At 41.1% G+C, this 115,343-nt stretch carries 93 protein-coding genes, 1 tRNA gene and 2 pseudogenes (2 of these 96 cut by a window edge); 46 read left to right on the top strand and 50 right to left on the bottom strand.

Going from position 1 to position 115,343, the window contains the following annotated elements:
• The 6 genes from WA1_RS27070 to WA1_RS27095 form a co-directional block, all read left to right on the top strand.
• Positions 1 to 97 carry the end of a DUF4351 domain-containing protein gene (locus WA1_RS27070; RefSeq protein ID WP_066613039.1) on the top strand. Its footprint begins 896 nt before the window's first position, so the window shows 97 of its 993 coding nt (coding positions 897-993); its start codon lies beyond the left edge, outside the window; its stop codon occupies positions 95 to 97.
• A gap of 297 nt (positions 98 to 394) precedes the next feature.
• The gene (locus WA1_RS27075; protein ID WP_017749952.1) at positions 395 to 1,015 is read left to right on the top strand and encodes a S9 family peptidase; all 621 of its coding nucleotides are present in this window, start codon (positions 395 to 397) and stop codon (positions 1,013 to 1,015) included.
• A 428-nt stretch (positions 1,016 to 1,443) separates the two neighbouring features.
• A complete protein-coding gene (locus tag WA1_RS27080; protein ID WP_017749953.1) occupies positions 1,444 to 3,249 on the top strand; it encodes a hypothetical protein in 1,806 nt (601 codons plus the stop codon).
• Between the two features lie 28 nt (positions 3,250 to 3,277).
• Positions 3,278 to 4,900, top strand: coding sequence for a hypothetical protein (locus tag WA1_RS27085; protein WP_017749954.1), 1,623 nt, complete (start codon positions 3,278 to 3,280; stop codon positions 4,898 to 4,900).
• 396 nt (positions 4,901 to 5,296) lie between these two features.
• Positions 5,297 to 5,953, top strand: coding sequence for a type II restriction-modification system restriction endonuclease (locus WA1_RS27090; RefSeq protein WP_017749955.1), 657 nt, complete (start codon positions 5,297 to 5,299; stop codon positions 5,951 to 5,953).
• Between the two features lie 6 nt (positions 5,954 to 5,959).
• Positions 5,960 to 7,492 carry an N-6 DNA methylase gene (locus tag WA1_RS27095; protein WP_017749956.1) on the top strand — a complete coding sequence of 511 codons (1,533 nt, stop codon included), beginning with the start codon at positions 5,960 to 5,962 and terminating at the stop codon, positions 7,490 to 7,492.
• A 78-nt stretch (positions 7,493 to 7,570) separates the two neighbouring features.
• On the opposite strand, the gene WA1_RS27100 is transcribed toward WA1_RS27095, so the two are convergent.
• Positions 7,571 to 7,807: a hypothetical protein gene (locus tag WA1_RS27100; RefSeq protein ID WP_017749957.1), complete on the bottom strand. Its 237-nt coding sequence runs from the start codon at positions 7,805 to 7,807 to the stop codon at positions 7,571 to 7,573.
• A 248-nt stretch (positions 7,808 to 8,055) separates the two neighbouring features.
• On the opposite strand from WA1_RS27100, the gene WA1_RS60305 reads away from it, so the two are divergent.
• Positions 8,056 to 8,616 (top strand): hypothetical protein, encoded by a 561-nt coding sequence (locus tag WA1_RS60305; protein ID WP_017749958.1) that lies wholly within the window; start codon positions 8,056 to 8,058, stop codon positions 8,614 to 8,616.
• A gap of 355 nt (positions 8,617 to 8,971) precedes the next feature.
• Here WA1_RS60305 and WA1_RS27110 read toward each other — a convergent pair whose 3' ends face one another.
• Together WA1_RS27110 and WA1_RS60310 are read right to left on the bottom strand one after the other, a co-directional pair.
• On the bottom strand, positions 8,972 to 9,214 hold the full coding sequence (locus WA1_RS27110; RefSeq protein WP_272819239.1) for a hypothetical protein: 243 nt from the start codon (positions 9,212 to 9,214) through the stop codon (positions 8,972 to 8,974).
• A 303-nt stretch (positions 9,215 to 9,517) separates the two neighbouring features.
• Positions 9,518 to 9,715 (bottom strand): hypothetical protein, encoded by a 198-nt coding sequence (locus WA1_RS60310; protein ID WP_017749960.1) that lies wholly within the window; start codon positions 9,713 to 9,715, stop codon positions 9,518 to 9,520.
• Positions 9,716 to 10,290: 575 nt separating this feature from the next.
• Between WA1_RS60310 and WA1_RS27120 the strand changes: the two genes are divergently transcribed.
• The 4 genes from WA1_RS27120 (at position 10,291) to WA1_RS27135 (ending at position 14,283) form a co-directional block, all read left to right on the top strand.
• Positions 10,291 to 11,367 carry a TIR domain-containing protein gene (locus WA1_RS27120; RefSeq protein WP_017749961.1) on the top strand — a complete coding sequence of 359 codons (1,077 nt, stop codon included), beginning with the start codon at positions 10,291 to 10,293 and terminating at the stop codon, positions 11,365 to 11,367.
• Between the two features lie 183 nt (positions 11,368 to 11,550).
• Positions 11,551 to 12,084: a toll/interleukin-1 receptor domain-containing protein gene (locus WA1_RS60315; RefSeq protein ID WP_272819240.1), complete on the top strand. Its 534-nt coding sequence runs from the start codon at positions 11,551 to 11,553 to the stop codon at positions 12,082 to 12,084.
• 30 nt (positions 12,085 to 12,114) lie between these two features.
• Entirely contained in the window at positions 12,115 to 13,347 is a 1,233-nt protein-coding gene (locus WA1_RS27130) for a CHASE2 domain-containing protein (RefSeq protein ID WP_017749963.1), read from the top strand.
• Positions 13,348 to 13,365: 18 nt separating this feature from the next.
• Positions 13,366 to 14,283 carry a DUF928 domain-containing protein gene (locus tag WA1_RS27135; protein WP_017749964.1) on the top strand — a complete coding sequence of 306 codons (918 nt, stop codon included), beginning with the start codon at positions 13,366 to 13,368 and terminating at the stop codon, positions 14,281 to 14,283.
• A gap of 179 nt (positions 14,284 to 14,462) precedes the next feature.
• Here the strand turns inward: WA1_RS27135 and WA1_RS27140 are convergent, their stop codons facing one another.
• Both WA1_RS27140 and WA1_RS27145 read right to left on the bottom strand, forming a co-directional pair.
• Entirely contained in the window at positions 14,463 to 17,408 is a 2,946-nt protein-coding gene (locus WA1_RS27140; RefSeq protein ID WP_017749965.1) for a CHAT domain-containing protein, read from the bottom strand.
• A gap of 372 nt (positions 17,409 to 17,780) precedes the next feature.
• Positions 17,781 to 19,181 (bottom strand): IS4 family transposase, encoded by a 1,401-nt coding sequence (locus WA1_RS27145; RefSeq protein WP_026135398.1) that lies wholly within the window; start codon positions 19,179 to 19,181, stop codon positions 17,781 to 17,783.
• A 105-nt stretch (positions 19,182 to 19,286) separates the two neighbouring features.
• Between WA1_RS27145 and WA1_RS27150 the strand changes: the two genes are divergently transcribed.
• Complete coding sequence (locus WA1_RS27150; protein WP_017750188.1) at positions 19,287 to 19,667, top strand: hypothetical protein; 381 nt, start codon at positions 19,287 to 19,289, stop codon at positions 19,665 to 19,667.
• A gap of 29 nt (positions 19,668 to 19,696) precedes the next feature.
• Here the strand turns inward: WA1_RS27150 and WA1_RS27155 are convergent, their stop codons facing one another.
• Positions 19,697 to 20,167, bottom strand: a complete 471-nt coding sequence (locus WA1_RS27155) for a hypothetical protein (RefSeq protein ID WP_066613042.1) — start codon at positions 20,165 to 20,167, stop codon at positions 19,697 to 19,699.
• Positions 20,157 to 24,674, bottom strand: a complete 4,518-nt coding sequence (locus WA1_RS27160) for a two-partner secretion domain-containing protein (protein ID WP_066613045.1) — start codon at positions 24,672 to 24,674, stop codon at positions 20,157 to 20,159. The genes WA1_RS27155 and WA1_RS27160 overlap by 11 nt, the downstream gene beginning before the upstream one ends.
• A gap of 583 nt (positions 24,675 to 25,257) precedes the next feature.
• On the opposite strand from WA1_RS27160, the gene WA1_RS27170 reads away from it, so the two are divergent.
• Complete coding sequence (locus WA1_RS27170; protein ID WP_026134900.1) at positions 25,258 to 27,270, top strand: NAD-binding protein; 2,013 nt, start codon at positions 25,258 to 25,260, stop codon at positions 27,268 to 27,270.
• Positions 27,271 to 27,563: 293 nt separating this feature from the next.
• Positions 27,564 to 27,869, top strand: coding sequence for a DUF6932 family protein (locus WA1_RS27175; protein ID WP_017745552.1), 306 nt, complete (start codon positions 27,564 to 27,566; stop codon positions 27,867 to 27,869).
• A 541-nt stretch (positions 27,870 to 28,410) separates the two neighbouring features.
• On the opposite strand, the gene WA1_RS27180 is transcribed toward WA1_RS27175, so the two are convergent.
• Both WA1_RS27180 and WA1_RS27185 read right to left on the bottom strand, forming a co-directional pair.
• Positions 28,411 to 28,896: a PIN domain-containing protein gene (locus WA1_RS27180; RefSeq protein WP_017745553.1), complete on the bottom strand. Its 486-nt coding sequence runs from the start codon at positions 28,894 to 28,896 to the stop codon at positions 28,411 to 28,413.
• 5 nt (positions 28,897 to 28,901) lie between these two features.
• On the bottom strand, positions 28,902 to 29,207 hold the full coding sequence (locus WA1_RS27185; RefSeq protein ID WP_017745554.1) for a hypothetical protein: 306 nt from the start codon (positions 29,205 to 29,207) through the stop codon (positions 28,902 to 28,904).
• A gap of 26 nt (positions 29,208 to 29,233) precedes the next feature.
• On the opposite strand from WA1_RS27185, the gene WA1_RS27190 reads away from it, so the two are divergent.
• The 4 genes from WA1_RS27190 (at position 29,234) to WA1_RS27205 (ending at position 30,782) form a co-directional block, all read left to right on the top strand.
• Positions 29,234 to 29,569, top strand: a complete 336-nt coding sequence (locus WA1_RS27190; protein ID WP_148662780.1) for a hypothetical protein — start codon at positions 29,234 to 29,236, stop codon at positions 29,567 to 29,569.
• Between the two features lie 131 nt (positions 29,570 to 29,700).
• Positions 29,701 to 29,922: a hypothetical protein gene (locus WA1_RS27195; protein WP_017745556.1), complete on the top strand. Its 222-nt coding sequence runs from the start codon at positions 29,701 to 29,703 to the stop codon at positions 29,920 to 29,922.
• Positions 29,910 to 30,197 carry a type II toxin-antitoxin system VapC family toxin gene (locus tag WA1_RS27200; RefSeq protein ID WP_272819241.1) on the top strand — a complete coding sequence of 96 codons (288 nt, stop codon included), beginning with the start codon at positions 29,910 to 29,912 and terminating at the stop codon, positions 30,195 to 30,197. Before WA1_RS27195 ends, WA1_RS27200 begins: the two co-directional genes overlap by 13 nt.
• Before the next feature lie 369 nt (positions 30,198 to 30,566).
• Positions 30,567 to 30,782 (top strand): hypothetical protein, encoded by a 216-nt coding sequence (locus WA1_RS27205; protein ID WP_017745557.1) that lies wholly within the window; start codon positions 30,567 to 30,569, stop codon positions 30,780 to 30,782.
• Between the two features lie 83 nt (positions 30,783 to 30,865).
• Here the strand turns inward: WA1_RS27205 and WA1_RS27210 are convergent, their stop codons facing one another.
• A complete protein-coding gene (locus WA1_RS27210; RefSeq protein ID WP_017745558.1) occupies positions 30,866 to 31,651 on the bottom strand; it encodes a PAP/fibrillin family protein in 786 nt (261 codons plus the stop codon).
• Between the two features lie 326 nt (positions 31,652 to 31,977).
• Entirely contained in the window at positions 31,978 to 33,480 is a 1,503-nt protein-coding gene (locus WA1_RS27215; protein ID WP_026134903.1) for a flavin monoamine oxidase family protein, read from the bottom strand.
• Positions 33,481 to 33,988: 508 nt separating this feature from the next.
• On the opposite strand from WA1_RS27215, the gene WA1_RS27220 reads away from it, so the two are divergent.
• From WA1_RS27220 to WA1_RS27230, 3 genes are all read left to right on the top strand, one after another.
• Positions 33,989 to 35,098, top strand: a complete 1,110-nt coding sequence (locus WA1_RS27220) for a pentapeptide repeat-containing protein (RefSeq protein ID WP_017745560.1) — start codon at positions 33,989 to 33,991, stop codon at positions 35,096 to 35,098.
• A gap of 530 nt (positions 35,099 to 35,628) precedes the next feature.
• Positions 35,629 to 36,624 carry an endonuclease/exonuclease/phosphatase family protein gene (locus WA1_RS27225; protein ID WP_017745561.1) on the top strand — a complete coding sequence of 332 codons (996 nt, stop codon included), beginning with the start codon at positions 35,629 to 35,631 and terminating at the stop codon, positions 36,622 to 36,624.
• A 276-nt stretch (positions 36,625 to 36,900) separates the two neighbouring features.
• Entirely contained in the window at positions 36,901 to 38,331 is a 1,431-nt protein-coding gene (locus WA1_RS27230) for a lamin tail domain-containing protein (RefSeq protein WP_272819242.1), read from the top strand.
• A 706-nt stretch (positions 38,332 to 39,037) separates the two neighbouring features.
• On the opposite strand, the gene WA1_RS60320 is transcribed toward WA1_RS27230, so the two are convergent.
• The 5 genes and pseudogenes from WA1_RS60320 to WA1_RS27245 all read right to left on the bottom strand — a co-directional run bounded on the left by WA1_RS60320 (position 39,038) and on the right by WA1_RS27245 (position 45,333).
• The gene (locus WA1_RS60320; RefSeq protein WP_017745563.1) at positions 39,038 to 39,178 is read right to left on the bottom strand and encodes a hypothetical protein; all 141 of its coding nucleotides are present in this window, start codon (positions 39,176 to 39,178) and stop codon (positions 39,038 to 39,040) included.
• Positions 39,179 to 39,218: 40 nt separating this feature from the next.
• Positions 39,219 to 39,419 (bottom strand): annotated as a pseudogene (locus WA1_RS61830) (DUF3011 domain-containing protein); the annotation flags it as partial.
• A 245-nt stretch (positions 39,420 to 39,664) separates the two neighbouring features.
• Positions 39,665 to 40,984, bottom strand: coding sequence for a hybrid sensor histidine kinase/response regulator (locus tag WA1_RS27235; RefSeq protein ID WP_017745564.1), 1,320 nt, complete (start codon positions 40,982 to 40,984; stop codon positions 39,665 to 39,667).
• Positions 40,985 to 41,040: 56 nt separating this feature from the next.
• Entirely contained in the window at positions 41,041 to 43,854 is a 2,814-nt protein-coding gene (locus tag WA1_RS27240) for a hybrid sensor histidine kinase/response regulator (protein ID WP_017745565.1), read from the bottom strand.
• Between the two features lie 102 nt (positions 43,855 to 43,956).
• Positions 43,957 to 45,333, bottom strand: a complete 1,377-nt coding sequence (locus WA1_RS27245; RefSeq protein WP_017745566.1) for a lipid-A-disaccharide synthase-related protein — start codon at positions 45,331 to 45,333, stop codon at positions 43,957 to 43,959.
• Between the two features lie 154 nt (positions 45,334 to 45,487).
• Here WA1_RS27245 and WA1_RS27250 point away from each other — a divergent pair, with 154 nt between their 5' ends.
• Both WA1_RS27250 and WA1_RS27255 read left to right on the top strand, forming a co-directional pair.
• Positions 45,488 to 47,542 (top strand): BamA/TamA family outer membrane protein, encoded by a 2,055-nt coding sequence (locus tag WA1_RS27250; protein WP_017745567.1) that lies wholly within the window; start codon positions 45,488 to 45,490, stop codon positions 47,540 to 47,542.
• A gap of 392 nt (positions 47,543 to 47,934) precedes the next feature.
• Entirely contained in the window at positions 47,935 to 49,563 is a 1,629-nt protein-coding gene (locus WA1_RS27255; protein WP_017745568.1) for a protein kinase domain-containing protein, read from the top strand.
• Between the two features lie 299 nt (positions 49,564 to 49,862).
• Here WA1_RS27255 and WA1_RS27260 read toward each other — a convergent pair whose 3' ends face one another.
• The 5 genes from WA1_RS27260 to psaA form a co-directional block, all read right to left on the bottom strand.
• Positions 49,863 to 50,870 carry an SGNH/GDSL hydrolase family protein gene (locus WA1_RS27260; protein ID WP_017745569.1) on the bottom strand — a complete coding sequence of 336 codons (1,008 nt, stop codon included), beginning with the start codon at positions 50,868 to 50,870 and terminating at the stop codon, positions 49,863 to 49,865.
• Positions 50,871 to 51,218: 348 nt separating this feature from the next.
• Positions 51,219 to 52,115 (bottom strand): DNA-methyltransferase, encoded by an 897-nt coding sequence (locus WA1_RS27265; protein WP_017745570.1) that lies wholly within the window; start codon positions 52,113 to 52,115, stop codon positions 51,219 to 51,221.
• A 312-nt stretch (positions 52,116 to 52,427) separates the two neighbouring features.
• Entirely contained in the window at positions 52,428 to 52,892 is a 465-nt protein-coding gene (locus WA1_RS27270) for an REP-associated tyrosine transposase (protein WP_017745571.1), read from the bottom strand.
• Positions 52,893 to 53,699: 807 nt separating this feature from the next.
• On the bottom strand, positions 53,700 to 55,925 hold the full coding sequence (gene psaB / locus WA1_RS27275; RefSeq protein ID WP_017745573.1) for a photosystem I core protein PsaB: 2,226 nt from the start codon (positions 55,923 to 55,925) through the stop codon (positions 53,700 to 53,702).
• 117 nt (positions 55,926 to 56,042) lie between these two features.
• Positions 56,043 to 58,301 carry a photosystem I core protein PsaA gene (psaA, locus tag WA1_RS27280; RefSeq protein ID WP_017745574.1) on the bottom strand — a complete coding sequence of 753 codons (2,259 nt, stop codon included), beginning with the start codon at positions 58,299 to 58,301 and terminating at the stop codon, positions 56,043 to 56,045.
• Positions 58,302 to 58,947: 646 nt separating this feature from the next.
• On the opposite strand from psaA, the gene WA1_RS27285 reads away from it, so the two are divergent.
• Genes WA1_RS27285 through WA1_RS27290 form a run of 3 tightly spaced genes read left to right on the top strand, consistent with a single transcriptional unit; the run spans position 58,948 to position 60,940 of the window.
• A complete protein-coding gene (locus WA1_RS27285; protein WP_026134904.1) occupies positions 58,948 to 60,531 on the top strand; it encodes a hypothetical protein in 1,584 nt (527 codons plus the stop codon).
• Positions 60,532 to 60,554: 23 nt separating this feature from the next.
• Complete coding sequence (locus tag WA1_RS57300) at positions 60,555 to 60,731, top strand: hypothetical protein (RefSeq protein ID WP_158516704.1); 177 nt, start codon at positions 60,555 to 60,557, stop codon at positions 60,729 to 60,731.
• Between the two features lie 5 nt (positions 60,732 to 60,736).
• Positions 60,737 to 60,940, top strand: a complete 204-nt coding sequence (locus tag WA1_RS27290) for a hypothetical protein (RefSeq protein WP_081403148.1) — start codon at positions 60,737 to 60,739, stop codon at positions 60,938 to 60,940.
• A gap of 33 nt (positions 60,941 to 60,973) precedes the next feature.
• On the opposite strand, the gene WA1_RS27295 is transcribed toward WA1_RS27290, so the two are convergent.
• Positions 60,974 to 62,542 carry a metallophosphoesterase family protein gene (locus WA1_RS27295; protein WP_026134905.1) on the bottom strand — a complete coding sequence of 523 codons (1,569 nt, stop codon included), beginning with the start codon at positions 62,540 to 62,542 and terminating at the stop codon, positions 60,974 to 60,976.
• Positions 62,543 to 62,657: 115 nt separating this feature from the next.
• Positions 62,658 to 63,617, bottom strand: coding sequence for a YegS/Rv2252/BmrU family lipid kinase (locus WA1_RS27300; protein ID WP_017745578.1), 960 nt, complete (start codon positions 63,615 to 63,617; stop codon positions 62,658 to 62,660).
• Between the two features lie 526 nt (positions 63,618 to 64,143).
• On the opposite strand from WA1_RS27300, the pseudogene WA1_RS55450 reads away from it, so the two are divergent.
• Positions 64,144 to 64,266 (top strand): annotated as a pseudogene (locus tag WA1_RS55450) (transposase); the annotation flags it as partial.
• Positions 64,267 to 64,576: 310 nt separating this feature from the next.
• On the opposite strand, the gene WA1_RS27305 reads toward WA1_RS55450, so the two are convergent.
• The 7 genes from WA1_RS27305 to WA1_RS27335 form a co-directional block, all read right to left on the bottom strand.
• Positions 64,577 to 65,197 carry a Uma2 family endonuclease gene (locus tag WA1_RS27305; RefSeq protein ID WP_017745579.1) on the bottom strand — a complete coding sequence of 207 codons (621 nt, stop codon included), beginning with the start codon at positions 65,195 to 65,197 and terminating at the stop codon, positions 64,577 to 64,579.
• A 125-nt stretch (positions 65,198 to 65,322) separates the two neighbouring features.
• Positions 65,323 to 67,371 (bottom strand): prolyl oligopeptidase family serine peptidase, encoded by a 2,049-nt coding sequence (locus WA1_RS27310; protein ID WP_017745580.1) that lies wholly within the window; start codon positions 67,369 to 67,371, stop codon positions 65,323 to 65,325.
• Positions 67,372 to 67,429: 58 nt separating this feature from the next.
• Positions 67,430 to 72,676, bottom strand: a complete 5,247-nt coding sequence (locus WA1_RS27315) for a response regulator (RefSeq protein ID WP_017745581.1) — start codon at positions 72,674 to 72,676, stop codon at positions 67,430 to 67,432.
• Positions 72,677 to 72,768: 92 nt separating this feature from the next.
• The gene (locus WA1_RS27320; protein ID WP_017745582.1) at positions 72,769 to 75,780 is read right to left on the bottom strand and encodes a methyl-accepting chemotaxis protein; all 3,012 of its coding nucleotides are present in this window, start codon (positions 75,778 to 75,780) and stop codon (positions 72,769 to 72,771) included.
• Between the two features lie 22 nt (positions 75,781 to 75,802).
• Complete coding sequence (locus tag WA1_RS27325; RefSeq protein WP_017745583.1) at positions 75,803 to 76,333, bottom strand: chemotaxis protein CheW; 531 nt, start codon at positions 76,331 to 76,333, stop codon at positions 75,803 to 75,805.
• Positions 76,334 to 76,346: 13 nt separating this feature from the next.
• Positions 76,347 to 76,712, bottom strand: coding sequence for a response regulator transcription factor (locus WA1_RS27330; protein ID WP_017745584.1), 366 nt, complete (start codon positions 76,710 to 76,712; stop codon positions 76,347 to 76,349).
• Between the two features lie 100 nt (positions 76,713 to 76,812).
• Positions 76,813 to 78,114: a response regulator gene (locus WA1_RS27335; protein WP_017745585.1), complete on the bottom strand. Its 1,302-nt coding sequence runs from the start codon at positions 78,112 to 78,114 to the stop codon at positions 76,813 to 76,815.
• Between the two features lie 452 nt (positions 78,115 to 78,566).
• Between WA1_RS27335 and hmpF the strand changes: the two genes are divergently transcribed.
• The 3 genes from hmpF to WA1_RS27350 all read left to right on the top strand — a co-directional run bounded on the left by hmpF (position 78,567) and on the right by WA1_RS27350 (position 82,968).
• Positions 78,567 to 80,312, top strand: a complete 1,746-nt coding sequence (hmpF, locus tag WA1_RS27340; protein WP_017745586.1) for a pilus motility taxis protein HmpF — start codon at positions 78,567 to 78,569, stop codon at positions 80,310 to 80,312.
• Between the two features lie 230 nt (positions 80,313 to 80,542).
• Positions 80,543 to 82,018 (top strand): DNA methyltransferase, encoded by a 1,476-nt coding sequence (locus tag WA1_RS27345; protein ID WP_017745587.1) that lies wholly within the window; start codon positions 80,543 to 80,545, stop codon positions 82,016 to 82,018.
• On the top strand, positions 82,018 to 82,968 hold the full coding sequence (locus WA1_RS27350; RefSeq protein ID WP_017745588.1) for an AvaI/BsoBI family type II restriction endonuclease: 951 nt from the start codon (positions 82,018 to 82,020) through the stop codon (positions 82,966 to 82,968). Before WA1_RS27345 ends, WA1_RS27350 begins: the two co-directional genes overlap by 1 nt.
• Positions 82,969 to 83,041: 73 nt before the next feature.
• On the opposite strand, the gene WA1_RS27355 is transcribed toward WA1_RS27350, so the two are convergent.
• The 3 genes from WA1_RS27355 to tilS all read right to left on the bottom strand — a co-directional run bounded on the left by WA1_RS27355 (position 83,042) and on the right by tilS (position 85,170).
• Positions 83,042 to 83,641, bottom strand: a complete 600-nt coding sequence (locus WA1_RS27355) for a Uma2 family endonuclease (protein ID WP_017745589.1) — start codon at positions 83,639 to 83,641, stop codon at positions 83,042 to 83,044.
• 127 nt (positions 83,642 to 83,768) lie between these two features.
• A complete protein-coding gene (locus tag WA1_RS57310; protein WP_017745590.1) occupies positions 83,769 to 83,933 on the bottom strand; it encodes a hypothetical protein in 165 nt (54 codons plus the stop codon).
• 217 nt (positions 83,934 to 84,150) lie between these two features.
• Positions 84,151 to 85,170, bottom strand: a complete 1,020-nt coding sequence (tilS, locus tag WA1_RS27360; protein ID WP_017745591.1) for a tRNA lysidine(34) synthetase TilS — start codon at positions 85,168 to 85,170, stop codon at positions 84,151 to 84,153.
• A gap of 179 nt (positions 85,171 to 85,349) precedes the next feature.
• On the opposite strand from tilS, the gene WA1_RS27365 reads away from it, so the two are divergent.
• Entirely contained in the window at positions 85,350 to 85,589 is a 240-nt protein-coding gene (locus WA1_RS27365) for a type II toxin-antitoxin system Phd/YefM family antitoxin (protein WP_017745592.1), read from the top strand.
• Entirely contained in the window at positions 85,586 to 85,993 is a 408-nt protein-coding gene (locus WA1_RS27370; protein ID WP_017745593.1) for a type II toxin-antitoxin system VapC family toxin, read from the top strand. Before WA1_RS27365 ends, WA1_RS27370 begins: the two co-directional genes overlap by 4 nt.
• 7 nt (positions 85,994 to 86,000) lie before the next feature.
• On the opposite strand, the gene WA1_RS27375 is transcribed toward WA1_RS27370, so the two are convergent.
• Entirely contained in the window at positions 86,001 to 86,477 is a 477-nt protein-coding gene (locus tag WA1_RS27375) for a hypothetical protein (protein WP_017745594.1), read from the bottom strand.
• Positions 86,478 to 86,649: 172 nt separating this feature from the next.
• Between WA1_RS27375 and WA1_RS27380 the strand changes: the two genes are divergently transcribed.
• The gene (locus tag WA1_RS27380) at positions 86,650 to 87,126 is read left to right on the top strand and encodes a hypothetical protein (RefSeq protein ID WP_017745595.1); all 477 of its coding nucleotides are present in this window, start codon (positions 86,650 to 86,652) and stop codon (positions 87,124 to 87,126) included.
• A gap of 80 nt (positions 87,127 to 87,206) precedes the next feature.
• Here WA1_RS27380 and WA1_RS27385 read toward each other — a convergent pair whose 3' ends face one another.
• From WA1_RS27385 to nth, 3 genes are read right to left on the bottom strand one after another with little or no spacing between them, the layout of a single operon-like run.
• Complete coding sequence (locus WA1_RS27385; RefSeq protein ID WP_017745596.1) at positions 87,207 to 87,395, bottom strand: DUF6887 family protein; 189 nt, start codon at positions 87,393 to 87,395, stop codon at positions 87,207 to 87,209.
• A 14-nt stretch (positions 87,396 to 87,409) separates the two neighbouring features.
• Positions 87,410 to 88,084: a uracil-DNA glycosylase gene (gene ung, locus WA1_RS27390; RefSeq protein ID WP_017745597.1), complete on the bottom strand. Its 675-nt coding sequence runs from the start codon at positions 88,082 to 88,084 to the stop codon at positions 87,410 to 87,412.
• A gap of 45 nt (positions 88,085 to 88,129) precedes the next feature.
• Positions 88,130 to 88,771, bottom strand: a complete 642-nt coding sequence (gene nth / locus WA1_RS27395) for an endonuclease III (protein WP_017745598.1) — start codon at positions 88,769 to 88,771, stop codon at positions 88,130 to 88,132.
• A gap of 195 nt (positions 88,772 to 88,966) precedes the next feature.
• Between nth and WA1_RS27400 the strand changes: the two genes are divergently transcribed.
• Positions 88,967 to 91,771 carry a M16 family metallopeptidase gene (locus tag WA1_RS27400; RefSeq protein ID WP_017745599.1) on the top strand — a complete coding sequence of 935 codons (2,805 nt, stop codon included), beginning with the start codon at positions 88,967 to 88,969 and terminating at the stop codon, positions 91,769 to 91,771.
• Between the two features lie 25 nt (positions 91,772 to 91,796).
• Positions 91,797 to 91,940: a hypothetical protein gene (locus WA1_RS57315; protein WP_158516706.1), complete on the top strand. Its 144-nt coding sequence runs from the start codon at positions 91,797 to 91,799 to the stop codon at positions 91,938 to 91,940.
• 6 nt (positions 91,941 to 91,946) lie between these two features.
• On the opposite strand, the gene WA1_RS27405 is transcribed toward WA1_RS57315, so the two are convergent.
• Complete coding sequence (locus WA1_RS27405) at positions 91,947 to 92,594, bottom strand: group I intron-associated PD-(D/E)XK endonuclease (RefSeq protein ID WP_017745600.1); 648 nt, start codon at positions 92,592 to 92,594, stop codon at positions 91,947 to 91,949.
• A 69-nt stretch (positions 92,595 to 92,663) separates the two neighbouring features.
• Positions 92,664 to 92,736: transfer RNA gene (locus WA1_RS27410), tRNA-Arg, on the bottom strand.
• Between the two features lie 127 nt (positions 92,737 to 92,863).
• On the opposite strand from WA1_RS27410, the gene WA1_RS58800 reads away from it, so the two are divergent.
• The 5 genes from WA1_RS58800 (at position 92,864) to cutA (ending at position 96,219) form a co-directional block, all read left to right on the top strand.
• Entirely contained in the window at positions 92,864 to 93,007 is a 144-nt protein-coding gene (locus WA1_RS58800; protein ID WP_201789124.1) for a hypothetical protein, read from the top strand.
• Positions 93,008 to 93,037: 30 nt separating this feature from the next.
• The gene (locus WA1_RS27415) at positions 93,038 to 93,697 is read left to right on the top strand and encodes an Npun_F0813 family protein (RefSeq protein ID WP_017745601.1); all 660 of its coding nucleotides are present in this window, start codon (positions 93,038 to 93,040) and stop codon (positions 93,695 to 93,697) included.
• 114 nt (positions 93,698 to 93,811) lie between these two features.
• Entirely contained in the window at positions 93,812 to 94,696 is an 885-nt protein-coding gene (locus tag WA1_RS27420) for a hypothetical protein (RefSeq protein WP_026134906.1), read from the top strand.
• A gap of 25 nt (positions 94,697 to 94,721) precedes the next feature.
• Positions 94,722 to 95,834, top strand: a complete 1,113-nt coding sequence (locus tag WA1_RS27425; RefSeq protein ID WP_017745603.1) for a primase — start codon at positions 94,722 to 94,724, stop codon at positions 95,832 to 95,834.
• A gap of 61 nt (positions 95,835 to 95,895) precedes the next feature.
• Complete coding sequence (gene cutA / locus WA1_RS27430) at positions 95,896 to 96,219, top strand: divalent-cation tolerance protein CutA (protein ID WP_017745604.1); 324 nt, start codon at positions 95,896 to 95,898, stop codon at positions 96,217 to 96,219.
• A gap of 119 nt (positions 96,220 to 96,338) precedes the next feature.
• Here the strand turns inward: cutA and WA1_RS27435 are convergent, their stop codons facing one another.
• From WA1_RS27435 to WA1_RS27455, 5 genes are all read right to left on the bottom strand, one after another.
• Positions 96,339 to 97,274, bottom strand: coding sequence for an ADP-ribosylglycohydrolase family protein (locus WA1_RS27435; RefSeq protein ID WP_017745605.1), 936 nt, complete (start codon positions 97,272 to 97,274; stop codon positions 96,339 to 96,341).
• Positions 97,275 to 97,393: 119 nt separating this feature from the next.
• Positions 97,394 to 98,221 carry a nitrate ABC transporter ATP-binding protein gene (locus WA1_RS27440; protein ID WP_051077082.1) on the bottom strand — a complete coding sequence of 276 codons (828 nt, stop codon included), beginning with the start codon at positions 98,219 to 98,221 and terminating at the stop codon, positions 97,394 to 97,396.
• Positions 98,222 to 98,305: 84 nt separating this feature from the next.
• Positions 98,306 to 100,312: an ABC transporter ATP-binding/substrate-binding protein gene (locus WA1_RS27445; protein WP_017745607.1), complete on the bottom strand. Its 2,007-nt coding sequence runs from the start codon at positions 100,310 to 100,312 to the stop codon at positions 98,306 to 98,308.
• An 83-nt stretch (positions 100,313 to 100,395) separates the two neighbouring features.
• Positions 100,396 to 101,232 carry a nitrate ABC transporter permease gene (gene ntrB / locus WA1_RS27450; RefSeq protein WP_017745608.1) on the bottom strand — a complete coding sequence of 279 codons (837 nt, stop codon included), beginning with the start codon at positions 101,230 to 101,232 and terminating at the stop codon, positions 100,396 to 100,398.
• A gap of 86 nt (positions 101,233 to 101,318) precedes the next feature.
• Positions 101,319 to 102,671 carry a CmpA/NrtA family ABC transporter substrate-binding protein gene (locus WA1_RS27455; RefSeq protein ID WP_017745609.1) on the bottom strand — a complete coding sequence of 451 codons (1,353 nt, stop codon included), beginning with the start codon at positions 102,669 to 102,671 and terminating at the stop codon, positions 101,319 to 101,321.
• A gap of 622 nt (positions 102,672 to 103,293) precedes the next feature.
• Between WA1_RS27455 and WA1_RS27460 the strand changes: the two genes are divergently transcribed.
• The 3 genes from WA1_RS27460 to sir all read left to right on the top strand — a co-directional run bounded on the left by WA1_RS27460 (position 103,294) and on the right by sir (position 107,655).
• Positions 103,294 to 104,157 carry a DUF6671 family protein gene (locus WA1_RS27460; RefSeq protein ID WP_017745610.1) on the top strand — a complete coding sequence of 288 codons (864 nt, stop codon included), beginning with the start codon at positions 103,294 to 103,296 and terminating at the stop codon, positions 104,155 to 104,157.
• A gap of 660 nt (positions 104,158 to 104,817) precedes the next feature.
• Positions 104,818 to 105,360: an outer membrane beta-barrel protein gene (locus tag WA1_RS27465; protein WP_017745611.1), complete on the top strand. Its 543-nt coding sequence runs from the start codon at positions 104,818 to 104,820 to the stop codon at positions 105,358 to 105,360.
• Between the two features lie 255 nt (positions 105,361 to 105,615).
• Positions 105,616 to 107,655 carry a sulfite reductase, ferredoxin dependent gene (sir, locus tag WA1_RS27470; RefSeq protein WP_017745612.1) on the top strand — a complete coding sequence of 680 codons (2,040 nt, stop codon included), beginning with the start codon at positions 105,616 to 105,618 and terminating at the stop codon, positions 107,653 to 107,655.
• A gap of 28 nt (positions 107,656 to 107,683) precedes the next feature.
• On the opposite strand, the gene WA1_RS27475 is transcribed toward sir, so the two are convergent.
• The 3 genes from WA1_RS27475 to WA1_RS27485 all read right to left on the bottom strand — a co-directional run bounded on the left by WA1_RS27475 (position 107,684) and on the right by WA1_RS27485 (position 110,798).
• Positions 107,684 to 108,178, bottom strand: coding sequence for a GFA family protein (locus WA1_RS27475; protein ID WP_017745613.1), 495 nt, complete (start codon positions 108,176 to 108,178; stop codon positions 107,684 to 107,686).
• A gap of 84 nt (positions 108,179 to 108,262) precedes the next feature.
• The gene (locus tag WA1_RS27480) at positions 108,263 to 109,747 is read right to left on the bottom strand and encodes an aromatic ring-hydroxylating dioxygenase subunit alpha (RefSeq protein WP_017745614.1); all 1,485 of its coding nucleotides are present in this window, start codon (positions 109,745 to 109,747) and stop codon (positions 108,263 to 108,265) included.
• Positions 109,748 to 110,159: 412 nt separating this feature from the next.
• Positions 110,160 to 110,798, bottom strand: a complete 639-nt coding sequence (locus WA1_RS27485) for a histidine phosphatase family protein (RefSeq protein WP_026134908.1) — start codon at positions 110,796 to 110,798, stop codon at positions 110,160 to 110,162.
• A gap of 35 nt (positions 110,799 to 110,833) precedes the next feature.
• Here WA1_RS27485 and WA1_RS27490 point away from each other — a divergent pair, with 35 nt between their 5' ends.
• The 3 genes from WA1_RS27490 (at position 110,834) to WA1_RS27500 (ending at position 113,235) form a co-directional block, all read left to right on the top strand.
• Positions 110,834 to 112,237 carry a carotenoid oxygenase family protein gene (locus tag WA1_RS27490; RefSeq protein WP_017745616.1) on the top strand — a complete coding sequence of 468 codons (1,404 nt, stop codon included), beginning with the start codon at positions 110,834 to 110,836 and terminating at the stop codon, positions 112,235 to 112,237.
• A gap of 258 nt (positions 112,238 to 112,495) precedes the next feature.
• Positions 112,496 to 112,930: an element excision factor XisH family protein gene (locus WA1_RS27495; RefSeq protein WP_017745617.1), complete on the top strand. Its 435-nt coding sequence runs from the start codon at positions 112,496 to 112,498 to the stop codon at positions 112,928 to 112,930.
• Positions 112,900 to 113,235, top strand: coding sequence for a XisI protein (locus tag WA1_RS27500; RefSeq protein WP_017745618.1), 336 nt, complete (start codon positions 112,900 to 112,902; stop codon positions 113,233 to 113,235). Before WA1_RS27495 ends, WA1_RS27500 begins: the two co-directional genes overlap by 31 nt.
• 153 nt (positions 113,236 to 113,388) lie before the next feature.
• Here WA1_RS27500 and WA1_RS27505 read toward each other — a convergent pair whose 3' ends face one another.
• The 3 genes from WA1_RS27505 to WA1_RS27515 form a co-directional block, all read right to left on the bottom strand.
• Complete coding sequence (locus tag WA1_RS27505; RefSeq protein WP_017745619.1) at positions 113,389 to 113,640, bottom strand: hypothetical protein; 252 nt, start codon at positions 113,638 to 113,640, stop codon at positions 113,389 to 113,391.
• A 42-nt stretch (positions 113,641 to 113,682) separates the two neighbouring features.
• Positions 113,683 to 114,576 carry a hypothetical protein gene (locus WA1_RS27510; RefSeq protein WP_017745620.1) on the bottom strand — a complete coding sequence of 298 codons (894 nt, stop codon included), beginning with the start codon at positions 114,574 to 114,576 and terminating at the stop codon, positions 113,683 to 113,685.
• Between the two features lie 154 nt (positions 114,577 to 114,730).
• Positions 114,731 to 115,343 carry the 3' portion of an RNA polymerase sigma factor SigF gene (locus WA1_RS27515; protein WP_017745621.1) on the bottom strand. Its footprint extends 164 nt past the window's final position, so only the last 613 of its 777 coding nucleotides appear in the window; its start codon lies beyond the right edge, outside the window; it ends in the stop codon at positions 114,731 to 114,733.

The following is a 115,343-nucleotide window of genomic DNA, read 5'->3' on the forward strand; positions in this document are numbered from 1 at the left end:
ACAGTTAGAAGAATTAGCAGAAGCATTGCTGGATTTTTCTACTGTAGCCGATCTAGAACAATGGTTACAAGATAGACCATTAGTTATAGAATCATAAAAAACATTGGGGGAGGCATTATTGGATTTTACTGAAGTTTGGGATTTGATAGCTTGCTTAGAGCAACAGTCACTCGATCGAGTTGGATCGTACTTTTCGTCAAAGAATACTAGCGATCGCCATTGCTTCTGACTCCCCCGCACTAAACCGTTGACTGTACTGTACTTTTTGATTTCACTATTTTTTCCGTTCAATCTTCACCAAATAGTTAAGCGTTCTCAATATCGCTCAAAAGTTCTAACTCAGAATTAATACCCAAATTAACAGGAATGCTTCTTTCAAGCAGCAGTTCTGGATGTGAATTACCGTGGAAGTACGGGCTACGGTCGCGAGTATCGACAAAAGCTAAATGGTGAATGGGGAATTGTGGATGTTGACGATTGTGTCTGTGGTGCGCTTTATTTAGTGGAACGAGGGGAAGTAGACGCAAATCGCCTCGCAATTTCTGGCGGGAGTGCAGGTGGTTACACAACGCTGTGTGCCTTAACTTTCCGAAATACATTTAAAGCAGGAGCAAGCTACTATGGAGTCAGTGACACAGAAGCTCTTGCACGGGATACGCACAAATTCGAGTCGCGGTATTTGGATGGTCTCATAGGTCCATACCCACAACAACGTCAGCTGTATCAAGAGCGATCGCCAATCCATTTTACAGACCGTCTTGCCTGTCCGATAATCTTCTTTCAAGGATTAGAAGATAAAGTTGTTCTACCCAACCAATCAGAAGCCATGGTCGAAGTCCTAAGACGTAAAGGTTTGCCTGTAGCCTACGTTGCATTTGCTGGCGAACAGCATGGCTTCCGCAATGCTCAGAACATCAAACGTGCTTTGGATGGAGAACTGTACTTCTACTCACGAATTTTTGGCTTTGAATTAGCTGAACCAGTTGAACCTGTAGAAATTGAAAATCTTTCTTAACAAATTTCCTCGGATTTCTCACATTGGAAATGTGGGGCTATACAAACAAAGCCCGCCTACGCGGGATCATTATATCATGTTCGGTTAAACGTTTATAATATTCGTAGGTTGGGTTGAGGAACGAAACCCAACATGAGTGCAGAGTTTGTTGGGTAACGCCATCGCCTCAACCCAACATGAGTGCAGAGTTTGTTGGGTAACGCCATCGCCTCAACCCAACGAGCGTTAATAAATTTTATTATAAGTCATCACCCGAACATAAAAAAGTTATGGAACCGCAGACGAACGCAGACGAACGCGGATAAATCTGTACTTCATTCAAGTGAGAACCGCTATAGCTCAACTGCATAAGTCGCTTTTGCTAGCACTTAAATATATAAAGAAAGCTTTCCCAACTTAACTGAACGAAAAAAGAAGGTGAGGAAAAAATGCCCAAGATTGGTTTAGCAAAACTTGTTATTCTCACCGCGTTCATACTGTTTGTATCAGGAAGTTCGTACTTTCTGAATCATTCACTCCCAGCCCAAGCTTTGGCGGCAACACAAAAACAATTCGCAATAAGTCATTTTCAATCAAGGAGTTCTAAAGAAAAACACTCAAAAGTTCTCACGTCCCAAGAACAAACCCTCATTGCACAAACTAACACAAACTGTGCTCCAGTAGAATCTGGCAAGATATTTCGTTTCATAGATGGAACAGACTCGTGTGTAGCACCCATGACCGAACAGGAAATTGGGGAGAATCTTAACGATCCTTTCGCCGCAGCTATTCTTCGCAAAGGTATTTTTCCAGACAGTGTTGATGCCATTGTGACTGAAATTTCCAACTCTGGGTTAAATCTCCAACAAGCCAACTATTTGCTGGGAGAAGGTAGCCAAATTCCAACGACAGTTGTTTCACGGGAAGCACCGCGTAACCTGCGTTACGTCCTTACCTGGGGAACAAGTCCAACAAGCAGTGCTCAGATTTTGCTCAATGCACCACCGGGAGGAGATTCTAGTTTCCTGCAAGTGATTTCATGGAATGCTCAAGCGAAGAGATACAACTTTTATGAATTTCGGGAACAAGTAGGCGAAATCAAAGATATTCCGACTAGGGTATGGGTTTGGGCTGGCGACTCACCTATGGCACAAGCACCTCAGACTATGGGACATGGGTGTTTCGACTGTCACCACAACGGTGTGGTGATTATGAAAGAATTGGCGTTTCCTTGGAACAATTGGCATTCCCAACGTGCAACAATATCGCCTTTGAACGTACCGATCGCTGTTGCTCAAGAGCAAATATTTCAGAATCTTAACGGTGCTGAGATTCTCGAGCGAGTTATTAGAAGTGGATTCCAAATTTACCACCAAAATTGGCTGCGCGATCGCGTAAAAAACGAAGAAGGAACTATTCGTCTCACTGATGTCAACAAGATGTTGCGTCACCTCACCACCAATACTACCATCAATCTTACCTCTACCAATATAGAAAGTAACGGAGCAAATACCAGTCCAGCCAACAGCGATCTCTCAGGAATTCCCAATGACTTTTTCCTCTGGGATTCAGCCCTAAGAACAGCGCTAAACCTCAATTATACTATTCAGCCTATTCAGTTTAAACGCAATGATTATGACAATTACCTAAAAATTCATAACTTCAAACTGGTTCAATCTGACTTTAAAAAACCGGATGGTTCGCCATTATATGAGCAAGATGGTTCCACCTACTTTGCTTTTTTTGTCCCCGTACCATCAGCAGAGGATTTGTTCCTGTTGACCCAAATGCGCTCTGCAAAAATTTTAACTGACAAATTTATTGCTTCACTGCTAATGGTTGACTTCCAAAATCCAGTTTTTTCAGAGAAGCGAACCAGTTTGCAGCAGTATGCCGAGCCGATGACAACAGGTACTATCATCAATGGAGTCAGTAGCGTACCTGACGAGTTTGCAAACAAAGTTAAAGCTGTAGCCGCCAGTCAACCAGACTGCGATTCTGCGAATTGGGACACCTGTTCTAGCGAACAACAATTTCTTTTCACTTGGAATCTACCTGATGACCAATGGAAGACATCTGTGCAGCAGCGAATTCAGACTTATCTAGACGAAATTAACAATCTTTCTGAATCAGAACGCTTAGATCGACTGATGCGACTTGCTGTTAAACGGCGATCGCAGTTTCAATCTTGGCCAACTATCAAAAACCTCCAAGAATTTAGCCTGCTGCTTCCTCAAACCGATCTACCCCAGTAGTGTACTACTCGATAATAGGAGTCAAAAAATGCCCAAACTACCTCAATTCAATCCACCTGCAAATCAAAATGATTTCCGCTCTGGTGAAGAAGAGAAAGAGAAAGCCTTCCGCAGTCGTTGGAATAGTAACATCAATCGATATACAGAACAGACCTTACAAAACGACCCGTGGGATTCTGTAAATCAACCTACCCTAACCCAATACTACAACCCTCTCAACACAGACATTCCCGAAGGCATAAAAGGAGCAGTTATCAAGTGGACAGCATTTCCAAACAGAATCTTAATTACATTTCCCAATGTAGGACAGCGCACGCAGTGGCAGTTTGCAGATGAAGGTCCATCAGATCCTAACTATAATCCCAGAGGACCCCGTGGATGGCAAGACGAATATTGTGAATGGAGTGTCACCCGCAACTCCGAGGGAAAAATTACCAAAGTCATGTTTACTTGCGAGAACCGAGAATATTGGTACACCCTTTGGGATATCGAGCCAGCAATTGTGCTGAGGCTTTACCAAGAGTTAGTCGGAGCGCAAGTGCAACTGGAAGACCTTTACTTACGGAACGATAATGGAGAACCTATTATTGACCCAGAAACTGGAAGACCAGCCTATGACGATCGCAACAAGTGGAATAGCACGACAACCGATGGAGCCGTTCATTTAGTCAGTAATCCCAATGCTCTGAGTGCTGAGATTTTTCTTGCAGGACAAGCCACGGTTCTGCGACAAAATTCAGCAGGGAACCCCATTACTGATAAAAACCAGCTCATCAACTGCAGTCAGTATGGCACTCCAAACCGTAACAGCGATCCGACCATTGGAGCGTCGGTCAACGCATTGGTACGTGGAACCGGACAACCAGGTTCTGGCGTGAGGATTTCTTTACAGAACCCAGTCGGACTTTATATTCAAGAACCAAGTTTTGACACCTACCAACTTCCCTTAAATGCTCCTGCAAACGCTCAGCCATCTGACTATTGGAAGGTTGTTCGAGGTCGCCGGCGGCAAAATGGAGAGGATATGGATTTTATTCTCCATGCAGTGTTTGAGGTACCAGAAGACCAAGGCTTTACGGTCAGTGATATTGCCATTAATGGATTTAATATTGAATTTGGCTCTCAGATTACACAAACGTTTGACATCGCCTTGGCTGGGTTACCTTTGCCACAAATAACACCACCAGAATCTTTTCAATGTGCGGGTTTTGCACAACAGCCACTACCACGTCCATTTCTTTTAAGAGACTTAGAGTTGGTAAATGCAGCTGCTCGTGGTAACCTTAAGATGCGAATTGAGCCGGGAACAACAGTGGAAAATGTCGTGCTGATTGCGTTTAATAGCGATCGCGATGCTACCATTGCGTTGACAGGTGCTCCCGGAATCACAGCGACCAAAGTAGATTTTCAAGACCAAAACGGGGAACAAATTTTCTTCCTGACTATTACAGCAGCACCCAATGCACCCTTAGGCGATCGTTCTTTGCTTTTGACCAATCCTGATGGTTCTCAAGGTCCGGCTGTGTTCGGCTTATTGGAAGTCGTTTCACCTGGAACTCTTGCTAGGACTACTGAATCAGGAACGCGATCAGCAAGCGCAGAAAAGTCTCCTGTCACATCAATTCCTATGGTTAAGTTACCAAGAAGGTAGGCTATTGACACTCCCTACCCGCTTGAGTACCTTGAGGGTTTAGTTGGTCAGATCCCCGACTTCTTGAAGAAGTCGGGGATCTTGCAGATCTCATAATTAGTCAAACACTAATAGTTCGCCACTTTGAATGTGAGGGGTTAGATAAAAAACCGCAAAGACGCAAAGAGCGCAAAGTTAAGAGGAAGAGAAGAAGAATTTAAAGATTGCTCAACCCATCAAAGTTAATGTGACAGACTACTAGAATCTAATGTGTAATTATTTCTGTCCGATTACTTAAGTCATATAGTGAAAAGTGAGTTATAGCAATCCTAAATCATTTGTAAAATTCTTTCTTCTCTTCGCGCTCTTTGCGTCTTTGCGGTTAATAATTTTAAAACTCAAATAGGAGTGCTATATATGGTGAAGCCATTGCTGACAGTTGATTTACTTATAGAGGAAGCTGTTAAGTTTGCTGAGGTAGAAAGTACCTACGATGAACCATCGTTGTTTGGTGTTACTGATGGAAAAGCAGTTGGAACTTATCTGGAACAAAAATTTCGGACATATTTGGCTTTGTCATATGAGTTTGGACTGGGAAATTCCGCTTCTGGAATAGATTTTCCGGATTTAAATATAGATATAAAAGTTACAAGCATCCGACAACCGCAGTCTTCATGTCCATTTAGATCGGCTCGGCAAAAAATTTTTGGTCTTGGATATGGGCTGCTAATTTTTGTTTACGAAAAGACAGATGACCATCAGTATAGAACTAGTAGGTTAGATATGTGCCATACTATCTTTGTTGAGCCAAGCCGTACTGCTGATTATCAGATGACTCGTGGTATCCTGAATATTCTTGCCAATGATGGTAATTCTGACGACTTAGTTGCCTTCATAATGGATCGCAATCTACCTGTCGATGAGATAGAAGCACGTAATATTGCGGAGGAGTTACTTAACAATCCTCCCGAACAAGGTTATTTAACAATATCAAATGCTTTCCAATGGCGGCTTCAATACAGTCGTGTTATACAGAAAGCAGGAGAGATTAGCGGGATTTTTAAAATAAGATAAAGTGACATGGTACAACAGAAAGCTAAAAATATATGGGAATTTGGTGATTTTCAAACACCAGAAGACTTAGCTATAGAGGTAACTCAGCTGATTCAGAGATTAGGAATAGCACCCCAATCAGTTTTAGAACCAACCTGTGGACGTGGAGCCTTTTTATTGGCAGCTTGTAAAAAATTTTCAAATCGTACTAAATTGCTTGGGGTTGATATAAATCAAGAGCATTTGAATCACCTCATGACCAAGATTGAAGAAAATTCTTTACCTATAAATATTATTCATGGTAATTTTTTTAGCTTAAATTGGGCTGAAATTCTCAAAACATTGCCCGACCCAATACTGATTCTTGGTAATCCTCCTTGGGTTACCAATTCCGATTTAGGAGTATTAAAAAGTTTCAATTTACCCAAAAAAACAAATTTTCAAGAAAAAAGTGGATACGATGCTTTAACAGGTAAAAGTAATTTTGATATTTCTGAATGGATGTTACTACAGCATTTGGAGTGGCTGAGAAAACGGACTGGTACAATTGCTATGTTATGCAAAATGTCAGTTGCTAGAAAAATTCTGAATTATGTCTGGCAGCATAAACATAGGATTATCCGCGCCCAAATATATAAAATAGATTCACTGAAATACTTTAACGCTTCTGTAGATGCCTGTCTATTCATCTTACAAATTGGAGATAGAGAGTTATCGACTACTTGTGAGGTTTTTGAGGATTTGTTAGAGCAAAAACCATTACCAACTATAGGGTATCATGATAATACACTTGTTTCCAATGTCATAAACTATAAGCGTTGGTCTCATTTGAGAAGTAAGAATTCAGATTATATTTGGCGTTCTGGCTTGAAACATGACTGTTCTAATGTCATGGAACTAGAACGTTCAGTCGATAAATACAGTAACGGATATAGTGCTGTTTTTTATCTAGAGAAAGAATGGGTTTATCCTCTTTTAAAAAGTTCAGATATCGGTAATAGTCGTTTGTCCAATTGTAGAAAATATGTTCTTGTGACACAACGTTCTATGGGAGAAGATACAACTCACTTGAAGTTAGATGCTCCTCATATCTGGAACTATCTTCAAAATTATAGACAAGATTTATCAAAGCGCCGCAGTTCTATTTATCGGAATCGTCCAGAGTTTTCTGTTTTTGGCATAGGGGAATATACTTTTGCACCTTGGAAAGTAGCTATCTCAGGGTTTTATAAAACTCTTAACTTTGTGACAGTCGGTTTAATTGATAATCAACCTGTTGTCTTTGATGATACGGTTTACTTTTTACCGTGTCAGTCACAATCTGAAGCTGATTTTCTTGTTAATCTATTGAATTCACAACCTGCTAGAGAGTTTTTAGAGTCAATGATTTTCTGGAGTGACAAACGACCAATAACTATTGAATTGCTCAAGCGATTAAATTTACGTTTGCTCGCACGGGTTTTGAATCGAGAAGAGGAGTATAATAGTTACACTTCAAACAAATCCAGTCAGCAACTTTCAAATTCAATACAATTGAGCCTTAACTTGGTTATAAACTAAATCTATAAATTTAACCCACTGGCTCGATAACATTCGTCTTCATCTCTAGCGATACGGAAGCCACTTCCTAAACGCGTACTATACTTTAAAGGGTTTGCGTGGAACTCCTTTAAACTCGTCCTTACCTAAAGGAGCTGTAGAAACTCGAATGCTATGCTCGTCTTCTTCCACAAAACTAACAGGTGCTGGACTCTGTAATGCTTCAGACTCAAGTTCAGCCAATTCCTTCCGTAAAGCCTCTATCCTAGCGGGGGAAACGTGCGCTGCTTCCGCATCCTCAATCATTTTTTTGAGCCGTGCAATCGTAAGACGCATTTTTGCCCTCCATTAGTATTATGGGACTGTTGTTAACACTATTGTATTTGGTATTTGAAGAATCAGGAAGCTTCCCACAAAATCGCTCTGAATTGTACAAAGAAGGACTTTGCTGAAGCACCCAACCAGCCTAGTTTATTAGAGTATTTCATTCAACTGTTTGCTAGATATGGCATTGCACCCAATACAAAAGTCAAAACTGGGTTTTAGCATCTCTCTTTAATTGGGGAACCAGTGAGACAAATCAGTTGGTTGATTTAACTGCTGTGGAACAACTGCTCAATCAAGGTAAGCTGTTCCTGCTGCTAGATGGACTAAATGAAGTGAGAGAAGCAGAGAGCAAACGGGTTTTGCAGGAAATTCAAAATTTTACAAATCTGTTTCCTCAAAATCAGTTTTTTCTGAGACTTTTCTATACAATAGGAACAGCACTTAAGGGTCGTATTTCAAAAATGTTGACACTAAATGTATCGCAGTCCCAACCATCCGCAAATCTGAAGGTAACAATTCTACTAGAAAATCTTGCCACAGGACAAGTTGCTGCTTCTATATTTGAGTTGCCCGACTGTCGAGTAGAAGCACCAAACAGAGAAGAAGCTATTACCCAAATTAAAGCTGCATTTTTAGAAGGGCTTAAGCGTATTGAAACAATCTCGTGGGATGTGCCAGTTCAGGCTTCAGAACCTGCTTGGATAAAATTTGCGGGTGTTTTCAAAGACGATTTAGATTTTCAGGAAATTATGCAGACAATTCGAGATGAGCGAAATAGTAATGATGAATCTGAAGTTGACCCTTCTTATTATTTGTAAAGGGAGTTTTAGTGTCTCTACATATTTTGGATACTGACCATGTTTCATTAATTCTGTACAATCATCCCTTAGTTATCGCAAACGCTGCTCAACACCAAATTGCAGTTACAGTGATTACGGTTCAAGAACTTTTCAATGGGTGGATCGGCAGAATTAATGACCCGTCACTGGTAAATAATTTACCTGCGCTCTACACAAAACTTTGGACAACCGTGAAATATCTTATATTCCGCTACAATTTCTTCAGAAACAATCCATTCACAATCTGGATTATCAAAAATCAACTGAATAACTGCTCTTGGTACTCTACCTTTGAGGACAGCAGAAACTCAAACATTCGTATCAATAATAACTTTCATTCTCCGCGTCGGTAAGCTTCAATCTCTGCTGCTATTTCTGCTGAGGTAATATCTTGTACTCCAGGAAGCGACTGTGTTTTTTCAAATAAATCTCTCAGTTTTTTACTAATTTCCGCTCTTGGGTTATCCTCAGGTAAGATAATTATTTCTACTCGCTGTCCCGCCTGAAAAGGTAAATCAGATAATATCACTTGCTTTGGGTCTGTAATGGTGATATATTTTTTATAAGCGTTCATCATTCCTCCATTAACTTTGCCTTTCTCTACTTAGTGTGAAATCTGCGGTTAAGATTTTGCCTTGCCCGTTGCCGCTTACTTTCATGGAGATAAATCTATCTCATATCAGTAGCTTACACGAAAGTCAGGTGGCGTGAATTAGCGGGCGAAAAGTCTTAATCAGTAAACCAAAAAGTTTTTCCCAAAACAGCGATCGTCAAGTTACCAAGAAGGTAAGCTATTGACACTCCCCACCCGCTTGAGTACCTTGAGGGTTAAGTTGGTCAGATCCCCTCGTTCCTTGCTTCTGACCAATCCCGATGGTTCTCAAGGTTCGGTTGTGTTTGGCGTATTGGAAGTCGTTCCACCTGAAACCCTGGCTAGGACTACTGAATCAGGAACGCGATCGCTAATCGCAGAAAAATCTCTTGTCATATCGATTCCTATGGTCAAGTTACCAAGAAGGTAAGAATCTTCATACAACGTAATATTTTTAGACAATAATTCATCTACCACAATTTTCATGCAAAGACACAAAAAGTGGCTTCGCGATGGCAGGTACTCAAACGAACAAAATTTCTGCAACAAGCTGCCTTGCCTTCACGCCTTTGCATGAATTATTATGTAACTGCATAATCAAAACTTGCTTGCACCTAATAATTAATGGAAAGCACAAAAAGCGTTTTTTGTGTTTTGCTATCTAGTTTAGGCTTAACTAGTGTATTTTGACTTACGCTATTGCGTCGTTTTTAGCGACGTTTATTGGCACGGATTTTTTAAAAGTTCGTGCTGATGCAATTGCTTTGTCGAGCCACAGCCCTCTATATAGCAAAAATGATAAGACAATATGTGTATCTACCATTTACTATGTAAGCAAGTACTCAACTCTTGTTATACATTACTTTTTCTTAATTTGTAACTTTTCTAACACTTTTCAAGAATATAGTCACCCAGACGCAAAGCGTCTTTTCCATGAATAGAAATATACATACCCCGTGCATACAACAAAACTCGTGCTTGGAGAATTAACAGGGGTTATAGACTCTATGTTGATCTTCTTCTTAGTTAAAACATTAAAATTTCCATAAGTTGAGGTTTTTATGCAAAAAGTGCTTATTCTAGCCGCAAACCCAGAAGGTACTGTACGCTTGCGCTTAGATAAAGAGTTACGAGATATTGCAGAAGGGTTACGACGTGCTCAAGAGCGGGATCGGTTCACTCTAGAGCAACAAGTGGCAGTTCGTCCAAGAGATATCCAACGGGCGTTGCTAGACCATAAGCCACAAATTGTTCACTTTTCCGGACATGGTGCGGGGGAAGAGGGATTAGTCTTTGAGGATGAAGTTGGACAACCGAAGTTAGTCAGTGGAGATGCACTAGCAGGATTGTTTAGGCTTTTTGCCAATAAGATTGAATGTGTGGTGCTTAATGGCTGTTATTCAGAGGTGCAAGCAAAGGCGATCGCACAACATATTAAATCTGTCGTGGGCATGAGTCGGAAAATTGGCGATAAAGCGGCGATTGAGTTTGCTGTAGGATTTTACGATGCCTTGGGGGCAGGATACCCATTTGAGTTTGCCTATGAACTTGGTTGCAGTGCTATTCAAATGGCAGGAATTAAAGAACACTCAACACCTGTTTTGCTGAAGAAGTCAGAAGCTACCGAGATTGGGGAGCAGCCAATTGCTGTTCAACCAGAACCTTTGTCTCAATCAGAGAATCAGGCGATAAATGTCTTTTTTTCTTACGCTCATGAGGATGAAGACTTGCGGAATGAATTGGCAAAGCATCTTAAACTTCTAGAACGACAGAAAGTGATTAAAGCCTGGTATGACCGTGATATCACAGCAGGAGGTGAGTGGAAAAGTGAGATTGAAAAGCAGTTAAATTCTGCTCAGATTATTTTGCTACTTATTAGTGCTGATTTTCTATATTCCGAATTTTGCTGGAGTGTGGAATTAGAACGAGCAATGCAACGTCATGAAGCAGGAGAAGCCCGTGTGATTCCAATTATTTTGCGGGAGGTCGATTGGCACACAGCGCCCTTTGGAAAGTTACAAGCATTACCCAAAAATGCACAGCCTGTTACAGGCTGGTCAAATCGAGACCAAGCTTTTGCAGAAATCGCTAGAGGAATCACTAAAGTTGTGAAGGAGGAATTAAACAAAAATATTTAGTATGTAACAGTATTAAATATGACTGGAATTTAAATATTTATTTATGCTATTAACTAAGCAATTATAAGGTGAAAAAAAGATAGCTATTTAAGTTTAAGTAATTACATATTATATATTTTTATATGTTTCATTCAATTTTCAAATATAATTTAGGCTATAGATTTTATTTAAATACTAAGAGGTGTGACTAAAGTGACACCAAATAAATCCATTGAAATTTACTTTTCTTATTCTCCAGTTGATGAAAAATTACGCGATGAACTTGCAAAACATTTGACTAGCTTAAAGCGTGAGGGAGTAATCAGAGATTGGTATGAAAGCAAGATTAGCGCAGGTAAAGAACGTGCAAAAGAGATTGAAAAGTATTTAAATTCAGCTAATATAATTTTGTTGCTGATAAGTTCGGATTTTCTTGATTCAGAAGAACTTTGGGAGATTGAAGTTACACAGGCGATGGAAAAGCACAACAAACAGGAAGCTCGTGTGATTCCTGTACTGCTTCGCTCGTGTGTTTGGGATAGTACGCCCTTCGGTAAGCTGGAACCTCTCCCCCATAATAAAATACCTATCACGAGTTGGTTAAATAAGGATGAAGCATTCACAGATGTAGTTCAAGGTATTCAACAGGCTGTTAAAGAAATTTCTGGGCTGAAAGAAGAAGCAGAAGAAAAAAAGAGCGTACCTCTAAGAAAAAAGAGGCTGCCTCGTATTCCTTGACGTAGCGTTCGCAATGTATCGATAAGCAGTATGTGGGTAACTTTTTTAGTAATCTTTATGCGTTTTTCTGGATTATTTGAGGGAGCAGAACTATGGTTTTTTGACAACATGATGAGACTTCAACCAACTGGTGTTCCAGATAACCGTCTGTTAGTTATTGAAGTCACTCAAGAAGATATAAAAGCACAAGGGAAAGAGCCTCGACAAGATTCGTCGTTAACAAACAAGAACTTATTGGAAATTCTCAAGAAACTAGTAGACAATCCTAAAAATAAACCAAAAGCGATTGGTTTAGATATTTACCGAGATTTTGAAAATGAAAACAGAGAGTTATCTAAAATTATGAGTGAAAAAGATAATTCTATTTTTGCTATTTGTAATATAGGTGATCCCAGTCAAAAAAATAAAGGGGTTGAGCCACCAGATAACTTTAGTCAAGAAAGGCTGGGGTTTAGTGATTTTTTTACAGATCAAGATCGTATTGTTCGTCGCCAAGTTTTAAAAATGGCTAACGATCAAAAACCTTGTAGGACAAAAACTGGTAAGCAGCCAGTCATACACTCTTTAAGCCTACAGTTAGCTCGGCATTACTTCAAAGATCGGATTTATAAAGATCCATTGGATGGTAAAAATTCCTATTTACAAATAGGCAATACTGTAATTGAGTCACTTTTCGCCGAGTATCGAGGTGGCTACTCAATGCGAACAGACTTGAGGGGATATCAAATATTACTGAAATACCGTAAACCTTGTTTAGATCGTGTTTGTTCTCTTGAGAATATTGCTCCAAAAGTTACAGTTACCGAATTTTTAAAAGATGATTTTTTCCAAAATTACAACGATCTAAAAAACAGAATTGTTTTGATTGGAGTAACAGACAATTCTCGCGAAAAACCTTGGGATACTCCCTTTTCTTCTGGAGGTCACCCAATACCGGGGGTAATTATTCATGCACAGATGGTCAGCCAGATTCTGAGAGCAGTTGAGGATAAAGAAGCTCTCTTAGGAGTTTGGTCTATTTGGCATGAGATACTCTGGATTTTCGCTTGGTCATTAGTTGGAGGAACTTTAGCTCAGAGGTGTCGTACAATCAATAGTTTGACTATGTTTGGGGGAATAGCCTTTTTGAGTTTGTCCGTTATTTGCTTCATTATATTTATTTTTCCTAATGTTTGGATACCTTTTGTACCTTCTGCCTTAAGCTTTTTAAGTACAGGGGGAGTAGTATTATTTATCAGGTTAAAACCTCAAAAATCATCCTAATTTCTTAAACTACTAGTTATGTTTCAATGTTTTTTACCGACAACAAGATGGTTCAGAGCCATTATCATTGCGATTCTGGCAATCATCCTCTTTATTAGCTATGCTTCACCAGTTATAGCCCAACAAGATAATAGAAATTTTATTCAAGTTTTCATAGAGGAGGCGCAATTAGTGCTGAAAGGGCGAGCACAGCGAAAAGAACTGACTAAACCAAACGGTAGCCCACGAGGAGGAGGGTTTAGAGGTGACTGTCCTGAGCTTATTGCCTTAGGAAAAGATGAAATCCCACTTACAGCTTTTGTGCCTGTAATACCGGAAGAACAACCCTCGTCATCTAAGTCAGACGATGTTTCGCTCTCTAAATTAAATTATGTTTGGGGTCAGACAACCGAAGAATATCCAACCTTTTGGTTCTACATCCCTTATGTATATAAAAAATCAGAAGTTGGATATGGAAAATTCGTATTGCTAGATAAAGACAAGCATAGTGTTGCTGGTCCAATCTTTGTCAAAATCCCTGAAGAACAACCTAGTATTGGGAAATTTACTTTGCCAGAAAGTGCAAAACCTTTAAAAAATAAAGAATACATCTGGTATTTTTCAATTATTTGTGATCCCCTAAAACCATCCCGAAATCCCGGAGTTACTGGTTGGATTGAAAAAGTTACATCGCGATTTTTACCTGTAAAAGATTACCAATATTACGCACAACAAGGTATTTGGTATGACACTGTTACACGCTTATTTAATAGTCAAAATTCACAAACCCAACAGCTACAACAAAACAAAATATTACTCATTAAGTATATATTCAGTAGTGTGATAGAGAAACCACAGAAAGAAGAAGATTTTAATTACGAGGAGAAATTAAATCAGATCGCAGAGCGAATTGCTAGTTTTGAACCTCAGATATTAAAACCTATTCAGTTTCAGTAATCTATTTAGAAATAAACCTGGTAAATCAAAAAATGTTTGTCATCAGAAACCAAATTTTTTAGAGTAATCTGGTTTCTACTTTTGACATACCTAGTTCATTCTATTTTAGAATTGCAACACTTAAATATATAAATCCAAAGTATAAAGTAGGATTACACAATCCAAAATCCAAAATTGTATCAGAGCCAATTTCCAAGTAAAATATAGGATGCCCAATATCTTGGATGTTCACGACCAGGTAACTCCTTGAGTACTTTTTGAGCCTGTTGCAAAGCTTGGGCTTTTGTTTTCACTTTCGGGTCAATAAACTGTCTGTAAAATATCTTAGTAAAATCAACACTGATTTCATCATCCAATGTCCACAGAGAAGCGATCGCACTACGAGCACCTGCTCGTACACCTACACCCGAAATTCCCAAAGTAGCTCGCTTATCACCTGCTGCAGTTTCACACGCACTTAGTACAAGTAGTTCGATAGGTTCAAGCTGACTTTGAAGTTGTGTACGAAAAACATCGCCTAGCTCTTTAATTGAAATAATTTGGTCGTAAGCTAAGATAAATGTATTTTCAGGGCTAGAGCTAAACTCACCATGTGTTGCCAAATGAAAGATTTGAAAAGCAAAAGTATTGATTTCATTTTGGAATTCCTTAGTCTTAAATTTGTCATTGGAGAGTTTAGTAACAGAAAGTCTAGAGTTACTTTTTTCTAGATTATTCAATACATCTAGTTCCTCATTTGCATAACGTAACGTAGAAAATTTCCGTAGTTCATTGACTTTTTGATCTGGCTTATCTAAACCAGCAGCGAGAATTTTCAGTTTTTTGCCTTGAAGAACGTCAGGATATGGAATATCTAATCTAGGAGCTAGTGCGATCGCATACTTGTCTATCAAATACTCAACCTCCTTGTTTGATGCTTCATTATTATAGTTAGAAACAAGTGCTGCTAATGGAATATTTCGCAAATTCGTATCTAAAGCAAATACTAGTGTCTTAATATTTTTGTAATTTTTATCAATATATTCGTCTACATCTTTCATTAGCCAATCATACAATTGTTTAGCTTCTTGTCTAACAGCTTCAAACGTATACTCTTCTTCCAAATCTAACTGCAATTGTGTGACTAGATATTCTACTTTTTTCCGTTCAACATACTTTTTAAAACTTAGTAGTTGTTTAACATTAGGAACTTTAAGGATAACCTCAATTCTATCTTCTAAAACAAGTGGATATACAAAAGCTGTATCCTTAGCTTTTTTATCAAGAACATTATCAATTGTCTGTAAGTTATTTTCCGGGCAAGCTAGGCGTAGAAAGTTTTCGAGTTCTACTGCTTGCAGAGAGGTAATTACTGTGCGAGCTTGAGAGAGGTGAGTTTGCTCAGGGTTTTGCTTAGATAGTAATAAGTCAACGTACTCACGATAAACTGTTTCAATTTCTTCTAAAAAGGACAATTGTGCATCAGGATTACCAGATGCTAACTCACGGCGAAGAAATTGCAATGTTTCAAAAGCACCTTTATAAGCTTCTCGTGCTTCTTTTATGTTTTTTAAATTGTTTTGTATCTCATTCGCTTTTACCTGTCTACTTTGTGTAGATTCAGGTTTGTAAATGCGTCCCAATTGCCATTGCCACAAATAGGCTATTTCTTGGGCTGGAATAGATTGAGCTATCAACAACGCTTTTTGAGTTTTTGTTCTAGCCAAATCCCATTGTTTTCTGCTTTCATATAGTTTACCTAGATACCCTAACGCATAAGATTCTGCTCTTAAATTGCGTAGTTGTTTATCTGGTTTACCTTGAGCTTCGTCAATTGTTTCATTTAAAAACTTTTCAAGTTTTTGGTATTGTTCTTCAGTCAAATTTTGAAGACGCATCCAGTTTTTAGCAAAGTTAAGTCTTGTGTAAAGTGTTGTATGGCTCCGTGGCAACTTCTCTATTTGCTGCCGAAGATCATCAATTTCTTGTGACTGAATTATTGGGTTTTGCTCTGATAACTGCTGACTTAGCCAGTTATAGAGTTCTGTAGGAGATAGAAGTCTAGTTGCGGGAATATTACTATCAAATTGAAGTTTAAGTTCGGGAATAAGTAAATTCTTCCAGCAATTTCTTTGCTGATTAACTAGAGATAGGGTATTTCGTCTAAACACCCGATTGAAAACATCTTTATCCTGACTTTCTTGAATATTCTTTACCTTACTCTCTTGATTAATTTTTTGACGCCAATCTTTCAAATCTGATAAAAAACTTAACCGATTCAGACGTGTTTGTATTGCAATTTGTAAGGCTGATTTTAGGTCAGCTTTTTTGATAGCATATTCGTAAGCATCTATTGCTGCGTATGCATCTACTATGGTACAAACAATATGTTGCCGATCGCCAGAGCGGCTGTATAAGTCTTGTTCTTTATTACTTAAAGCGCGTCTTATATTGCCAACATCAAGCCAAGTTGCCATAACCTCTTCAGGTTTAACTTTCTGTAAACTCAGTAACAAAACATAATTGGATAAGTCTAGCTCACCAAGCCCTCGTAAAACGTTACCCAAACTACGTAAGCCAATTAGTTTAGCAGAAGAATCCGTTGATTTCTCTGCAAGAGAGTCGAAAAACTCCCTTTGTTGCTTTTGCTTATTTTCCTCTTTTAACTGTTGTGAATTTTGCTTGTTGTCTCCCAATTCTTGTGGTTTTTCTCGCAGCGTTGTACAATCTTTATCACTGAATATTTGTAGTAGAGTATTGCAAGCTTTTGGGTAAAATCCTAGAGCTTGCTCTGCTTGAGCTTGATTAATTTGATTATTGATAGTCTCAGTCTCATTTCCTTGCTCACGATAGGCAGTAACAGCTCTTCGCCAACAGTCTCTGGCGTCATCGAATTGCCCTCTATCGTAACTTATTCTACCATTCTTGCTTAACACTTCAGGCGCAAGATTTGGTGTTCTCGAACAAATTAACTCTATTGTTTGAGACTCTTTACCAATGACTCGCTCTACTGACAACTGTTGAATACCAAGAACTAAAATAAGTCCGAGAAGAAATAATAAGAGTATAGTAATTGCACGATATTTGATCTTCTGTGCAAAAAGACGGTGTAGTTGTGGAAATCGAGGTTTTAGAAGGGGTTCCATAAAATAGAAAAATATATGCCTTGTTCTTGTAAAGTTCTTTCGTTTGATTTAATAGAGATGAGGGGAATTCCCCAGTCAAAGCGGGCAGTCAGAGTATCACCCATCCTAAATCGCAAACCGATACCAACAGAAGCTAAGGTGTTCTCCTTAGATTCCAATACTGCTCGGTTAAGGGAAAGTGAAGCCTAAAATTCCGAAGAAACTGTTCTCGTTTTATTTACGAGAACAAAAATGAGAGAAATTTGTATAAATGAACCCACAAGAGATGAGCAAGTATCTCTCAAGAATGTTTATATTTAATTGAAAAAATCTCTAAACCTTGTCCCTTTTAATTTTCTATCTAGTTCAACTATCTTCTACTACTAGATGATGTCAACTAGCGGTTGTAAAAATTGTAAAAGATAGTTGTTGCCGGGGAGTATAATTATTTCTATGACATCGTTTTTTAGTTTTAAATTTAGAACGAGTTTTCTTGATTACCCTCGGATTAGTTCTGCCTGAGGTTGGTGGTATTTGTAAGTCTAAGATTTCCCAGATTAACCAGCTAAAATATATATTCATATTCTCAAGAGAATGATTAACTTGCTGTTGAAACTGAGGAATAGCACGTCTGACAACTCTTAGAGAACTGGTAAAACTTAAACTTAGGGGAGATATTCCCTTGATTGCTGCACTTTGAAACATTAAATAACGTATACAATAGTGTCCTAGTAACCAACCATAAATTTCTTGGATAACTTCACGAGGATTCTTCGAGCGGATAGGAATTTTACGACCGTTCAGATGGACTTTTAACTCATCCAAGGTGTTCTCAGCTTCCCACCGTTGATGGTATTCTTGGGCTAAGAGCAATGCAGGAAAAGTTGAAATATCCATCAAATCAGTTACTAAACGATACACCTTTTCTACACCCTCAACTTCAATAATATATTCAATGACACGAACAGGTATTTTCGTCGCTCCCTTCTTTCTTGACTTTCCATCAGGAGCAAGCCAACTTAGATAGGAACCATCAGGAAAAGCTTTAACAAACTCAAATTTTACATGAGATGGCACGCGACCAAGAATATGACATTTTTGTTTGATTGCAGCATGAATCATTTTAAATGAGTGCAGTCCTCTGTCCCACATTAACAACATACTCTCCTCAACACTTCTTAATAGCTTTAAAGCTCCTTTTCTCTCTCCAATTCGATATGGACAACAAAATATGTCGATAATTAAATGAGTTCCTGCTTCGACTAAAAAAGTTAACCTAGCTTTGGGAAAAGCCGGATTTGTACCAGGACGAGAACCAGGGTAACCAAATACTTTAGCATTAGTTTCTGTATCAGGAACATCAAAAACTGTGCCATCCAAAGCCATTATTCTCAGTCCACCCAAAAAAGCACCTGGTGTTTTAATTGTTGCTAAAGGTTTTGCAACAATTTCAAATAAACGAGTCATAACAGCAGCACCAATTCGTTGTCTAGCTTCACTTATTGATGAAGATGTTGGTATCTTAAAACGTCTCTTAAAGGGGATTTGCAAAGAATTAAAACCCTGAATGAGATTTTTCAATACATCCACGATTGAATCGGAGGACCAAAAACTCATGGCGATTACTAGAGAGATTACTACGTGTGTAGGAAGTATTCTTTGACGCCGTGCGGTACTACTCGTTGTTGTAATCGCTGCCATAATCGACTCGGTAGGGATGATCTGGTTAAGAGCCAGCAGTAATTGTGCCCGATTTAGGATTTGATTGTTGAATTCAAAGTTAACTAGCATCATTAGCACTCAGTTTTGAAGTGAAATTTCGTATAAGATAATATTGATTAAAACACTTTTTGTTCTCGTAATCTATTCGAGAACTCTATCTTTCCCCAATTCCAATTGATGCCTACGAAAACTGACGATATTATTGCCAGAGCCGAACTCTTACAGCAAGCGATCGCTACTCTACAACTACAAATTCAACAAATTCAAGCTTCAGGAGAAGTTGCACCCGAAGGTTGTTGTGTCCTGCGCTACCAGGCACGCGGTCAAAAAGGAACTTACTGGTACTATAAGTTGCACGCTCAAATGCCGATTTTCCCTACGCAAACTCCTAATAAATTAAGTAAATATAAGCATTTGGGGAAAGCTGGAAGCCCCGCTCATATTGATGCTGTTATGCAAGTTACACGAAGAATGCAAATCGACACCTTAAAAAATACGATTCATTCTCTCAGACAAAACTGGATAGATTTGTACGAAAGTCTCAAAGACAAAAAATAACCTTGCCCATCCGCTTTCAGTTATCGTTTTTAATACGCGAACACATTTGACACTGTTTTACCCTTTATTTCCCTTAACCGAGCAGTATTGGGATCGGAGCCATCCTCACAATTCAAAGCATTTTCAATGACTTTGAGTAATTCTTCGTCTTTGAAAACTTTGCTTCCTACAAATTCAAACCTTGTCACTGTGATTGGGAAGTTCTCAGGAAATTCAGCTTCCGGTGCTCGTTCTTGTTGTGGGGTAGGTATGTTAGGTAAAGGATTTTCTCTTAGAGTAGAAGGTAAAGGATTTTGTAACTGTGGAGGTGGTTCAGAAGTTGGGGGACGAATGTCTTGGGGAGGAGGTAAATCTGTTGGTAAATTTGGCGAAAGATTTGGTAACGGAGCTTGAGCCACTTCAATAGCACGTACACTAATAGGTATTAATAAGCTGAGAATCAGTGTTGAGAGGGTAAGTGCAAACTGAGGTAAGCATGTATGGCAACACTTATTTTTCATAACAACCTCTTGTGAATGGTTGCCAAGGACTATAAGAGGAAGACAGTTGTGAAGGGTTGGCAGCGAGAATAATTTCTCCTTTTGGTCCGATTTTTACACCTTGGGCTTCTACTATTGGGGCAGAGGAGTTGTTTTCTGGAGGTGTGGCGATCGCTCCACTACCTCCCAAAAGTATGTCACTATTTATAACTGAACTAGGGCTTGGCGGTAATCCTCCGCGCCCAGTGACAACAAACCGACTCCTTGCCCGTTTTCCACCTACCGGACAACTCGGATCAATAAATCTTGAAGAATCACCCAAGTCTTCTGGCAACGGAAGAAATCCACGCCTGGGATCAACATCAGGTAGACGAATTGATACAATACCCGCCGAACCTGTCTCTGAGGAGGCAGTGATATCATTTGAGGATGTGGTTTTTGGTCTGAACTCAATGCCATAAGTTCCTAAAGGTCTAGTGTCAATTGCGATTTCACCACCCCTACCTTCTTGTGCGTTTGCAGAAATGTCGCTACCGTTATCACGAGTTGGTGGTAATCCAAGAAGCACCCTAGTTTTAATGGCAACGTTACCACCTCTAGCATTGTTTAGGGCGTTAGCAGCTATAAGGCTTTCATTACCTAAATGTAGGAAATCAAGAGGAGAACCAGGCAGTTCTTCTTTAGTGAACTTATTATTAAGTATCAGTGATTCCAAATTGGAATCTAACTCATTTAATCTAGATTGAAACTCCTCTAGCCTATTTTTATCAACTGAATCTGGATTTTGGAATAGATTAAAAAAAGTATCAAGCACAGTCTGCTCTGAGAGTAAGAAAATATTTCCTCCCGTTGTTCTGTCTTCGATATCTTGTCCGGTTGTTGCAAAGAGTGCTCCGTTATTTAAGGAGATTTCCTTTGCCAAAACTATCACATTACCTGCTTTTCCTTCTCGGCTACTTACAGTAACTTGAGATCCGTTCTCAATTCTTAATTTGTTTGTAACAATTCCCACTTCTCCAGCAGTTCCATCTTTTCCTGTTGCTTCGGCAAATAAACCCGGACGACGTTGAACTGTTTGAGGAGTTGGGTTGTTTAACTCTAAACTAAAGTCTGTAAAGCTTGTGCCACTTAAAATAAACGACTCTGGGGCAATTACAATAACACTGCCCGCCTGAACTTGACTTGCTGAAGTTGTTGTGACTTCAGATCCTCTTATTTCAAGAGAATTGCCGAAGATATTAATGTTGCCATATTCGACATCATCTCCATTGGAAGAATTAGTTTCTCTAACAACACCAGCATTCTGTTCTATATTAGTGCGAACTAAACTGTTTTGTTGAATCAATACGTTACCCCTAGCTATAATCTCAATATTTCCAGGATTTGCAAATTGAGATTCAGTTCTAGCAGTCAAATCTGAATTGGTAATCTCAATATTTCCACTTGTAGAGATAACATCAATCTCACCAGCTTGACGAGATTCTTCTCCTTGTTGAGGATTTGGTCTTGAAAATTGGTTTGGTGGGACTATGGCACTCAAAAGAGTATCTTTCAAAGATACATTACCATCTGCTGCAATAGTAATTATTCCAAAATCTCCATTACTTTCAATATCAGGTATACTTCCCTGATTTCTTACTGGATTATTGCCGATAATTTCTATTCTATCATTAGCAAGAATTGTAATATCTCCTGGGAAACCAGACCCACTATTGGTAGTACTCAATCTTACTCTATCTAAAAACACTGAACCTTCTAATGATTCAAGTCTGACTTCGCTAAATTCTGGTCTGTTATTAGTACTAAAACTTTCTATATTACCAGAACTAATGTTATTAGCAGCTTGAAGAATTACATTTCCACTTATACCATTTTCAGTCGCAGAATTAATTGAACCACGAGTTGTATTAATTACGCCAAATCCGAATGGTAATCCTGTTGAAACTGTTACATCTTCTATATTTTCTCCGATTTGAGTAACTCCACTTCTAAGAATAATATTGCCACCATTTCCAGTACCTCTAGCGCCTACAAAAGAATTTACATTAGCAGTGGTAATATTACCAAGAGGGGCAATAAGTTCTATATATCCAGCATTTCCATTAGCAGTTGTCGAACTAATCACTCCGCTAACTGTGTTTATATTACCAGTTCCACTGATAATGCTGATATCGCCACCTGTTCCAGTACCTCCAGCGCTTACAAAAGAACTGACATTAGCAGTGGTAATATTACCAAGAGGGGCAATAAGTTCTATGTTTCCAGCATTTCCATTAGCAGTTACCGAACTAATCACTCCGCTAACTGTGTTTATATTACCAGTTCCACTGATAATGCTGATATCGCCACCTGTTCCAGTACCTCCAGCGCTTACAAAAGAACTGACATTAGCAGTGGTAATATTACCAAGAGGGGCAATAAGTTCTATATTTCCAGCATTTCCATTAGCAGTTACCGAACTAATCTCTCCGCTAACTGTGTTTATATTACCAGTTCCACTGATAATGCTGATATTGCCACCATCCCCACTCCCTCCAGCGCTGATAAAAGAACGTATATCTCCATTCGTAGTAATATTTTTGTCTGCCGAGAGCGTAATATTGCCACCATCCCCGCTATCCGAACCAGCTGTTAGACTATTCCTAACAGAGCTTCTTCCAACATTAATGATTCCTCTGCTGAGGATCTTAATATCTCCACCTTGACCTTCACTAATACTAGTATTAATGCCTGGATCAATCCGAACATCGCCTCTCGCATCTATCGTAACTGGATTACCAAAGGCAGCAATAGAAGTCGGGCCTGTAGATGTTGGGACTTCACCTGTAATTTCAATTGAACCATTAGGTAGATTGGGATTTCGCTGATATTGATTAGTTAAAAATATTTGACCGCCCCGTCGTCCATTAATAATACTTCCAATACTGATATTTGCACCTGTTTGTTGAGTGTTAGCGCTGATGACTGGGGTGATGTTTGGAGGGTTAGGATTGATAGTGCCATTACCTGGAAAATTAAATGACGGTGTAAATGGTGGAGTACCAAAATCAGTTGTACCTGCTCTTATATCTAGCGTAGGAAAGTTTCTGCCATTAATTTCTACAAAAGAGTGATCGCCATTCGGGTCATCATCTGATAAGAATACTGTTTGAACAAGTCCATTCGTTCCATCTGCAGCCGTAATCTCAACTGTGCCAATATTTACACTCCCTCCAGCAAGAATGTGCAGCGAACCTCCTGTGTAGCTGTTAAAACTTACATCGCCACTAGCCCGAATAATCGGATCGTATGGACTGAACAAACCTCCCAAACTTCCATCCAGTTTCTCAATGCGAAAACTACCGCCTGTCCAATAATGAGCATCGCCTCCTACGGTGTTAGCTGATCGCAACACCATATCCCTTCCAGAAACAAGCCCACTCGAAGGATGATTCAAAGCAAAAATATCAACCCCTTGCTTCCCTTGAACTAATAACTGTCCTCCAGCTTGAGCCACAAAAGGATTTGCCACACTATCCCGCACCCGCACTGTATTACCCGCCAATAGGTTCAAATCACCAGTTGTACCAATCTGACTCTCTACCAAAGTCAGATTATTATTCGCTGTGAGTGTTGCAGTCTGAGCCGTAACGTTGCGTGCTACGACATCGCCATCTACTACAGATAAACCCGATCCCGCTAACTCCACCTGTCCATTACCATTCACTGTCAGCCCAGGATGCGATTTTTCATCAACGCTTGTCAGTAACTCACCTAAAGAAGATGAACCTACACTCGCTACAGGTGATGAAGTTTCAATATTTAGCAATTGTGCTAGTGGACTCAAATTCACTACACTCCCACCAGGAACTGCTGCGATCGCAACTTGTCCAGACGGTGCTGACAATTGCCCAGTACTAGCCACCGTACCACCCAACAGCGTTAAGTTTTGCCCAGTCCCGACTGAAAGATTCCCAGAATTAGCGATCGCTTTTGGCTGTTGTTGGTTAAACTGCACTCCCAAAGGTACCGTCACGCTTAGCAATGGTGGAGCCGTGGGATTTGTAGCGCTAAATAGTTTCCCATCCCCAAAATTCAAACTGTTAGCTGTACTCGCTGAAAACGAACCTTTAATATCTAACGAAGCATTGGGACCAAAAATAATCCCATTAGGATTGAGCAAAAATAGGTTGGCATTACCCAATACACCAAGTTTTCCAAAAATATTTGAAGCATTTGTCCCCGTCACCCGACTGAAAATATTCTCAACTCCAGCCGGATTATTGAAATAGGCTCCTCGCCCTTCTCCCACGTTGAATTCCTGAAAACTATGGAATAAACCAGAACCGCGAACAGCACCTCCATCAATGCGATCGCTAGCCAACCCCTTAACATCAACATTGGGTGTAACAACAGAACTTTCAGTACCCAATGTACTATCTGGAACATTTTGAGCGATCGCAATACTTCTGCAAAAAAGACTCCCACCGACTGCTATTAAGCCGATACCTACTCGCAACCAATACCAATTCCTGGTACGTCTTGTCATAATATTTGTACCCCACTCATGCACTGTAATTTAATCAGTTCTGGTCTTTTTTTCTAAACTCAGACGCAACACCTGAAACATGATTACAACTCTAATTTCATGCAAACTTTACACTTATGCACAGTAACTTTAAGTACTAACGCTATTTAGAAAGCACTAGAACTCGTCAAACTATCTATCTCAAGATTGAGTAACTATCTATCTTGAGGAGGGAGACTTGGATACTTTAACATGATTTTGTATAGTAACTTAAACATATGATTTTTCACAATATTTTTTATGTTGTAGTTAGTTTTATTCTGATGTAAGAGCATTGTTGGTACTTTACAGAAAATAAGACCTTGCTTTGCCAATATTGTATAGGTGTCAGTCAAGCCAACTTATGCACTTCGACCTAGACCTAATTGGGTTATTAATTTAGCGGACTACTCGCGAGCAGATAGCATTTTTTCCTATGTCAGTCAAGATCTAGATCCCAAAAAAGTCTTTCACGGGAAAATCCCACAACCAAGCTTGAAAAAGGAATATTCCGCTACTCCCTACTCCCCACTCCCTACTCCCTGATATAATATCCCTCAATTGAGTGGCAAAGACCGAAGTGCTTTTAGATCGGTTTTTGGTTTGTGGGCTGGGTAGTTTGGGACAACATTGTATTGTTGCCTTGAAGCTGTTTGAAGTGAGCGTCATTGCCATAGACAAACAGCTACCTCAAGAGTGGGAAATTTCTCAACTTCCAGATTTATTGGATAATTTGATCGTAGGCGATTGTCGTCACTCCAGTGTTTTAGAACAAGCCCAAATTCTACAGTGCAGAGCAGCTCTTATAGTCACTAGTAACGAACAAGTCAATGCAGAGACAGCTTTAGCCATCCGAAAGCTGAATCCCAGAACTCGTTTAGTTGTCCGTTCTTCAAAAAGAAATCTCAATGAGTTATTGAGCGAGCATTTAAAAAACTTTACTGCTTTTGAACCAACAGAGTTACCTGCTCCAGCCTTTGCTCTTGCTGCTCTTGGTACAGAGACATTAGGATTGTTTAACTTAGAAGGACAGTGGCTGCGGGTGGTGAAACGCGTTATGTCATCAACAGACACTTGGTGCACTAACCGTTTGTTATACGATATTAACACTCACAACCGTCGGCTCCTCCATTATAAATCTGATGCTGCTTCCTTCAAATTATTTGATGAATGGGAATTAGATGCACGCATTATGCCAGGAGACACAATTGTTTCTATTGAAGCCACAAATCTAAATCTCACTTATTGGGAGCAACCAATAAAAAAAACTTGGTGTAGTCCTCGGCATTTCTTAACAAGCATAAAACAACTTAATTGGGTCATCATTAAGCAAAAAATAACTGAATTTTGGCAGAATCCTGAGAAGAATCGGCTCAAGCAGGTAGGTATGATTTGTGGAGCTATTGTAGTCTTTTTATTACTCTTGGGTACTATTCTGTATCGGTTAACCTATCCCAAAATGAGTTTGATAGATTCCTTTTTGACTTCAATTATGCTCCTCTTAGGAGGATTTAACGATCTGTTTGGAGGATTTGATTTTACACAACCAGTTCCTCTTTGGTTGCGATTTATTAGCTTGGGGATGACAATTAGTGGTACAGTTCTGATAGGAATACTCTATAGTTTTCTGACAGAAAGACTACTAGCCGCTAGGTTTCAGTTAATTAAGCGGCGTCCACCTGTTCCTCAAAAAAATCATGTGGTTGTGGTAGGACTTGGTCGAATTGGTCAAAGAATTGCAGAGATTTTACAAGAGTATAAACAGCCGCTTGTTGGCATCACCTTTAATACAAATTTCGATATATCTCTTTTACCAAAAATGCCACTCCTGAATGGTTCCCTAGCAGTGTCTCTTGCTAAGGCAAATCTCAAGACAGCAAAGAGTGTTGTAGTGGTGACTGATGATGAAATGCTGAATTTGGAAGTCAGCCTCATGAGTTATGATTTAAATCCAGAAAGTAATTTGGTTGTTCGTACCACAGGGCTAGGATTAAGCGATAATTTGGCTGAACTCTTGCCGAATGCTCAAATTCTCTGCGTGAATTCTGTAGCAGCTGAAGTTTTTGCTGGAGCAGCATTTGGAGAAAATATTACTCATTTGTTTCGTGTCGATCGCACAACTATCTTGGTAACAGAATACCATATTGAACTTGGCGATACGCTGAATGGTTTATTATTATCTGAAGTTGCTTGTGGTTATGGTGTTGTTCCCATTCTCTACCAAAAAGATGCAGAAACACCAAAGTTAATGCCTTCTGAAGATATTCGTCTAGCTGTGGGCGATCGCATGGTTGTAATAGCAACAAGCCATGGTCTACAGCGGGTTGAACAGGGGGACACCAGGCTTGTGTTAAAAAATTGGCAAGTTCATATTGCAAGAGCTTTAACAGAAGATGCAAAATTTGAGGGTGCCAATGTTATTGCCCGAATTTCAGGATGCAGTCTTAATGTAGCAAGAAATTTGATGAAAAATTTACCAGCTACTTTGCCTTTGCCTCTCTACAAACATCAAGCCCAGCGTCTAATTCTAGAATTAGGAAAAGCTCAAGTTGTTGGCTCTTTGCTTCCAGTTAAGTAAGAGCGTGCTCATTAAAAATTTGTAAAAATGTACCTACCCATTTTTACAGCAATATAGCGGTTTTCAATTGGGTGCAATACACAAAAAAGTTATGGAACCGCAGACGAACGCAGACGAACGCAGATAAATTGTACTTCTAATTCAGTCAGTAGTATAATAAAATAGGAATCAAAAAATATTAAGAAAGCTCAAACTCTATTTCAGATACAGCAAGTAGTAGAAAAATATATTGCATATTTACCAGATAATATAATACAGGCAATAAAATTGCTTATTCTTTTTTTTGCTTAATAATGATTCCTAAATTTGACGAAAATGGTAATCTACCACCAGGAGTTCACTTTTGTGACTGGTGGTCGTTTCAAGAGAGGTTTGGTTATACACCTAAACGAGCGAAAATGATACAAGGTTTAGAAGAGGTAATGACACAATTAAAAGCAGCAGGATGTTGTACCGCGTACATAGATGGCAGTTTTGTTAGTAATAAACTAGAGTCAGAAGATTTCGATATGTGCTGGGATAGAGATGATGTTGATATAAACTACCTAAGAAAAAATGCTCCTCTCATATTAAAAATGCATCTTTCCTTGATTTTTTAGCTGTAGCAGATACATTAGGAGTTGAGATTTTTGATGGGAAATTTGTTGCTAAGATGGATGATTTTTATCTGGAACGCCTTGTGGCGATGCGGCAAGCAGAAAATGTGGATGCTTCTTTCAAGGCTGCATCTTAATCCTTTTCCAAGAAAGCCAGTATTCGTTCCTGCTTGGGGGTGAGACAAGAGGGATCGGCTATTCTTCCTAAGGCTTCTACAACAACTGCATGGGTGGGTTCAAACTCTTCATAAATAATAAAATTGTTGAAAAACCTACCCGAAACCTTGCCTGTGCCACTCTATAAACATCAAGCTCAGCGTCTAATTCTAGAATTAGGAACATCTCAAGTTGTTGGCTCTTTGCTTCCGAACAATGCTCAAAATTTATCCTAATTTTTCATGGAATTTAGACAAGAAAAAGTGTTTTGCAAACATTATTATTTATCAATTATAACATTCTCGACTCATCACTAATTGCCCATTTCCTAATCGAGCCACACCTTGTGGTTCTATAAAGGCAATGGGCAATAAATTTTTTCTACTATTTATGTATCTTCAAAGATACTATCAAACAGCGATCGCTTAACTCGGAAATTAATCGCTACTAGCTGTTGATAAAGTTGCTCTAAGCTATCAATGGTAATTTTACCATCTGCCTGAAGTTTCTTGATGACTGCAAGAGTCCCCTTCACCTGAAGTCCTAACCGAACTGCTTCTTTTCGAGCCGCGTTGTCATCTAAAATAATGTAATCACATGGTAGTTCAATGCCTAAAGCAATTGCTTCTGACTCTCCTAAACCTAGCCGTGCGTTTAGACTGTTGGCTAAAAAAGTCAACTTAATCGCTTTAGGCGTTATCTTACCTGAATCAATCAACCCTTGCACAGATTGACTAGCTTTGTCCGATTTAGCAGAGATTTCCTCTGCCACAAACGTTGGTAAATAGAATTCATTGGCAGAGTCAACAAAAGTGTTTAGAAATCCTAGACGTGCTAGAAAAATTAATGGAGAGGAGTTAAAGACTATCAACACATTCCTTACCAATCCTTTTCAAGTGCAACATCTTGTGGAGTGAGATAGGAAAACTCTAGACCCATCATGTCTAATAATTCTAGAAATACATTAGGTTCTATTTCCATAATTTCTGCTGCTTTTTTTAAGCTAATCACTCGCGAAAATAATGCCCCAAGCACAAACAGAAACGTTTCTTTCTGCTCAATATCATTGAACAATTGAATTTCTGCCGCCACACTTCTAAGTACTTCCTTACTAGTCATAAATCTATCGCAAAACCAAGAATCTTCTTGATAAATATTAATACAATATTTAACTGTATAAGCCATCTACTGAACTAGCTCATCCACTTGCTTTGTCTCAAGTAGTGCCAGATATTACCTTTCTACAAAATAGTCTTACTGATTTGCAGCAAAATCCAATTGACACTAATGCACTCATTGCCAGTAGTTGCATCGCCCGCACTGGAAAGCAAGAAGGCACTTTCACTATCACTGGTTCTGGTGGTTTGCCCAACCGTCCTGGAGACACATCACCTTCAAACTATCCCACGGGTACTGTACGTAATGTGGATAACAATTCCTCAAGCTCACCGCATCGTCCTTGGAAGATAGGTGATCCAATTGTAGAACCATCTGGCGTGTATCAACTTCCATCGGGACAACTAGTAATGAGTCGGAGATGTCACTAGCACCGTTCCCTTGGAATTCAAAAAATCTACAAGCTTTTTTCTGCTTACTTCGTGATATTTCCGCCTGAGTTAGACCATATTATTTATGATATACATTATCAATGATACCATTTTGCGAGCGAAAGATAACAATGCTTAAAAGTTATGAAGCGATTTTTGAAAACGATCAGATTAAATGGCTCACAGATAAGCCAAAAGAATCGTCTGCTCGTGTAATTGTCACAATTCTGGAAGATACCACGTTACCAATAAGGCGACGGACTCCCCCTGCTTCCATCGCTCTTAAAGGTAGAACTTTGGGTGATTTAGTTAGCTCCATCATTGAAGAACAGGATTGGGAATGTCTCAAATAATTGTTCTCGATACCCATATCTGGATTTGGTTTATCAATCAAGAATTCGATTTATTTCCATCCCACTGGCGAGAAGCTATTGAAACTGCTGATAAAGTCGGTATCTCCCCAGTATCCTGTTATGAGGTTGCTCTCGCGCAACAACGGGGACGACTGAATTTGCCCTGTAGTGCCGATCGCTGGTTTCAAGAGGCTTTGGAACCAACAGGTATTACGTTGTTTCCTCTGACTGCTGAAATCGCTCACCAAGCAGTCAGACCATGCGCGATCGTTTGATTATTGCTACAGCACTAGCACATAAAGCGCAGCTAGCCAGTATTGATAGTTTGTTTTCTCAATGTTCAGAACTCGATCCATACTTGATGAAATAAGCGTAATCTTTCGTGGTCTCCTAAACGTTCTTGCCAATGAGAAGAGTTACTTAACAATCCTCCTGAACAATATCAAATGCTCTCCAACGGCAGCTTCAATATAGCGGTGTTATACAGAAAGCAGGGGAGATTAGTGGTATCTTCACACATAAGATAAATTGAATAAGATTACAGATCTTCTTATCCTCTTTCTTCGTGCTCTTTGCGTCTTTGCGGTTCATTTAATTCAGTAATCTTAAGCAGGATAGGAGTAATCCTGAAATCAGGAGGAACAATGCTCAAAAGTTATAAAGCTATTCTTGAAAACGGTCAGATTAAATGGCTCACAGATGAGCCAAAAGTATCCTCTGCTCGTGTGATTGTCACGATTCTGGAAGATACCAAGTACAAAACAAATTCAACTAAGAAGTTTAAAAAGTTGGATGAACTTTGGGATTATTGGGATTATGAATATCAATGCCAGGATGGTTTATTTGTAGTGTCACCTTGAGAATTGTTAAAAGCTTTTACTTTTATTTTATCTTAGGAATGCTATATATCATCAATTCGTTTTAAAAGTGCATAAATGACGGGTTAATGTTGTCGCTGACAAACTAAAACTGTTCCTCGTTCCCCACGAGTGATTCTCAATTCCTCATCTAAATAAAGAATTTCTAAACGCCCTTTTGGAGAGCGTTTCATCCTAAAAGAAACTTCCCCAGTTTCTGGATTCATGGATTCTGAAGAAACTAGACCAAACATCAACTTCAAGAAACCAGACGTTAAACTTTCTTTCCAAGTTCTCTTTCTAGACTGTCTCTGCTCGCCAAAAATAGCCTTCCACTCGTTTAATTTTGTAGGGGCTTGCGGTGCAAGAATTCCTCCCGTAAATTGTACTTGTAGTACCGTAGCGCTAATCGGCTGACATATTCCTTGGTTACGAACAAGCCCAGATAATTGAGGAACAGACGCATCAATGGTGGTAAATTCAACCACAATATCGTGAGTTCGCTGTTCGCCATTTTCTAATAAGAAGACAGGTTGAAGAACTCGGTCAACCACCACTTTTAATTCTGTCGGTTGAAACATATTGAAAGCCAGACGACCAAGAGTGTAAGCAAACCTTCCATCTGCAAGTTGCTCGCCTTGAGGAAAATTTGGCGCACTAATCAACAACCATTCACTATCCATAAATTTACCACTGTGGGCTGGTGCTGTTGTTGGGTTGAGCGATTGGAGATTTTCAATTGCAGCAATGACAGCTTGGTTCTTGGTATTCCCACCACTAGCAGCCAGTGCTTCACGCAAAGCTGTTTTAGCAGGGGGAGGGAAGAAAATCCGTCTTTGGGGAAGCCCCCGCGCCCATGCAATCGGTCTCATGCGAACGTATTTATTCGTGGAACTGCTCCCAAACCCCTCATCCCCCATTCATGCGAACATATTTATTTGTGGGGTTTCCCCTCCGCTCCCTGCTCCCTGCCCCCTGCCTCTTCCTTGACCAGTGACCAGTGACCAGTGACCAGTGACCAGCGATCAAAAAACCCGCACGTGGCGGGTACAAACCAAAGGGTTTAAAACACAGACAAACTGTTAAATTTTCGTATCGGCTTACCTCCGTCTTGAAAATAGGGAGTGGGGAGTGGGGAGTAGGGAGTAGGGAGTAGGGAGTGGTCACTGGTCACTGGTTACTGGTCACTGATTACTGTTCAAACTGTTGCTAGTTGACGATTTGTGCGGTGAGCAGGCACAGCACTGGACTTTGTAACTGGCTTCTTTCTCACGATGTCGCAAACAGCTTCGAGAGAGGACTCGATAGAACCTTGCAACCATGCAGGGAATCTAGAGCAATGTTCGCCCGCAAAGAACAGTGTATTTTGGGGTCTTTGCGCTGCTAAGTAATTGGATTCGCTATCATCCCAATGAACCGTGCATCCGCCTGCACTCCACTTGTAGTTACCCCAAGCAATTGAGGCTTTGTCCATGATCGTACCAGTCTCATTCAGTTCAGGATGAATCTTGCTGACTGTATTTTGGACATAGTCAAAACGTTCTTGTTCTGACATTTTGCCCATGCGATCGGCATCATCTCCAATAGTGTAGCTTGCCAACATAACGCTACCACGCTCTGGGTTGAACTTGACAGAAGGGTAATAGGTTTGACGTACACCTTCGCCACTGAAGGAAGCACCGCCTTTGATACCTTCTTTTGTCCAGAAAGCTTCCTTGGTGTGAAATGCCACCTTAGTACCGGGACAGTATACAGTGTTGTGAATGGACTCTAACTTCTGCTCGTCAAAACCGCTCAACTCCATTTTTCGGAGTACGGAGAATGGAATGGTGCATAATACGTAATCGCAGTTCTTGGTGTGGAGTTGACCGTTTTGTTTCCAGGTGATTTGGGTATAATCTTTTTCTACCCGCAGCGCGACTACTTCAGCATTACACTTAATGTCCGCCTTGATTGATAATGCCAAGCGCTGAATCAGTTGATCCATTCCACCTTTGAGTTGCAATAAGTCATGGCTGGTTTCGGTCATGATGTCACCAAGGAAGATATCTAATCCTTGGGAGCATTTGGCGCGGAAACTGGGGTTTTGAGTCAGGAAGGAATGCAGATCGATGGTTTCACCATCTTCACTGAAGTAGGGATCTAAATCCAAGCGCTCCAACTCATCCATCAGGTGAGATTGCAAGTCGCGCTCAAAATCAGAACGAAGATTACCAGGAGCAATAGTATTAATGATAGTTTTGAGCCAAGCCGCAAAATTGCGAGTTTTTTCACTGTAACGCGTGTCAGTCAACAGACCGCCTTCTGTTTTTTGTAGTGTGCGAGGTGCATCTTTCATCTTCAGTACTTGACCGTTGATGTTCATTTTGGCGTTGCTTTCCTCGAACACGGTCATAAACTTGCACAGCTTGTCAGTTAATCTCATTTCTTGGACGTAATGCAGTGTCAATTTGTGGTCGCTAGGAATACGCATTGCTCCGAGTTCGGCGTAAGGTGCATCGTCCGAGTTACCGAAGCGATGTGTCCACACGCGTCCACCGATGCGGGGGCTACCTTCTAATATATCAACAGTATGTCCCAAGCGTTCGAGTTCGTATGCGGCTACCAAACCTGCAATTCCTGCTCCTAAGATTGTAATGTGCTTCTTCTCGGATTGGCTGTTAATCAGTTGGCATTGTTCAAGAATCATGTTAGCGTTCATTGTTTTATCCCCTTTTGGTCAGTTGTTTTGTCGTTTGTCTGATGATTTAGGATTCAACTTGCTGTCTGACAATTACGTAATTCTTGAGATTTTTTGTATAAATTAAATACTATTTATTACGGATACTGACGGAAACTGACTTTTTCTGACGGCTAGTAGAGTGTCAATACTGCAAGGGATACGATAATTGAGGTGTCAGAACCCCGGTTTCTTTGAAAAACCGGGGTTATAATTTCCGCTTAGGAGATTAGTATTACTCCCCTACCTGCCTTCAACCATCATTTTTGGGTTGGTCGAGTACTAGGACGGGCGAGGACGCCCGTACCACAAGAGCTAGGTTTACTGAGGCTGTGCAAGTTAAAGAATTATTAGCTTAATGGAAGTGAAACGTATGGGATACAACTTTACTTGGTTGCGATGCCCAATCATTAACCAAATTTGATATTATCTGTCAGAAATTGGGAACTTTAATCATGAATATAACTATACACTTTTACAGTTATCCATCATGAACCCAGAAAAGACGCAGAATCAGAAGAAGCAGATTTGGCTGACAAAGCCTACATTTTTGATTGGACTTACTATTGCTGGAGCTATTGCTATTCTTCCTGCGTTGTATCGAGTTGATTGGGTTGGATTTGGACCGGACTCGAATAAATCAGTGACGACAAAGGAAGTCATAAATCCTAAAGATGGAAAAATTATCAAGCTCACAGAGATAACTAAGCAAGAACAATCAGCCAAGACTCTTTGGGACTGGTTGGGGTTAGTTGGTACACTGGCGATTCCGATTGTGCTTTACCAATTTCAACGGAGCGAACACGAACAGGTTGATACCAATTCTCGTGAAGAGGCTGTGCTTGGTTATTTTAAGCATATATCAGAGTTGTTGATAGATAAAGAATTGAAACTGTTGATTACTAAAAAATTAGAAACAACAGACTTTAAAGACCCCAAGCTCAATGCGTTACTAGATGCTTCCCGTGCATGCACGTTATCAATGCTCCGCAGGCTAAATAAAGATGGGGAACGGAAAGGGCGTGTTATTCGCTTTTTAAGCGATGCAGAACTTATAAGTGAGTTGAACTTGGAGCTAGCTGACTTAAGTTATGCGAACCTAAGTAATGTCAAGCTAAAAGGTGCTAAATTAGGTTATGCCAATCTGAGCAATGCTGACTTAAGTTTGACCGACTGTCGCATCATCAAGAAAATCAAGAATGGAGTTTCCTCAGAAGAGTTTGCTGAAACTGGAATACAACTATACTGTGCTGACCTGAGAAATGCTAACCTCAGCGATCGCTTCTTGCCAAATGCCTGCCTAAAAAGTGCCATCCTCATAAATGCCACTTTAAGAAATGTCTACTTAAGTGGTGCGGATTTGAGGTATGCGGACTTGCAAGGAGCTAACTTGAGTAGTGCCAACCTAAGTGGTGCCAACCTGAGTGGTGCGGACTTACGAAAAGCCAACTTTACTGGTGCGGACTTAAGCGGGGCTATTTTACCCAACGGGGAAATGTATGAATCTCCAAAACAGCTTCAGCAATTTGGAGTTCAAGCTAACTACTCGCCAAAGCTGCTAGAGACATCAAACGCTTTGCCAAAGTTGAGATGCGAGTAGCAGCCAGAATAGATCGTATTTGTGCCGACTTACTTACCTGACCTTAAGTCTAGTTAATACCTAATCTTTTGTTTGGGTTTAATCTGAACTTAAGACTAGGGACAAAATATAGTGAAGTCTAATATACTTAACAAGCTTTCTTGTTGAAAATTCATTTAAAGAAGGTATTAATACACTTGCTTTTTCTACTCAAATAAGTAACAATTCTTTTGTTTGTTAGTTTTTTAACAGTAAAACGCTGATTAAAACAAGACTTGGGATGCACTACTAATAGATTTTTCAAGCTTAGTTTTGTAAGTCATCTTTCAAAACACAATCTTTATTGAGTATGCTGTTACAGCATTTATAAGTTCGTGTTAAAAGCTAAATATTCTTTTTGAGAAGTTTGCGGATAACCTGTATTTGTCTTTGATAACTGTTTAAGTATTTTAGCTTTAACTGTTTTACTGGTTAATGGCTAAATTAAGTCACACTGATAGATAAACTAGACAATTTCATGGCAAAATCTATCTGCAATATCTGGAGAAAACATGACATTATTTAAAGTCATGACTTGGAATGTAGAGAACTTATTTCGTGTTGGCAATGAATTTGGTCCCAAAACCCAAGAAGAGTATACTCAAAAGCTGAAGACTTTGTCTGACGCTATCTTGGATCTAGATCCTCATGTACTCGCTGTCCAAGAGATTGGTGATTTGGAGGCATTTGAAGAACTTGTAGCACGTCTTGAAGGGCGCTATCCACACACACGTATCTCCGAATTTCCAGATCCTCGTGGAATCCGTGTTGCCTTTCTTTCAAAATTGAAAGTTGAAGAGCATGAGGATATAGTAGATTTTCCTGAAGGTAGCCTTATCAAAGTACTCTCTCAAGAGTCTGAAGATACCATAACTGAAATTACCCGTATGAGTCGGGGGTCTCTCCGCATTCTTGTCAAACCTAAAGAAAACTTTTCCATTCATCTTATCAATGCTCATTTGAAATCTAAGCTGTTGACTTTTCCTTCAACCGTAAATCAGTCGCGATTTACTCCAAAAGATGAAAATGAGCGCAGCCGAGTTGCTGGATTGGCACTTTTAAAGCGAACAGCAGAAGCAGTGGCTTTACGTGTCAAAGCAAATGATTTATTGGAAAAGAGTGCTACCCAGGGTCTGATCCTCCTAGGGGATATGAACGATGTCACATCTGCTGCTACAACCCAGATTCTACAAGGTTCAAGTGGTAATGAGATAGGTACAAATGGGTTTGAACGCCCAGATAAAGGAGATGATACTAGATTATTTAACTTAGCTCCTCTAATTTCTGAGGAGAGGCGATACTCCCGTATTTACCAGAGCAACAAAGAGCTAATCGATCATATCTTTGTCAGTCAAGAGCTACTACCGGGTCAACCTCGCAAATTACCAGTAGTCGATAGTCATGTCAATGTTATGGATGCACTACCCTCCATTAGCAACGACCCAAATTTAAGACGAGGAAAACCAGGCTCTGACCATGCACCTATTACCGCAATCTTTGACCTGTAATTCATGGAAATAGGGAGTGGGGAGTGGGGAGTAGGGAGTAGGAAATCAATCGTTGATCGCTTTTCGTCTACAGACAACATAATGGTCTAGATCCCCGACTTCTTGAAGAAGTCGGGGATCTGGTAGCCCCTCAAAATGGCTCATAAAATTTTGATTCAGAAGGCAATTCCTCTTCTTTTTTCTCTGTGTACTCTGCGCCTGGAGCGGTTGAAAAGTAATTTATTTAACCGCTAAGTCGAAGAGTACACAGAGGTAAGAGACGAGAGAGCTATTGATGTGCTGAAGCTTTTATCCACCTTGACAGGGAAGTGCGATCGCGACGTCATCCTTTCAGGGCTTACCTCAAATATCACAAAAATTCAAAGGAGTACAAACAAGATGGCTGCCGATCCAACAATTTACGATCGCATTTGGAAAGCTGACAAGAATAGCTTTTCCGTAAGTGTACGCGATGATAAAGGAAACTGGGTTGACCCGAATGCCGATATATTACTTGACCATCAGGTAAAAGCAGCAGGAGATCCATGGTCTGACTTGGCAACTCGCCCCCTCTTTAGCAAAGTCAAAGAATCTCGCTTTTCAGAACCTACTTATGCAGCGATGATTAAGCTATTCGATAACTATGTAGTTAATTATCGCGATCCAGAAGACTTTACAGAACAAGAAGACGAGGAAATCAATGCTTTTTTAGATTTACTCTTGAATACTGAACCCATGCAGTTGGCATACAAGTACATTACAGAAGGTCTCGGAAAACCAATGTCAAAAGACAAGTTCAAGAAAGAACTTTATATGATGTGGTTTGAGCCTTTCACCAACTACTTCGGCAACGATGTTGTATTTTATTGTTCTGGATTTGAGCACGTGTTTGTTGGTGAAGGTAAGTTCAACCGTCGGGGTGGTCCCGGTTGGGGAGAAATAAGTGGCTACCACAATTGGGTGAAATTCTATTTGGATGAGGCTAAAGGGCGGGTGAACTTCCTCGGCACTCAGTATAAATTACGTGGTGTATCCGAGGTACGCAATCCCAATGTCGTGACGTTACAGATGACATGGACGCTCAGCAACATGAGGGGCAATCCTGTCTCCCAAGTTTTTAAAGAACGTGGTGGTTTTTTTGTTGGCACTAGCCCAGAGTGCGATATGGCTTTGGGAACTGTAGCCTACTACGAGTCAATTCAGAACTTAACTGACAACGAACGGCGAAACGTAACAATTCAAGGCGGAAATTACAATTTGGTAATTTACCGAGAAACAACAGAAGATAACAAACGGGGTAAGCACATCCGTTCTTTTTATCCTGAATTTCGCGGTGGGGATTTTGAACCTTTACCACGACCTGGTAGTACGCCAGTATTACGACCAATTAATGATGAACTCTTGCAAAGTGGTTCAGTTGTTGTAGTGGCTGCCCTCCCCAATCCAGAAGGATCTCAATCGAGTGAATGGGTGGAGCTAAAAAATACTTCTTCAGAATCAATATCGTTAGACGGTTGGTTTGTTACCGATAAAGTGGGACGGCGGCGGATGCTGGAAGGTAACTTAGCAGCTAACGAACAGAAACAGTTTTCTGTAAGAACAAACAGTCCTCAGTCCATGCAATTAGGTAACTCAGGTGGTCGGATTGTACTTTATAGTCCAGATGGGGAAATGGTTGCTTCGGTGTTTTACAACAAAGCTGCAGAGGGAGAGGTCATTAACTTTTAGTTGAAGTTAACAGTGGTTCCTTTATTCGAGAGAAATTGGACCTTACAGCCATTCTCAGGTAAATAAATCTCAGCCGTAGGGGCGCAAGGCATTGCGCCCCTACAAACGGTGTGGTTCATTTAAGTGAAAACTGCTGTATGAGCTTTCATGTCAGGTTATAAATGAATTTGCTCTCAGCTGTTGCGCTCTAAGAATGCACAGTAGAACGGGCGAGGACGCCCGTCCCACAAGAGTTGAGTTGACTGAGGTTGTGCAAGTTAAAGAATTTTTAGCTTACCATTTTCATTAATTTCTACAATACAATCGAAGCCTAAAGGAAGTGTAGTGATAAATGAACGAGTTCTGCTTTGTCCGACAGCCGGATAACACAAACTAGTACGCAAAAGGTAGATATCTTCTCTTTACCTGAATAAAGCCCCAAAATGCAGTCCAGCAATTGTTGGTCTTTAAATTACCTGTCCTGTTACGTTTAATTATGCCCAATTATTTACAAGTATTGGTTGGTTAACACGAGCGTTCAACCCCAGGACTTACGCACTCACACGAAAGAAACCGGGTTTCTGGACAGAGACTCATGGCTGAAACGACAATTTTTGGTAAAGAAACCCGGTTTTTGCGTAAGTCCTGAACCCAACTCAATACGGCAAGAACACAAGACCGCAGGAGAAAAACCAGAGCCAACGCTTATCTCACTATTACTCAGTTACTACAAAAACGTCTTTTCCCTATCTGCGGTATCTGTCATTTCTGTCGTATCTGCCATTTCTGTCGTATCTGTCATTTCTGTTGTATCTATCATTTCTGTCGTATCTGCGCTCGCTAACTGAGAACTCTGCTCGACAACCATTCCTCACCCAAATGCGGTTTCTGTTATAGCCCCAATTTCCTCTACAACTACGATCGGACAATTGCCTAACAAACCTGACACGACCTGTTGTATTTATCGAACAAGTATTTCTCCGATTATCACGGCTTTCACAAGTGATGACGTTTTGAGCAGAAGCAGCATCGGCAAAGCTAAAAAGTATGCCTAGACTAAGGCTAGTCGCTATAAAGGTAGCAGCCATTATCGGAAAACGGATGACCATATTAAATGTTAGATCTCTTTAAGAATAAAAACTAACTATAATAATTTTCCCAAATTTATAAAAACACTTGCCTGTATCTGAAGTCATAACCTTATACGTTTTATGGGTGACGATCGATATATCTACATTTTGAAACCCGTTGTTATGCTTTATAACGATAATGACTGAAACCGCTAAAATCCGATAATTTTGTAGGTTGGGTTTCCTTCCTCAACCCAACTTACTGGATGAGATATCAACATACTTTAAACAAGCGGTAGTTCAATAAAAAATTTTGTACCATGTCCCAACTTAGAAACAAAACTGAGTTGACCGCCATGTCGCTCTACTACAATCTGATGCGCGATCGATAAACCTAAACCTGTTCCCTTGCTGATTGGTTTGGTGGTAAACATGGGTGCAAAAATTTGCTGTTTGACTACATCTGTCATTCCTTTGCCATTATCGGTAATACAAATGATGACTTTTTTCTCATCAGGTTGTTCGGTCAGAATGCTGATACTTGGCTGATTTTGACATCCAAGATTGACATTTGTACCTTCAGGGTCAAAGCATTCCTCAACTGCATCAATAGCATTGGCAAGTAAATTCATAAACACTTGATTGATTTGCCCTGGATAGCACTTCACTTCTGGTAAGTCGCCATATTGTCTGATGACTTGAATTTCCGGACGTCTATCTCTAGCTTTAAGGCGATGCCGTAAAATAACTAGAGTGCTATCTAACCCTAAATGCAAATTTGTCGGAACTTTTGTGCTGACATCCAATCGCGAGAAGTTTCGCAGTGATACTGAAATATCTTTAATGCGATCGCCACTCAATTGCATTGAATCCAGTAATTTAGGAAAATCTTCAATCGCAAACTCAATGTCCTCAGCTTCAAGTGCTTGTTGTAGTTCTGGTATTTCTGGACAATATTGTTGGTAAAGTTTTAAAGCTTGAGTCAGAGAAGCAAAATACTGTTTTGCGGGAGCAAGATTGCTGATAATGCAACCAATAGGATTGTTGAGTTCGTGCGCTACTCCTGCAACTAACTGACCCAACATAGATAATTTCTCTTGCTGTACGAGTTGTACTTGCGTCTTTTGTAAAGCTGCGGTACGTTCTGTCACTCGTTGCTCTAAATCTTCAGTTAATTGCATCAATTGAAAGTTCTTTTCTGCAAGCGATTTAGTCAATTTTTGCAATTGTAGTTGAACTTTGACTCGTGCTATCACCTCCTCTTCTTCAAAAGGTTTAGTAATATAGTCTACCGCTCCTAAAGACAACCCTTTGACCTTATTTTCAGTATGAGCTAAAGCAGTCATAAAAATTATGGGAATGCCTTGAGTTAAAGGATCTGCTTTTAACAAAGAACAAGTTTCAAAACCATTGATTCCTGGCATTTCCACATCAAGAAGAATCAAAGCTGGTGGTTCTTGCTTGATTTGCTTGATAGCACTTTCCCCATCCGCAGCTAACCGTATTTTCAATCCAACACTTTTTAATGCTTGCTTTAAAACAGATAAATTCGTGGGTTTGTCATCCACAATTAAAATAAATTCTTCTGTTAAATTTGATATCATAATCGAATATAAATTTTACTAAAAATTAGCAAAAATCGCAAGAAAAGTGTTATAAATTACTTATTATCAAAATACTTTCCGATGAATTCCTGAACTTGTTTCACTTGACAAGCCTCTGCTAATTCAATCAACTTTTCAGCAAACGGGGTAAATTGGATATCTTGCTGTTTGAGCATTTCAGCTATTGCTGTCAATTCATCAAAATCTCCTTTTTGAGCAAGTTCGTGGAGTTGAGCCAGTATATTACCTTGTGGTAGTTCAATTTCAGAAGAAGTGACTTGAGAATTTCTTGGTGTTTCATCTTTACTCAATTTGTCTTGTTGTTTCTCTTGATAAACCCATTCCAGTTGCAGATGTTTGCGAAGCATTTCTAACAGCATATCAGCCTGCACGGGCTTGGGCAAAAAGTCACTAGCACCAGCTTCCATACTCTTGAACAGATCGGCATCAAACACACTAGCGGAGGATGCGATCGCTACAATATTTTTAAGTTCTGGAGACTGCTGTAACTGTTTGATCAACTCAAAACCATGCATCACAGGCATCACCAAATCAGTGATAATTACGTCAGGTTTCAAGATTTTAGCTTTGTCTAAACCTTGTTCCCCGTTACTGGCTTCAGCGACTTCAAAACCAATTGGTTCTAACATATTGATAATAACCGAGCGATTTTCCCATTTATCATCTACAATTAAAACTCTTCGTTTTGCTCCTTGATAACCAGCAATTGTACCGTAGAGAGTCACTCTCGATCCCATCAACCCATCTTTGGCTTCCTGCAACTCCACATCAAACCAGAAAGTACTGCCCTTACCCAATTCACTTTCCACTTTCAAAGTGCTACCCATAAGCGATACAATCCTGTTGCTAATAGGTAGTCCCAAACCCGTACCTTCTGCTTGCTTTTTCACATCGCCTACTTGCTCAAAAGGTACAAATATTTTCTGCAATTGTTCCTCTTGTAAACCAACCCCCGTGTCTTGAACTTGAAATCGAACTATCCTAGTTATAGGTTTTGAAGGTGAATTTTGAACAGCGTCTTTTTGAGTCATTTCTTGGTTTTCTAAAACCTTGACACTAAAAGTCACTCCTCCCGTATCGGTAAACTTCACAGCATTACCCAGTAGATTAATTAAAACCTGACGCAATCTTTTCTCATCCGCATGAATACTTTGTGGAAGATGGAAATCCGCTTGATAAATAAATGTAATACCTTTCTGTTCGGCACGAAGGCGACAAATTTCCACAACACCTTCTAAAAAGGATAAAAAATGAAAATTATTTGGATAAAGCTCCATTTTTTGAGCTTCAATTTTTGAAAGGTCTAAAATATCGTTGATTAAAGTCAACAAATGAGAACCGCACTGATAAATAATTTCGGTTCCCTTACGACCTTTTTCCGTTAAAGGTTCCGAACGACGCAAAATTTGTGCGTATCCTAAAATGCCATTCAGTGGTGTACGGAGTTCATGGCTCATATTTGTCAAAAATTCGCTTTTAGCTTTATTAGCTGTATCTGCAGCTTCTTTAGCTGCTTTGAGTTCCACAGTTCGCTCATCTACTCGTGCTTCTAGTTCCTGATTCGTCTTTTCTAAAGCACTGAAGGACTCACGCAACTGTTGTGCCATTTGGTTAAAAGAGCTTGACAATACCCCCAATTCTGCTATGTTTCCCACCTTCACTTTTTGGTCTAAATTCCCATTGGCTATAGCAGCAGAAGCGTTTTTCAAGCGTAAGATAGGACGGCTAATCCAACGAGAAGTGAAAACACCAACCACAGAAGCTAGTACTAAAGCTCCCAAACACAATAGAATTGTGGTACGGGTATTGGCATTGATGCGTTCCATAAAGTCCGATTCTGGCACTACGACCACAATGAGCCAGTCAATTCCTCGACCATCTTGTAGGGGAACCACTTGCACGAATTGTCGTTCGCCATCAAAGATAAAATCTAGTTGTTGACCACTGTTGATGGTGCTGAAGTTGCCTACGTACTTTTGTAAAGACCGGGCTGTAGCGCGAATTATAGGATTGTTAGCATTCTTTGCGTCGATCCTCTCTACCTCCTTCCCTTGAATCATAAATGACTCTTTGATAACCGAACTAGCTACCAAATTCCCAGAGCGTTCGATAATGAAGGTCTGTCCCATACGACCTATCTTTATCTCTCGCAGGAAGCGATGGATTTTCTCTATATCAAACAAGTTGTTCACAACTCCAAGGAGTTGACCTGTTTCACTGTAGACGGGATTGTTCAAAGAAGTCGCTACAGATGAATGACTTGCACGCCTAAAGAACTCACTCCAAATTGGTTTCTTCGCTTTCACCGCTGCTTTGTACCAAGGTCGAGTCCGCGAGTCGTAGTCCTGGGCTTCAATCAACTTAACTCGTCTACCTTGATTATCAAGCTTATAAACGTTTCTTTTTGGGGTAGTCGTTTGGTCTTTATATTTGACAATGACTTCACCACCTACCTCACGTTCAACCCCAACGGATTCTCCTTGAACGCTACTAAATTGAATAAAGCTCACTATGTCTTGTTGCACTAGATACCATAAGTAACTCTCTAACTCAGAATAGTTAGTTCTGTTATGTTGCCAGCTTTTGATACTAGACGCAACCACTTCATTCATCTTATGGGGTTCATCCAAGTAGGTCAAAATCTGGTGTTTAATGCGTTGGCTTGTTTCACTCCTCAATTGAGTCGCAACGTCGTTAACTGCTTGTTGACCGTTGCGTAGCGACAGCCATCCGGTTACTCCTACTGCTGCAAAAACTTGCACCACAAACGGTACGACCAAAACCAGCCGAAGCGACCATTTTTTATCTGCGGGGATTCTTTTCTCTGTATGGGTTGTAGAGGTGTTCACTTAGCATTGCCAATTAAGAATGGTTCCTGACCTATAATGTTCCCGTTTTTTGAACCATCCTATCAGCGCACAAGCTAAATCAAGAAAGAAATGTTATAATTACTATATTATCTCCTGACCCAATTGCTCCATCAAACACTCAGCAATCCGTCTAGCAGCACCTGGTTTTCCCATCCTCCGCACGCCATTTTCTGCAATAACGTGTAAACTATCGGGATTGTATAGGAGACTTCGCACTACACTAGCAGTAGCTTCTGGGTCTTGAATGAGAATTACTGAGGGTCCTAAAAGACGACTTTGCGCTTCAGCAAAGGCAGCCGTAAATTGAGGTCCTTTTCCGGGAAAGATAATCGCAGGTTTGCCCAAACCTACAAATTGTTCTGTTGCTGTTCCCGCCATTGCAATGGCTAAATCCGCCATATGCAGACAATCATTATAAGCATTTTGAGTCAGTACAAAATAAGCATTTTTCTGTTTAAATGACAGCGCATTTTTATCGGCAATTGTCACTGGTGGTTCTGCATGGGGACGCCAGCCTTGAGATTGCAGCATTTGGCGCATGCTTTCAAAATGCAAGCTGGGTGCGATCGCTCCCAAGAATACCACTGTCTTAGAAGAATATCCCATAAAATCTCGCTCCTGAAACAGTGCCATTACAGCAGAGACAGCGATCGTGATTTGATGCCAGTTATCGTAAGCTTCTGGAGGACGGGAACCTGGTAACAAAGTCACAATCAGAGGTCGAACCACTTCCTCTTGTTCTGCATTCAGGTTGTAAAATCGTTGAGAGGGAAAAGACGGTTCCAACCCATCCATCATGGGGTTACCCAAATCAAATGCAGGAATAGAGAAATTTGTCAATACCGCTGATGTGAGTGCATCTCTTGGAAATACGGCTTTGCAACGAGGACGACTCATCAGCCAACGTTCCCAAGGGTGATAAACCGAGCCGGAAAAATTTTCCCACCATGTGGATGGGTTTTTCCGTTTTAATATTCCAATTTCATCTCGCACGTAATATTCCGATTTTGCCGTCCCCACAAAAGCGTAGTTGGTACTGCTTAAAGATGCAAATAACAGTGGAACAATATCTCCTACCGCTAAGACAGCATTTTTATACCCCAATCTTTGTTGAGTGTTAACCCAGTTGCGTATAGTTTTTACTTGCTCGAACGTCAGTTGTAACAAACCACCATGCACATCTCGCACAAATTGGCGTCCATCCATATATATAAAACCACCACTAGGCATAGTGCGTACCGAACCAATGATGGGAATATCTAACTGATGGTAGGCGTGTCCCTGTCCTACTATTGGTAAAGCTACAATCTCTGGTGGATTGGGTTGTTGCTGGAGTTCCTGCAAAATGCGAACGGCTATAACATCTTCCCCGTGTCCGTTACTAATAGCAAGTAATCGCAAGCGAGAAGTTTCGTTTTGGTACTGAGAGGCTAGGGGTAGCTGTGATAGATCGCTCATGAGAAACAAAAACTTAAAGTTTACTGTCTTTTGGGATAAGAGGGATACATGGGGGTATCAATAATCGGCGAAGCAGCTGGAAGTTAGTACTATCCGCATCGCCTAACCTCTGTACAGAATTTCACACTAACTCCCAGTCAATCAGGCTAGTATTATGCGAGTTTCTTCTGCTGCAATTTTTACTCTAGTGACTTTGACGGCTAGCACCGTCACTCAACAAGCAATAGCTGCTCCTTCTAATGTTCCCACTCAAGCTGAGAATGTCAACAATATTGTAGTTCCCACAGCGGAAGAAACACCCGTTCAATCGGAAGCGATCGCTAAACCAGAAACTATAGTCGTAGAACCATTTTCTCAAAAATCCGAGATTGGGGACAAGGGGGGCACGGTAGAAAAGGAGAAAATTGTACAAGAGTTTTTTCCCTCAGTCCCTCAGTCACCCACTCCCTCACTCCCTCAGTCCCCCTCAACTGATTTGGTCGTGACAGCGACAGATGTAAAAATAGAGGGTGCAACTGAAGAATTAGAGCAAGTTATTCGCAGCAAAATCAAAACTCAAGCTGGCGGTGAAACGAGCCAAAATCAGCTACAGCAAGATGTTGCAGCTATTTTAGACACGGGTTTATTTATCAATGCCCGCGTTAATAGTAATACGACACCAACAGGTTTAAATGTTGTCTATCAAGTTCAACCTGTGATTGTGCGTTCCATCCAACTTTCTGGAGCTAAAGCACTGACTTATCAAGTTGCTTGGGAACGTTTTCAATCCCAAGTAGGAACAGCCATCAGCCCCAATGGTTTGAAGGCGGTCGTAGAACAAATCAATAAATGGTACGCTGACAATGGTTATAAAATTGCACGAGTTATATCAATAACTCCAACTCAAGATGGTATTCTGACTGTCAACGTTGGCGAAGGTGTTGTTGGTAGCGTTCAATTTCGCTTTGTCAACGAAGAAGGCAAAACAGTTGATGACAAGGGTAAGCCTATCACGGGACGTACCAAACAAGATTTCTTGCGCCAACAACTCAAACTAAAATCGGGTCAACTTTTTCAAGAAAGTGTTGTCAAGCAGGACTTACAGCAACTGTATAAAACTGGATTGTTTGAAAATGTGAATGTTGCTTTCGAGGGTGATGCAACAAAACTTGATGTCATTTACCAACTGAGGGAATTAGGCGCACGTTCTGTTAACGTAGGTGGCAATTACAGTGCTGACCAAGGAATAGTAGGTACGCTCACGTATAATGACCGAAATGTCGGTGGTAGTAACGATATATTAGGTGTGAATGTTCAAGTTGGTCGTCGCGATATCCAGTTTGAAACTAAGTTCACTAGCCCCTACCGCGCATCAAATCCAGACCGCTTGGGCTACAGCATAACCACCTTTCGCAAACGGGGACTTTCTGACACTTTTGATGGTGACGTTAAACTGGCTGACGGCGATCGCATTCGGGAAGGAAAGATTGGCGGTAGTATTAGCTTCCAACGACCAATTGATGATTGGGATACTTCTTTGGGTTTCAATTATACCCGTGTAAGTATTCGCGATCGCGAAGGGACGATCTCACCCTTTGACGAACAGGGTAATCAACTGTCTTTTAGCGGTAGTGGTATTGATGATTTGGCTACCGTGTCTTTCACTGCTACCAAAGATTTCCGAGACAACCCCTCAAATCCAACAAGCGGTTCCATACTGAAACTCAGTACTGAACAATCAGTTCCGATCGGAAACGGACAAATTTCCATGAATCGCATCAAGGCAAACTACACTCAGTTTACGCCCTTTAAGCTATTTGAATCTAAAAAACCGCAAGTCGTTGCTTTGAACTTACAAGCAGGAACAGTGCTTGGCGATTTACCACCTTATGAAACCTTTAACTTAGGTGGCCCTAATTCAGTACGCGGTTATGATGGTGGTGATATTGCTAGCGGTCGCACTTACGTCTTGGCTTCTGCAGAATACCGTTTCCCCATCCCTGTCTTGGATGCATTGGGAGGTGTGGTATTTGCTGATTTTGCCTCAGATTTAGGTTCTGGCGAGACTGTATTAGATAATCCTGGAGGAGTTCGGGATAAACCAGGGACTGGTTTTGGTTATGGGGCTGGTTTGCGCTTCGATTCACCTTTAGGTCTGATTCGGGCTGACTTTGGTTTGAATGACCAAGGTGAAAGCAGATTGCACTTTGGTATCGGTCACCGCTTTTAATTTTGGATTTTGGATTTTGGATTTTGGATTGGTGATTGTCGATTAGATCCCCGACTTCTGCAAGAAGTTGGGGATCTAGTAGCCTTGAGTAGCTGAGTGCTAAGCAGTAAGTATATGATGGGAGTTAAAAACAAAGTGGAGCATCTGTTAGATGGAAAATTGATTATTATGATTTGCGATCGCTAAAAATCCAGGTTAGACTCAAGACTTGAAACCGGAGTTTCCGGTTTTGTAGTTGAAAATGCAGTATTAACATAACCATACCAATTTGAAAAAAGAATGCGACAGATCGTTGGATAGAATAAAGTCTAAGTAAGGCTTTCTCAATCCAAAATCTAAAATCTAAAATCCAAAATGGTATGACTTGATTGACTCAGCACTCAGGACTCCATATGCTAGCAGGTACAACCTTGCAAGGTGGCAAATATACTCTAGACCAGGAAATAGGTCGGGGGGGCTTTGGGATTACGTTCAAAGCAACTCATCACTACTTACATCAGGTTGTGGTGATTAAAACTCTGAATGAGAAATTGCGACAGCATCCTTCTTTTGCCAAATTTGAAGGTCAATTCCAAGATGAAGCCAGACGATTGGCGACGTGTGTTCATCCAAATATTGTCAGGGTAAGCGACTTTTTTGTCGAAGACAAGCTACCTTACATGGTGATGGAATACATTCCCGGTGAAAGTCTGGCACAAGCATTTGTCATTCCAGCAATACCTTTGCAAGAGAGCCTAGCAGTTCATTATATCCGCCAGATAGGAGCAGCACTACAGGTTGTTCATCACAATAACTTGCTGCATCGAGATGTCAAACCGGATAATATTATTCTTCGTCAAGGAACTCAGGAAGTGGTGCTGATTGATTTTGGCATTGCACGAGAGTTTAATCATGGAGCAAGGCAAACTCATACGGGGATCGTCTCAGAAGGTTACTCGCCCATCGAACAGTATATGTCGCAAGCACCTCGCACGCCTGCAACGGATGTCTATGGTTTAGCAGCAACATTATACGCTCTGTTGACAGCACAAGTTCCCATGCCAGCATTACTGCGCGATCGCGAACCAATGCCCTCCCCTCGCGAGTTACAACCCTACTTAAGTGCATCGGTCAATCAAGCAGTGATGAGGGGTATGGCAGTAGAATCTCGTTTTCGTCCCCAAACCGTTGCAGAGTGGTTGCAAATACTACCTAACAGTAGCATAAATGCAGTACCTCAATCAGTAGCAACTCAAACAGTACCGACTATCGATTTATCGGCACAACAACAAATAGTAAAATTGCCTCAGAAGGTAACCCCGAACGCAGCAGAAACTTCACCACCTCCAAGCAAATCCAATAAAGCCAACAAAACATTGTCACCCAAGGTTTTAATTGGTACAGGTGTAGCTCTCATAGCAGCTACAACAAGTTTTGCCGTCACTAGCATGATTACCAAAAATCAATCGCCATCCCCACAGCAGACAGTAGAGAAGCGCAATAATAATGGCGTATTTGAGAACACACCCACAGCAGACACGACACCAATTTCAGAACAAGATACCAACACGACTAAAAGCAATAACACCAATACATATAAAGTTGAAACTGCACCGACTTCTACTTCTAGTTACAAGCGACGCAAGCGAAACCGTCGAACTTCAACCGAACAATATTCTACACAAGAATCAACCAAAACTAACTCTGGAGCATCCGTAAATCAACAAAATCAAAATCAAGAACCAACACGGGAAGCATCAGAACAAAGACAGGAAGCTGCTTCACCAAGCACGGACTCCTCAAGTAAGTTAAGAGAGACACTGAGGAAATATCGCGATCGTAATACCGCCCCATCATCTTCCGAAAATCAATCACCACCTTCAAGTGGCACTTCTGAAACATCCCCATCAGTCAAGCAGCCAAATAATTCTCCCGTTGTTGTTCCCGAACAACGTTCTAACGTTGAATCCAAACAACCCGATTCATCCTCTGTAGTAGTCCCAACACAAGAACAACCAAACCCATCTACTGATAATAATTAAAAAAACACGATTTTAGATTTTGGATTTTAGATTTTAGATTTTAGATTTTAGATTGAGAACTTCCTACCTAAACTCAATCTCAACCTACTCTAAAAAACCTCTCTTTTCTCAGCGCCCTCAGCGCCTCTGCGGTTCATTAAAATTGTCATAATTCATATTGAAAAACTTCTTTTCTTCGCGTCTTTGCGTGAGTTTAATAATAACTCTTGAACCATATCGGCGTAAGTAGGGTGGGCAATGCCCACCACACAAGTATTTTGTGCTGCATAGCCCTACTGAAGTAGATTTCTCGTCACTGGTCACTGGTCATTGGTCACTGACTTTTCAGAACTTAACTTAAACTCCACCTGACGTAGAGCCGATTGCCAAACCTCATATCCTTCCCGACTAAGATGCAAACCATCAGTAGTTAATTCCTCACGAAGATTGCCACGAAAATCTATAAACCATTGATAAAGATTTAAATAATAAGCATTCTCTTGTTTAGCAATAAGAGCGAGATGATGATTGATATTACGAATCCGTTTATTAGGAATCTTTGATAACCGAGTCGGTAGAATTGATTGGACAAAAATCTTAGCTTGTGGATGAGATTCCCTCAAGTTGCGGAGCATTTTACGATGATTGCGTAAAATAGTTTCATCTGTCAGACCTCTCCGCAAATCGTTGATTCCTGCCATTATGTAAATAACATCTGGTTTCGTTCCAGAAAAAGCAGACAGCCTTTTGACAACACCACCAGAAGTATCTCCAGATATTCCCTGATTCAACCACAATCTATCTGATGGTAAACTTTCTTGGGGAAACCACAAACTTAAAGAATCTCCCAGTAAAATACCCAAGCTGTTTCTACCCTGTCCTTGTGCCATAACTTTAGCTTCCAAAGACAACAAGCTTTTCCAATCCTCATAAGTCAGTTGGCTTTTATTTGCTGCTACCAACAACGATTGTAGGCGTTCATTGGGAAAGTTAGTATGAGTTTGACCAGTTTTCAGTTCAATCAGTCTTTGATGGTAAAGTTGACGTCCAGATACTGGTCTGCGATTATACGTAGGTTGGGTGTTAAAATGGAAAGATGAAGCAGTTGGTTTTGATAATATCTGATTATTGCTAAACTCAGATACAGAAGGTATCGAAAGCTCTACACTAGGAACTATTTTTCCGCCAACAGCATGCTGCGTGTTGTCCTTTAAATTCCACAAAACTCCACTATTTTCTGCTTGAATAATTGATAGTTGTGGAATAGTTGATGCTGGTATTACCACTCCTGTTAACAAACCTGCTGCCAACAGATAAAACTCCCTCATTTTTTACAGTTTCTCCTCCACTTGCTGCTTCTTTCTATTGACAGCATGAACTCACTCAGTTCAGGACAATTCAAAGTACTTTTACTTATTTTTATTGCTAAAAATTAGTTTTGTAAAGGCAGACAAGATGTTGTTTATCATTTCTTCAGAGATTTTTTGAGGAATGTATAAAAGTAACTTTTATGGCATAAATTTCTACGTAATATCAGTATAGAGAATCTTTTAACCCAGTCAAAAAAAGTGTAGTGACACTACTTGACTATAAAAATCAGTCAAATAATATACTATTTTTTCGGGAAATCCACATAGATGTTACTAGAAAACGAATGCATAACAGTAGTTTTTATTCTATAAATCCACAAACCTATAACGACTGCCAATCACATAATCTTCATTAATTTCAAAAGAAATCCATCGACGCTGTAAGATTTCTGCCACAAAACCAGTGGTATTGGAACCGGCAAAGGGATCTAGCACCATATTACCTTCATCTGTTAAAAATTTGATGAAGAATTCTGCAAAGCCTTGCGGAAAACGCGCAGGATGTGGTTGAATTCCTAGAGTTTTACAGCGACGCAAGTAAGCACTATTTGATTCAGTATTGGCAATTTCTAACAAGTTTGGTGGAATAGCTCCATTGTTATCTTTTTGAAATTTGTCAGAAATATCATGTCCACTAGGACGTACTTTTGCTTTATAGCCCTTTTTCAGCAATTGTTTCATACTCTGGCTGTATGGCTTTAAAACTTTTCTATTATCCGCTTTTGGATGAGGCGTTTTAGATAACCACCAAACAATGTTGACTGAATCCTTAACACGGATTCGCCTAACTGTCACCCATTCAGCAGGGGTAGGTAGTCGGGCTGGATTGTAATGATAGAATTCCTGAGCGAGAAAAAAACCAACTTCCTTACACAGTCTGACTAAAAGTTCGTACTGGTAAATGCTTCGCACTGGATAACCGGGGAGGTATGCACCGCCTAAATCCAGAATAAAAGATCCATCTTCTGCAAGGACTCTTTTAAATTCATGGGCAAAAGGCAAAAACCATTCTACGTACTTTTCTGCACTCTCGTTCCCGTATTCCTTTTTGCGTGTCAGTGCAAAGGGAGGTGAGGTGAGGATGAGATTGATAGTACTATCTTTTATGGATTTAATAAGTTCTAGGCTATCACCTAAGTATGCTTCTCCGTTGGTTTGAGTGTAATAGGGGTTGGAATTTGTTGTTATGTGTTCTTGTTTCAAGTTTTTTGAAGAAGTCTTTAAATCTCTCTTGTGGTACGGGCGTCTCGCCCGTCACTAGTATAGAACGGGCGGGGACGCCCGTACCACAAAATTGGATAATGACCACAAAATTGGATAATGACCACAAAATTGGATAATGACCACAAAATTGGATAATGACCACAAAATTGGATAATAACTACAAAATTGGATAATGACCACAAAATTGGATAATGACCACAAAATTGGATAATGACCACAAAATTGGATAATGACCACAAAATTGGATAATGACCACAAGATTGGATAATTTATTTCTTGGAAATCCCTTATTCAATTTTGCCAGAAAAAAGGGTACTCTTCTGGAGTATCTGATAGACCTGCTTTAACAGGGTTTTGTCTGATGTATTCCCAGCATCCCTGAAACTCTTGCTCATTTCTCATGATGCGATCGTATCTTTCCTCTTGCCAAACTGTGCCTATATGTTTCATTACCTTGGGAATTTGCTTAGCACTATAACTTTTAATACTGTGCATAATACTACCTAATGACCAAAACTCATTTTCAGATTTAAGCCAAGGCTGAATTAGCATATGTACATGATCTGACATGATCGCCAAAACAAAAATTTTATATCTCTTGTTATTAAAGAAGAGGCAAGCATTCAAAACGACTTGCCTAGCTTCTGGGGTCAGTTCCAGCTTTTCCCAAGTATTAAAAGTAATAAAGTAAACTGCCTCATCTAGTTCCCAGTGAGGCAAAGTTCTTTGAGTGATTTTTAACTTTGGCTCTTGCATTGAACATTAGTAAAGTAATTTTTGTCTTGTAGGGTGGGCATCCTTGCCCGCCCGTCCCTGCATCCTTGCCCGCCCGTCCCTGCATCCTTGCCCGTCCTGCCCAACAGCACCCCTGCCTGAATTTTTGCTCCTAACTTTATCTTTCCCATCTCAATAAAAAAAATTTCATCTTGTTAGAAGGTGGCATTGATACTTGTCATCATCTATGACGGGCAGGACGCCCGTACCACAAGGGCATAGACAATTAGAAAAACTGGTTTCTTGTGGGGTGGGCATCCTTGCCTGCCCTTCCTTACTACTGCGTTGCCTGCCCTTCCTTACTACTGCGTTGCCTGCCATTCCCTACTACTGCGTTGCTTGCCCTTCCTTACTACTGCGTTGCCTGCCCTTCCTTACTACTAGTTTGCCTGCCCTTCCCTACTACTAGTTTGCCTGCCATTCCCTACTACTGCGTTGCCTGCCATTCCCTACTACTGCGTTGCCTGCCATTCCCCACTACTGCGTTGCCTGCCATTCCCTACTACTGCGTTGCCTGCCCTTCCCTACTACTGCGTTGCCTGCCCTTCCTTACTACTGCGTTGCCTGCCCTTCCTTACTACTAGTTTGCCTGCCTTTTGCTTACTACTGCGTTGCCTGCTCTTCCCTACTACTCCGTTACAAGCCGATCTTCATCTGTGACGGGTGACGGGCGGGACGCCCGTACCACAAGAGCATAGACTGTAGAGATTATTTCAAAAACAAAAAATCCCCCGCCTTGCGACGAGGGAGTTTAACTATTTACTTACTACTGCGAATTCAGTCAACTTATTAACCGAACTTACCTGCAGTCGAAGCAATCAAGAATGCGGCGTAGGTGAAGACGTAACCCACAGCGAAGTGAGTTAAACCTACTAAGCGAGCTTGAACAATGGACAGAGCCACGGGCTTGTCTTTCCAGCGAACTAGGTTCGCCAATGGAGTCCGCTCGTGTGCCCAAACTAAGGTTTCAATCAACTCTTGCCAGTAACCTCTCCAAGAGATGAGGAACATGAAACCTGTCGCCCAAATCAAATGTCCGAAGAGGAACATCCACGCCCAAACTGACAGGTTGTTCATGCCGTATGGATTGTAGCCGTTGATTAACTGTGCGGAGTTCGCCCAGAGATAATCGCGGAACCAACCCATGAGGTATGTGGAAGACTCATTAAATTGTGCAACGTTACCTTGCCAAATGCCTAAGTGCTTCCAGTGCCAGTAGAAGGTGACCCAACCTACTGTATTCAGCGCCCAGAATGTTGCCAGGTAGAAAGAGTCCCAAGCGGAAATGTCGCAAGTACCGCCACGACCGGGACCGTCGCAAGGGAATGCATAACCGAAGTCCTTCTTGTCGGGCATCAGCTTGGAACCACGAGCATCCAAAGCACCTTTCACGAGTATGAGAACGGTGGTGTGGATTGCGAGGGCAAAAGCGTGGTGAACGAGGAAGTCTCCAGGTCCAATGGTTAAGAACAATGAGTTCGTACCATTGTTAACTGCATCTAACCAACCTGGTAGCCATACGTTACCGTAGTTAGGCCAAGCGGTGGAAGCAATACTATCTGGATTCGACAAAAGAACATTCAAGCCATACAGCACTTTACCGTGAGATGCTTGAATGAACTGTGCGAACACGGGTTCAATCAAAATTTGCTTTTCGGGGGTACCGAAGGCAACAACTACGTCGTTGTGGACGTACAAACTTAAGGTGTGGAAGCCCAAGAACAGGGATACCCAGCTGAGGTGAGAGATGATGGCTTCTTTATGCTTGAGTACGCGATCGAGCACGTTGCCTTTGTTTTGTTCTGGATCGTAGTCGCGTACCCAGAAGATAGCTCCGTGAGCGAAAGCACCCAGCATTAAGAAGACAGCAATGTACTGGTGATGGGTGTACAGCGCTGCTTGAGTTGTGTAGTCCTTAGCGATAAACGCGTAAGGAGGCATGGCATACATATGCTGCGCTACTAAGGAGGTGATTACACCCAAAGCAGCTAGGTGCCATCCCAACTGGAAGTGCAGGGAGTTGTTGTAGGTATCATAGATACCTTGGTGAGGTAGATTGAATGGACCTTCGACAGGAATACCGAAGAAACTCTTGGCATTCAACGCCTCTTTCAGGCTATGACCGATACCAAAGTTGGTACGGTACATATGACCGGCGATAATGAAGAGTACTGCGATCGCCAAGTGGTGGTGAGCGATGTCCGTCAGCCACAAAGACTCTGTCTGAGGATGGAATCCACCCAAGAATGTCAGAATTGCCGTCCCAGATCCTTGAGAGGTACTGAACAGGTGGTTAGCAGTATCGGGGTTAGCCGCGTATACTCCCCAGTTTCCTGTAAAGAAAGGTTGCAAACCAGCTGGGTGGGGCAGAGTTGTCAGGAAGTTATCCCAACCTACGTGCTGTCCGCGTGATTCGGGGATCGCTACGTGAATCAGGTGACCTGCCCAAGCCAGAGAACTCACACCGAACAAACCTGCTATGTGATGGTTCAAACGGGGTTCTGCGCTCTTAAACCAGGCTAAGCTGGGTCGGAACTTGGGTTGTAAGTGCAACCAACCAGCGAACAGGAACACTGCTGCCAATATGAGGAGGAACACCGAACCTTGATACAGGTCATTGTTCGTCCGCATACCGATGGTGTACCACCAGTGATAAACACCTGAGTATGCAATATTGACTGGATTGCTAGCACCTGCTTGGGTAAATGCTTCTATTGCTGGCTTCCCAAACTGCGGGTCCCAAATTGCGTGGGCGATAGGACGGATATGAAGAGGGTCTTTAATCCACTGTTCAAAGTTACCTTGCCAAGCTACGTGGAACAGCAGGCTTGATGCCCACAGGAAAATGATTGCCACGTGACCGAAATGAGTTGCGAAAATCTTTTGGTAAAGATTTTCTTCCGTCATGCCATCGTGGCTTTCAAAATCATTTCCCATAGCCATCGCATACCAGATCCGACGCGTCGTCGGGTCTTGTGCGAGATCCTGGCTAAATTTTGGAAATTTTGTTGCCATGGGTTTGATAAAATCCTCTGACCTTTAGCCACCAACTTAATGATTTTGGATTTTGGATTTTGGATTTTGGATTGAATCTAAAACCTAAAATCCGAAATCCAAAATTTTTGTTGATGTTTAGCCTAATGAAATAATTCGTGCGTGGAAGAACGCCCAGGTTGTGGCGATTCCTCCTAAGAGGTAGTGAGCTACACCAACAGCCCGACCTTGAATGATGCTAAGAGCACGAGGCTGAATAGCGGGAGCTACCTTCAGTTTATTATGAGCCCAAACAATCGACTCAATTAGTTCTTGCCAGTAGCCGCGACCGCTGAACAAGAACATTAAACTGAACGCCCAAACAAAGTGAGCACCTAAGAAGAGGAGACCATAAGCTGAGAGCGCACTGCCGTAGGAGTTAATCACTTGGACAGCTTGCGCCCACAGGAAGTCGCGCAACCAGCCATTGATGGTAATAGCGCTTTGAGCGAAGTTACCACCAGTAAGGTGATTGACCACACCATCTGAGTCTACGGTTCCCCAGACATCCGACTGCATTTTCCAGCTGAAGTGGAAAATTGCAATGGAGATGGTGTTGTACATCCAGAACAAACCTAAGAACACGTGATCCCAACCAGATACCTGACAGGTACCGCCACGACCCGGACCGTCGCAAGGGAAACGGAAGCCCAAGTTCATCTTGTCTGGAATCAGACGAGAACTACGAGCAAACAGGAATCCTTTCAACAGAATCAACACAGTAACGTGGATTTGGAATGCGTGGATGTGGTGGATTAAGAAATCCGCCGTACCCAATGCAATTGGCATCATTGCCACTTTGCCGCCTACAGCCAAGATACCGCCACCGAAAGCATAGCTAACGGGTTCTAGTGCGTTGGGAGCAGTTGCACCTGGCGCTACTGTGTGGATGTTTTGCACCCACTGAGCAAACACTGGCTGCAGCTGAATAGCTTTGTCAGAGAACATATCTTGGGGACGACCCAAGGCACGCATTGTATCGTTGTGTATGTACAGTCCAAAGCTATGGAAGCCAAGGAACATAGAAACCCAGTTCAGGTGAGAGATGATTGCATCTCTGTGACGAAGCACGCGGTCTAACACGTTATTCTGATTCACCACTGGATCGTAGTCACGCACCATAAAGATGGCACCGTGAGCAGCCGCACCAACAATCAGGAAGCCTCCAATCCACATATGGTGGGTGAAGATACAAAGCTGAGTTGCGTAGTCTACTGCCAAGTACGGATACGGAGGCATCGCGTACATATGGTGAGCCACGATGATGGTTAACGAACCCAACATTGCCAAGTTAGTTGACAGCTGGGCGTGCCAAGATGTGGTGAGGTTTTCGTAGAGACCTTTGTGACCATCGCCAGTGAAGGGACCTTTGTGGTTTTCCAGAATCTCTTTGATGCTGTGACCAATACCCCAGTTGGTACGGTACTGGTGACCTGCGATGATAAACAACACTGCGATCGCCAAATGGTGGTGAGCATTATCTGTCAACCACAAACCGCCAGTCACCGGATTTAAACCGCCTTTGAAAGTGAGGAAGTCAGCATACTGTCCCCAATTCAAAGTAAAGAATGGCGCTAGACCATTGGCAAAGCCTGGAAATAGTTCGATCAGCAAGTCTTTGTTCAGGATGAACTCATGAGGTAAAGGGACATCCTTAACAGCCACTCCCGCATCCAACAACTTATTGATAGGTGCCGATACGTGGATTATGTGACCTGCCCATCCCAAGGAACCACAACCTAGCAACACTGCCAAGTGGTGATTCAACATGGATTCTACATTCTGGAACCATTCCAGCTTTGGCGCACGCTTGTGGTAGTGGAACCAGCCTGCAAACAGGAACAATCCTGCTAATACCAAGCCACCAATTGCCGTGCAGTAGAGCTGGAATGAATTGGTAATACCCCAACCACGCCAGATGTAGAACAAGCCGGAGGTGATTTGGATACCATGGAATCCACCACCGACATCCCCATTTAAAATTTGCTGACCAACAACTGGCCAAACAACTTGGGCACTTGGCTTGATATGAAGGGGGTCGCTCAGCCAAGCTTCGTAGTTAGAAAAACGAGCGCCGTGGAATATCATCCCGCTCAGCCAGAGTGTCACTACGGCGAGGTGACCGAAGTGGGCTGCGAAGATTTTGCGGGATATGTCTTCTAAGTCGCTTGTATGCGTATCAAAGTCATGGGCGAGCGCGTGCAGGTTCCAAATCCATGCTGTGGTTTTTGGACCTCGGGCTAGAGATCTATCGAAATGCCCCGGCTTAGACCATAGGTCAAAGGACGTAGGTACCGGGTCGTTATCGACGATGACTCTTGCCTTTTTTTCCTCTCGCTCTGGAGGACTAATTGTCATTCGACCTCCTCTCTTAACAAGGATTGAGGAATTAATACCACAACTTGTCTTCTTAGCTTAAAGAAAGCTACCACTTTTCCAGAAACTTACTGGAGTAGCGATGAAGACCGTCTGTGGAGATTGGTTTCTCGTTGAATTATAAAGGCTTAACTCGTACCTTGTTAGAGAGAATTTAACAATAATTCAAAATCCCCGAATCAACCGTGTAATCTGCTTTTGACGTTAAAAGCATTGGACAAAAAGTCAATACTTTCTTCATTTATTTTACAAAGAGACACAATTCGTAAAAATTATAGTCATAGCATAAAAAGGACGAAAAATGAACTGTAATTTGTTTTGAAAATAGAGCATTGGGCATTGGGCAAAGAATGGTGTTCATCCTTGGTTGTGAGCGATTACCCATGAATAATGTTTTGATTTTCGTCTAAATTTTAGTTACCTTTAAAATAATTAAAAAACTATTAAATTAATATTTTGCTTAGTAAAATGTATAAATCAATACTTTTTTGAAGCTACAATGAGGTGTATGTCAAGATAAAATCGTATCCCTCCTAAGTTCACGCCTGAGAACGTGCAGGAATGACGCACTTTTGGGCTATATTGTCCAGTGGACAATTTGGTTTTTAACTCTTATTTGGTGAAACACATGAACTTGTGGCAGAAGAAGGGAATTGATCTCCTCAGGTGGTTCATGGCGCTGGTACTAGTCTTAAATGTGACCAGTTGTGGTAACAGTGAAAAAGCTGTCAGCCAAGAACCGTTTGGTAGCTTGCAAGAAAATGTTCGACTTTCCGGGCAAATATCAGAAGTTTCGCCACCAGTAACAATCCAAGAACTGCGGCAAGCACTGGAAATTTATGAGCCACAAGTTACAATAGTGGCTCCCAAAGCAGACGAAACCCTGCAGGATAATACCGTCACAGTCCGCTTTCAAGTTAAAGATCTACCTATATTTAAAGATTCAAAATGGGACCTCGGTCCCCACTTACACGTCATTCTCGATAACGAACCTTACATAGCGGTTTATAACTTAGACCAACCCCTAATTTTGTCAGATTTATCCCCAGGAACTCATACTTTACGCGTTTTTGCTTCCCGTCCCTGGCATGAAAGTTTTAAAAACGAAGGTGCTTACGCTCAATCAACATTCCATATATTTACAAAGACTGACAATAATAACCCCGATCCAAAACAGCCGTTGTTAACCTACAGCCGTCCGAAAGGCGATTATGGTGCAGAACCTATTCTACTTGACTTTTATTTAACAAACGCTCCTCTGCATTTGGTTGCACGAGAAAATCCCAATGATGAAATTGCAGATTGGCGTATTCGCTGCACAATCAATGGTGAAAGCTTTGTTTTAGACCGTTGGCAGTCAGTTTACCTCAAGGGGTTCAAGCCTGGTAAAAACTGGGTAGAGCTAGAATTTTTAGACGAGCAAGGAAATCCCGTCAAAAATGTTTTCAACAGCACTGCTAGATTAATTACTTATGACCCAAAAGGTCAAGATACGCTTTCTCGAATCGTTCGAGGAGAACTTTCAGCCGACCAAGTCCGCAGCATCGTAGATCCCAACTATACATATAAGACACCAGTTGCTGAACCTACTCGGTCTCAAACCCCAGTACCAACGGTAGAGAAAGCACCCCAAGTACAACCACAGGAACAACAACAACCAGTTCTTGAACTCGAACCAACACCTGTTCCCACTTCAATTCCAAGTGTTGAAGAAAAAGCACCTGAAACACCAGTTGAGGAACCAAAACAATCGACTTCCGAACCCGAATTGCAGGAAATACCTCAAGCTCAACCAGAAAAAGCAAAATCGAGAGGATTTTTTAATCGCTTTGGGCGTCGTCCAGAAACAACTCCAACCCCAGAAACAACTGTTACACCGACTCCTAGCGAACCTCCTACTTTGCCAGAGATTATTGAATCTCCACAACCAGAAACTACAGTAGAACCACAAGCCTCAGAAACACCAAAATCTGAGTCAAAAACTATACCAGAAACACTAACTCAGCCAGAGCAAACGACAACAGTGGAACCAACAACTTCACCAGAAGCGGTTGCTCCCCAGTCAGAGAAAAAGGGGCGGTTTAGTCAATACTTCAATCGTCAGACAAACAAAACACCAGTGCCAGAGGTTACTGTTGAACCAACTCCTAGCGTACCTCCTACTTTGCCAGAGATTATTGAATCTCCTCAATCAGAAACAGTGGTACCTTAACCAGAAAGTACTACAAAACCGCAGTGTCTTGCTCTTATTCCCAGCCAGGGCTTCCTCTTGGTAACTTCCAAGAAATCAATTATCCATCTTGTGGAACGGGCGTCCTCGCCCGTTCTTTATTGATGGCAGGCTGTGAGCATCGCAATACAAGAAATTTAATAACCGCAGATGGACGCAGATGGACGCGGATAAATTTATAAAAAATATGGCAATTCAACAACCACAATATAGCAAGCAAGAATTCGCACGGCTGGGTGATGAAATTTACGAACGCGATATTTATCCGCAACTTCAACCGGATAGCCAAGGCAAAATAGTTGTTATTGACATTGCTACAGGTGCATGGGAAGTAGATATTGATGAAATTTCTGCCTGTACTCGTCCAAGTCATAGCCAAACAACAGTATGATGACTGGAAAAGTGAATGCGGATAAAGAGGTATTTAAATTACAAAAGGCTCAATCTCGTAGTTATTCCATTGCCGTTGATACCACTCAGCAACGAAGGTACGGACAATAAACTTAGGAGGACAACCATCCTTAACATCGATACGCAAGCAAGTGTAAGGTCTTCGCTTTTGCAAACCTTGACCATTACGACCAATAAATAAGTGCGATCGCGCTACCAATCGCTGCTTTTCTTTACCGACAAACGCCTCATACAAATCTGCTCCTTCAGGGCGCTGGCGTCGCAAACTATACCCACTCCCACCGCAAACAATCCAGTGAACGCCAAAATCGGCACTTTCTGGATCTACTGTTTCAAGATGTTCCAAACAGTGTGCATGACCATTTAAAACTAAATCAACCAAAGGGCGATCGCAACTCTTGGAACCAACGACCCTAGCAACTGCACTCAGGACATTCCGCAGGCGATGGCGAACTACTAAAGTTTGCGCCTGTTGCCATTTTGTCGCCTCTGTTACATAGGGAGGGTGGTGAAAGTAAATCACCCGCCCTCGAACATCCGAACAATTCCAAGATTCAATCAGTCTCTGCTTTAGCCATTCTAATTGCTCAATATCTGTTGCTGTTTCTTGATGGGTAGAAAGTTGCTTATCAATATCAACAATGATTTCCTCGATTTGCGACACATTAGTTCGTACATCGTCGAGTTTCTCCGTGCGATTGGGATCGGTGGAATGCACTTTAGGCGAACTGTCCATGAGCCGCATCTTTTCCTGTTCCAAACTCTGGCGGCGCAACTCTAATTCCTTGCGAAAAGCATCCCCTTCCTGAGTTTTAGGAAGGGGAAGTGGATTGTTGAATGTATTGGAATCCAGTGCAAAAAAGTCTATGCCACCATAACGAAAGGTATAGTAACGATTGGGAAGGCGAGTAAAATGACCGGGCTGGTAACGCAAACAGCGTCCCGTACTTGTTTGTGCTGTGTAATATTCGTCAAGATGACGGCTTAACTCTCCTGGAAGCATAATACCTTTCAGGTAATCGATAAAAGCTCGTGCATATACATCACCGTGTCCCGAACCGCGCCAACCAACATTAAGATCTATACCCGACCCTAGTAATCGCCGCAGTGGCATTGTTGTCAAAGACACTAAGCCAAAGAAGAGTGGTAATTCGTAATAATCGTGATTGCCTGGAACAGGTAAAATTGGCAGTTGAAACACCATGCGATCGTAGGTTATCCTCTCAGGATTCTCTCCCCCTACAATAAATTCGCGATAAGGCTTAATAAAGTTGTCTGGATAAAACTCGCTTGACCCCACCAGATAAATCACATCACCCGTATGCAGCATAAAACTGCTTTCTTGGTGGTGTGGCAACATAAGTTCAGCAATTTGTCTTTGGGGATTGTAACCCCAATGCGGTCCCGCCCCACTATCTCCAACAACCAAAAATGAGAATTCCGGATTGTCAGATCCGCCATCGTCGATCGTTAACCGAGTTTGGTCAATTCCCCGTTCAACAATGACAGGATCTTGCCACTTGACTCGCTGCTTCATCCTGCGAATTTTTTCGGCAATAGCTGCCTCAGTCACGAGTTTCAATAGAATGCTCCTGGAAATGATTGTTAGTTGTTAGTTGTTAGTTGTTAGTTGTTAGTTGTTAGTTGTTAGTTGTTAGTTGTAGAACTACTCACTACTAACCACTATCTACTAACCATTATCCTTTCTCCTCAACTATCAAATTTGGTAGTCCCTCTAATTTTTCGGGAAGTTCTTCTTCTTCCACTGATGGGACAAAAACTTTTAAACTAGCGGGAACGCAGTGAATTTCTACAGGAGTTGTTCCTAAAATTTCACCGTCAACAACAACCTTTTGGGGAGGATTTGTTTTAATTTTAAATTGTTTGGCTCTCAAGTAACCTATATCATTTCGTTCTGCAGCGTTACCTGTAGAGGCCGTTTGAAAAAGATGGAATGCGGCTGCGATCGCACCTGTTCTATTTGCTGGAGCCACTATTGTCATATCCAGTAGCCCGTCATCAACTACGATCCCAGCTGGTCCCTGTGCCAAAATTGAAGTAGAAGGTGCAGCATTCGCTACTGTCACTGCGGCTGCGCTCGTTTTAATTATCTTGTCCTCAGTTTCAATTTCTACATCAAAATTTTCCATTGTACGCAACTCTTGCAGCCCGGCTAGAACATATGCAAGAATCCCAAACCGATTTTTTGCTTCTCTGTCTGCTCGTTCTACGGCGTCGGCTTCAAAACCAATCCCGGCTAACAATACCATTGGATGACCGTTACAATACGCTGCATCTACAGTCCGAGTCACTCCTTGCAAAATCACTTTACAAGCAGCATCAATAGTGTCAGGGATTTCTAAAGCATGGGCAAAAGCGTTTGCCGTTCCCCTGGAAATAATACCAAATGGAACATCAGTACCAACAACAGCAGTAGCGGTTTCTGAAAGAGTCCCATCCCCTCCTGATGCTATTATTAGCTCCACTCCCCGCTCAATTGCTTGACGTGCCAAATCGTCAGCACAGCTATCTTCGGTTGTCAATTGAATATCTAAGTCAATTTCTGGCTCTAAAATTGCCCGAATAATTGCCAAATCTTGCTCTGAGTCACCCTGCCCTGCAACAGGATTAAAGATAAGGCAAGCAGATCGTTTCATATAGTTTCAGTATAAAGTCTAAAGTTGCTACAAGTTTCACTATTCTAGCTTGCCAAGCACAAGTCCTTATTAACCGATTAGCTTTTACCCAACAAATTAACCTAGATGCGCTACTACAAAAATTCTTATCCGAGCAGTATTGCTTCCTATCCTGATTGGCTGAATTACAAACTCATCAGCGTCCGTCGCTTGCTCTTTACCGGAGCGAGACTTCAACTCTTTAGAACCAGATAGGTAGCGCCACTAACCCTGGAGTAAACTCAAAGCAAGGAGCTACCCTGCAACGATGGAATCTACTGCAACTCCGCCTTTTCAGACGACCAATGGAATGGTTCCCTTATGGAATGCACCATTCACGGGGCTTTTCGTCATTATCTTTGGGTTTTCAAAGTACCGACGTAGGAACTTTAACCCAACATTTCTGGATGCGTTTTATGTCTTATTAAATTATAAATAACAACAACAACAGCGTAGCTGATATTAAGTTATATCACTACGCTGTTTTTGCGTTTAGGCTTTTTGTAATGTAGAAAAAATTAATAATAAATTGAAGTTAATAAAGCGAAGTAGATTTGGCTTTAGAAATTTTCGTAATTTTGAAATTAGAGCTTTACTTTCTTGGCACTATGCTATTAATTTAGCACGTTAAGTACGCAAGAACCTTGATGCACTCAAAGAAGCTTTATCTACCACTAAAGTACGCAATCCAGCCGGGTTTTTAGCAGAAGCTATTAGAAATACTTAGATACCCAATCAAGGCTACCAAGGAACTACTATTCTCACAGGGCGATTGTTGAAGAGATGATACACAAGTATGACTAATGAACAACGTTGTAGAAAATGGCAATAACGTAGAATATTTATCAAATAAACGTTGTAGACGTTCTAAACGACATAAGCCATTCAAGTCGGCATTCCCTATATATTTTAATGGATATATTTCCATGCAATTGAATATTTTACCGTGGCAGAGCAGCATCAAAAACCTGCTGTGCGGTAAGGTTAAGTTGGGGGAATGCGGGAGAAATAATCAAGTCGTTGCCCGTGAACTTAGTAATTGTGTATTCATCCCCAACAAGCTGACATACTGAGAAAGTAGGCTGTTTTGGGTCCCCGATAAATTTTTTACCCCCCAACCCTTTATAATCAGCAATCCAGAACTCCGGAATGCCTATTTCTTCATAATCAGCAAACTTTTTATGGTAATCATCACGCCAGTTGGTACTAACTACTTCAACTACTAAGGGTACGGATTCAGGTTGAGTAACCGTTGACTCTTTTTGAAAGAGAGGTTCGTTATCAAGATTATCAAGGTTTAATAACAATACGTCAGGTGAGTAAACTGATTTCGCGGATGGAGTTTTAACAAACGCGGTTTTGGGAATAGTGTAAGGTAGCTTTAGCCGTCTCAACTCCACGGCAATTTCTACGGCTAAAAAACCAACAACTTTTTCATGGTCTCCCGTAGGTGGCGCCATCTCAATAATTACTCCATCGTGTAGTTCGTACTGCTTCCCGTCGTTTGGATACCACTCTATAAATTCTTCGTAGGTAATGGGTTTGATTATGGTTTGAGTCATAGTAAGAACCTCAACATATATTTGAATTTAACATCCCGCAATTAAACTCCAATTCCATAATCAAACCATTTTAATTGCAGTTTCTCGCCCCAAATTTTCGGATTTTAGGATTACTACGTTAAATTCTAAACCTGTACATCCAACGTCCGAACTAAAAAAGACCAAGCATCTGCAGCTTCTTCAATTCTTTTTGTGGTTGGTTTACCAGCACCATGTCCTGCTTTAGTTTCAATTCTAATCAGAACTGGTGAGTTACCGCTATGAGCAGCTTGCAAAGCCGCAGCAAATTTGAAACTGTGGGCTGGAACTACGCGATCGTCACTTTCTGCTGTAATAATCATAGTTGCTGGGTAAGCTGTACCTGCTTTAAGTTGGTGCAAGGGAGAATAAGCATACAGCGCCTTCAACTCTTCAGGATTGTCTGGAGAACCGTATTCAGCAACCCAAGCCCAACCAATGGTGAATTTGTGGAAGCGTAACATATCCAACACACCTACAGCTGGTAATGCGGCACTAAACAAGTCGGGACGCTGAGTGATACACGCTCCTACCAGCAATCCCCCATTGCTTCCTCCTGCGATCGCTAATTTAGCAGATTTGGTATATCCCTTCTCAATCAACCATTCAGCTGCAGCAATGAAGTCATCAAAGACATTTTGCTTTTTTTGCTTCATTCCCGCTTGATGCCAATCTTCTCCATATTCACCACCACCACGTAAATTAGGAATAGCATAGACACCGCCCATCTCCATCCAGACTAAGCTACTCACGGAAAAGCTAGGAGTGAGAGATATACTAAATCCACCATAACCGTACAGGTATGTAGGATTGTTACCATCTAACTGAATTCCCTTTTTATGGGTAATAAACATTGGTACTCTCGTACCGTCTTTACTGTTATAGAAAACTTGTTTTGTTTCGTACTCGTTAGGGTTAAAGTCTACCTTTGGTTCGCGAAAAACCTGACTTTTACCACTAACCATATCGTAGCGGTAGATAGTTCCTGGTACAGTAAAGCTTGTGAAACTATAAAAAGTCTCGGTGTCATTACGTTTACCACCAAAACCACCAGCAGAACCAATTCCCGGTAATTCAACTTCTCTCACAAAGGAACCCGTCATCGCAAAAACTTTGATTTGAGTGCGAGCATCTTTCAAATAATCTGCTACCAATTGATTGTTAATTGTGCTGACACTTTGCAAAGTTTCTTCAGCTTGAGGTATAATCTCTTGCCAATTTTGTCGTTGAGGATTATTAATGTCAATTGCGATCGCACGTCTTCTGGGTGCATCTAAATCCGTTTGCAAGTAAAAGATGCTATCCTTATTATCAATAAAACTAAAACTCGCTTCAAATTCATGAATCAATTCTACAACTTCTGAATTTGGATTTGCCAAATCCTTATAGAAAAGTAAATTTTTAGGATTGCTTCCTTCCCATACTGAAATAATCAGATAGCGCCCATCCTCTGTCACATTGCCATCAAATCCCCATTCTTTGCGATCGCGACGCTCGTAAATCAATACATCTTCTGATTGAGTTTTCCCCAGTTGGTGATAAAAAAGTTTTTGATAATAATTAACTTCTTCTAATTTAGTTTTTTCGTTTGGTTCATCATAACGACTATAGAAAAACCCTTTACCATCATGCGTCCACGATGCTCCTGAAAATTTAATCCACTTTAAATTGTCTTCTAAATCTTCACCTGTTTCTATATCCTTAACTTTCCATTCCTGCCAATCAGAACCAGCAAAAGATAAACCGTAGGCTAGCAATTGACCATCTTCACTGATAGCTATTCCTGAAAGAGCAACAGTACCATCTTCTGATAATTTATTGGGATCGAGTAAAACTTTTGGTTGGTCTTCAAGAGTCTTTAACGTATAAAGTACGCTTTGGTTTTGCAAACCATCGTTCTTAAAATAGAAGTAGCGATCGCCCTCTTTAAAAGGAATACTATACTTTTCATAATCCCAGAGTTTAGTAAGACGCTGCTTGATTGCTTCTCTAACAGGAATTTGTTGAAGATAGCCAAAAGTGACTTCATTTTGTGCCTCAACCCAAGCCTTTGTTTCCTCAGAATCAGGATTTTCTAACCAGCGATAGGGATCTACAACCAAAGTTCCGTGGTAATCATCAACTTGGTTGCTTTTACGAGTTGTAGGATAAGACATAAGCAATTCAGTACAATTAAAGTTAATTGGTCACTGGTCACTGGTCACTGGTCACTGGTCACTGGTTAGCCACCAAATTTTCACCTTTTAACATCCGCGAAGCTGCTTCAAGCAAAGCTTCTTCAAGATATGGTTTGGTGAAGTAACCGCTAGCACCCAATTGTATTGCCATCTGTCTGTGCTTATCTGCACCTCGTGAAGTCAGCATGGCTATTGGCAAGTTATTGAGGCTGGGGTCTTTTTGAATGCGAGAAAGTAACTCCAAACCGTCGCAACGGGGCATTTCAATATCGCAGAATACGATGTCGCACGGTAAACCCGATCGCAGTTTATCCCACGCTTCTTGACCGTCACGTGCTTGTTCTACTCGATAACCTGCCTTATTAAATGTCAATGATAGCAACTCCCTCACTGTAATGGAGTCATCAACAATCAGTACTGTTGGGTCGATCTTAACAGCAGAGGCGTCTATGGTGAGTGTCGGTGTTTTCTGTTCTCTGAAGCTGACTCCACGTTGTTTGGAAGTTCTTCCTTGGAAGATATCAATGATTTCCAAAACGTCAGCAATTGGCATAATGCGACCGTCTCCCAATACAGTAGCACCAGCAACACCAATGGGCTTGGGTGCAGGTCCCTCAAATTGCTTGATGACTATTTCTTGCTCGTTAAGGACTAGGTCAACTTGTAGGGCAACAAGTGTACTTGCCGATCGCACAACAACAACAGAAATCGTATCATCATCGCGATTCCCACCGTAAACATTACCGCGACTGAGCAGACGATTGAAGGTTAAAATCTCCTTAAGAGGTCGAAATGGCAGCATTGTATCGCGCCACATGATGTACTTTTGCCCATCATTACCCTGCTGAACATTTTTTGCAGGCATATCGAGGGTATCTTCCACTCCATCCATTGGAAAAGCAATCCGCGCTTTGTCAGAAACACAGCACAAAGCCTTACAAATACTGAGGGTTAAAGGCAGACGAATGGTAAAGGTAGTTCCTTTGCCTATGGTAGAATCAATAGTAATAGTCCCCCGGATTTCACTGATTCTGGTACGGACGACATCCATACCAACACCGCGTCCTTTGAGATCGTCAATATTTTCGGCAGTGCTGAAACCTTGTAGGAAGAGTAAATCGTAAACATCAAGGCGAGATAAAGTTTTCGCTTGTTCTGGGGTAATCAAACCTTTCTGAATCGCCTTTGCCTTAACTCCTTCTGTATTAATTCCCGCACCGTCATCGCTAACAGAAATAACAGTTTGGTTTCCTTGGTGGAAAGCGCGAACGGTAATAGTTCCCATAGGTGGTTTGCCATTGGCTTGGCGCACTTGTGGTAGTTCGATACCATGAGCGATCGCATTATTCAGCAAATGATTCAGAGGGCTTTGGAGATGACCCAAAATCATTTTGTCAATTAAAGTATCTTTCCCTTCGATTTTGAGTTGCGCTTGCTTACCTGACTTAATAGCGTTTTCGCGGACTCCTCGCTCTAATGCAATGTTCACCTCGGAGAAAGGCTCCATTCGTGCTCGCGTAATCCCCTCTTGCAGTTGGTTAGTTACCTGACGGAACTGTCGTGCAACTCGCTCGGTTTCTTCTGTCACAAAATCAATGTCACTTGCTGCCTCACGCACCCGTACAATTAATTCAATCATTTCTTGCGATAAAGAGTGGAAGGGGGTGAACCGATCCATTTCCAGTTCTGTGAAACCTCTATCTGTTTGTTGCGGTAAGAAACCAGAACTATGGTGTTTGCGGCTAGCGAGCAGAGAGGCTTCCAAAAGAGAACGCTCATATAATTCCTGCATTCTCGCTCCGACATCACTTAATTGCTGCACTTGATGGAGCAAATTGTCCAAAGATTGTCGCGTGCGTTCGTGATCTTGTTCCAACGTGTTGCGATTGACCACTAATTCCCCAACCAGATTACTCATGTCATCCAAATGCTTAACAGGAACCTTCATAAGTTGCTCAAAGCGAGGGGCGCGAGCAACAGAGGGGCGGGGAGGAAAATCTCCTTTCACCATCTCCTCTAATTCCTGAAACTGAATGTCAATATCTCCTTTGGCTGCAGGTGTTACTGGCTTGCTCGTGACTTCTGAGACTTTTTTCGGAGGAACCAGTTCTACCTCTGGTTTCTGTGGAGAACTGAAACTAGATGCTAATTCCTCTTCCAGTAACTTATCTAGATCGGCAAACTCATCATCAAATGATGGGTCGATTGGTTGAGCGACTTCCTGTTGTGGAGCATTTGATTCTGTTTCGTATGAAGAAGTAGATCCCATGATGAAAGATGTATCATCAAGGTCTAGCTCAGCCAGCAACTCTGATAAATTTGCAGCTTGAGTATCTAAAATTTGTGTTTCTTGCTCGACTGGATTATCTGGTAAAGAGGTTTGTGGAACAAAGGTTGCTTCCTCTAATTCTAAATTCGCAAATAGATCTGAAAAATTCGCTCCTTGGATTTCTGGTATTTCTGCTTTCTCTGTTGCTGGTTGCTCTAACGCATCTTTTATTATCGGAAAAGAAGCAGCGTTACTAATGGGTTCTGGATTTTCAAATAGAGCAGACAAGTCCGAAAAATCAGAATCTTGAATATCTAAGAAAACCTCTTCTTCCAATTCAGCAGAATCTGATGAAATTTTGAAAAATCTATCTGGTTCTTCAAAATTTGATTCCAATTCTTTTATTTGAATAGCGTTTACAGAATTTTTCTCTTCCACATCTTGTGGTGCTTCCTCAGAAAAGGCGTCAATATTTGACAAGCGATCGCTAATTTCTAATTCTTCTATTACATCAGATTCTTCTCTTAGTATACTTTGGCTTGAATCGACTAATAAAGCATTATCTGAATCAAGAGAATCGGTAAAATCAAAATCAGCAAAATTTTCTTGGACAAGTGTTTCTGATTGAATATTTATTAGACTATCTAACTCTACAGACTCAGAGAGTTCTGTAAAACTTATTTCATCAAAAGTATTTACAGAAACCCGATTTTTTTCCGTAAATTCCTGTGACAAATCAAAAGGATTATCTGTGTTGCTAACAGTGACATCCGTTAAATAAATTGCTGGTGAATCTTCTAGTATAAAAGATGAAGTTGCGCTTTCTTCCTCTTCAGCAAGGTCGATATCAGATTCAGCAGAGTTTACCCGTATCTTTTCTTGTGGAGAATGGGTAAATTCAGGAGTGAATTCGAGCGCTTCCGGAGGTGGTGCGGGCGAAGCTGTCTGTGTCAACTCCTCAAACAAATTATCATCTGTTTGGGACGGAAACATGAAATCAAAATCTTGCTCTTGTGTCTGAAAGTGAACATCTAAATCTTCCAAGCCCAAGCGTTCTGATTCCAACTCTAAAGACGGCTCATCCTCAAACATATCTTCATCAGCAGCTGCTTGAAACAGCATTTCTTCTAACTGCTGGGCTATATCTTCTTCTACAAAAGAATCAATCTCTTCTTTATTTTCTTCGAATTCATCATCCCAGAACAGGTTAGTCTCTTCTATTTCAGGCAGTTTTTCTAATAAATTATCAGCTATATCTACTTCTTCTTCCAGTCCATCAAATATTTCACTGGGAGCTAAATTTTCATTTTTTTCTTGGGTAGTTTCCGATCCTTCTCTCGAAGCTTTTGGTGTAATTTCTTTTAAAGGAGATAAATTTGTATTTTCTATGAATAAATCATCAAAGCTAGGCTCTTGAGTAGGAGCCAGTTCAAGATTTACTACAGATTCAGTATCCGTTGTAGAAATTTCTGCTAAGGTCAATGGTTGATTGTCATCAATTCTCAGTTCTAATAAATTACTGATTTCATCTGGGATTTTTTCAATGTTTTCTGATGGTAGAATTGTGACATCATTCGGTGTCTGTTTAGCATCTACATTAAAGTCCAAGTTTAAACTAGCTTTGGCTTGGTTTTGTAGTTCTGAATTTTCTTCTTCTATAAGACCGCCAAATAAATCACCAAAACTTGATTCTTCTTTGACAGTTTTTGCCGTTTCCTGTTGAATGTTAATTTCTTCTTGGAAGAACAAGTCCTCAAACTCGCTATCCGTATCCTCTATACTATTTGTGCCAATTTCAAGTCCTGGTTGACTGCTATTAGAAATTTCTACAACTTCTTCCTTATCCCACGTATCATCGAGATCGGAACTTTCTCCTTCAAATAAATCGGCAAGAGTATTTAACTCTGCGATTCCTACTTCAGGACCGTGAGAATCTGTGCTGCTCTGTATAATCGGTATGTCAAATTGATTTTGAAATTGGTACGTTAAATCAGAGAGGCTGGTAATCCGATCTTGTAGTTCAACCCCTTCAATTTCCGACTCATCTTCAATAATTTGTGCCACCCCTTCATCTGCATTCGTGCTGTCATCGAAAGCACCGAGCGTGATGTTTGGTTTTGGGACTTCTGATGGTTTTACTGACGTAGTAGCCAATTCATCCATCAAATCTAGGGGAAGTTCTAATAATTTTATTTCAGTTTCAATACAGATCAGCGCTTGCAGTTGCTGACTCACTGCAATTTCAGCCTCTCTACCTGTAAGGACTAATTCTAAAGCTTGTTTAATATCTGTAATAACAATTTTAGCTAAGGTAAGATACGTATTTTCAGGGTTAGCGATCGCACTTCCGCAAGAGACGCACAAACTGCACCAATTTGACCAATTTGATGCTTCACCGAGTTGAGCTAACTTATGACAGCATTCCTTAAGGTTCTGACGAGTTTCAGGTGTTGCAGGTTGCTTAAACATTTGCAACATATCCCGTAAAACTTGGAGTACCTCAGTTTGCACCTGTTGTCGTCTTTCCCTCTCTGTGAATGTTGGCTGTGGTGAAGATGAGGTTGCTGCTATACTTGACCCTTCTTTAGTTCCCTGTGCTACAAGTAATTCTAAATGTTCGTGCAACCACTTAAAAACGGGTTCGGTTTCCGACATCAAGTTATTGACTGTTTCTTCAGTCAGACCGAAAGGTCCCTGTAAATTCTCCAATAGGGCTTTCAAAGTATCCAACACAGCAAGAAATAAGGATTCTAACTTTTGGTCAACCTTGATGGGATGCTCTTTTAAAATTTTGAAACAGTCTTCTAAACGGTGAGCGGTGTGCTGAATGCTACTCAGACCAAGCATTGCCGCCCCACCCTTAATAGAGTGAGCCGCCCGGAAAACTTCGTTAACCATTTCCGGATCGCCAAGGGTACTCTGAAGATTCAGCAAGCCCTGCTCGATCGTATTCAAATGATCTTTGGCTTCTTCTATGAAGTAACCCAAAATGCGCTGTTGTTGTTCTGGCAGCATAATCTTTTAGTCATTGTTAATTGTTAATTGTTAGTTGTTAATTGTTAATTGTTAATTATGTTTACTATTAACCATTAACCATTAACCATTAACTATCTAGTATTTTCACTGGTTTCAACGCGGAAGCGTTCAACCGAAGCTATCAAGTCACGAGACACACCCACCAAGTGTTGTAAAGCGCCGGAAACTCTTTGTGCTTCTTGAGAAGTTTCTTGTGCAGTCAGTTCCACTGATTGCATAACTTGAGCGACAGCACGGGAAGTTTCTGTTTGCTCAACTGTATCAGCAGTGATCCCCCGTACCAGACTATCAATGCGCTTCGCTACTTGAATAATGTTTTCAAGCGATCGCTTGGCTTCTTCTGCCAACTGAGTCCCTTTGATAACTTGTTGCGTACCTTCTTCCATTGCAGTCATGACAGAGCCTGTTTCGCTCTGGATTTGCCGCACAATTTCTTCAATTTCTTTCAAAGACTTTGCCGATCTATCTGCAAGCTGTCGCACTTCATCCGCCACAATGGCAAAGCCCCGTCCTGCTTCTCCAGCGCGTGCTGCTTCAATACTAGCATTGAGGGCGAGCAAGTTGGTTCGCGAAGCAATCTGAGAAATTAACGCCACAATCTTAGAGATTTCTTGAGAGGATTCTGCCAACCGCTTGACTTTGCGAGTGGTTTCTGCTACAGTTTCTCGAATTTCTAGAATACCTGCCACCGTATTTTCCACCGCATCGCCACCTTTAAGAGCAATTTGGCTGGCATCACGGGCAACGGCTTCTGCTTCTCGTGCCGCTTCTGCTACCCTATGGATGGAATCTGTCATCACCTGAACGGAATTCAAGGTGACTGCGAGTTCTTCTGCTTGTCGCAAAGCATCACTAGATAACGCTCTAGCAAAAGTTTCAGAATTGGTAGCACCTCTAGTCACTTCCCTGGCAGCAACTTTCACCTGTTGCACGATATCCCGCAGGTTTTGAATTGTGAGGTTGAAAGCATCAGCAACTGCTCCCAGTACATCGGCTGTAACTTCAGCTTGTACTGTCAAATCACCTCTAGCAGCACCTTCCACGTCATCAAGCAAGCGAATCACTTGGCGCTGCAAGTTCTCTTTTGCTTCTTCCTGTTCTTGTGCTTTACGTGTAGCTTCGTGAGTTGTTGTAAAAATGACACGAGCCATCTCGTTAAAGCTGGCGGCTAACTGCCCTAATTCATCCTCGGAATATACAGTGGCTTGAACATTCAAGTTGCCTTTGCTAACAGCATCAAATTGTATTTGCAAATCTTTAGTTGTGCGACGAATTTGCTTGAAAGCAATATTTCCCATAAAACTTGCACTTGCAAAGCCAGCCAGCCCTGCGGCTAATGACATTGCCCAACCCGTGTTTCGTACTGCTTCCCGTTGTGTTTTTGGCGTAAAGTTAGCAGCAGTAAAGCTGACAGCTGCAACAACTAGTGCTGAGACACAGCCTACAGTTCCTGCGGTAATCCACTGTTTGGTTTGTAGAGGGGCATTTTCTAATGGTGCAAGGACACCTTGCTCTACTGAAACATGGGCTTCTACCTTCGAGACATCCCCTTGGGTAAAAACAGGTACTCCTTCTTGGGAACCTGTAATGCTAAACAATTCTGAATCGCGATCGGATGTTATGTTTCTGTCATGACTAGTTGTATCTAAGATCGGATTGCGCGATCTACCGTTATTTTCTATGGAGGCAGAACGCAATGGCACGTCATTATCAGTAATGTCAAACCCAGGAATACTTCCTAAATCGTCAAAGTCATCAAAGTCATCAAGAAACTCTATATTGCTGCTTTTGTTCGTCTTTCCATCTACAGGACGACTGCTGCTTTCTTCTTCCTCAGAACCAAAGGCAGATTCAAACGCTTCAAAGTCAAAACTATCGTCTTCATCAAAAATATTTTTCTGCGTTTTGGGGTTTGAGTTCTGCGGTTTTTCTTCTTTCCCAAGATGATTGTAGGTAAAACTATTGTTAGATGAAGCTGAATCGATTTGAGGCAGAGGAATGGATTTAGAATTGCTCGTAGAAACTCTGTCTTGGGAAGTGGAATCAGATTGGGAACGCACGCCGCGATCGCTTTCACTTGAGAAGGAGGGCGCAACATTTTCTAATGTATTATTTTGTGAATGAGAAAATTTTTCCTGACTGCTGTAGCTAACTGCTGAATTATTAGTTAGTTCTATATCATCTGTCAGTAAAGTTTCATCATCAGCAATATTTATTCTCATGTTTATATCTTTATCATTTTCTTCTTCAGAGTTATTGTTACTGAAGAAATCTTGATTCCCCAATCCTCCAAGGGAAGGCAACTCTAGTTGTGCAAATGGAGAGTTGCTTGCATCTTGTTGGTTGTCGGGTTCTTTTTCAACAGAAATTGTACTAAATGGCTGTGGAGTATTATCTTCTACATTTTCAAACTTAAAGTCTGAGAGATCATCCTGTAAGAAAGGAGGTAGCTCTAACTCTTCCTCTTTACTGTTGGCATTTTTCTGCTCCGAAAAGCTTGGATTGACAGCGAAAGGATTACTTCCGACACTATCTTGAGAACTAGAAGACGAACTAGATCTAGCACTGCCATCTAGCGGTATATCAAATGGACTGCTGACAGGTAGTTCTTCCATTTCGTCTGCAACTTCTGCGCGATCGAGATCAAATGATTTCAAATCAAAGCTGTTGCTATCAAAATCTTTTATTTCTTCTAATTCTTCTGAATCTTCTAATTCTTCCTCAAAAACATGAATTTTTGACTGTGATGAAAAACTGCTTTGCTTTTCATCTTTTTCTGGGACATCGTCTTGTTCGTCAAAAGCTTGTTGATATTGTTCAATAGCCTCTAATCCACTTTGAGCGTAACTCGTAATGTTTGGATCGCCTGTTAACTTCAGCACATACTGATATTCGGTTTTTGCAACATCATACTGCTGCAAAACATAATAGATGTGACCTCGTAATAAACGAATGTTAGGGTCATCTGGTAAATGTTGTACCACCTGGTCGATAAGAGTGGCGGCTTGTTCGTAGTTAGTATCTACGTAGGCCAGATAAGCCTGTTGATATATCTGCTCGTAATCTTCTATACCGGTTGCCATGTTATTTCCTACCTCCCAAAGTTCATCCTGCCCACCGGGCGCTTCGCAAAATTGCCGTCTGATCGAGCAGTCTCAGACACTGATTTTTTTGAGCATCTAACATCCACTCTCCCCGTAAAAAGGGAATCATCGTGTCTGGGACACCAGATGGTGCCATTAAATGCTGAACATCAAGCCAGTCCATTCCGCCAATTTCCTCTACTGCCAAGCCGACGATTGTGTCTTGCTCTTCAATAGCAATTACCGGAATTTCAGCTCGATCTGTATTCAATGCCGCTACTTCTCCCAGGAATTGACCCAAATCAGCCACCCAAATGACTCGACCTCGTAAATTTAGAGTACCCAAAAGCAATGGAGAAGCATTAGGAATTGGAGTAATTCTGTCAGGACTCAGTTCAATGACTTCTCTAATTCCCGTGGCTAGTAGTGCAAACTCCTGATGCGAGGGAATGTAAAATCTTAAATACAGTTCTCCTTCAGGACTTTCAACTTGTAATTCAGGGCGGAAGTGGTCTTGTCCACTACCTCCTAAAAAGTCCGGTTTGCTAACCATTTTCCATTCATCCTCATCCTCGCAAAAGTTGTTTGACTGTTCCCACCAACTCAGTTGGCTGAAAGGGCTTAGCTATGTAAGCATCAGCTCCTTGCTTCATCCCCCAGTAGCGATCGAATTCTTCTCCTTTAGAAGAACACATAACAACTGGGACGTTTTGGGTTTTTGGATCGGACTTCAGGCGACGACAAACTTCGTAGCCATTCATCCGAGGCATAACTATATCTAATACCACCAGATCGGGGCAAGCACTTTGAATAGCTTCTAGTGCTTCAACTCCATCACTGGCGTGGGTGACTTTTAAGCCACTCGCTTTCAGGAGGTCTGTAATCATCTCCCTTTGTGCGACACTGTCTTCCACAATCAGAACTGTACTCATAAAACGCCTATATACCTCCTGAGTTAGACGTTCCTATTCGGAACATACCCCGCTTAAGTGCAAGCATTTACTGTATAAATAATTCTATTCCTGAATCGAATTAGTTAGATAATGAGGTTTGATTAAGGCTTGCTGATTCTGTGATATTATTTTTTACCTCATATTGAATCGGATCAACAAGAGTTGTACCTCGATCGTTATCTCCAATAACACTGTAGTTCATATATCTTTCTACAAGCTTTAATAACTCAGTATTCCCAAAAGGCGTTGCTAAACAATCTGTCGCCCCCATCATTTTGGCTTTGATACGTGAGTGATGCTCTGGGGCATCCACAAGCAGAACAATTGGTACAAAACGAAATACAGTAGAGTTTCTGAGCATTTTACAAATCTCGTACCCGTCCAAGGGTGACATGGCAGTGTTACATATAATTAAATTGGGTTTGAGTTGAAAGACTTGACCGAGGGCAGCCAAAGGATCTGTCAGCGCGATCGCTTCATACCCCTGTTGTCTTAAAGTAAACTCTACATCTGCCGCAATTTCCCTTTCCCCGTCAATACATACTACACGTGCTTTACAGTTGACCTCCACTTTGTGAATTGAATTTTGTGTTTCAACAGTGTCATTATTAGTAACAGAACATACAAATTTCACCCACCCCTGTTGTACGTAAGGGTACATTGCCTTAGCAACAGTTAAAATACTGCGATTAAGATAACGAGAGAGTTGGCGTAAAGAGGTTTTGCCATCTGCCCAAAGTTGTAGCTTATTTAATGTCGTGTGGGGTAGAGAAGATTGTAACTGAGTGATGTCAGCGAGAACTGGAAAGCGATCTGGAGACTGAATAAAAGGATATAACCGCTTCCACTCTTGTAACTGCACCACCGTTTTAGTCACCAGAGGTGTAATTTCCCAAGCACTTAACTTTGGTGTTAGCGTCGGATATAACTCGAAGATAAAACGACCGTCATACAAGCTTAGGAGGTCGAAAAAAGTTTCAGAAATTAAGTTTTGAATAATACTGCGAGCTTGTACGGGGTTGATGATATTTTGTTGTAATAGTACCCAAATGTATTCATACTCTGGTATGTTAAGCGGTTCTAGAGGAGCAATCTGTATGTCCTCAAGACGCACGTTGATGCGGTAATGCCGCAGGTAATCACCTAAAGGTGACAGATGACTGCCATTGGTGGCATAGATTATTTGACCGTTAAGAAAAAAGACAAACCAAGACTGAGGACAGCCAGCACTAGACGCATCGGAACTCAGAGCATTACCCACACCAAATTTTTTGCCATTGTCAGAGCCGTCAATTTCAACAAACAAGACTCCTGTTCGTTGCCCCAACTCTATCAATTGCAAAATACTTCGAATATCAATTTCTTTTAAATTTCCCTGCATTGAGCTTATGGGAACTCCTTATCATTCGTGTTGGCTACACTCAGCATATTATGGCGGTTTTTGTTGAGATAATATATAACTTTTAATAGGGGGAGAATAGATAATTTACCGTTACCTAAAAGGCTCTTTCATTCATCGGCTGCCTTTGGTCAAAAGTGAGATAAAGAACTAAAGACTAAGGACAAATGACGATGGCGCAGATACTTTAACCTAGCTTATCTTAAGTTCTTTTAATATACTTTGACAATGCTAGTAATTACACGGTAGCCATTGTCACTACTGACAGTACAAAATAAGAGCGATCGGTAAATAACAAGACGTAAATTTTACGGCTGCGCGAAAATATAGTCTGTCTTAATTTTCCTATATTTGGGATAAATAAGGCAGGCAAAAATCATTATGTAAGATATAACTCAAAACGCGGACATCAAGTACACCAGAGGAATAACAGTGTGCTATATTTAGCAGAAGTACAAAAACAAAAAGGTGGTTTACTCAGTGGCGGTGGCAAAACCGAACTGAAGTTGTTGGCTTGCCAGCGAAACGACCAAAGTTGGACAACAGTGTCAGAAGAAACCATCGCTGGAGAAGAAGCGAGCAAGTTAAATGATGGCGTTCTTATTCTGGTTGAACTCACTCCCAATCGCCAAGTGCAAAGAGTTCAAGAAGCTGGACGTCCGTTAATCAATATTTTGCAGAATTTTTCCCGACAGGTAGAGAAATTCAAGGTTAAGGAAGAAGAAATCGATCAGTGGAAGCAATCATTGACATTTCAAGCACAGGAATTCAATCGCCGCGAAATGGAGTTAGAAGCGCGTTTGGAACAACTGCAACACATGGAGGAAGATGTTCAACGCTGTGAAACTCAACTCAAGGAAGTAGAAGCGGAGCGAGAGGAAGTAGAAAGGTTGCGAACAGAAATGGAGCGTAACCGTCAAGAATTAGAGGGAGCGTGGGAGCACTTGCGCGGTGAGCAACGCCGTTTGGAGGAATTTAAAGCAGAATGTCAGCAAGGGGCTGTATTGGATGGGGAACAAAGCAAAGCCTTGAATGAATTGCTGACTCGCCTTTCTACAAGCGTTGCACCCACAGGAACAGTCCGTGAAAACCTCAATTTGGCCTTTGAAATTGTAGAAAGGCAACAAGCTGTGCTAACCCCACACTGGCAACAACTCGAACAGCAAAAAGTTGTAATTGAGCAACAGCAAGGAGAAGCTAGTCGCCTGTTGCAAACTTTGTCCGAACAAAAAAACGAATGGCAGCAAGCGCAACAGTCATTAGAAGAGCAAATAGCAGAGTTAAAAGTTAATACAGTCACGCTTGCCAACAAGCAGGAGTACGCTCGTTCTTTAAAAGAGCAGTTGCACTATCAAGAAGAGTTATACAAGCAAATTAGTTTTCTTGCTTCCATATCTAGCGACGTCATCGCTACGCCAAAAGTTGATATAGCTGCCTTAGAAAAAATGCCTGTAGAACAACTGCAAGACATTCTCCGGGATTTGCAGCAAAAGTTAAATATAGACTCTAACTTTGTTAACGAGCAAGAACAAGAATTAACAGAAAGACAAAAAATTATAGAAGAACTGCAAAACAAGATAAATCAAGTGTCGGTCGGAGAACGTTCTAAATTAGAGTCAGAACTAGTAGATGAAAAAGATTCTTACCAAATGTTGAACCAAACTTTGGTAGGACAGCGTCGCAGTTTACAAGAACGGACAGAGATTTGCAGGCAACATCAACTCGTGCTATGCAAAAAACAAGGAAAAACTCCCAGTCCCGAACTAGAAGAAAAAAGCGCGGATTTCAAACAAATTCTTGCAATTATTGACAAGCAAAAGCAGCAACAGGTACAGGAACTGCAAAGCTTAGAAAGTGAAATCGAACAGATAAGTACCAATCTAGAGCAAGCACAAAGCTTTATTGACCAACAGACTCAACAGCACCAGATAAAGCACCAAGAGATCCAAACCATAGAAGAAAACTTGCTGTCCGTGCAAACTGCGATCGTAGAATCTCAAACTCGATTGAGTTTGTATCAAGATTTACAACCCATTCAAGACTCTATAGATGGGTTGAGACACAATTTAGAAGGCATAGCTGAATCTGTGGCTAAAGTACAGGAAACGGGAGATTATCAAAATCAAGCAATTAACCAGATGCGTCAAACCCTCGAAAATATTTTGTCATCAAGCACGTAATGGTCTGCCAAATTAATTTTGATGGGTTAAGTTGATTTAGATCCCCGACTTCTTGAAGAAGTCGGGGATCTAGCAGCCACTTATAATTAATGCGATGAACTAATCCGTTTGTACCATTTGAACTATAATCCGATCGCAGGAGAGCGGCGTTCTTATATTTTTCTGTGATAAAGTAGAGTCGATCATTTTGGTCGAATTTGTTGTAAACTGCAAAAACTTGATATTTATCAATGAACTTTCCTTTACACATGAGTCAACTAAGTCTTGAACTTAAAATTTTAGAAGTCCAAGCTAAGGATGCTACTGCCGAATTAGAGCAAGAGACTAATCCTGTCATACAAGAAATTCGTAATTTAGATTCCGATCTAGAGAATTATTTTCAAGAAAAAATTAAAATCTATCCAGACTTCACTCGTAAAATTGTCAGCTTTCAAGCAAACAAAGAAAATCCCAAATACCGATGGTTTAAGTATAAAGAGGCGTTCTCTGATGATTTAGTTAAGTTTCTTTTACAAAAATATAAAAATCAAAATATTTCTAAAGTTTTAGATCCATTTGCAGGAATAGGAACAACTTTATTTGCTTGTAACGAATTAGGTATCGATGCAGATGGAATCGAACTTTTACCTATTGGTCAAGAGGTTATAGATATTCGTCTGTTAATGGATCAAGACTTTCCCAAAGAGTATTTTGAAAAACTAATTTTTTGGAAAGAAGAAAAGCCATGGAAGTACTCAACTGGTAGAAAGCCATTAAATCGTTTACGAATTACTGATGGAGCGTATCCTGCTAATACGGAAGAAGCGATCGAGAAATATCTGTACTTAATTGAGCAGGAAAGTCTTCCCGTTCAAAAAGTTTTAAAATTTGCTCTTTTATGCATTCTAGAGTCTATAAGTTATACTCGGAAAGACGGTCAGTACTTACGTTGGGATGCACGAGCAAAGCGTAAGAATAGTTCAGAAAATTTTGATAAAGGAAAAATATTAGCTTTTGACGAAGCGATCGCATCTCAAATCGAGCTAATTCTGAACGACACTTTTTATCTATCAAATATTTATATTTTCCCAGAAGAAAAAAAACAATCGCAAATAACTTTATTGAAAGGTTCTTGTTTAAAGATTCTACCAAATTTAGCAAAAGATTCATATGATTGTGTGATTACCTCCCCACCATATTGTAATCGTTACGATTACACCCGCACATATGCTCTCGAACTAGCTCTTTTGGGAATAGGCGAACAAGAAATTGTACAACTTCGGCAAGACATGCTGAGTTGTACTGTAGAAAATAAAGAGAAGCCAATCATTAGTAAATGGCAACAAGCAATTAAGGCTGCTGACAATCAGAAATTACTACAAAGCATCCTAGAATTTTTAAATACTGAGCTGAAGAATAAAAAATTAAATAATAGTGGCATTCCTAGAATGATACGTGGGTATTTCTACGAAATGGCTTGTGTGATTGCGGAATGTTATAGGATAATGAAATCTGGCGCGCCGTTATTTATGGTGAATGATAATGTTCGCTACGCGGGTGTTGAAATTTCTGTTGATATAATTCTTTCTGCAATTGCAGAACAATTAGGCTTTGACATTGAGGCAATTCTAGTTTTACCAATAGGTAAGGGTAACAGCAGTCAGCAAATGGGATCTCACGGTCGTAAACCTTTGCGTAAGTGTGTATATGTCTGGAGAAAACATTAGTGTCATATTATAATCATCTTCACTCTAGTAACGATCTAGTTACTACATATGAAGAAGTTCGAGCAGGATTTGTTGCTTTAGCGCTCGAACGAAATCGGAAAGCAACGCCCTTTTTAGAGCAAGCTCGATCTCTAAAAATCCGAACACATCAAGTTAAAAAACCTCAAGATTTACTTCAAATGCAGGATATACGACCAGCCCTTCTTGCAGCAGCAGGTATATCAGATAAAGCAGCAGGATATTTACAAGAGCAAGATAAAATTGATGCCATAGAAGGATTAATTAAGAATTTTTTAGAACCCGTAGGAGAAGAATTTCTTGAGGAATTAGTTTATCGTTTTTTACTAACCCGTGGCGATACATTAGGCGGGATGATGCGTAATATCGGCGGTGTTCTTGCAGAACGAAAATTTACAAGAGCGGTTATTTCTGCACTAAGACTTTCTGCAATATCCTATAAATGGCTTGATAAAGAAAGTAAAAGTTGGCTGGACCAACCAGAGGAAGATACTGATATAGAGTTACGAGTTAAGGGTCTAAGTTGGGTTCCTGAAAATAAGGAGCACAGAACTCTTATGTATAACATAGTCGTACCTATTGTTCGCAAAAATATTGATATATGTTTATTTAATTGTAATCCGATTCAAGTCAACACTAGCTTGCTGAAAAACCCAAATGCTTATATTGCCCTTGGCGAACTAAAAGGAGGTATCGATCCAGCAGGAGCAGATGAACATTGGAAAACAGCAAATAGTGCTTTGGAACGTATTAGAAGCAGTTTTAAAAAACACAGCCTTAATCCATGTACTTTTTTCGTTGGAGCAGCCATAGAAAATAGTATGGCAGAGGAAATTTGGCATCAACTTAACAGTGGTAAGCTTTCTAACGCTGCAAATCTTACATATGCCGACCAAGTTGCTTCGCTCTGTGCATGGCTAATTACGCTGTAAAAGATTTTGAACAACACATCCACTGGATTTGTAGCATATTGAGCAATAGTTCGCCATATATGGTAATGAATTCCTAAAAATTAATGCGACGATAGATTTCAGTTAGGGGAATTTCTACGTTTAAACTGTGCAGAACGATCGCTTGTTCGAGGTGAGAGTGAACTTGCCATAGCCAGTGATCGTTACTGTTACGATCCTGGTTGTAATACTGCTCTACATAGGGTTCAGTTTGACTCACAAGCAAATATTCGCAAAAGCTGGCAAGAGAGCGATATTTTCTAAACTTTTGGCCTCTATCATAGGCTTCGGTAGAGGGCGATAAAACTTCGACAATGAGTAAAGGATTGAGAATTTCATCATTGCGCTCGCCATTGAATTCTGGCAAACCATTAACAACCATCAAATCGGTATAAGTCCCACACTGACATTCAGGAATCCAAACTCGCAGATCGCTGTTATATAAGCGAAAATCCGTGTCTCTTAGCAAAAACCCCAAGTAAATTAATAAGTTGCTAGCGATCGCACTGTGGGCTTCAGATCCTCCCGACATAATAATAATCTCTCCGTTGCGGTATTCATGTCGTTCTGGGTTGGTTTCTTCCATCGCCCGATACTCGTCCAATGTCAGGCGAGTTGCGATCGCATCTGGGGGACTGGTTTGAGCAAAGACCACAATTAGACCTCTTGCATCATTATTTCTAAAACTATTATATCGGACTGCATTTAGTGACTATGGATTATACTCAAATTCGCCAATCGAACGTACTCCAATCCAATCGTTTGCTGGAGTTTGTCCAAATTCATAAGTGTAGCTGATGTCCCAAAAACCAAGGCTGTAGAGAGTGCGATAAGCTGGGTACAGCTTGCGCTTCGCGATCGTGCAGACACCGATGCATGAATTGAGAAATTTCTTGACTGATGGAAGCATCCCAAGATTCAAGAGCAGGCTTCCGTACAACTAGCATTTCAGCTGCTTGTAAGGCGAGTTCGATCGCACTGCTTTGAGTTGGAGTTACTGCGCCAACAATGCGATAGTCATAACTATAGTTATATCCACCATGATAATAGCCATAGATTTCGATGGGTTTGAGCTGGTCAAGTAGAGAACAGCATAAAACTACCTCTTTTTTCTTGGATATTTCTCAGGCTATATGTTACTATATGCACAACAAAATGTATCTGTCACTCGAACATAATCCAATCACCTTGAACTCGAGCGATCGCACCACCAGGAAATGGATCGGTTTGCGAACGATTGGGTGCTGCAATCAAAGCTGTGAGTTTTTCAATTTGTTCAAAACTTGGGGCAATAGCAAGTACTTCCAATAAAGCTTGGCGCATTACCCGCCTTTGTAATGCAAGTGGTGCTTTCTGTAAGATACGACGATTTAATTTCAGAGGAAGTGAGGCATCAGAACTTTTATCTCCATCGCCTTCATTCTCTTTTCCAAGCATTGCCTCTTCACGTAACTGAAGAGCAGCTTGTTCTAAATAATCGACTTCTGCTTGCAAAATTTCAGCAGTTTGCGCTAAAGCTGATTCAACTTGAGGATTAAAATTTTCTTGCAAATATGGTATCAACTCTTGGCGAATACGATTGCGAGCATATTTCAATTCAAAGTTAGTAGAATCTTCCCAAATAGAAAGCTGAAAATCTCGACAAAATTGTCCTGTTTGGGTGCGAGTCACTTCTAAAAGCGGACGTACAAGCAAAATTTTCTCAGAAAGTAAGCGTTGCCAAGTTAATGCTTGCAACCCATCTGCACCAGTTCCACGAATTAAATTATAAAGGAGAGTTTCAGCGCGATCGCTAGCTGTATGCCCTGTAACAATACAATCGAATTTACGTTCGCAAGCAATATCGCTCAAAACTTGATACCGCCAATCACGAGCAGAAGCTTCACTACTTGGAGGTGAATCAGCAGTTTGTAAATAAAATGGAATTCCCCAAGCTAAGGCTTGGTTTTGGACATGAATTGCATTAGCTTGGGAATCAGTACGCCAACGATGATCGCAATGAGCGAGCGCTAAATACCATCCCCATTTTGGTTGTAAATCTAACAGTAGCTTGATTAAACACAGAGAGTCTTGCCCCCCAGAAACAGCTACTAACAGTCGATGATTGCGAGCGAATAGACGGCGCGATCGAATAGTACGGTGTATTTTTGCATGAAGTGGTGTCCAAGGAGTAGAAGAGGGCATTTAGCAATTCAAAATTCAGCAACAATTTTTAACAAAAAATCTTGAGCGATCGGAAACTCCTAATATAGCGATTCTCACTCGAATAAACTACAAATTCATTTGCTTGCTTTGTTGTGCGAAAACTGGACAGTTCACACAAAAATATTTTAGACTAGTCTAAAGCTAGCCTAAATAATTTTATGGAATCAATCGGTTCATACGAAGCTAAAACACATCTTCCTAGCCTTCTTGAACGAGTGGCAAAAGGAGAGGAATTTACGATTACGAAGCATGGAGTCCCTATTGCACGACTCGTTCCTGTAGAAAAAGAGCAACAGCGTGATGTGAGAGATGTCATTGAAGAGTTAAAGAAATTCCGAAAAGGACATATTCTAGGAGGTCTTTCAGTGCGAGAGATGATTAATGAGGGTAGAAAATGAATTTTGTTCTTGATTGCTCAATAGCTATGGCATGGTGCTTTGAGGATGAAGCGACAGAATTTACTGACTCATTACTAGAGGAACTTGTAGGAGGAAGTATAAAAGTACCTTCCATCTGGTTTCTTGAAGTTGCAAACGTTCTGGCGATCAGCGAACGAAGGGGGCGAAGCAATCAAGCAAAGATTTCTCAATTTCTCGGACTCCTAGTTAGCCTTCCCATTACCGTTGATACAAAAACCGAAGAGAAAGCATTTACAGACATCTTGACTCTTGCACGAACCCATAAACTGACCTCCTACGATGCAGCATATTTAGAACTTGCACTCCGTGAAGGATTACCTCTTGCAACCCTTGATGAAGGACTGAAACGAGTTGCTTCTAATGTTGGTGTTACTACACTTTGATGACATCTTATGTCCTATCTTCAACAGCTTTAAGCACTTCTCGATACCAATTACTCTCTTGAGGATGAATAATAAAAACATCAAAACCATGGTCTAGACCTTCAAGGCGAATACCTTCAGAATCATCTACATGAAGATCTATACCAAAATAACAAGGATATTTACTAGGAGCATATTTGTTTTTCCAAAACAGACGGGGATTATTTTTAACTAAGCGCTCGTGTTTATACCCGTTCACAACATTATCGATACGAATTCCATAAAAGAAAAACCAGCACTTTAAATAACAAGTAGATCGATAAGATGTAGTATAAATCCACAGACTATGATTTTGTTTTTGAAGTTTCCGTAATAGCGATCGCGTACCTAAGCGTAAAGATTCACGAAATAAAGGTTGCAAGAAGAAAGGAACACAATTTGGTTCTAATAGACACGAAGGCTCATAACAAATAAGAGTATCATCTAGATCGAAGGAAATACGCATTGATGAAAAAATATAAAAATTTTTATAAACTTATTGATTATCAGTAAATACACATAGTCATTCTATGTAATTTGTGTAAATTTGAGCGATCATCTCCCGAAATTCTTTGACCATTGGGGCATCTAACTATTTACAAATGATTTAGAGTAACAATAAGCCATTTGAAGCAAATATGAAGAACATTATAGAAAATGTCAAACAAAATATAGCGCAAAAAAAAATACTTTGGGCGCACCCAATTGCACAAGAACTACAAAAATATCACTATATTTTGGCAATTCAATGGACAATAGAATGCATAAAAATATATTCATCTGAAATTAAATCAGATAAGTTTTCCAAGCTTAATAGATATATTCAACAAGCAATGGATGAGCAAAATATTTTAACTCCTTTACAGTGTAATGGAATTAGTCGAGAAATATGGTACTTACCAGAAAGGGAAGAAATTCAAACCGCTATAGCTCGACTATGGGGTTCTATAGCAGCTTTTAGAGATGGAGAAGAACTGGGTGGGATCGTAGAAACCACTATGGCTGTTGAATTAGTATTACCTGATACATCCGACAGTCATCTATTAGATCGATACCTAGAAGCTGCTGTAAGAATTTGTGAAGAATATAACTCACAAAACGAGGCATATGATTAATATCTCAATTTAAAACCATTTACTGGTAATACTTTCAACTATTATGTCCCCAATGACAGCTTTGTTAAAGCTACGCCAATTTACGGTTCTAAGCCTTGACGACGCTTTTCTTCAATAATTCGTGTTAATTCATCAATAGAGTTAAGCTTTTTACCATTTTCTTGGAGACGCAACACCGCTTCATGTACTGCATCCTTATCATCACGATGATCGAGAATATATTGCCTTAACTCCTGCTGTGTCATGGTTTGATAATCTGGTTGTATCATATCGCGCTCGCTTTCTAAATATCAGGAATTTGCCAATCAATTTCAGGCTTACCAAAAGAGCTTAATGCTGAATTGATAGCTGAGAAAGCTTTGCTACCAAAAAATCCGTTACGTGCAGATAGCGGCGAAGGGTGTGCAGATTGCACAACAATATGCCGATTGGTATCTATTAACTTCAGTTTCTTTTGTGCGTAACCGCCCCACAGTACAAAAACCACAGGGTCTGTCTTTTGATTCACCTTGTTAATAACAGCATCTGTAAAAGTTTCCCAACCTTTGTTTTTGTGAGAATTTGGAGTATGTGCGCGTACAGTTAACACGGCATTTAACATCAAAATCCCTTGTTTAGCCCATGTTACAAGGTAGCCATTATTAGGAATATTAAAACCAACATCATCTTTGAGTTCTTTATAAATATTAACTAACGATGGTGGAGGCTTAATACCCGGTCTTACAGAAAAACACAATCCATGTGCTTGATTATCATCGTGATAGGGGTCTTGTCCAAGCAAGAGGACATTCACTTGTTCGTATGGTGTGAGTTCAAAGGCTGAAAAGACATCTTCTTCAGGAGGATAAATTGAGTAAGATTGTCTTTCCTCTTTCAGAAAATCTTGAAGTTTTTGAAAGTAAGGTTTATCAAATTCCTCAGCAAGTACAGTTTGCCAAGAAGTAGGAAGTTTTGTCATTTGTTAGTTGTTAGTTGTTACTGGTCACTGGTCACTGGTCACTGGTCACTGAATTACACCAACTTTTTCACATACATTTTTCAGAACGCACTCCGCACACTTTGGTTTTTTTGCCGTGCAGGTGTAACGTCCGTGAAGAACAACGGCTGGTCCCCAAAAAGTCCATTCTTCTTGAGGAACTAGTTGCATCAATTCTTGCTCTATTGTTTCTGGCGTTTTACGTTTTGTTAAGCCCATGCGTTGGCTAACCCGAACGACATGGGTATCAACGATGATTCCAGAAGGAATACTAAAGGCAGTGTTGAGGACTACATTGGCTGTTTTGCGAGCCACTCCAGGTAGAGTTACCAGTTCATCCATTGTTTTGGGAACCTCTCCTCCATATCTCTCAACAAGGTCTTGACACATATTTTTGACTGTTTTGGCTTTGTTGCGGTAGAAGCCAGTTGGTTTCAGTTCTTCTTCCAGTTCTAAAATATCGGCGTCAGCATAAGCCTGAGCCGTGGGGTATTTAGGAAATAAGGTTTTAGTGACTTTGTTGACGCGTTCATCAGTAGATTGTGCTGCCAGAATCGTTGCAACAAGGAGTTGAAGCGGAGTTTCCCAATCTAGCTCGTATTTAGCATTAGGATAGATTTGTTTCAATTTATTAAGAATTATTTCAATATTTTGAGTATTGGCGGGCATAAAAATAATGTTATTAATTTGACTATTCTTTAGCCCGTTATACCTCTTTAAACAAAATTTGGCAAAGTAGGGAAAACCCATGGGGATCTATCCCTAATGATACAGTCCTGACAATAAATACAGCTTTTCTGAATTCAGTTGCGCTTTGTAAATAACATAAAGTTATATACGCTGTTTATGCTTGTACAGGCTACTATGTCTTTTCTATCCAAGCTACGTCCATCTATTCTTATTCTCTTCAGCCTCTTCTTAAGTGGAGTGCTGTGGGTAAATGATTTTTCTGTTGCTGCTATCCAGACAGAAGTTGCACCTGTTTCTGGTCTTTCCCTCACCCAAGGAGTGCGAAAAACTGTTCTGGATAATGGTTTAACCGTACTTACCAAGGAAGTTCACACTTCCCCAGTGGTGAGCGTACAAGTATGGTATCGAGTTGGTTCGCGCAACGAGCAAGCAGGAGAGAATGGCATTTCTCACCAGCTAGAGCATTTGATGTTTAAAGGAACTACTGACCGTCCGGTACAGTTTGGTCGGTTGTTGAGTGCTTTGGGTAGCCAGTTCAATGCTTTTACCAGTTATGACGAAACGGCTTATTTTAGTACAGTACAGAGCGATAAACTGGATGCACTGCTGACTCTAGAAGCAGACCGTATGGAAAGCGCTTTGATTAAATCTGACCAACTCACAAGCGAGAAACGCGTTGTTATTTCAGAGTTGCAGGGCTATGAAAATTCTCCAGGGTATCGTCTCAATCGTGCTGTCATGCGAGCTGCATTTCCGAAACGGGCTTACGGTTTACCTGTGGGAGGTACGAAAGCCGATGTAGAAAAATTTACTTTGGAGCAAGTCCGCAATTACTACCAAACATACTACAGCCCTGACAATGCAACGCTAGTCGTTACCGGAGATTTTGATACTCAAGCCGTTCTCAAATCCGTTCAACAAAGCTTTGGGAAACTACCGAAACGAGGACGAGGAGACAAACCAATTCAAAATTCAAAGTTCAAAATTCAAAATCCGGAATCTCGGTCTACCTACCGCACACTTTCATCTTCCCCAGTCGCCAGTCGCCAGTCGCCAATTGTTCTAAAAGAGCCTGGTAGTGCAGCACTGTTACAAGCTGTATATCCTTTACCTGATGCCAACCATCCAGATGTAGCTGCCATTGATGTAATGGATGCTATCCTGACTGGTGGACGCAGTTCTAGACTTTACCAAGCTTTGGTGGAAGCTGGTTTGGCTAGTTCGGTGAGTGCGAGTCCTGCAGAACTGATTGAACCTGGTTGGTATGAAATTAACGTGACAGCAGTTCCAGGTCAACAACTTTCTAAAATTTCTCAAGTTCTACAACTGTCTTTAAAAGAACTTCAACAAAAACAGGTTGCTAATGATGAGTTGAACCGGGCAAAAACACAACTCCAAGCTGCTTTTGTTTTAAACAACCAAGATATTACAAGCCTTGCAACTCAATTAGGATACAGTGAAACTGTGTCTGGTGATTATCTTTACATCAAGCGGTATCTTGAGGCAATAGGCAAAGTTTCAGCCGCCGATGTACAGCGAGTCGCAAAAACTTACCTGAATCCGGCTCAACAAACTATCGGCTTTTTTGAACCAACTCTTCGTGATGGTAAATCAGGAGAAAAGAGTGCTAGTTCTGGTCGCACTGTGGAAAACTTCAGTCCTGGTAAACCTGTAGATCCAGCTGAACTTGCGAAATACCTTCCTGCTGCTAAATCAACGAGTGTTTCTACGAAGCAACCAATACCAGAACAATTGATCTTTAAAAATGGTTTGCAAGTTATCTTACTTCCCGATCGCAGTGTTCCTACAGTTAACCTGAGCGGACAAATTCAAGCGGGTAGTGTATTTGACACCAATCAAAAAGCAGGATTGGCTAATCTAGTTGCTTCCAACCTCATGAATGGAACCCAAATTAAGGATGCTTTAACTCTGGCAAAAACTTTGGAAGATCGAGGAGCTAGTTTGGGATTTCAGGCGACTCGTGAAGGGGTTAATATTAGTGGAAATGGCTTGTCTGCTAATTTACCAGTTTTAATTGATACTTTGGCTGATGTCGTGCAAAATGCTAATTTTCCCAACTCTCAACTCGAACTCAGCCGTCAGCGATCGCTTACCAGTTTAAAAGTCCAGTTAGACGATCCTCGTGGGTTGGGAAGACGGGTATTTCAGCAAACGATTTATCCAGATAATCACCCTTTCCATAGCTTCCCCACAGAACAGAGTTTGAAAAGTATTACTCGTGACGATCTTTTGCGCTTCTACCAAGAGCACTACCGTCCAGATACAATGACCATTGCTCTGGTTGGTGATTTTGAGCAAACTCAAGTCAAAGCTTTGCTAAATAAAGCTTTTGGTGAATGGAAATCTGAGGGTAACCCACCAACGCTCAACTTAGCTTCAGTATCATTGCCACAGAAGACAACACAACTAAACCCTTTGATTCCCGGTAAGGCAGAAGATGTCACTTACATTGGCTACAACAGTATATCTCGGAAAGATCCCCGTTATTATACTGCTTTAGTACTGAATGAAATTTTGGGTGGCGATACTTTGTCCAGCAGATTGGGTACTGAAGTCCGCGATCGTCAAGGTCTTACCTACGGTATTTACAGCGTTTTTGCTGCTGGTGTTAACCCTGGTCCGTTTTTAATCCAAATGCAAACGGCTCCAGGAGATACTCAAAAAGCAATAGCCAGCGCAGTAGCTTTGCTTAAGCAATTGCGAGAGCAGGGAATTACAGAAGCTGAGTTAAATGCTGCAAAACGCTCAATTACAAACAGTTACCCTGTAGAACTGGCAAATCCAAGTAACGTAGCGGATGTGATTTTGGGCAATGCCATTTACGGTTTGTCTCCTGCAGAAATCCGGGAGTATCCCAAGCGCATTGAAGCAGTTACTATCGCTCAAGTGCAACAGGTGATTCAGGAGTTAATTCATCCAGATAAGTTGGTGATTGTTACTGCAGGACCGGGAGCGTGAATCAGTGAACAGTGACCAGTGACCAGTGACCAGTGACCATTTTTGCTGGGAACTGATAACGGGGCAAAAAACCCGGTTTCTCCCTGTTGCAAAGCTTGATATCTCTTATGCTCAACTCGAAGAAACCGGGTTTTTGGGATTACTAGACCGCCCCTCTAGCTACTGCTAAAAATTTTTACATAGATGCTTTGATCTGTACCCAGTAGCCTCTGGGTGGTTTTTCGATACCGTATCCTTTGCACCATTTTTCTATTGCTTTATCAGATAAACCAAAATCCTTTGCAATTTGGCTTGTCGGCTTTTCCCACACCAGTTTTTCTAATTCTTCTTTGCTGGGTCTTGGTACTTTGCGCCTGTTGATTCTTGCTTCCGTGTTAACTTTTCTGGTTGTTAAATCAACTCCAAATTCTTTGTAAGTTCGCTTGGTTGCATCTTCTGTAAAATCTGTAAAGTCTTCCCACCAGTAGAAAGGCTTGGGCGACTTTGGCAGTGTTGTTCTGATACAACAACCGCCAAACTTAATGGCTGGATAAATAACTTTATCTATGTCTGGAAAGTAAAGAGCATAGAAGTCAAAGTCATCTGCTTGGTACTTTTTTTCATGACATCCGTTTTTATCGACCCAACTCGTTTTATTTTTTACTGTGTTATGAGCAGCAAACTTAGCTTGTACCCTGTAACATTTACCTTGTTTGTACGCAATTAGATCGAAGGCTAGATGTTCGCAAACAACAGGTGTAAAAACTGAGTATCCCTTGACTGTTAAGTCCGCGACCGCTTTAGCAGCTGCAATATCAGCTTTATTTTTTGTATGATGTAGCAATACCAACTCCTAACTAAGTGTAATTATCGTAACACTTGGAGAGTATAGTAAGTTAATAATGTATTAAAACGAGCGCGGCAGGATTCGAACCTGCGACCAACGGATTAGAAATCCGTTGCTCTATCCACTGAGCTACGCGCCCAATCAAATCTTCTGGCTATTGAAATAGTCAGTTTCTACATTATATCTGTACTTCCTTGCAAAAGGCAAATTAAAATTATTGCAGATTTCACGTCGTCAAGGCTAAGATCCAAGGCGCTAGATATTATATGTACACTCACAACCCCGCTTATGAAGTATTTGTTAGTTATGCCGATTTATCAATGAGTTTGTCTCGGCAAGCTCTAAAAACTGCGTACAAGGCTGCATCAAAAGCCATGCAGCTAGCGTGCGATGATTTATCCCATGTATAGAACGCCCCGGTAAGGTTAATTGCCAGTGTCATGTTTATTTTGAAACGGCAGGATGTAGAAATATCTACCATTCAGCACCCAAAGCGAGAACAGCAGGTGCCAATCCTCTATTATCAGGGGCAAACCTTTCGGTTAATCAGTGTCTTCAAAGCTAGCCAAGAAGAAGAGGCTAAAGCTTTGTGGAGAGATTTAACCGATAACCGAGGCAAAGCCTGCGTTCTACTAGAGGAACCCGATCGCTACAGCGTTTGGGGTAAAGTTCGTGTAGAGCAGATAGGTAGTGACACGGGGAGTAGTAGCAAGATGGGAATTTTTACCCTTGCCAGTCTTGTGCTGCTGCAATCTGTGTTCATCGACATAGAAGACTTTTTAGGTTCAAAACAAGCAACATTATTTCAAAAAAGTGTTGCCGAAGTCATGCAGCAATGGCAGTTTCCTCTGGTATCCTCACCAGAGACTTTCAAAAATCTGCTGACTATGGACTTACAAGAGCTAGCCCAACTGCCAAGTTGGCAAGAACATCATGTGATTACGTTTTTGCAAGAATTGCATCGATTGGCAAAGGCATCTTTTGGCAATACCAACTTTGCCCATCAAGTGGGCGAGAGGTTACAAGAGATGCCAGAAGGCGAGCGAGCGCTTTTTATCAGTTGGCTAAATCAATCTCCCTTGAGTAAACTATGGCATTAACTGACAGCAGTTTTTAATGAGGATTAACTGGTCACTGGTCACTGGTCACTGATCACTGATCACTGGTCACTGGTTCAAAAAAACTGCTAGAGTGCATTTATACTGTAAAGTTCTATGAGTAGCGCTTACAACAAAACACACCGAAATAAATCCATGTTCTCCACCCAGAACATCGTCTTGGCAAGTATGGGCTGGGGTGTACTTGCACTGTTATACTTTATGTTATTCAGTGCCAGAATTCCAGACACAGATGGCATAGAAAAACGTGCTGAGTGGTACGTAATAGGTACAAATATTTTTGAAGCAATGGCTTACTTAGGTGCTGGTATCTTATGTTTGAGAAATTGGCGAAGCCCACAGATCGTCAGCGGTCGAAATGTGTGGCTGGCTATCGGCATCGGTATGCTTTCTTATTTCCTTGGAGGGATAATTTTTGGATATACGGAGATAGCCTTAGGAAAAGAACCCACTCTTTCTTGTGCTGATGTCTTTTTTGTAGCAAGTTATTTGTTACTGGGTGCGGGTATGGTTTTGGCAGTGGCTTCTAGAAGGCTGAATCTGGACAAGTGGCAGTGGGCAATTGTGCTGGCGATCGCAGTACTTGGGAGCGCATTAGCATGGTTGATTTCCAGTCAGCCACCACAGGAAGCAGCCAAAGTTGCCATCCCAACATGGGAAGAAAATACGGCGGCAATTTTAAACTGGTTTTATATCGTTAGCGATGTACTACTATTAGTGATTGCGTCCACTCTACTGCTAGCCTTTTGGGGGGGAAGAGTTTCCCTATCATGGCGGATGATAGCAGCAGCAGCATTTTCGCTGTACGTAGCCGATATGTGGTTTAAATATGCCACAAATTGGATTCCAAATTATCAAAGTGGAGAGATACTTGAGGTATTTTGGGTGTGGAGCGGAGTTTTATTTGGCTTGGGCGCTGTTTTAGAACATGACGCATCAATAAACCGTTCGCGGCGTGCAGGCGGAAGAAAAAGAACTTAGATTAAGGAATGGCTGGTGTCCTACCGTGAGAAAACTAACAGAATCAGACAAACAAGAAATTCTAAAGTTATATCGTGAAACTGCTGAAACAACCTCGACTTTGGCAGAACGTTACGATGTGAGTAATTCCACGATTAGCCGCTTGCTAAAAAGCACTTTGCCAGAAGACGAGTACGAATACCTTGTTTCTTTAAAACGTGCTGCTAGAACTCCTGAAGGCAGGGCACAAGTTAGCTATGACAATCTACCCGTGTTTGCTCACGACGAACAAGAAGAACAAGAGGAAGAACAAATAGCAACTCCCGTTGTTGCTCAGAAAGTTGTAGAGGTTCAACCACAAGAAGAACTAGAAACAGAGAAAAAACCCAAACCTCGGAAAGTCGTTGAGCCAACATCCACTAAGAGCAAACGCGAATCTCCGAAAGTTGTTGAGCCAACACCCATTAAGAGCAAACGCGAATCTCCGAAAGTTGTTGAGCCAGTATCTACTAAGAATAGACGAGTGAAGCGACGCTCCTCACTATCTGAAGAAGAGCAAGAGCAACTCACTTTACCAGTTATGGAGGAACCAATCGCCGAACAATTGGAATTGTTAGAACAAAAATCACCTGAAATCACAAACATTCCCAGCCCATTGGAAGAAAACACCCATCCACAAACAAACGTGATAGCGGAAATGTTTGGTGAGGACTTGCTAGACGAGTCAGATGATTTGGATGATTTAGACGATGATGACGAAGACTATGACGACGATGATGACGATGAAGATTTTGAAGAAAGACCACGGCTAGTAGCAAGAACAAGTAAGAGTGATTCTGTTCGAGTTCTACCACTGTCAGCCGCAGCTTTACCAAAAACGTGCTATCTCGTCATAGATCGTTCCTCGGAATTAATTACCCGACCACTGAGAGATTTTGGAGATTTAGGACAAATTCCTAACTTGGAAACCCAGCAAAGAACTCTACCCGTGTTTGATAACCATCGAGTTGCCAAACGCTTTTCCACCAAACGCGATCGCGTGATTAAAATCCCTGATAGTAAAATGTTACATAAAGCACGCTATCACCTGCATGCCAAGGGAATCACTCGACTGTTAATTGATGGTCAAGTTTATTCTTTGTCATCGACTACGGTTTAGTTAATAGTTAGTAGGAGCGCAAGGCTTTGCGCCCCTACTAACCACAAACCATTAACAAATTATGAATGAATCCGTTAAATACGGTGTAGTGTTAGTAACAGCTTCTTCCGTGGAAGAGGCAGAAACAATAGCAAATGCCCTTGTGGAGGCTAAGCTAGCTGCTTGTGTGAGTATCATGCCAATCCACTCTATTTACATTTGGCAAGGACAAAAACACAAAGAGCAAGAATGGCAGTTATTGATTAAAACTGACTTAGGAAAATTTCCTATAGTGGAAGCAAAAATTCGCGAACTACACTCCTACCAAGTTCCAGAAATTATTGCGCTATCTGTAGTTGCTGGTTCTCAACCTTATCTTCAGTGGATTTCTGAGCAAGTAGGTTGATATAGCAATTCCCACTTTTATAAGATACAGGAAGAAAGAAATAACCGCAGATGAAGGCTGATGGACGCTGATAAATTTATACCTTAGCAGACTTTAGGATTAGTCTTATTCTAGAAATTTTAGTAACAAACAACAGATGCTAAACGAATTGCCAAATTAATAATGTCGTATTTCCGAGCAATCTGCTCAGTCCATTCTTCTGGAATATTTTCTACTCCATAATAAATGCCTGCCAATCCTCCTGTAACAGCAGCAGTTGTATCTGTATCTCCACCTAAATTGACAGCTTTTAATACTGCTTCAGCATAAGATGAACTATTCAGCAAACACCAAAGTGATGCTTCTAATGTATCGATTACATACCCACTTGAATTAATGCTCTCTTCTGATAACTGAGCAATTTCACCACTCATGACTCTGGCAAAATGCGATCTCTCTGAAGCGTACTTGGTATCTGAGTAAATACCTTCTATGTTTTTTAATCCTTGTTGATAAGCTGTGTTTGGATCGGCTCCTTCTAAAAGACCAACTGCAATACTAATATAAATCCCGCAAGCCATTTGTGACCTGAGATGAGCGTGAGTGATGCAAGAAACTTGATGTGTTCGAGAAATAAGTTCTGAAAAAGTTAATATTTTGTAACAGTAAGCCATAGGCAAAATTCTCATTAAGGAGCCATTTCCATTACTTCTTTCACTCTTTTCTCCTGCTTCTAAAGGTAGTGCTCCTTGTTTGAAATTCGTAATGGCAAGAAATGTTGTATTGCCTATGTCAAAGACTTCGCCACGTGCTGTCCAGTGATTATCGTTATACCAGCGCCAAAATGACTGGGCGATCGCATCCAGTGAAAACCCATCACAAAGACACTCAGCCAAGCAAAATGTCAGGGAACTGTCATCAGACCATGTGCCTGCTGGTACATCCCAAGTTCCGTAACCCTGCATTGATGTGACCGGCGATCGCGATCGTTCTGCACGGGTAGTAAATTCTACTGGAACACCCAAAGCATCCCCTACGCATACTCCCATGAGTCCAGATAAAACTTTTGAAGTCATTGATGTTAGTAAATTTCTATTTTTCTTTTTTGTAGCAAATAAAATAGGTGGGCAATGCCCACCCTACAAGAATATTTTATTTAAATCTTGTGGTACGGGCATCCTGCCCGTACTACGAATTACTCATCATGAGCAAAACGACGAAACAGGTAATCAAGAGCGTAGTTGCGAAGTTGATAGTATTTTGGATCTTCCATAATTCGAGCACGATCGCGTGGACGGGGGAAAGGAATATTTAAGATTTCACCAATATTTGCTGCAGGTCCATTCGTCATCATAATCAAGCGATCTGCAAGGAACAACGCTTCATCAATATCATGAGTAATCATCAGTACCGTGCATCGCCGTTCGTTCCAAATTTTCAGCAATTCTTCCTGTAATTCTTCTTTGGTGATAGCATCTAATGCCCCAAATGGTTCATCTAAAATGAGCACTTGAGGACGAATTGCCAAAGCTCTTGCGATCGCAACCCGTTGTTTCATCCCCCCGGAAAGTTGTGTTGGTTTTTTGTCAGCAGCTTCTGTTAGTCCCACCAATGCTAGATGTTCCCGTGCGATCGTTGATTTCTGTGCTTTTGGCTTGTTAGGAAAAACAGCATTAAGTGCCAAGTAAATATTTTCAAATGCAGTGAGCCAAGGTAACAAAGCATAGTTTTGGAAAACCATCATCCTATCTGGTCCCGGTTGAGTGATGGGCTTGGAGTTCAGCAGCACCGAGCCACCAGTAGGCTTAGTAAAACCTGCAACCATGTTCAGTAAAGTTGATTTACCACAACCGGAGTGACCTATCACGCAGATAAACTCGCCCTGATTTACGGTGAGGTTAACATCTTCTAGTACTACGAAAGGACCCTTTGGTGTGGGATAGACTTTAGAAACGTTTTCCATCACCAAGAAAGGTTGGGGACGGGTAGGAATAGCAAGAGGCTGTGTAGATGTTTTGGTCATTGCGCGAGAAGTAAACGTGCGAGTGTTTATATTATTTTGGATTTTAAATTCATCGATTAATCCAAAATCCAAAATCTAAAATTCTTAGGCTGCAGCGACGGAGGAACGCGTGTGGATAACAACTTCTGCTACAGAAACATTGCGTTTTATCTCGAGACTGATGAGATAAGCAATAGGGTCATCGGCATTAAATTCAGTGCCATCAAATAGCTGAATAGGACCGCGATGGTACTTAATATCAAGCAAACCTAGTTCCCTTGCTGCTGTGCTAAACACGCTAACTCGACAAACTCTTTCCAAAATTTCCATCCAGTTGCGGGGGAAGGGAATATCACCCCAACGAGCCATTTGAGTCATCATCCATAAATGTTCGGTGCGGCTGGGACGATTGACTCCGTCACCAAAGAATAGATGATGGGCGTACTCTCGCATTGGTTGTTCGAGGTTGCAAACCATAGAGTTTGGATCGCCAAGCTGAATATATTCTTCGTTAGTGCTAATGTACTCGCGACGAGCTAAAATCTGACGAATTTCTGAAAAGTTCTTTTCATCAGCACAGTACCGACAAGCTTCCAATAAAGCTTTAACTAGAGCGATATGGGTATTTGGATATGCATTTGCCCAATCTTCTCGAACTCCCAAAACTTTGCCGGGATGTCCTTGCCAAATTTCTAAATCTGTGGCTATGGTAAAGCCAATACCTTCTATTGCAGCTCGGAGATTCCAAGGCTCGCCCACGCAGTAACCGTCTATACTTCCTGCTTGTAAGTCAGCTACCATTTGTGCTGGAGGAATAGTTTTGAGAGAAACATCTAAATCGGGATCAATGCCTGCTGTTGCTAACCAATAACGTAGAAGCATATTGTGCATTGAGGAAGGGTGTACCATCCCCAAAGTATGGCTTTGCCCTGCGGAATCTTGTAGCAATTTTTTAAAATCGGCTAAGGTATAAACTCCTTTGTCATAAAAACGCTTATCTAAGGTAATGGCATTGCCATTGCGAGTTAATGTCAGTGCGCTCACAACAGGTGTGGGGACATCTCCATGACCACCGACAGTTAACCAAACAGGCATACCTGAGGGCATTTGTGCTGCATCTAAATACCCACCTGCAATACCATCGGTAATTCCGCGCCAGCTAGATTCGCGGACTAAGTTAACTTCATCTAAACCGTACTTTGTAAAGAAGCCCTTTTCTTTAGCGACAGCAAGAGGGGCGCAAGCAGTCAGAGGAAGGAAACCAATATCTAAGTTAACTTTTTCTAGACCGTGACGTGCAAGTACTTTAACTTTCCGCGCTCTCAGTTTCTTAATTCGTTTTTGTTGATTGAGGAAGTAAATCATCTCACTCCGCAAGCTGTAATAGCTGGGATGTTCTACCACTTCCATCCGCTTGCGAGGTCGGGGAATATCGACTTCCAAAATTTGTCCTATTTTAGATTCCGGTCCATTCGTCAGCATGATAATTCTGTCTGACAACAACACGGCTTCATCCACGTCGTGAGTCACCATTACTGCAGTAACTTCGTTTTCCTGACAAATTTGCATCAACTGTTCTTGCAAATTACCTCTTGTAAGTGCGTCCAATGCTCCAAAAGGTTCATCTAACAGGAGCAATTTAGGACGAATCGCTAAAGCACGTGCGATCGCAACTCGCTGTTTTTGACCGCCTGATAACATTGCTGGGGCTTTATCAGCATGAGGACGCAAACCGACTAGATCGATATGCTTTTCCACAATTGCTTTGCGTTCACCTGCAGGAGCATCCTTCATCACTGCATCGACAGCAAGAGCAATATTTTCCCGTACTGACCGCCAAGGTAGGAGCGAATAATTTTGAAACACCACCATCTTGTCTGGACCGGGTCTTGTAATTCTTTGTCCTTCTAGTGCTACTACACCCTCAGTTGGTAAATCCAAACCAGCAATCATATTCAGTAGGGTAGACTTACCACAACCGGAGTGACCAATCAGAGAAATAAACTCTCCTTTTTTGATTTGAAGATCAATTCCTTTGAGAGCAATATACTGACCGCCACCGGATAAGGAGAAAACTTTATCAATTTGGTCAACAGCAACAAAAACGCTCATTTTTTATTAGTCCTTTATCATTAGTCATTGGTCACTGGTCACTGGTCACTGGTCACTGGTCACTGGTCACTGGTCACTGGTCACTATTTCTGTTCTTCTGGCAAAATTCTTGACTGCACCCACAGCATACACTTGTCAAGAATTAAGCCAACAACACCGATATAAACGAGGGCTAAAATAATTTCACTGACATTGTTATTTTGATAAGCATCCCAGATGAAAAAGCCAATCCCAACAATACCAGACATGATAATTTCTGCTGCAATAATAGCTAACCAAGCCAAACCAATCGCAATTCTTAAACCTGTAAAAATATAGGGAAGAGCAGCAGGTATCAGAATATTCACAAAATATTCCTTGCGAGAAAGTTGCAGAACTTTAGCGACGTTATTGTAATCTTGAGGAATTTGCTTCACACCAACTGCTGTATTGATTAAGATCGGCCAGATTGCTGTGATAAAGATGACGAAAAGGGCAGCAGGTTCATTTTGTCTTAAAGCAGCCAGAGAAATTGGTACCCAAGCTAGAGGTGGTACGGTACGGAAGAGTTGAATCATTGGATCTAAAGCTTTCGATAATGATTTACTCAGTCCGAGCGCAATACCAACGCTAATACCGATAACTGCTGCTAGCGAGTAACCAATCACTACCCTTTGTAAACTAGCAAGGACTTGCCAAAATAAACCTTTATCTATGCCACCTCGGTCATAAAAAGGATACATAATCAGTATCCACGTATCTTGTACAACTTGAATTGGCCCCGGTAATGTTGCTCCAGGGAGCCAAGTAAATAACTGCCATATAACTAGAAAGATTGCGATCGCAGTTAATGGCGGTAAAAGATCGGGAAATTGCTTTTGCAGACGGGATAACCAGGCATTTTGAACAGTAGCATTATTGCGTCTTTGTAGTGTTACCATTGATTGTCTCCTCTAATTTGTTGTTGGTTAGTTGTTGGTTGATAGTTGTTAGTTGTTAGTTGTAGGGGCGCGGCGGCCTTGCGCCCCTACCCACTAACTTTTTTAATCTTGAGGCTTTGCAAGTAAGCCTTAGGATTTTCTGGGTCGAACTTGATGCCATCAAAAAACTCTTCAACACCACGGGATGTACTGATGGGAATGTCAGCAGCAGCTACACCTAATTCTTTAGCAGCTTCTTTCCACAAGTCCTCGCGATTAACTTTATCTATCAGTGTTTTGGCATTTGCTAAGGTATTTTCCGGTAGGAAGCCCCAACGCACACTTTCTGTTAAAAACCAGAGGTCATGGCTCTTGTATGGATAAGAAACGCTACCCTTTTCATCTTTCCAATACAACACCGCCATTTTTCTATCATCAATTGTGCGACCATCACCCATGTTGTATTTACCCATGAATGGATCGTTGAGAATTGCTACAGGGACGTTAAAGTAGTTTCGTCCTGCAAGGATTTGAGCTAACTCTTTTCTGTTGTCAAAACGATCGCACCATTGCTGAGCTTCCATTAGTCCTTTGAGAAGAGCTTTAGTCGCTTTTGGATGTTTGTCAACCCAATCTGCCCTCATTGCCAAATATTCTTCTGGATGGTTTTTCCAGATTTCAGCCGTTAGCGCTGCCATGAAGCCAATCTTATCTTGGACAATTCGGTAAGGCCAGGGGTCGCCAGTACTAAAGGCATCCATTGTTCCTGTCTTCATGTTTGCAACTGTTTGCGCTGCAGGCACTGTTAGAAGTTGAATGTCCTTGTCTGGATCGACACCCGATGCAGCTAACCAGTAGCGAATCCAAAAATCTTGATTGACTCCTGGGAAGGTTTGAGCGGCTTTAAAGACGGCGTTTGCTGATTTCAATTGAGCAAAAAACGTTTCCTTCCCAGCAACTCTTACGCCAATCCCTTTGCCTAGATGTTTGTTTGCGATCGCAATACCATTGCCTTGAGTATTTAATTGAGCTAGGACATACATGGGAAGTTTTTTATTACCCTTAGTAATGCGTCCTTCAGAAATCAAATAAGGCATGGGCATCTGCCATTGACCACCATCAATTCCGCCGCCGGCCGCTCCAATTTCTACGTTGTCTCTTGCCGAACCCCAATTCGCTTGTTTGGATAAATCAACATTAGTCATTCCATATTTGGCAAAAAAACCTTTTTCTTTTGCAATAATGAGAGGCGCTGCTTCAACAATTGGAATATATCCTAGTTTCACTGTGGTGGTTTCTGGCGCATCTGCTGCACTGATATTAGTAGCAACAACTTGTTGTGCTTGAGTTGTCGTACCACCAGGTTCGGGAGGATTGCCCAAACACCCTTTTAAGAATATAGAACCAGCAGCAGAAACTCCAGCAGTTAATAAAAATTTGCGTCGAGAAAATTCAGGCATAAATGTTTTCCTGTTTCAATTTCAATTATTTTTGATTACAGTCATGTTGCAATGGAACAAAGATATTCCTTGCTCAAAAACACTATTTATTCGTGATTTGAAACTTAAGTCAGACTCAAGAACACTAGTTATGTATTTGTCTTTGGTTTGAATTATTTGTTGTAGACAAATTTATCACCTTTTTCAAAGGATTTGTTAATTTTCACTCTGGATTATTAAAAAAATCTTATATGTTTACCATAGATAAAATTTATCTAAGTACTGCTTTAGGTTCAACTTAGTCTATATGTTAATATAAATTAATGATAACTATAAGAATAAATTAATGTTTCCCTGTCTTTAGAACGATGTAATAATCGTTTATTTAAGCAAATAGAGGATTTTAATAATGGAATGTATTGAGTTTTATTAAGAGTAGATGACCTTATATTGTACGATAGGCGTTAACCAATTTACTTATAGAAACGATTGATTTAAGTCTATAAACAAGCTTCAGATCCCCGACTTCTTTAAGAAGTCGGGGATCTGGTTTCTCACAAATGATTTAGAATGACTATATTTTTTGTTAGTAAAAGAGCATTTAAGCCATTGAGAGTTACTTTGTGTTTAAGTTCCCACAGATATGAAAAAACATCCACTATTTGACAATCGAGTGGCAATACTAGCTACCAAGCATCATAAAGAGAAGGCGATCGCTCCAATTCTCGAACAAGAATTAGGTATCAAAGTTATAGTTCCACAAGATTTTGATACGGATCGCTTTGGTACATTTACAAGGGATATAAAAAGGACAGGAAGTCAAATCGAAGCAGCAAGATTGAAAGCAGAATCAATCTTGTCTGTTACAAATGAAACGCTAGCCTTAGCAAGTGAGGGGTCATTTAGTCCTCATCCAAGCAATCCGTTTGTGCCATGTAATCTAGAAATCGTGATTCTCATAGATAGAACAAATGAACTAAAAATCATCGGTCAATCAGTTACTATTGAAACTAACTTCAGCCATCGAGCGATCGCAAGCATTCCAGAAGCACGTGAGTTCGCTGCAAAAGTTGGCTTTCCCGAACACGCTGTTGTAGTCATGGTTCATTCTTCATCTGAAAATCAAGAAGAAATTATCAAAGGTATCAATACAACAGAACAACTTGTGGAAGCAGTCACATATGCTTTAAAGCGGTCTAAGACTGGTGAAATCCATATAGAAACTGATATGCGTGCTCTTTACAACCCTACAAGGATGAAAAATATTGCTAGAGCAACCCATGACTTGATTCAGAAAATCCGAAATGCTTGTCCCAATTGTGACTTTCCTGGGTTTGATGTATTTTCCAGAAAAAGGGGATTACCTTGTGCTTATTGCCTCTCTCCCACAGAACTGACTCTTGCTGTCACTTATAAATGTCAAAAATGTGGATTTTTTAAAGACGTGATGTTTCCAGATGGAATACAAGAAGCAGACCCATCTTGGTGTAATTACTGCAATCCCTAACTTGAACTTGACAAAAATACGTTAATACATTCGACTTTATTAGTAATTTTATAAATTGGATTTATTACCTAAATAAGATTGAGGTATTATTTAATTACAATGAGTTAATGATTGAAAGATATTTGGGTAATTACGAGTAAGAATCTTTTATATCGTCATCACAAAATCATATAATCCTTAAAGGATGTTTTAAAAGTCCTGGGCGAATAGAATTCGCTACTATACAAACAAAGTCCGCCTACGCGGACTAATAAAGAATTAAGGTGTTGAAACCCACGAAGGTGGGTTTCGCTTGTATAGCCGCGAATTCTATTCGCAAAGGCAAGTATGAATTGAGACTTTACAAACATCCTCTTAACAGATTAAGAGAGTGAATGTTTTCATGACTAAATATAAAAATTCCTCTTCCCTAGTCCCTAAACCCTAAATTGATGTGACACTAAAATAACTGTCTACTGTTAATTTTTTATTCCGGACATTAAAAAGTTTTTTTTGTAATTAGAATGCTTTATTTATAGAGTTAATTTCTTAATAAATGGTGTGATTCATCTATAGCAGCAACAGGGGTTGATGGAAAATTTTTAGAAATTTTCTGGAACCTTTCTGTTCCTTTTTCGACCTTAAATGTAAAAGCAATACCTAGAACAATTGGTAGGTTTTATGAAACGGTTACTCAAGTCTTTTGTGACAATTTCTGCACTGTCTTCCATAGTAATTGCTCCTGTTATCCTTTCGGCTGGTCAAGCTTCTGCTCAACCTCAAAAACAAAAAGGAACTGATGCTAGCTATGTTGGTGCTGGTGTTTCTGCTGGTATTACCAATGGCGGACAAAATGGTGATGCTGCCACATTTGGAGGTAACGTTACTGGTCGTTTGAAGTTAGGTGAGACTCCTTTTTCTGCACGCGGTCAAGTTAACTTTAGTAGTGAGACGAGTGCTATTATTCCCCATGTTTCCGCAGACTTGGGAATTGCTAAAGGTACTAATGCTTATGTAGGTGTTGGTTACCAATTTGTGGAAGCTAACGGTCAACCAACTCCAAGTGGTAACGACGATGGAGTGGCTTTGGTGGCTGGGGTAGAATCTGAGGTTGGTAAAAACTTCCTTATCTACAGCAATGCTACTGTAGGCGTTAATGCTTACGAAAATAGCCCTGCTTCTGCTGTTAGTGTTAACGGTGGCATAGGTTATCGGTTTAAGTAAGGGGTTAGGGGGTAGGGAGTAGGGGGTAGTGCCTCTTAAATATTCCTAAAAAATTGGAACATAAACATAGTATAAGTAATGTTGCTGGGTTTATTGATGTGTTACACCACTCGTAAACTCAGCTTTTTGCCGTGTTAAAATCATACTAATCCTCTAAATCTCGCTCGGATTTTGTGGATATAAAAGCCGTAAGGGTGCATATTAGTTCACGCTTTGGCATATTGTGACGCATATTGGTAATTTTCTATTACTCCAATGGTTAAATCTGCTCCTTCCCCGACCACAAGCCGTAAGCCTTCCAAAGTAGAAGCCATTAAGGAACGCAGTAACTCTTTGCGCGAACCTGTGGCAACTGAAATACTTCAGGATACAACTCACTTTAGTGAAGATGCAGTACAAATTCTGAAGTTTCATGGCTCTTATCAACAAGATAATCGTGATAATCGAGTCAAGGGGCAGGAAAAAGATTACCAGTTCATGCTGCGGACAAGAAATCCGGGTGGATTTGTTCCACCAGAGCTTTACCTAGCTTTGGATAAGCTGGCTGATGAACATGGGAATCACACTTTACGAGCAACAACTCGTCAAGGTTTTCAGTTGCACGGAATTTTAAAGAAGAATCTTAAGGCTGCGATCGCTTCTATTATTCAAAGCATGGGTTCTACGCTGGGAGCCTGTGGTGACCTAAATCGCAACGTGATGGCACCTCCAGCACCTTTTAAAAATAAGTCTGAGTACGAATATGCTTGGGAATATGCCGATCGCATTGCTCATTTGCTAGCACCTCAAACAGGGGCTTACTATGAAATTTGGCTGGATGGCGAAATGGCTCTGAGTGCTGAAGAAAACCCAGAGGTGAAAGCAGCGCGAGAAAAAAATGGCACTGGAACAATCTTTCACGATAAGGAAGAGCCTATCTACGGCACATACTATATGCCGCGCAAGTTTAAAGTTTGTGTCACCGTTCCAGGAGATAATTCAATAGATTTGTACAGCCAAGACCTCACCTTGGTTGTGATAACTAATTCTGAGGGAGAGTTAGAAGGATTTAATATCTTTGCCGGTGGTGGCTTGGGACGAACACATAATAAAGAAGAAACTTTTGCAAGACTGGCAGATCCAATTTGTTACGTAGATAAGGAAGATGCCTACGAGATCGTCAAAGCAATTGTTGCAACTCAAAGAGATTATGGCGATCGCACTGACCGCCGTCACGCTAGACTAAAATACTTAATTAATGATTGGGGTGTTGACAAATTCCAGTCAATGGTGGAGAAATACTTTGGCAAGCCTTTGCAAGCTTTTAAACCATTGCCAGAGTTTCAGTACTATGACTTTTTGGGATGGAACGAACAGGGCGATGGCAAGCTTTTCTTAGGCATTTCCATTGACAATGGTCGGATTAAAGATGAAGGGAATTTTCAACTGAAAACGGCGTTGCGGGAAATTGTCGAGCAATTTAATTTGCCGATCCGCTTAACACCTCACCAAAACGTCATACTGTACGATATTCAACCAGAACACAAGCAAGCAATTCAAGACATTCTCAGCCGTTATGGTGTTGTCTTTGACCTCGAAAAAATCGATCCGATTGTGCGTTATTCAATGGCTTGTCCGGCTTTGCCTACCTGCGGGTTGGCTGTAACAGAGTCAGAACGAGTCATTCCAGAAATATTGGATCGGATTCGCACTCTTTTAAATAAGAGTGGTTTACAAAATGAACATTTTGTGGTAAGAATGACAGGATGCCCTAATGGTTGTGCTCGTCCTTACATGGCAGAAGTTGGCTTTGTCGGTAGCGCCCCAGAATCTTACCAAGTTTGGTTGGGAGGCTCACCAAATCAAACAAGGCTGGCAGTTCCTTATATGGAACGGATGCACGTTAACGACTTGGAAACCCAACTAGAGCCAATTTTCGTTTACTTCAAACAACAGCGTCAAGCTGAGGAGAAGTTTGGAGACTTTTGCGATCGCGTTGGATTTGATGCCATCCGCGAGTTTGCGGCTAAATATGAATCGGAAACTGCTATGAAGTCAGATGATATTACAGACGATAGCGATGGTTTAGTTGAAACAATGGCAGACTCTACCACTGCGCCCATTACAGAGGAAAGCGATGGTCAAGTTGTAGCAATAGCTAATACAACAACTGCTGCTAACAAAACACGCCGTCGCATCACCCTTCACGAAGAGGTTTACACTCAATTGAAGGAAGTTTCTCAGAGCCAAGGTAAGCCAATGACTCATCTGGTAAATGAAGCTCTCTCTGAGTACTTGAAAAATCTGCAACAATAATGTAGAGACGCGCCATGGCGCGTCTCTACTACTCGCTATCTGTTAAACCAAGTCTAGAGTGCCACTCAGCAATAGATTCATCGGGATAGCGCGGATAATGGCGATCGCTAGGATTTTGCGGAATTTCTATCCAATTGGCTGCAAAATCCAGCATAAGGTGAACTTGCTCTGGTGTCTTTGGCAATTCAGAGTCAATCGCTGAAGCAAAAGGGTGGACAAGTTCCGGATAATCAGAGTCATAAACCCACAAAAATGAACCGCAATGTCGGCAAAAGTGGCGCTCACCTTTGCTAATGCGCGGTTTTTCATCTTCTGGATTTTGAATTCGGGCGTGGTAAATGGTAATATTTTCCTCGCCCTCAACTTGCAATGTCGTTTGATCGCCAGAAAGGTTGATAGCATATCCGCCCGCTCCTGCTGTTTTGCGGCAAATTGAGCAATAACATCGCGAAAACGGATAAGGATAGACACTTTTGACGGTGAAACGCACTGCTCCACAATGGCAGGAACCTTGAAGCAACATATCGTAGGGGTTAGGGGTTAGAGGTTAGGGACAAGGAAGAATAACTATCCTTAATGCCCAATGTCCCATACCCATTTTCATTTATCAATCATTCCGAGCGTGTTCAAACTCGTATACGTAGAAAAGCCGACTGAATTTTTTCAGCAAATATCCTACTGTTGCAAATGCGATCGCACCGACTAACGCGTACCAAAAGCCTGTGGACGGAATAATAGTGAAAAAGGATGTGGTAGTTTGCTCAGCAGTCACAACTGCTGCTTTGAGCGCCATAGCCCGTGCATCGACCATAATGCCCAAACCAAAACACGCGACAGCAGCTATATACGCTAGTACAGTGAGACGATTGATATTTTTCAGCGCATCTTGACAAACCTTACAGTGTTGAGTATGGGTTGTCCATACATCAAATAACTTTTGCTTATCTCGCTCTGGTGCTGGAAGTTCAGGATTACATCCCGCAACCCAAGGAATACCAGAGCGTACTCTCGTCTCCCACCATTTACGAAAGACAATGACCATTTTATCTTGGGGGTTTGGTGTATAAACAGCATCTTGCCATTTACCTGTTTGCCGTTTGGCTAAAATTTTCTCTTGGTGATGTATGAAAGCTAAATCTTGATGCAGGAACTGGGAAGCGAGCACATGACTCAACCAGATAGGCATCTTTACCCCAAAGAATCCTAAACCTTTCGTTGTTTTACCTACCTCATTTTTAATTAATACCTGAGATTGGATATGGCGACACCATCCAGGGCGGATGGGAATGGCATATAAACCTACAATCAGTTTTGTGCCATTGTTAAAAATTGAAGTAATTTTCAAGTGACAGGGTGGTTGAAAGTCATAAACCCACTTCTCAACGTTTGGAGGAGTTGGCGTCACTTCAAAGGAAAACCCTTCCTCAGTAGACATATCGCGAACGCGGAGCATATCAAAATATTTGGCATCCTTGTACCGATTCCCTAAAATACCGTGATGAGCAACAGGAACGTGAGCGGGGTCAATAACATTTTCCATGAAAGAGTCCCACCCATAGGGAATATCACGTATATTCCGCAACAGTTGTAGTTCTTTGTCTGAGTAATTCTCAAGTTCTGGAATGAGTCGAGGTGTCTTCAATTCACTCTCTACTTGTGCATTGGCACCAGACTCCGCCCATACCCACAATAATCCCTGACATTCTTGTGTAGGATAGGAAATAGCACAAGACTTGCGATTTGAGCAATGCTTTGCTTCTGTCTGCTCATCTTTGGACTGGGGAATGCTGACACAGTTGCCATTCCCATTAAAGCGCCAAGCGTGGTAAGAACATAAAAGCGTACCATCAGATTCTACACGACCTTCAGAAAAAGGTGCGAGTCGGTGAGGGCAAGCATCTTCAAAGCAACGCCATTTGCCGGAACCATCACGCCATAGGACGATATCCTTACCTAATAGCTGGGTTGCATGGACACGGGAAGAATCTAGAAAGTCTACAACAGCGACAGGATACCACTGCTTTGTCCATTGATATATTTCAACATTTTCCTTTTGAATTTCTTGAATAGCATCTAGTTTTTCTGAAATCATAAGTACCTCTTGCCCTTGATGAGGGCTTCTAGAAATATGAAAGGACAACAATATTTAAAAATGAATTTCTTTACCAATACACTTTAAATCAGTTCTTAAGATTAGGCGGTATGAAAAAATCATAAAAAGTCATAAGTTTTAAATAAAAATAGGTCTTTAAAAGTCAGAAAAAGTCAGATTTGAAATACAAGTAGGGTGGGCAATGCCCACCCTACTGCAAAGCTGCAAAGCTTGATATCTCGTATGCTCAATTTGAAGAAACCGGGTTTTTGGTATTACTGTACCGATGCGCTAAGTACAGCTTTTCATAAATTCGTAGCGTGTTGGTTCGTAGTTGCGCTGTCTTTGCTAAAGCGCAACTACAAACGATTTGTACCATCTTTATTTCGTTACGAACTTGTAAAATTATGGACTAAGTTCCTGGTAAATGGCGCAACCGCTCATCTAAATGAGTAAGCTCAGCCAATGCCTTCAACAAAGGACCGTGGGAGCTAAATTCTACAATACTGACTGAACCAACAGGACATCCCAAACGGTAGCGAAAGCGCCCTACATCAATTCCCAAAAGGCTACATAACATAATTCTGATAGTCGCTTTATGGGAAACAATTAAAACATTACCTTCACTGTAAAGCTGTTTAATTTCTTCAATAACTTGTGTAGAGCGAGATGCGATCGCAACTGCCATTTCCCCACCAGTCGGCGCATACCATGCCGGATCTGCTAACCAACGGATATAATCATCGTGAAATTCTGAACTCACCGTTTCTGGTGATTTTCCTTCCCACTTGCCATAATTAATTTCCTTCAACCCATCTCGCAGTTCTGGTTCCATCCCTATGGCATCACACAAAGGTTTTGCAGTCGCCACAGTGCGTTCCATTGGGCTGCAAAAAATTGCCTTCCAAGGAGTAGATTTGTACGAATCGGCAAAAGACTTTGCCATAGACAAGCCATCGGTGGTTAGTTCTGGGTCGATGGAACCACAAAACATGTTATTACGGCTGCAATCAGTCTGTCCGTGACGGAGGAAATAAAGAGTTAGGCTCATAGTAAACACATTTACTTCGACAGCAAACAGGTCTAATGGTAACAACAACCGAGAACCCTTTTCTAAGCGGTAACTTTGCCCCAGTACAAAAAGAAATGACTTCGAGCACCCTGCAAGTCAAAGGAAAATTACCATCTCATTTGTCAGGAATGTTTGTACGCAATGGTTCTAACCCCCAATGGGAACCCATTGGACAGTACCACTGGTTTGATGGTGACGGGATGCTGCATGGGGTTAGGATTAGCGATGGCAAAGCAACTTATCGCAATCGCTACGTGCGAACTAAGGGATGGAAAGTAGAGCATGAAGCGAATAAAGCTATTTGGAGTGGGTTTTTAGAACCGCGATCGAAGGATAATCCTGGCGGTATGTATAAAAATACTGCTAACACGGCACTCGTGTGGCATGCTGGTCAACTACTGGCACTCTGGGAAGGCGGTGCTCCTCATGCCATTCAGGTTCCCCATTTAGAAACTATTAGCGAATACACCTACAAAGGCAACCTGGCTTCTCCCTTTACCGCACATCCTAAAGTGGATCCAAAAACAGGCGAAATGATGTTTTTTGGCTACTCATTTGCATCACCTTACCTGCAATATGGGGTAGTTTCAGCAGAAGGAGAGTTACTGCGGACAGTACCTATTGACATACCGCAGCCAGTTATGATGCACGATTTTGCTATTACCCAGAACTACACAATTTTCATGGATTTGCCCATGACTTTTAATCAGGAAAGGGTACAAACGGGAAAACCTTGGATAATGTTTGAGCCAGATAGACCAAGCCGTTTTGGGATCGTTCCCCGATTTGGAGATAACCTTAATATACGGTGGTTTGAAAGCCCTGCTTGCTATGTTTTCCATACCCTAAATGCTTACGAGAATGGAGATGAAGTTGTACTTATTGCTTGTCGCATGAGTTCTTCTACTGTTTTGGGTTCAGATGACGCACAATCCGATCCAGAAGCAAATATTCCACGCTTGCATCAGTGGCGGTTTAACCTCAGCATAGGAAATGTCAATGAAGAAATGCTAGATGATGTAGCGTCAGATTTTCCTCGTATCAATGAAAATTTGTTAGGACAAAAAACGCGATACGGGTACACTGGTAAAATTGCCCAAAGTTCTCTTCCTTTGTTTGAGGGTATCATCAAGTATGATTTAAATACTGGTAAGTCTGAAACCCATAAATTTGGGCAAGGACGCTATGGTGGTGAAGCTGTATTTGTCCCTCGTCCTGGGGCGACTGCTGAAGATGATGGCTGGCTTGTAACCTTTGTTTACGATACCAATGAAGATGCTTCCGAACTAGTGGTGGTCAACGCCCAAGACATAACAGGTGAACCTATAGCACGAGTGCTACTTCCTCAGCGAGTCCCTTATGGATTCCACGGTGCTTGGATTTCTGAAGAACAGCTGAGTGGTTCTTTAAGAATATAGAGATCGTAAATTTACGGTTTCTATAAAACATAAACTTTAGTTCAAGGTATATTGCAACATTCTAGAGCACCAGTACAGTAATCACACGCAATCCGGTTTTTTGAAGTTGAGCTAACAAGATATCAAGCTTTGTACCTAAGCGCAAAACCGGGTTTTTTACCCATATTGACTACTGTATTGGCTTAGGATAAGCCAAGGGAGACTGTTACCATAAATTTGGGCTGGGCGACGGCTTAATTCTGCTAAGTGGAGGCACAGGTGTCAGCAAAGGATAGATTTCACAATTTGGTCAAGTCTGCGCTCATTCGGGATGGGTGGACTATTACTCATGAGTTATTTCCAATAGATTATGGGGATGTACAAATGCAGATTGACTTGGGAGCTGAACGCTTAGTTGCTGCAGAGCGAGGGAGTGAAAAAATTGCTGTGGAAGTAAAAAGCTTTATTGCTCCCTCTACCATTTCTGAATTTCACACTGCCTTGGGACAGTTCCTCAATTATCGCTCTGCCTTACGTGCAATTGAACCCGAGCGGATTCTTTACTTAGCTGTTCCCTTACAAACTTATGAAGAATTTTTCCGGCTCAGGTTTATTCAAGAAGTGACCCAAGAACATCGGCTTAATTTACTAATATATGATGTGGAAAAGGAGGGGATCGTACAATGGATAAAATTGAACAGTACCGCCAAATAATTAAGCAAGTACTGATTGACCACAATCAGATTAAACCAGTTTACGGTGATATAGAAGTACACACTGTATTTGATAGCGAAGGAGATCACTATCAGGTAGTACGCTCCGGCTGGAATAAAAGTCGTCGCGTGTATGGTTCCCTCATTCATATTGACTTAAAAGGCGATAAGATTTGGATTCAGTACGATGGTACAGAAGTGGGTGTGGCGAATGAATTGGTGGAACTAGGGGTACCCAAAGAGGATATTGTATTGGCATATCATTCGCCGTTTATGCGGCAGTACAATGGGTTTGCAGTTGGATAGCTTCCTTCAACATTTTTGCCTTTAAGTTTATAGGCGGCTTGCATATTTTTACTCTGTGTTTCTTCTAAGATACTGATTACCTCAATAGTAGAATTACCCGATAAATTTATGCAATAAAAGTCATCAAAACGAAAAGGATAAAGAATGAAAGAATCATACTTTATCCTTTAGTTGACTTTGATAGTAGGTCAAAATTTGCCTTACTCTTTGTCGGCTTTGCAAATTAGAGCTTGAAGTATATTCAATCCACAAGCCACCAACTTGGCTTTGATTGTAATCAAACTCTTGTGATGTTTGGGGAATTAAGCTGACTTCTACTCCTTCCACTTGACGCAAATGAGCTGCTATCTCTCGATAAACGGCTAAAGGTAAACCAGCAAATTCAATTTTCTCTTTTGTCTCCATCTTTACTTAGCTCCGGTTGGAACAAATTTAGAGATGGGACTGCTAGGACATAGGACTTCCAATAGATGCTGTGGGTGCCTGCTTGTCCTTATCAGCCCCTTCTCCTACCATTCTGGCAACTTCTATACCATATTGTTCCAAAATTACGATAGGTTCGGAGCCTTCATTCATTTCAATGCGTTTAATTAACACTCCGTTTGCCAATCTCTGTCCTGCTTGTACGTATCGGCTTGTCGGCTCATTTGGGACTTTGATAATTGCTTGGGGTTCTCTGCCAATGAGAACTACACCTGTAACCACAACTGCTCTAGCTAATTCTGGTTGTGGTGGAGGTGGTGCCATAGCTGTTAAGCCCGGATTGGGTACAACTTGGGGTAGTACTTTAGGCAGCACTCTAGCGGTAGGCGGTTTCAGTTTCTTTTTTGGAAGAATTGCGATCGCACTCGATTTCCTCTTTTGCTGATTCTTCAAAAGATTTCTCTTTGCTGAATTCGTTTGCACTCTCGATTTTCCTGTCGATCCACGTTGAGGTATTTTACCAGAACGCAGAGGAGGCAATGTAGGAACTGCTCTGATTCTTCCTATAACTCCGGGATTAGATCCCATCCCAGGATACGAGCCTGTAATTTGTTCAAACGGATCGTTACGCCCTGTATCCACAAGACTTTGCCGTTGTAAACCATTAGTAGGTTGAATTAAATTAGCAGATGTTGAAACATTTGGGGAAGGAGGCTTTGCTGCAACCACTGGGTTGGAAAAGGCTGGCTTTGCTCCTTTAGACGGTACAGGTGGGGTAGCTGCTTGATTTGCAGGATTTGTTGTAGCTGGCGCGTCAGGTGGCGTGGGATTGGTAGATTCCTGTGTGCCTTCCGAAGAACAGGAGGCGATCGCCAGAGCTAGAATAGCTGCTATTGCGATTGTTAATTTTCTGACCATGAGTCGTTCTCAAAAGTTATTTGCTATGTCTCGAAATCAACATGCTTGACGTTTAGATTCAAGGCAAAGTGTGATACCGTTATAACCTAACTTTCCGCAATGCAAGAGTTTCTTTAAATACGTCATTGCTCTTCAAAGACCACAGGTAGAGATCTTAATCTTCTGCCACAGCCATTAGGTTTTTCAGTACATCCAGCCCTTTTTTCACCCTTCGAGAAACAGTGACTACACTGATACCAAGACGCTCTGCCACTTGTTTCTGCGTTAAATCTTGTAAAAATACAAATTCCAAGACTTCACGAGTACGGTTTTCTAACTGTACTAAAGCTTGTTGCAAGCGAATTTGGTCTTCTTGTGCTAGTTGAAAACTGCGGTAGCGATTATCTGGAACTAATTCTCCCAAACAGGTAGCTCCTTCTTCTCCATCCTGGATTGGAACATCCAAGCTGAGTGGAGCGCGATTAGCCCAGGCTAGTTTGATTTCCTGCCATTCGTCTACAGAAATTTCTAATGCCACTGCTAATTCAGAATCAGTAGGTTGGCGGTTGTATTTTTCTCGCCAAGAACGCGAAACTCCTATCGCCTGCTGTTGCAGTGCTAACCATCGTCGGGGAATTCGTACAGTCACACCTTTATCACGAAGGTAGTGTTGAATTTCGCCACGAATATAGGGAATCGCAAAAGAACTAAAGGCGTGTCCTTTTGAAATTTCAAATCTTTCAATAGCCCGAATCAAGCCCAAACAACCTACTTGGAGCAAATCTTCA

Origin of the sequence: Scytonema hofmannii PCC 7110, from assembly GCF_000346485.2 — a bacterium.
GTDB lineage: Bacteria > Cyanobacteriota > Cyanobacteriia > Cyanobacteriales > Nostocaceae > Scytonema > Scytonema hofmannii.

What these genes read in the sequence shown, in the direction of transcription:
- WA1_RS27370 (WP_017745593.1), top strand. Translation starts at nt 85,586, where the DNA reads ATGAATTTTGTTCTTGATTGCTCAATAGCTATGGCATGGTGCTTTGAG.
- WA1_RS27505 (WP_017745619.1), bottom strand. Translation starts at nt 113,640, where the DNA reads ATGGAGACAAAAGAGAAAATTGAATTTGCTGGTTTACCTTTAGCCGTT.
- WA1_RS27365 (WP_017745592.1), top strand. Translation starts at nt 85,350, where the DNA reads ATGGAATCAATCGGTTCATACGAAGCTAAAACACATCTTCCTAGCCTT.
- WA1_RS27195 (WP_017745556.1), top strand. Translation starts at nt 29,701, where the DNA reads ATGCTTAAAAGTTATGAAGCGATTTTTGAAAACGATCAGATTAAATGG.
- psaA (WP_017745574.1), bottom strand. Translation starts at nt 58,301, where the DNA reads ATGACAATTAGTCCTCCAGAGCGAGAGGAAAAAAAGGCAAGAGTCATC.
- WA1_RS27185 (WP_017745554.1), bottom strand. Translation starts at nt 29,207, where the DNA reads ATGGCTTATACAGTTAAATATTGTATTAATATTTATCAAGAAGATTCT.
- WA1_RS27200 (WP_272819241.1), top strand. Translation starts at nt 29,910, where the DNA reads ATGTCTCAAATAATTGTTCTCGATACCCATATCTGGATTTGGTTTATC.
- WA1_RS27285 (WP_026134904.1), top strand. Translation starts at nt 58,948, where the DNA reads ATGAACTTGTGGCAGAAGAAGGGAATTGATCTCCTCAGGTGGTTCATG.
- WA1_RS27225 (WP_017745561.1), top strand. Translation starts at nt 35,629, where the DNA reads ATGACATTATTTAAAGTCATGACTTGGAATGTAGAGAACTTATTTCGT.
- WA1_RS27145 (WP_026135398.1), bottom strand. Translation starts at nt 19,181, where the DNA reads ATGATGCTAGTTAACTTTGAATTCAACAATCAAATCCTAAATCGGGCA.
- WA1_RS27475 (WP_017745613.1), bottom strand. Translation starts at nt 108,178, where the DNA reads ATGTTGCTTCAAGGTTCCTGCCATTGTGGAGCAGTGCGTTTCACCGTC.
- WA1_RS57310 (WP_017745590.1), bottom strand. Translation starts at nt 83,933, where the DNA reads ATGCTAGTTGTACGGAAGCCTGCTCTTGAATCTTGGGATGCTTCCATC.
- ung (WP_017745597.1), bottom strand. Translation starts at nt 88,084, where the DNA reads ATGACAAAACTTCCTACTTCTTGGCAAACTGTACTTGCTGAGGAATTT.
- WA1_RS27380 (WP_017745595.1), top strand. Translation starts at nt 86,650, where the DNA reads ATGAAGAACATTATAGAAAATGTCAAACAAAATATAGCGCAAAAAAAA.
- cutA (WP_017745604.1), top strand. Translation starts at nt 95,896, where the DNA reads ATGAATGAATCCGTTAAATACGGTGTAGTGTTAGTAACAGCTTCTTCC.
- WA1_RS27095 (WP_017749956.1), top strand. Translation starts at nt 5,960, where the DNA reads ATGGTACAACAGAAAGCTAAAAATATATGGGAATTTGGTGATTTTCAA.
- WA1_RS27460 (WP_017745610.1), top strand. Translation starts at nt 103,294, where the DNA reads ATGAAAAAACATCCACTATTTGACAATCGAGTGGCAATACTAGCTACC.
- WA1_RS27335 (WP_017745585.1), bottom strand. Translation starts at nt 78,114, where the DNA reads ATGCAGGGAAATTTAAAAGAAATTGATATTCGAAGTATTTTGCAATTG.
- WA1_RS27085 (WP_017749954.1), top strand. Translation starts at nt 3,278, where the DNA reads ATGCCCAAACTACCTCAATTCAATCCACCTGCAAATCAAAATGATTTC.
- WA1_RS27110 (WP_272819239.1), bottom strand. Translation starts at nt 9,214, where the DNA reads ATGATGAACGCTTATAAAAAATATATCACCATTACAGACCCAAAGCAA.
- WA1_RS27160 (WP_066613045.1), bottom strand. Translation starts at nt 24,674, where the DNA reads ATGACAAGACGTACCAGGAATTGGTATTGGTTGCGAGTAGGTATCGGC.
- WA1_RS27510 (WP_017745620.1), bottom strand. Translation starts at nt 114,576, where the DNA reads ATGGTCAGAAAATTAACAATCGCAATAGCAGCTATTCTAGCTCTGGCG.
- ntrB (WP_017745608.1), bottom strand. Translation starts at nt 101,232, where the DNA reads ATGGTAACACTACAAAGACGCAATAATGCTACTGTTCAAAATGCCTGG.
- WA1_RS27440 (WP_051077082.1), bottom strand. Translation starts at nt 98,221, where the DNA reads ATGACCAAAACATCTACACAGCCTCTTGCTATTCCTACCCGTCCCCAA.
- WA1_RS27260 (WP_017745569.1), bottom strand. Translation starts at nt 50,870, where the DNA reads ATGAGGGAGTTTTATCTGTTGGCAGCAGGTTTGTTAACAGGAGTGGTA.
- WA1_RS27155 (WP_066613042.1), bottom strand. Translation starts at nt 20,167, where the DNA reads ATGAAAAATAAGTGTTGCCATACATGCTTACCTCAGTTTGCACTTACC.
- WA1_RS27310 (WP_017745580.1), bottom strand. Translation starts at nt 67,371, where the DNA reads ATGTCTTATCCTACAACTCGTAAAAGCAACCAAGTTGATGATTACCAC.
- WA1_RS27385 (WP_017745596.1), bottom strand. Translation starts at nt 87,395, where the DNA reads ATGATACAACCAGATTATCAAACCATGACACAGCAGGAGTTAAGGCAA.
- WA1_RS27375 (WP_017745594.1), bottom strand. Translation starts at nt 86,477, where the DNA reads ATGCGTATTTCCTTCGATCTAGATGATACTCTTATTTGTTATGAGCCT.
- WA1_RS27175 (WP_017745552.1), top strand. Translation starts at nt 27,564, where the DNA reads ATGATTCCTAAATTTGACGAAAATGGTAATCTACCACCAGGAGTTCAC.
- WA1_RS27080 (WP_017749953.1), top strand. Translation starts at nt 1,444, where the DNA reads ATGCCCAAGATTGGTTTAGCAAAACTTGTTATTCTCACCGCGTTCATA.
- WA1_RS27250 (WP_017745567.1), top strand. Translation starts at nt 45,488, where the DNA reads ATGCGAGTTTCTTCTGCTGCAATTTTTACTCTAGTGACTTTGACGGCT.
- nth (WP_017745598.1), bottom strand. Translation starts at nt 88,771, where the DNA reads ATGCCCGCCAATACTCAAAATATTGAAATAATTCTTAATAAATTGAAA.
- WA1_RS27320 (WP_017745582.1), bottom strand. Translation starts at nt 75,780, where the DNA reads ATGGCAACCGGTATAGAAGATTACGAGCAGATATATCAACAGGCTTAT.
- WA1_RS27345 (WP_017745587.1), top strand. Translation starts at nt 80,543, where the DNA reads ATGAACTTTCCTTTACACATGAGTCAACTAAGTCTTGAACTTAAAATT.
- WA1_RS27220 (WP_017745560.1), top strand. Translation starts at nt 33,989, where the DNA reads ATGAACCCAGAAAAGACGCAGAATCAGAAGAAGCAGATTTGGCTGACA.
- WA1_RS27315 (WP_017745581.1), bottom strand. Translation starts at nt 72,676, where the DNA reads ATGCTGCCAGAACAACAACAGCGCATTTTGGGTTACTTCATAGAAGAA.
- WA1_RS27245 (WP_017745566.1), bottom strand. Translation starts at nt 45,333, where the DNA reads ATGAGCGATCTATCACAGCTACCCCTAGCCTCTCAGTACCAAAACGAA.
- WA1_RS27435 (WP_017745605.1), bottom strand. Translation starts at nt 97,274, where the DNA reads ATGACTTCAAAAGTTTTATCTGGACTCATGGGAGTATGCGTAGGGGAT.
- WA1_RS27455 (WP_017745609.1), bottom strand. Translation starts at nt 102,671, where the DNA reads ATGCCTGAATTTTCTCGACGCAAATTTTTATTAACTGCTGGAGTTTCT.
- tilS (WP_017745591.1), bottom strand. Translation starts at nt 85,170, where the DNA reads ATGCCCTCTTCTACTCCTTGGACACCACTTCATGCAAAAATACACCGT.
- WA1_RS27215 (WP_026134903.1), bottom strand. Translation starts at nt 33,480, where the DNA reads ATGAACGCTAACATGATTCTTGAACAATGCCAACTGATTAACAGCCAA.
- WA1_RS27140 (WP_017749965.1), bottom strand. Translation starts at nt 17,408, where the DNA reads ATGGAACCCCTTCTAAAACCTCGATTTCCACAACTACACCGTCTTTTT.
- WA1_RS27100 (WP_017749957.1), bottom strand. Translation starts at nt 7,807, where the DNA reads ATGCGTCTTACGATTGCACGGCTCAAAAAAATGATTGAGGATGCGGAA.
- WA1_RS27130 (WP_017749963.1), top strand. Translation starts at nt 12,115, where the DNA reads ATGTGGGTAACTTTTTTAGTAATCTTTATGCGTTTTTCTGGATTATTT.
- WA1_RS27090 (WP_017749955.1), top strand. Translation starts at nt 5,297, where the DNA reads ATGGTGAAGCCATTGCTGACAGTTGATTTACTTATAGAGGAAGCTGTT.
- WA1_RS27135 (WP_017749964.1), top strand. Translation starts at nt 13,366, where the DNA reads ATGTTTCAATGTTTTTTACCGACAACAAGATGGTTCAGAGCCATTATC.
- WA1_RS27445 (WP_017745607.1), bottom strand. Translation starts at nt 100,312, where the DNA reads ATGAGCGTTTTTGTTGCTGTTGACCAAATTGATAAAGTTTTCTCCTTA.
- WA1_RS60310 (WP_017749960.1), bottom strand. Translation starts at nt 9,715, where the DNA reads ATGAAAATTGTGGTAGATGAATTATTGTCTAAAAATATTACGTTGTAT.
- WA1_RS27330 (WP_017745584.1), bottom strand. Translation starts at nt 76,712, where the DNA reads ATGAGTACAGTTCTGATTGTGGAAGACAGTGTCGCACAAAGGGAGATG.
- WA1_RS27255 (WP_017745568.1), top strand. Translation starts at nt 47,935, where the DNA reads ATGCTAGCAGGTACAACCTTGCAAGGTGGCAAATATACTCTAGACCAG.
- WA1_RS27400 (WP_017745599.1), top strand. Translation starts at nt 88,967, where the DNA reads ATGTCTTTTCTATCCAAGCTACGTCCATCTATTCTTATTCTCTTCAGC.
- psaB (WP_017745573.1), bottom strand. Translation starts at nt 55,925, where the DNA reads ATGGCAACAAAATTTCCAAAATTTAGCCAGGATCTCGCACAAGACCCG.
- WA1_RS27500 (WP_017745618.1), top strand. Translation starts at nt 112,900, where the DNA reads ATGGATAAAATTGAACAGTACCGCCAAATAATTAAGCAAGTACTGATT.
- WA1_RS27270 (WP_017745571.1), bottom strand. Translation starts at nt 52,892, where the DNA reads ATGCAAGAGCCAAAGTTAAAAATCACTCAAAGAACTTTGCCTCACTGG.
- WA1_RS27210 (WP_017745558.1), bottom strand. Translation starts at nt 31,651, where the DNA reads ATGAGACCGATTGCATGGGCGCGGGGGCTTCCCCAAAGACGGATTTTC.
- WA1_RS27205 (WP_017745557.1), top strand. Translation starts at nt 30,567, where the DNA reads ATGCTCAAAAGTTATAAAGCTATTCTTGAAAACGGTCAGATTAAATGG.
- WA1_RS27235 (WP_017745564.1), bottom strand. Translation starts at nt 40,984, where the DNA reads ATGATATCAAATTTAACAGAAGAATTTATTTTAATTGTGGATGACAAA.
- WA1_RS27415 (WP_017745601.1), top strand. Translation starts at nt 93,038, where the DNA reads ATGTTTATTTTGAAACGGCAGGATGTAGAAATATCTACCATTCAGCAC.
- WA1_RS27300 (WP_017745578.1), bottom strand. Translation starts at nt 63,617, where the DNA reads ATGAAACGATCTGCTTGCCTTATCTTTAATCCTGTTGCAGGGCAGGGT.
- WA1_RS27305 (WP_017745579.1), bottom strand. Translation starts at nt 65,197, where the DNA reads ATGACTCAAACCATAATCAAACCCATTACCTACGAAGAATTTATAGAG.
- WA1_RS27290 (WP_081403148.1), top strand. Translation starts at nt 60,737, where the DNA reads ATGGCAATTCAACAACCACAATATAGCAAGCAAGAATTCGCACGGCTG.
- WA1_RS58800 (WP_201789124.1), top strand. Translation starts at nt 92,864, where the DNA reads ATGTACACTCACAACCCCGCTTATGAAGTATTTGTTAGTTATGCCGAT.
- WA1_RS27325 (WP_017745583.1), bottom strand. Translation starts at nt 76,333, where the DNA reads ATGGTTAGCAAACCGGACTTTTTAGGAGGTAGTGGACAAGACCACTTC.
- sir (WP_017745612.1), top strand. Translation starts at nt 105,616, where the DNA reads ATGGTTAAATCTGCTCCTTCCCCGACCACAAGCCGTAAGCCTTCCAAA.
- WA1_RS27490 (WP_017745616.1), top strand. Translation starts at nt 110,834, where the DNA reads ATGGTAACAACAACCGAGAACCCTTTTCTAAGCGGTAACTTTGCCCCA.
- WA1_RS60320 (WP_017745563.1), bottom strand. Translation starts at nt 39,178, where the DNA reads ATGGTTGTCGAGCAGAGTTCTCAGTTAGCGAGCGCAGATACGACAGAA.
- WA1_RS27485 (WP_026134908.1), bottom strand. Translation starts at nt 110,798, where the DNA reads ATGAGCCTAACTCTTTATTTCCTCCGTCACGGACAGACTGATTGCAGC.
- WA1_RS27465 (WP_017745611.1), top strand. Translation starts at nt 104,818, where the DNA reads ATGAAACGGTTACTCAAGTCTTTTGTGACAATTTCTGCACTGTCTTCC.
- WA1_RS27480 (WP_017745614.1), bottom strand. Translation starts at nt 109,747, where the DNA reads ATGATTTCAGAAAAACTAGATGCTATTCAAGAAATTCAAAAGGAAAAT.
- WA1_RS27150 (WP_017750188.1), top strand. Translation starts at nt 19,287, where the DNA reads ATGCCTACGAAAACTGACGATATTATTGCCAGAGCCGAACTCTTACAG.
- WA1_RS27420 (WP_026134906.1), top strand. Translation starts at nt 93,812, where the DNA reads ATGAGTAGCGCTTACAACAAAACACACCGAAATAAATCCATGTTCTCC.
- WA1_RS27120 (WP_017749961.1), top strand. Translation starts at nt 10,291, where the DNA reads ATGCAAAAAGTGCTTATTCTAGCCGCAAACCCAGAAGGTACTGTACGC.